This is a genomic window from Rhodococcus sp. OS5, assembly GCF_056837585.1.
On the sequence record NZ_CM166368.1, the window covers coordinates 6,129,518 to 6,244,860 of the forward strand.

Sequence of the window (115,343 nt, forward strand, 5' to 3'; positions counted from 1 at the left end):
GAGGCTGGCCTTGGTCGCGGATTCGCTGATCGTCGATCCATCGCTCACATTGGATCGTTTGGCAAAGAAGACCGGGTATTCGGATGCGTTCAATCTCAGTACCGCGTTCAAGACGCATTACGGGGTGTCACCTTCTCAGTACCCCTCTCGAGCTCGAACCGAATAATCCCTACCTGCACATCACCCGTTTCGAGTGAGTCGCGATGCGCCGGGAGCAGCCAGGCTGTGGGGAGCGTCAACGCGCCCGAATGGTCTCACGATGCCGCCGAACTGACGCCGAAGTTATTCGCTCGAGAGCGACGCCGTCCTCGCGAATTGCGCTTCCGACTTGAAGGCCATCTACGCCTGAGGCTCAGCGTAGCCCGCCGAGTCGGGCGACTATCATGGACGCGTGCAGGAGGTGAGCGACGAGACTCGAAACTACGGCGGTCGACCGGTATCGGCTCGGCGTGCCGAAAGGCGGCTGCAGTTCATTTGGGCTGCGCTGGAAGTCTTCTCGGACAAGGGCTACGCCTCGAGTTCGGTCGCGGACATCTGTACCACTGCGAGCCTTGCACGACGACAGTTCTACGACGAGTTCGACAGCCGCGAAGATCTGTTGATCGCACTGTACGACCAGATCCAAAGCGATGCGCGGGACGCGATGCTGACTGCGATCGCTGACGAAAAGCCCGACACACTAGCCGATCTCGCAGAGACGGCGATGACAGCGTTCGTCGAGTCGATCGGCAGCGATCCTCGGCGAGCTCAGATCTCGTACGTAGACATCGTCGGGGTCAGCCTGCGAGTGGAAGCACATCGAGTAGAGCGGCGCACAGAATGGGCCGTGTTCTTCAAAACGACAGTTCAAAATGCCGTGGGTGAGGATTTCGTTCCCCCCGGAGGATACGAAATGGCGTCGACAGCATTCATAGCTCTCGTGCATCAGTGGAGCACTACGCCCACCCGCACGCCCGTCGACGGTCTTGTCAAAGTCATGTCCACGATTCTGAGCGCTCTGATCGGCACCGACACCTCGTCCAGCTGATTCGACCGCGGCGCGCCACACGCTGCAGCGTCTTCCTCGGAACCCTTCTGCCTTCCGGCCCTTCTCCCGCAGGCCGGAATCTTCCTCAGCGGCGGCGCGCGGTGCAGGGCCCCATACAGACTCCAACTGTGGCGAACACCGATGCGAGACGACCATTGCGAGTCCCGTCACATGTGCGCTACCTTGAGGGAAAGTTAGACAACAATGTCTTACACGGAAGATCTGAGAAGAAATGCACAAAGCTGCGCTGCTCCGTCTCACGACAGTGGGCTTCCTCGCTGTCGGAGCATTTTCCATGAATCTCGCTCTTGCACAAGCGGAATCGCAAGATTTCTATCAACCACCCACGACATTGCCGGCAGGGGAGGGCACGATGATCAAGTCCGAGCCTACCCCTCTGCTCGGTCAGATACCCGGCATCCCTGGCACTTGGCCGGGCAATGGCGAGAAGATCATGTACACCTCCACTCTCGTGGACGGAACTCCCGTGGCCACCACGGGCGCAGCCATCACGCCGGCGTTTCCCTGGCGCGGGCCCGGTGAACGACCTACCGTGGTCGTCGCTCCGGGTACGTTCGGCCAGGGCGATCAATGCGCCGGTTCGAAGAACCTTGCGTGGGCCTTCAATATTCAGATCAGCCCTCAGTTGAGCTTGCCCGTCAACTACAACGTCGCCGACGCCGGCTTGCTGCTCACCGCAGGGTTTCGAGTAGTCATGCCCGACTACATCGGACTTGGCACTCCCGGGATTCACACCTACGTCAACAGGGTCGAGCAGGGCAACGCCGTCGTCGATGCCGCGCGCGCCTCGAATCAACTGTGGAATCTGCCTGACTCCACGCCGATCGCGTTCTGGGGCTACTCCCAGGGCGGCGGGGCGAGCGCATCCGCTGCAGAAATCGTCGGCGAGCGGGCACCAGAGCTGCACATGCTCGGTACCTACGCGGGGGCAGCCGATCCCGATCTGCGCGAAGTTCTCCGCAAGGCAGACGGGTCACTACTCACCGGAGCGATCGGGTACACCCTCAACAGCCTGATGGCGAGATACCCCGAGCTAGGTCCGATCTTCGACAAGCGGCTCAACGAGGAGGGAAAACAATGGCTTACGACCAGTGCGACGCAATGCGTGCCGGATACCGGGCTGACATCGTTGGGTACTCGTAGTACCGATTACACCGTCGACGGAAAATCCTTCTCTCAGATCCTCTCCGAAGAGCCGGAACTCGCGGCAGTAGTCGACGATCAACAGATCGGACGCACGACCCCCTCTGCCCCGGTATACCTGCACACGTCCACCAACGACGACATCGTTCCCGCTGATTCCGTTGCAGCACTGAGAGACAGATGGTGCGCATTGGGAGCGGAAGTCGAATACACACAAGACGACATCACGCCGCCATTACTACCGGGGTCAACTCTCAGCCATGATTTCGGAACGGCGACCGGAATGCCGCTAGCGGCAAAGTTCCTGTGGGACCGAATCAACAAGGCACCGGTCAACTCAGCGTGCAGTGCCTGACGGGCTGACCGAGAACGCCGATGGCCTGGCCACTGCCGAAAACAAGGAACACCAACCGAAGGGAACGGCAGGGCTGACGTAACTGTTGTTTTGGTACACGGTTTTTGGGGCGGCGCGGCCCACTGGGGCAAAGTCATCGTCGATTTGCACGCCAGGGGATATTCGAATCTCCGCGCCGTCGAACTGCCTCTGACATCACTCGCTGACGATGCCGAACGCACGCGCAAGATGGTCGAGCAGATTCAAGGCCCTGTTCTGCTGGTCGGTCACTCCTATGGCGGTGCAGTCATCACCGAAATGGGGGACCTCCCCAACGTCGTCGGGCTGGTGTACATCGCAGCGTTTGCACCCGATGCCGGCGAAAGCCCGGGCGGTATCACCCAACAGAACCCACCCGCCGCTGCCGCAAATCTGACACCGGACTCCGACGGATACCTGTGGATCATTCAGGAAAAGTATCGCGAAAGCTTCTGTCAGGATCTCGACGTCAATGACTCACTGATCATGGCAGTTACCCAAAAAGCACCATTGGCAAGTACTTTCGGTGACGCGGTTACTGCACCGGCGTGGAAGGTCAAGCCGAGCTGGTACCAGGTCTCCAGTGAAGATCGAATGATCCATCCCGACAACGAGCGCATGATGGCTGGGCGAATGAACCCCCGCAAACTCGTCGAGCTGCCGGCTGGGCACGCATCCTTGGCGTCGCAGCCGTCAGCGGTAACCGACTTGATCGTCGACGCGCTCAGCGACATTCAAGTCTGACAACCCGATCACTCATCCCCCGAGCGGCAGGTCCCGGCCCGCTCGGGGGGTATCGGACCGAACCGGTACGCCACACGGAGAGCAGAGAATTGCTGAGCGAGCATGGATACAGCGTTTTCTGCATCAGATTGAACGCTCTTTTCGCAACCCGCCAACCTGGATTGACCAATGCACGAGTCTGCGACGCACTTCGCCAGCAGGGGTATCGCATATCGACGCCCTACCTTTCTCAACTTCGCACCGGGGTTCGCCGCGCCCCGTCAGCGACTGTGATGCATGGCCTCGCACAGTTCTTCGGTGTCACAACCAGCCACTTCTTCGACAGCCGAGGCGATTCAGGAACTGAAGACTCGCGACACTCGGATGCCTTGCTCATTGCCCAGTTGTCGGATGAACCGGTGAAGCATCTTCTCGGACTGACAAACGCTTTGTCGTTTGATTCCCAGGAGATGCTGATTTCGTTAGTTGATCGGTTACGGGGATCCGACAGACTGGCGAGCCGCAAGTCAAGATCGCAGTGAATGTCGACTCTGCAGCGTCCAAGCCCACGCATCGATAGGCCCCCGCCCAGGCAGGCAAGGCAAGGCAAGCGAACGCAAGGACATGTTTCGTGGTCTGACCAACATGTTCAGCAGGTGTGTAGATCGGCAGGCTAGGTGGATGACCTCTCCCATGCCCTTCGGGGCCCTGACGGCCCCGAACAGCGCAACTCGAACGCACAGCAGAATGTCGCATGCTTCCGAGCGAGGTGTAGCCGGCGAGCCGTCGAGGATTCACTCGCGAGTGAATCGGCGCACGCTGTTCGCAGGGGCGGCGGCACTCGCAGCCGCAGTCACACCCGCTGCCCCTGCAACTGCTACCGCAGTCACCGGCGTCTCTTCAGCTTCCCCCGCGCGACCGGACTACCTTCTCGTTCACGGTGGCAGCCATGGAGGTTGGTGTTGGCGCAAACTCGCGCCGATGTTGCAACGCGGCGAAAACCGAGTGATCACTCCGACGATCACCGGCGTAGGTGACCGATCCCATCTCCTCCATGCAGAGTTGAGCTACGACGACGCTGTCAACGACATCATTCGGACGATTGAAGCAGAGGAGCTCACAGACTTCGTACTGGTCGGCCACAGCATCGGTGGTGCTTACATAACCTCGGTGGCTGACCGGATGCCTGAGAAGATCCGTCGATTGGTCTACCTCGACGCTGTCGTCATCGAAAACGGTGAGACAGTGCTGTCCACAATGCCACTCGGCAGTCAGGAGGTACTCCGAACGCTTGTCGCTGCCACCGGCGGGCACGCTGTACCCGCCCCGACAGATCCCACGATGTTCGGTCTCACCGATCGAAATGACATCGATTGGGCGAAAAGGCAACTCACTGCGCACCCATGGTCGACCTGGAGTGACACAGTCACTCTCACCGGTCCGGCTGGAGCTGGACTTCCACGGCACTACATCGACTTCACCGAGCCCGCCTTCCCCGACATCCAAGCGTCGAAGCAGCGGGTGCTGAACAACTCGCGCGAGTGGCAACTCGATCGGATCAACACCGGGCACGACGGGATGATCTCCGCTCCCCGAGCAGTCGCCAAGCAGATATTGTCCTACGACCGCTGACTCGATCAGCGGCGAAACTATCGACGATTCAGATTGGACGCCACTCGAAATGCAGCGCGAAAACATTGCTCCACAACTCATTACGGGTAGGTTCGGATACAACGCCGCGGTCAGAATCAGCGCACCTTCGGAGTTTCTCTTCGTATCGGGGCATGAGGGACGAGGCAGCGTGGACACACGCGGAGGCGTCGGCGACTTCAGAGCCCAAGTTGCAACGACTTTTGTCAACATCGACCGCACCCTCGAAGTTGCGGGCTTCAGTTTCAGAGACGTAGTACAGATCCGCATCTTTGTCAGAGACATAGCTGCTGCAACCTCGAACTACGATGTTGTTCTCGATGCCCTCGAAACCTACCAATGCTCACCAGCCAGCTTGATGGCTGAGACTACCGGGCTGTCCGACCCGGCAATGCTGGTCGAGATCGAAGCTGTGGCAGTCCGCTAGGGCACCTCGAACGAAATTGACGGATATCTCCAATTCCGCAGAGCGGTACTCATATTCGATCTCACGGATGAATTTCTTTTCGGCAAGCGAACGTAATGGAGGAATAGTCGTGGCGCAGCAATACACTTTCGTTCTCGTGCATGGAGCTTGGCATACCGGGGAGCACTGGGCACCAGTGGCGAAACACCTGCTTGCAGTCGGCCATCGCGTGTACACGCCCACGGTCACGGGGTTCGGGGTATCACAGATGAGTGTCCGACACGCGGACGGTGTCGAGTCGATCGTTCGGTACATCACCGAGCGAGACATCACGGATTTCATTCTGGTGGGACACAGCTTCGGCGGCACGGTCATTTCCAAGGTCGCAGAGGTATTTCCTGACCGCATTCGACGACTTGTGTATTGGAACGCCTTTGTTCCAGCGAATGGCAACAGCATCAACGACGAGTCCCCTGCTCACTATCGAGAGATGGTGCGCGAAGGAGCGGTGGATGGAATGTTCTCCTTGCCTTGGAACGTGTGGCGAGAAGCGTTCTTGAACGACGCCGATCACGAGACAGCCATGAGCGCCTACGAGTCTCTATGTCCGACACCGGTCACTATGTTGGAAGACAAACTTGATCTCACGAAGTTCTACGAACTCGTCAACTCCGGGACGATGAGGACTTCCTACCTGAACTGCACGGAAGACACCGCAATGCCCCACGGCGAGTTCGCTTGGCATCCACGATTTTCGAGCAGACTCGGCCTGTGCAGGATCGTTCAGATGGCAGGAAGCCACGAAGCGATTTTCACTACACCAGCGACCCTCGCCGAGAAGCTGGTCGAAGCCGGGCGCGACTGACTCGTTCTGTGGGTGCCGATGTGCCGCTCCGAGACTACGGAGTGGCACCAACGCCGGCGTCCACCAATGACGCAGCGGGATCCGAAGTCTCCGTCATCAAAGCGATGCATATTTCTGTCAGTCGGTCTGCGAGGTCCGCACGGCGCCGAACGCTTCCGATACGGATAGCGTTGCCGATCAACGTCATTGCTGCACTCACGGTGAACTTCGCCTCGGTGGCATCCAAGCCGGGGCGAACTTCACTGAGCGCTCTAACCCACAGCTCCAGGTAGTCCCGCTGAGCTTGGACACATGCCTTTCGGGTGTTGTCGGGAAGCTCGGCGAGTTCCGTCGCCATCAAACCGATGAGGTGTCCGTCTTCCAGGGCAAACGCGATATGAACACCCAAGAGAATGTCGAGCGTCTGGCTCGAATCGCCTACTTGCGACAGGGCCTGCCTCACGGCAAGGTCACGTCGGTCGAAACCACGGGTGATTGCCGTGGACAGAATGTCGAGCTTTGTATCGAAATGGTTGTACACGTTCTGGCCTGTCGTCCCGCAGGCCGCGCCGATGTCCTCGTTGCTCACCGTTCGATACCCGCGTTCGTCGAACAGTTGAATCGCCGCAGTCAGTAGTTGTTCGCGTCGCGAAACGGGTATGGAGATGACCTCTGTGCGCGCAGCGGGAACGTCGGGGTCCGCAGACCCGATGGGGGACAGGGAAACACGCGCCGAAAGGTCGAACAGCAGTGCCTCCATCTGGCGGGGAGGCATCGAGATTCGGTGACTTGACGAACTGCTGAACACTGCAAGGATCGAGTACGCCAGCAGCCGACTGTCGGAGTCGGAAAGGTCAGACCTGTGCGCTTGCACCAGCTCCGAGATGCGAGAGGTACTGAACCGCAACTTCTTACGCAGCATCTCTCGTTGGTCGTCGTCCAGATACCTGGCTTCACGCTGCCACAACAGCGGCAGCCCGCGGCGCTCGACCGACGTTGCCGACAGCGTTGTCAGCAACGTGTACAGATCCGTTGCACCGCCGACAGATTCATTGAGAGACTCGATCCCGGCCAGAACCGCGTGATAGAGCAGGCTGTTCTTGTTTCGATAATGGCGATAGAGCGCGGACGTCGTGATGTCCACACGAGCGGTGACATCCGAAACAGAAATGTTGTGATACCCGTGCTCCCGGAACAGCTCGCTTGCTGCTGTCAATATCTGTTGCTTACGGTCGCGGGGTCGACGGACGGCAGTCATCGGTTCCCTTTCACGTGGCACGCCGCCATCCTATCGTCGATTCGGTCATTGCGTCAGATTCACAAAGCGAGTGTACTCGCATGAAGACGACTCATAACCAGAAAAGTCCAGTTACCTACTATTCTGCACACTCGGGAACCTCAGGTAGCTACTTTCGACTCGTAGCTTTCCAGACGATCTCCTTGTCACGCTCGGGGTTGGCGAAAATCAAGGTTCCGAACGCAAACAGGACCGCAACCAATCCGAAGGCCTGGAACGCAGTGGCATAGCCCGCAGCCGGAGTATCGGCAGCGTCGACGATCCGCCCGGTCACGTAAGGGCCGATCAAACCCCCGATTCCCATCATTGCCATGAAAACTCCGAGCGTTCCGGCTGTCTGCCGGGGCGGACATATTTCGGAGATCGTGGCGATGATCAGCGGATAGCCGGACGCGAGGAACCCGTATCCGACCGAGACGATCGCGACCGCCAGCGCGGGGGCCGACACGTAGGGCAGGAACACCATGATCATTCCGCTGACGAGCACACCCACCGAGGGAACGATTATTCGAATCAGGCGGGACGTGGCGCCGCGAGAAGTCAGACGATCTCCGGAAGAGGAGAGGATCAACATCAAGATCAGGCCCGCAATGCTGGGGAATGCGAACATCGAACCAGCCTGCAGTCGGCTGTATCCCAGGCCCACTTCGAAGTACGACGGAAGCCAGGTCAGCACAACCGCGACGATGGCGTATATCGCCATCACCAGCATTGTGCAGCTGATGAACGTCCGCGTTCGGAAGATGCGTATCCACGGCACCGCCGGCTCGTCGGTCTCGGCTGCACCGGCTCCCGCCTCTTCTCGTCGCTTTCCACTACGGATATAGGGACCCTGCGACCACAGGGGCAGCCAGAGCACGCACCACAACACGCCGAGCACCGCCATGCAAACCACGGCCGCACGCCACCCCCACGTGACCGTCACGAAGGCAAGCGCGGGAGCCACGGCAATCTTCGCCAGCGAGGCCGACCCGGCGAGAAGCGCACCTGGAAGTCCACGTTTCGCCGGCGGATGCCAGGAGAACGCGGCGGTGTGCGTCAGGGGCCCGCTCGGCCCCTCAGCCAAACCCAACAGCATCCGACTGACCACCAGCACAGCAAAACTCGCCGTGATGACCATCGGGAGCATTGCCGCCGACCAGAGCAAGGCCAACACCGCCAGCGCCCATCTCAGTGTCGTTATTCGGGCAATCGCTCCGGAAAAGAAACCGCCGATCGTGAAGGTGAGGAAGAACAAGCTACCCACGAGACCGATCTGGGATGCTGTCAACCCCAACTCCTTGGACAACGGTTGGGCAATGATGCCCAAAACCGCTTTGTCGCCCCAGTTGATGACGGTCAGGAAGACCAGCAGCGAGGTCAAACCCCAAGCACGGCGACGTGATTCGGGCGGTGCGGGCACTGCTGTCCCCGAAGATGCTTGTTGGTGTGTTGCCACTTGACGAGGCGTTGCCTTGGGTGTGGTCCGGGGTGTTGTCACTGTCGGATCCTTCGAGGAGACGGTTTGATCAACGGGCACTGCCAACGCAGTGCAGGGGCAGACTTGTCGCTTGGTTTGGTGACACTTCGAGTTCACATCGATGTTTGGAATCGAGATCCATCACGCTCTTCTTCCGCAGAGAAGACACGTCAGTTGGCCATTCCTTGAGAGAAAACCACCGAATAGCACTGCCAGATAAGCAGAAACAGACAGTTCGATGCCCGCCTCCCTCAGGTCGAAATTTTCCGTTCAGCCATCCGTGCGCGGGCATTTCTCATGCAATGTCGCTTCAGGGAATTACTTGGGATTCACTTTGAGCTATTTTCCCTACTGTGTCAAGGGTCACTTCGAACTACCGACGACACTGGTGACCTTGCCGAAAGGCCAGTTCCCTCGAAACCCAACCGCACGATGCCCCAACACGTGCGGTGACAATCGACAGCTTCCGGCACCCCAGAGTGTCCGTCACTCGCCACCTACGCCCCATCCTGCCAAGGTTGCACGCAACTGTGAACGCATTGGAATAGCGCTTGACCAGCTGTGACAGCGAAGATGCTTGACATACATACTTTTAAGGCCTAAAAGTGAATCATCAGTAATTGCGAATGAAACTCCCGGAGCCACGACGCCTCGGGATATCGCAGCGCCGGAGCAACCACCGGCCTGGACTACCGCCAATTACGTTTCGCTACAACACTCTTCACTCGAAAGGGAACACCGTGGGAAATGGGATCGCGGGAACTGGGACCGTGGGTAACCTGGAGGGAAAGGTCGCTCTCGTATCCGGGTCGGGACGTGGGATCGGTCGAGAAATCGCACTCAAATTCGCCCGCGAGGGTGCAGCGGTGACAATCAACGACTTGGATCCCGAAGCTGCTGCACAGACCGAGCACGACATCAAGGCGGCCGGCGGGCAAGCAGTCAGCGTAGTGGGTTCAGTGTCCGAGGACGGTTTCGCGGAGCGATTCGTCAGCACTGCGGTCGAGACCTTCGGTGGTATGGACATCATCGTCAACAACGCCGGATATACCTGGGACTCGGTGATTCAGAAGATGACCGACGAGCAGTGGGACACCATCGTGGACGTGAATCTCAAAGCGCCGTTCCGCATCCTGCGTGCGGCGCAACCTTTCATCAAAGCCAACCCGACCGAATACCACCGCAAGGTGGTGAACGTGTCGTCGGTGTCGGGGTACTACGGGAACGCCGGCCAATCCAACTACGCCGCCGCCAAAGCCGGACTGATCGGACTGACCAAGACTCTTGCCAAGGAATGGGGTCGGTACAGGGTCAACGTCAACGCAGTGGCCTTCGGACTGATCATCACGAGAATGACCGAGGTGTCCGCGGACGCGAACGCGACGTTGACGATCGACGGCCGCGAGATTCGCGTCGGCGTCAACCCTGATCGCTTGGCCGTCGCGTCGAAGATGATCCCATTCGGCCGAGGCGGCAATCCGGTGGAAGCCGCGGGGGCGGTGTACCTGCTGTGCACTCCCGAATCGGACTACATCAACAGCCAGTGCCTCGTCGTCGACGCCGGACGCGTCTGACCCAAAACACGTCATCTCACCACAAATCTTCAGGAGCGCATCATGAAACGTACCGTCTATGCCCCCGAGCACGAGGCATTCCGCGAGACCATCCGGACCTTCATCGCCAAGCAGGTGACGCCGAACTACCCGGAGTGGGAGAACGCGAATCAGGTACCGCGTGAGTTGTTCAACCAGCTTGCAGAACTCGGCGCGACGAGTTTCGACATCCCCGAGGAGTTCGGTGGCGCCGGGCCCACCAGCTTCAAATTCCAAGCTGTCATCCAAGAGGAAACAGCTCGTGCAGCAGTAAGTTTCGGACACTACGGAGTGAGCATCGGCATCGTGCTGCCGTACCTGCTGCGCCTTGCCGACGACGAGCAGAAGCAGCGGTGGCTTCCAGGCGTGGCGAGCGGCGAGACCATGCTCTGCATCGCCATGACCGAGCCGGGAACCGGATCGGATCTGGCAGGCATCAAGACCACGGCGCGCCTGTCCGAAGACGGCACCCACTACATCCTCAACGGTGCCAAGACCTTCATCACCGGTGCCCGCAACTCGGAACTCTGCGTCGTAGCCGCTCGAACCTCCGCGCCGTCCGAGGAGGACCGACGCTTCGGACTCAGCCTCCTGGTAGTTCCCACCGACAGTGTCGGCTTCAATTTCGGACGCAAGCTCGACAAGATCGGTATGAAGTCTTCCGACACCAACGAACTCTCGTTCACCGATGTTCGAGTTCCGGTCGAGAATCTCCTCGGCGAGCAGGACAAGGGATTCTCCTACCTCGGCCAAAACCTCCCCCGCGAACGACTTTCCATCGGTGTCGGCCAGACCGCATGTGCGGCCGCGGCGATCGAGTTCGCGTCGGAGTACGTCCGCCAGCGTCAAGTCTTCGGTAAACCTGTTGCATCCTTCCAGAACACCAAGTTCGTTCTTGCCGAATGTGCTACCGAAGTCGCTGCCGCGCAGGCACTGGCGGACAAGGGACTCGATCTCGACGACTCCGGAGAACTCACCGCCGCCGATGCTGCACGCATCAAGCTGTTCTGCACCGAGATGGCAGGCCGCGTGATCGACAAGTGCCTACAACTGCACGGCGGCTACGGGTACATCCTCGAATATCCGATCGCTCGCCTGTACGCCGACACGAGAGTCTCGCGCATTTACGGCGGTACCAGCGAAGTCATGAAGACCATCATCGCCAAGGACATCGGTCTCTGATCTCCAACCGACTCGGACACAGGAGCTTTCATGCGTGATGCAGTCATTGTCGATGCGGTACGGACACCGATCGGCAAACGTGGTGGCGGGTTGTCCACCACGCATGCAGTCAATCTGTCAGCGCACGTTCTGCGCACGCTGGCAGAGCGAACCGGGCTGGACCCCGCAATCGTCGACGACGTGATCTGGGGTTGCGTCGGAACCCTCGGCATGCAGGCCGGCTGTATCGCCCGGTCGGCAGTACTCGGTGCAGGATGGCCCGAACATGTCCCTGGCGTGACAGTCGACCGTCAATGCGGCTCTTCGCAGCAGGCCGTACACCAGGCGGCAGCGGGCGTGATCTCGGGCCAGTACGACGTCGCAGTCGCGGGCGGAGTCGAGATGATGAGCGTCATCCCGCTCGGCGCGGCTGCGCGTGCCGGCGACTACGGGCCGATGCACGGTCCACTAGTGCTGGGGCGCTACGACATCGAGCGATTCAACCAAGGACTCGGCGCTCAGATGATCGCCGACGAGTACGGCATCAGTCGCGCCGACATGGATCGACACGGCCTCGACTCGCATGCCCGAGCTGCTGCCGCTGTCGACGCCGGCCGTTTCGCCGGCCAGATCGCTCCGGTCGCGGTCACCGACGCCGAAGGCGCCACCCGGATCATCGAGGCGGACGAAGGTATCCGTCGCGGCGGGACCATGGAACGCCTCGCCGAGCTGCCGGCAGCGTTCGAGGGAACCGAGATCACGGCGGGAAACGCTTCCCAGGTTTCCGACGGGTCCGCCGCGCTCCTCGTGACGACCAGTGACGTTGCGCGTGAACACGGTTGGACACCGATCGCCCGCATTCACACTGCGGTCGTGACCGGTACCGATCCGGTGAGCATCCTCAAGGGCCCGATCCCGGCAACGGCGTTGGCGCTGAAGAAGTCCGGGTTGACGCTCTCCGACATCGGCACGTTCGAGATCAACGAAGCATTCGCCGCCGTGTCGCTGGCCTGGTTGCGCGAGACCGGAGCCGACTATTCGCTGATGAACCCCAACGGCGGCGCCATGGCCATCGGGCATCCCGTGGGAGGCTCCGGCGCGCGGTTGATGACCACGATGGTGCACCACATGCGTGACGAGGGAATCCGTTACGGCTTGCAGTCGATGTGTGAGGGCGGCGGCATGGCCAATGCCACCATCCTCGAGTTGCTCTGAATGCGCCTCACACACAACGAATCAACCACCAATCCACGAAGACCAGTAATCACAAGGGAGCACCGATGAGTCGCAAAGTACTAGTCGCCGGGGTCGGAATGATCCCGTTCACGAAGCCAGGGCGCAGCGAGCACTACTACGAGATGGGCGCGAAGGCCATTGTCAACGCACTCGCGGACGCCGGAATCGGATTCGACAAGATCGGGCAGGCCTACGCCGGCTACGTGTACGGGGATTCGACGAGTGGCCAACGCGCCATCTACGGCGCGGGTATGACCGGAATTCCGGTTGTCAACGTCAACAACAACTGCGCGAGTGGCTCGTCCGCGCTGTGGTTGGCCAGACAAGCCGTCGAGTCGGGCGTCGTCGAATGCGCACTCGCCGTTGGCTTCGAGCAGATGCAGCCTGGCGCTTTGGTCAACCACTGGGGAGACCGCCCGGCTCCGATGGAGCGACACGCGGAAGTCCTCGACCGCACCTACGGCATCGACCCCGCCAACCCGTCCATGGCGATGCAGTACTTCGGTGCCGCTGCGCAGGAGTACTCCAAGCGGTACGGGGTCTCGCCGGATCTGTTCGCGAAGATCTCGGTCAAATCCCGCAAGCACGCTGCCAACAACCCGTACGCGGTTTTCCGTGAGCCGGTCACCGAGCAGGAAGTGCTCGAATCAAAGGCACTGTACGGCGGGCTGACTCGTTTGCAGGCCTGCCCGCCCACCTGCGGAGCCGGCGCCGCCATCGTATGCAGCGAAGATTTCGCGCGTGCCCACGGCCTCACACCGGGCGTGGCGATCGCAGCTCAAGAGTTGGTCACCGACTTTCCCAGCGTCTTCACCGACGACGACGTCTTCAAAGTGGTCGGTGCGGACATCACTCGAGTTGCTTCGCAACGGATTTACGAAAAGGCCGGAGTGGATCCACGCGACATCCAGGTCGTGGAATTGCACGACTGCTTCTCGGTCAACGAGGTGCTCTCCTACGAGGCCCTCGGATTGGTCGACGAAGGGTGCTCCGAGAAGTTCATCCTCGACGGCGACAACACCTACGGCGGCCGGATTGTAGTGAACCCCAGCGGTGGTCTGCTGTCCAAGGGGCATCCGCTCGGCGCCACCGGCTTGGCGCAGTGTGCGGAACTGGTGTGGCAGTTGCGCGGCACCGCCGACGCACGACAGGTCGACGGAGCAAAGCTTGCACTGCAGCACAATCTCGGTCTCGGCGGCGCCGGCGTCATCACGCTCTACGAAAAGGTTGCTTAGCAACCACTTCCGCCAACACGTCAACACCGCCGCGCCGTAGCTCGGCGCGAAGAACGAAAGGAAACATCATGGGACAACTCGACGGACGCGTTGCCATCGTCACCGGGGCCGGCGCAGGCCTCGGTCGCGAACACGCATTACTCATGGCAGCCGAAGGCGCCAGCATCGTGGTCAACGACCTGCGCGGAGCACAGCAGGTGGCAGACGAAATCGTCGCTGCCGGCGGCTCGGCCATCGCGGTAGAGGGCTCGATCGCGGAAATGGCCGTCGGTGAGAAGCTAACCGACGCAGCAGTATCCACCTTCGGAAACTTGCACTCGGTGGTCAACAACGCCGGTATCATCCGTGACGCGATGCTGTGGAACATGACCGAGGAAGAGTTCGACTCGGTCATCGCTGTACACCTCAAGGGAACCTTCTCTGCTACCCGCGCCGCCGTGAGATATTGGCGCGACCAGTCGAAGGCAGGCGTGCAGGAGACACGCAACCTGGTCAACACCAGTTCCGGATCCGGACTGCACGGCAACTACGGGCAGTGGAATTACTCCGCCGCCAAGGCCGGTCTGGCCATCCAGGCAGTCAACGCCGCTCGCGAATTCGAGCGATTCGGCGTCAAGGCCAATGCCATCGCTCCCGTGGCGCGCACCGAACCTGTCAAAGCCACGCCCGGCATCAAGGATTTGGTCGGTGAGCCCGTCGACGAGTCAGTCTTCGATCGCTACAACCCCGCCAACTGCTCGTCACTCGTGGCCTACCTGTCGAGCGCCGAGTGCGCGTTCAACGGACAGGTTTTTGCCGTCTACGGCGGCTATGTGGGTCTCTACGGCGGCTACTCGATCGCCGACGAAATTCGTGAGGACCGGCAGCTCGACATCGGAGAACTGACAAAGCTTCTCGGCGACGACGCCTTCCTCAAGTCGGTCGAGACCCGGCGCGCCGGCATCCCGAAGATCGAAGGAGAAACCAAGTGAGTTACACGTTTCCGCTCGACTACAGCAAGGTCCAGGAATTCGTCCGGGCCGTGAAGGCAAACCCAGAACAGCATGCCGGCGAGGATGCGGTGATCCCGCCGACCATGCTCACCAGCGGCCGAATGATCTGGGAGCCCGCAGACCAATCCGGTTTCGCCAAGCTCGGATTCGACCGTCGTCGCATCCTCCACGGTGAGGAGGAGTACATCTTCCACGGCCCACTTCCACGAGCCGGCCAGAAGCTGACCGCCGAGACAACTGTCGGTGACCGCTTCGAAAAGCCCGGAAAGCGCGGTGGTGTGATGACCTTCGCGAAGATGATCACCGAGTTCCGTGACGAGTCCGGAGAACTGATCGCGACGCAGAACAGCACGATCATCGAGACCGCCACAACGGGCGGCAAGGAGGAGGGGAAATGACGACCACGACCGAAACCGTCGTAGCCGGACAACAGGCCGAGAGCAAGACTTTCCCTCCACTGACTCGCACCGACTTCGTCAAGTATCAGGGTGCCTCGGGTGATTTCCATCCGTTGCACCACGACGACACGTTCGCCCGTGAGACCGGCTTCCCGTCCGTGTTCTCCGTCGGCATGCTTCAGGCAGGCATGCTGGCCAGCTACGTCACCGACTGGCTGGGTGTCGAGAACCTGCGTCGGTTCAAGATTCGATTCGCCGACAAGGTCTGGCCCGGTGACGAACTCACCTGCTCTGCTGTCGTCGTCGACACCTACGAGGCCGAGGACGGTCGACGTGCTCGTGTCGAACTTGTCTGCGCTCGTCAGAACGGCGTCAAGGCCCTCGTCGGAGACGCGGAATTCCTGATCGATTAACTCGAGGTCGGGGTGTCGATTCGTCGGCATCTCGACTATCCGCCGTCAGCACCACCCGACTCGAGGAGCACGCCAGCCCATGCATCTGACCCACCTTCTGCACAGGGCGGTTCAACAACAGCCGCACCGACCCTTGACCGTCTGCGAGCATCGCGAGCGCAACGCCCCACAGATCGCGAAGCGAGTCGCCAGACTCGCCGGAGCCCTGCGAGAGCGTGGCGTGGGTCCGGGCGACCGGGTCAGCATCCTGGCGTTCAACTCCGACCGTTACTTCGAGTCGTTGATGGCGACGTGGTGGATCGGCGCTGTCGTCAATCTCGTAAACCGTCACGGTTCCGTCCGTGAAGTCACCGACGCGGTCACCGGAGTCGGCAGCGCTTTTGTACTCGTCGACGAGGAATGCCGGCTACTGGTGACCGGACTCGACGCCACTGTCACGCTCGTCTACATGGGCGACGAGCCGGCTCCCGCCGGAATGGCTGGTTTCGAAGACCTGATCGTCGAAGGCCCCGAGGTCGAGGACGTGCGTGCCGGCGGCGACACCTTGGCCGCGCTGATCTACACCGGCGGAACCACCGGCACTCCCAAAGCCGTCATGCACTCTCATCGCAGTCTCTCCACCGCCCTGCTCGGCGGTACCGGCTTTGCCCGGTCCTGCGAGATCGGTGGCATAACTCTGGTGATGGCTCGTCTGTTCCACATTGCCGCATTGCTCGGCATGATGGCCCAGACCGTGGTCGGCGGCACAGTCGTGTTCGCCAACCGCTTCGACGCCGGCGACGTGCTCGGCCTGATCGCGGGCCGTCGGGTCACCACGATGACCGCGATCCCGAGCATGTTGCAGATGCTCTACAACCATCCGGCCTTTTCGGACACGGACGTCACCAGCGTCAAATCGATTGTGTACGGAGCCGCCCCGATGCCCGCGGCCATCCTGGAACGCGCGATGTCGCGCTTCCCCAACGCGAACTTCGTCCAGGGGTACGGCATGACGGAGACCGCGGTCATCGTCTCCCTGCTCGGATCGGATCACCGGGCCGGTGGTCCTCGCCTGCGCTCGGCGGGCCGTGCAAGCCTGCACGCCGAAATCATCATCGCCGACCGGGAAGGCAACGAGGTGCCACGGGGCACTGTCGGAGAGATCGTCACCCGCGGCGAGCACATCATGCTCGGATACTGGAATCGTCCGGAGGAGACCGCCGAAGCGCTACGCGGGGGCTGGCTGCACACCGGAGACCTCGCGTACATGGACGACGAGGGGTACATCTTCATCGTCGATCGCGCCAAGGACATGATCATCACCGGCGGCGAGAACGTCTATTCGGCCGAGGTGGAGGACGCCGTCGCCAACCACCCCGCTGTGTTGCGCTGCGCCGTCATCGGCCTGCCCGACGCTCAGTGGGGCGAGCGCGTGCATGCAGTGGTGGTCCTCAACCCACAACTGCATGCCACCGCCGAAGAAATTCGCGAGCACGTCAAAACCCAAATCGCAGGGTACAAAGCACCGCGCACGGTTGCCTTCGTCGAAGCACTGACGACCACGGCCACCGGTAAGACCGACAAACGTTCACTGCGCAGCCTCTACACCTAGCCAACCCCGCGTCGTCCGCGGAACAAGGAGACTTCCCATGAAGCGCACAATCTTCGACGATCAGCACGATGCCTTTCGCGAGGTGTTCCGGGGTTTTCTACACAGGGAGGTCGTCCCTGAATTCGCGAAGTGGGAGGAACAAGGTTACGCGCCACGCGAGTTCTACCGCAAGCTCGGAGAATTGGGAGTCATGGGCTTCGACATCCCGGAGGAATACGGCGGCGCGGGGGCGACGAGCTACCGCTATCTGATGATCATCGGAGAGGAAGCCGCGCTGGCCGGTGTCTCATTGGGTAACTACCACGCGAGCGCCGGAATCGTTCTGCCCTACTTGCTCACTCTCGCAAACGAGGATCAGAAGAAGCGCTGGCTGCCCGCCTGTGCGAGTGGGCAGGCCGTGCTTGCCGTGGCGATGACCGAGCCGGGGACGGGTTCGGATCTGGCCGCCATTCGCACCACCGCGAAGCTCTCCGACGACGGAGAAAGCTACATCCTCAACGGCGCAAAGACCTTTATCACCAACGCCTCTCAGGCGACACACATGGTCGTGGTCGCCCGCACCGGCGACCCAGGTGAGAATCGCAGAGGCGGGCTCTCGCTGTTTGTCGTCGACACCGAATCCACCGGCTTCGAAGTTGGTCGCCGATTGGACAAGATCGGTTTGAAATTCAGCGATACCTGCGAGGTCTCGTTCACCAACGTCCGGGTACCGGTCACCGATGTACTCGGCGAGGAAGGAGCGGCCTTCAGCTACCTCGGACAGAACCTGCCCCGCGAACGCCTCGCCATGGCGGCCGGAGGGTGCGCCACCGCAGCCGCTGCCATCGCCCACGCGGTTTCCTACACCAGCGACCGACGAGTCTTCGGAAAATCGGTCGCAGACTTCCAGAACACCAAATTCGTTCTTGCCGAATGCGCTACGGATCTCGCCGCAGGTCAGACAATGGTCGATCACGCCGTCGCACTCGAAGACGCCGGCGAATTGAGTGCCGTCGACGCTGCGATCTGCAAGCTCTTCTGTACCGAGATGGCAGGCCGCGTGATCGACAAGTGTCTACAACTGCACGGCGGCTACGGGTACATCCTCGAATACCCGATCGCACGGTTGTACGCGGACACGAGGGTGTCGCGAATCTACGGCGGCACCAGCGAAGTCATGAAAACGATCATCGCGAAATCCCTGAGCCGGTAGGAGCCCCGATGGACGAACTGTTGCAGCTCACTCACGCAGGCACTGCATACGGCGGGGCACCCGAATTTCGCGGAACCTGCTGTGCCGGTGGCCCAGATCGCGCCTACGGCGGCCATGTCGTCGCGCAGGCCCTGCTCGCTGCGCACCGCACCGTCGACCCTGTACGGTACGTGAACTCGCTTCACGCGTACTTCCTGTCCATGGGTCGACCGGGCGCCGAGGTGCAGTACCGAGTGCGAATCCTCCGAGACGGTGGCACCTATGCACTACGAGAGGTGACCGCCTTCCAGGGCGGCAATGCGCTGCTCTCACTGACCGCATCCTTCAAGAAGGAGGAACTCGGACCCGATCGCCATATTGCGATGCCCCACGTTCCCACACCGGAATCAATTCCGGCACAGAGCGAATCCGTTGATCGATTCTGGTCGGGCATCACGTCCTCGGCCATTCGCCAGGCAGTGCAGGTGCGCCCGATCAGCGGAGATTCGGCCGACGACGACGCTGCCGACCACGGCGGTGGCAGGGACCGCCGCATGTGGATTCGCATCGCAGGTGAAGTATCGAGCGATCACGGGATGCACGCCGCCGCACTTGCGTTCTGCTCGGACCTCACGCTGGCGCGAACCGCCGCCCTCGGTCATCTCGATCTGATCGGCGGGGGAAGTCCGTCCCAGAAGCTCTTTCTCACTTCACTCGATCACGCCGTGTGGTTCCACCGCCCTTGCCGAACCGACGAATGGTTGCTGTTCGTTCAACGCAGCCCTACGTCGGGGGACGGACGGGGTCTGTCCAGTGGCGAATTCTGGACCCGCACCGGGGTTTTGGTTGCCACGGTCACTCAGGAAGTTCTCATTCGCGAAAAGCACGCTCCCACTTTCGACACGCGGCCGAAGCTCGCCGCGACCATGCAGGCAGGTTAACTACGTCAGGAGTAGATGTGCACGGAATGCCCTTCATGCCAGTATCTCTCGAGTATCCCGACGTTGCGTTCGACGCTGTTCTCGCCGGTTCGGCACGCGCCTACGGAGATCGTATTGCCCTACGGGACGGCGACCAGGCTCTCACTTTCATCGAACTCCACGATCACGCGCTCCGCATAGCGCAAGGACTGTCCGACAGGGGCATTCGACCTGGCGATCGTGTAGTTCTCCTGATGCCCAATTCCCTGTGGTACCCGGTCGCCTACTTCGGAATTCTGTGTGCCGGCGCCGTGGCATGCCCGGTCAACCACACTCAGCCGACGGAAACACTGCGAGAATTGTTGGCAGAGTTCTCGCCTCGTGCCGCGGTGGTTCACCCGTCCAGTGTGGCGGCATTCCGTGCGGCACAGAACTCGGGGCTCGAATTCACCGTCGTCGCTCCCCCGACCGCGGCGGCCCCGGCGAACTGCCCGTCGCAAGACAGCGCAATCAGTGACGTCGATCTCTCTCATCTTCTCGAGTCGCCGGCCCTCACCCGAAAACTGGCGAGTTCACAAGGCGTCGCACATCTTCAGCTCACCGGCGGCACCACAGGCCGCTCGAAGGGCGTTCAGGTTCTGCACCGCAATCTGGTGGCCAGCACGATACAGACCACAGCGTGGCGTAGCTCGTCTCTTCCGGAAAGCGACGAAGCCGGTGGCATTCGGATGGTTCCGGTACCCACTGCTGTACACGAGAATTCGGAGCGAATGGGCGAGGGCGTCATTGCCGTCGTCGCACCGTATTTTCACGGACTGGCTCTCGTCGGACAGTGCAATCACGTACTTGCCGGTACCACCACCCTCGTACTCGGCAGGTTCGATCCTCACGAGTACCTCGCAACCATCGAGCGCCACAAGATCGACAGACTGATCGGCGCACCGGCGTTCTACCACCTACTCCTCGAGGCCTCGACCAAATCGACTCACGATTTGAGTTCGGTGCGTTCGGTGTTCTCAGGTGCTGCACCCATCGACACGACCACGTTGCGTCGCATGGGCGAGACATTCTCGAACGCGAAGGTCATCGAGGGTTACGGACTCAGCGAGGCGACAACCATTCTCACCAATCAACTCAACAACCCAGATGCGCGATCACCGATCGGCAGCGTAGGCCTACCGGTCTTCGACACGCGAATATCATTGCGAGACATGGAAACCGAAGAGGAAGTCACAGCCGGTGAAGTCGGCGAGATCTGGGCGAGTGGACCGCAAGTCACCGCCGGGTACTTCGCCGCACCCGAACTGACCGCGCTCCAATTTCGTGACGGTTGGCTCAAGACCGGCGACTTGGGCAGATTCGACAGCGATGGAAATCTGTATGTCGTCGGCAGGAGCAAAGACATGATCATCTACAAGGGGTACAACGTATATCCGGTTCAGCTCGAGGAGGTGCTGTGCTCCCACCCCGGCGTCGCGCAGAGTGCGGTGATCGGCAGGCCCAATGACGAAGTCGGGCAGATCCCGGTGGCCTTCGTCGTAAGATCGCCGGGCGCGGCCAGGGTTTCGGCATCCGAACTCGTGGAATACGTGAGTGAGAAGGTGGCTCCCTACCAGCGCATCCATGCAGTCGAGTTCATCGAGGCGCTACCTTTGACTCCAACGGGAAAGGTGCAGAAGTCGCGGCTCTAGCTCCACCCGGTTGCGGCCAGGGTAGTCAGGTGAGCGGTTTTCCACCCGTCACGCCGATGACTTCCCCAGTGGTGTAACTGGATTCGCCAGAGGCGAGAAATACATAGGCGGGAGCAAGCTCGGCCGGCTGACCTGCCCGCCCGAGCGGAACGTCGTCCCCGAACGTCTCGAACTTCTCCTTGGGCATCGTCGCCGGAATCAGTGGCGTCCAAATCGGTCCAGGTGCAACGGCATTGACCCTGATTCCCTTCCGTGCGACATCGGCGGCCAGCCCCTTGGTGAAGTCGATGATGCCCGCCTTTGTCGTGGCGTAATCGAGCAACTCGGGCGACGGGGACGCACCTTGGATGGACGAGGTATTCACGATCGTCGATCCGGGCTCCATCTGCGCGATCGCTGCTTTGGAGAGCCAAAATAGTGCGTAGAGGTTGGTTTTCATCACACGGTCGAATTGTTCGGTGGTGATATCGGCGATGCCGCCCATCTGCACCATCTGAAACGCGGCGTTGTTCACCAAGATGTCCAGTCCGCCGAGTTCACGCACCGCGGTTTCGACCAAAGCAGAACAATGTTCCTCGCTTCGGAGATCTCCCGGCACCGAGACGGCTTTGCGACCTGCCTCCTCGACCCAGCGAGCGGTTTCCCGAGCGTCCTGTTCTTCCTCGTCGAGATAACTCAGGACAACGTCCGCGCCTTCTCTGGCAAATGCAATCGCGACCGCACGTCCGATGCCCGAATCCGCTCCGGTGACAATCGCACGCCTTCCTTCGAGTCGACCGCTTCCTCGATAGGTGTTTTCACCGTGGTCGGGAGGAGAAATCATGTCTGCGGTGAGACCGGGGTGTGCGATCTCCGCCTGCCGCTCACGCACAGGAGCGGGGAACCGCGTGGTCGGGTCCTGCATTGCGTACTGGTCCGGCATATCGATACTCCTCGGGTGACGCAGTTTCTCGCGGGCTTCTGGATGGATGCACTGCACATGCCTCCTTCCCGCCGAATAGAAATCGAAACCTCGGGGTGGCCGGGATCTCACTCGTCCTGGCGCCGACGATCTCGGTGCGTCGAGCCCACTTGTTCGTTGTGGTTACTACGCGGTAGGTCGGGGTAGCCCGCGTATCGGCGGTGGCTCCGCGACCCGCGGAGCACTCGTCGAGCAGAAGCTGAACATCACGTAAAGCACGCACCGACGAAGGGACGACCCCGATATGAGCAACTCCGAAACCACGTCCGCCTTGATCACCCAGTTACGCATCCTCCTCGGACTGACGCACACCGAGATCCAGGTCGCCGAAACGCGCGTCGCACAGGCCAGAACCGAAGCGGTTCGACGCGAACTCACGGAAAACGCAGAGAACGGCCGTGAAAGGGCGAGTTCCATCGAGTCCACGATTCGCGATCTGGGTGGCGTTCCGGAATTGGTCGGTCCGTTCCTCGGACGCGCGACAGCCGGAGTGAAAGCGATGGTCGAACAGGCTCAGCCCTTCGACGAAGCTGTACTGGGCGACCTTGCGCTCGAACATCAACTCCTCGACCGCTCCCGCTACCTCAAGGCCCTGGCCACTGCCGGCGGCGATCAGACCGTCGCGGCGTTGGCCGACCGCCTCATCGCTGCACACTCCGCGACCGTGGACTGGCTCACGACTGTCTTGGCCGAAGAGGCACTCGGTGGACCGGCAGCTTTGCGCCGCACACCGATGCAAGCTGCCACCGGCGCGGCGATACGGCTGGTCAACGTTCCGGTCTCCTGGTCCACCCGCAGTCTCGACCGTGCCATCGACGCTGTTCGCACCTCACCGCCGGTACTGGGTGAGCTGATCAGCTGGGGCGCATATGCCGGTGACGTGACTGTGAAAACACTCTCGGCCAGTAGGGATGCGGCCATCGCCACGGCTGAGAAGGTCACTCGCCGAGAAGGTGCTGACGGTGCCGCCGACGTCTTCCGTTCGGTACGGAAGTCGAGTGGGCTACTCGACCCCACTGAACTTCCCATCGAAGACTTCGACGAACTCAACGTCACCCAAGCCGTCTCCGCCGTGAAGGAACTGACCGACGCCGCACAGGTGCGGGACATCGTTGCGTACGAGGAAGCGCACAAGAACCGACACGGCGTCGTATCCGCTGCCCAGGCAAGACTCGCAGCGATCGCCCAGGAAGTCGTCGGAATCAACTAGAGCGTTCAATCGACATATCGAGAGTCCGACTCTCGGAACCGCGAGCACTGGACCTCGTGAAAGCGGGATTCGCGGCCAGGGGCACCCGAGACCGTCAAGAAGATGACAGCGGCTCTCGAAGCCCTCTGATCAGTTCGACGCGCGCGGAATCGAGAATTTCCTCGGAGAGCGGGGAACCCTTGGTAGCTCGCGAAAGAACCAGTGCACCGAGCATGGTGGAGAGCCGGAGGAGACCGACAGCTTCGTCGTCGGCAAGAGCTGCGGCAAAATCCCCCACTCCCTCCGTGTACACCCGACGGGCCTCGCTGTCTGCAGGCTCGCGCGCCATGTCGGCGGCGAGCGCAGCAGCGGGGCATCCGTCTGCCGGGTTGTCGCGATGCGCCACCGAGAGATAGGTATCGATCAAAGCTTTTCGGGCGGAGTCACGTTGCCCTGCATACTCTTCGAGTCCCGCAGAGTGCAGCTGAGCCAGTTCCTTGAAGGCGTGGGTGGTCGCTTCGTCGATGAGAGCGTCCTTGGACGCGAACTGCTTGTAGAAGCCACCGTGGGTCAGCCCCGACGCCTTCATCAGGTCGGCGACGCTGAGGTGAGTGCCCTTCTCTCGGAACAGTCGGGCTGCGGTTTCCACGACGCGCCGACGGTTCTCTTCCGCTTGTTGCTGCGATACGCGGCCCATCACAACGCCTTCCAGTTTGGATTTCACTTGACATCTATCCTAGCCGACACTTAGATTTGATTCATAATCTAAATGTCACGAGCAATCACAATACTGGGAGAATCATGGACCTGAACAAGACGGTTGCGGTCGTCACAGGAGCCAATCGCGGGCTCGGACGCCATCTGGCTGCGGGACTCGTCGAGCGCGGCGCAAAGGTGTACGCGGCTGCGCGCAATCCGGAAACTGTCGATCTACCCGGCGTCATCCCCCTGAGGTTGGACGTGACGGACGCCGAATCGATAACCGCCGCCGCGCAAATCGCATCGGATGTGACCTTGCTGGTCAACAACGCAGGTATCTCTACCTCGGCGCCCTTGATCGGGGGCGACATCGATGACATTCGACGAGAGATGGACGTCAACTTCTACGGCCCGCTCGCCGTGATTCGGGCGTTTGCTCCTGTCATCGAAAACAACGACGGCGGAACAATACTCAATGTTCTGTCGGTGCTGTCCTGGTTCCATCCAGCCGCGCTCGGGTCTTACGCGTCGTCGAAAGCAGCGGCCTGGGCGATGACCGACGCCGTTCGAGAAGAACTTGCGCCGCGCAAAATCTCCGTATCGGCACTGCATGTCGCATACATGGATACCGACATGGCCGCTGGCGTACCCGCCGAACAGAAGATCGATCCTGCCGACGTCGCCGCGCAAGCACTGGACGGTATCGAAAGCGGGCTCGCCGAGATCCTCGCTGACGACACCACCCGGTACGTCAAGGGGAGTCTGTCCTCGTCGAACTCCGAGTAAGCAAGGGACTGCAGACTAGTGACGCTTACCCCACCGTTTTGAGGCTGGCCAATCTGCTCAGGATCGGTGCCCGCCAAGCTGCGAGGTCTTCCGGACCGTTCTCTTCCCACAACTCGTACAACTCCGAAGTGTCACTGTCGGAAACTGCACGCTCGAGTGCGGCGAGGACCCAACTCTTCTGCTCCGGGCTCAAGGTGCTGACGTACCCGGCGGCGTCAATTCCATCCAGCTGCACAGGCTTCGGCGCAACGCCGTGCGCAACCGCAAGAATCTCGGCGACGGCAATTGCTGTTTGAGCATCATCGGCATCGAGATAACCGCCATCGGGGTGGCTAGCGTAATCGTCGATGTCGTAGTCACCCGCCTGTACTGCGCTGAGCAGGTCGCCCGCTACGTCGTTGTCGAAAGGTCCTGAACCCCAAGTCCCCATGCTGTCTCTCCGATCCGTACCCGGCGCACCTGTCGTAAAGATATTAGTGAATCACAGGCTTCGGCCAGGACCCTCGGGCTGGAAGTACTGCGTTCGCCGGAAATCGACATCAGCGCAACGGCACGCGAAGGATGCGGTCATCACCGGGGTTGGGGTCGCCGCGTCCGTCGGTGTTGTTCGTCAGTATCCACAGCGACCCGTCCGGTGCGACTACAACATCACGGAGGCGCCCGTATTCGTCGACGAATTGCTCGTCGGCGGTCGCGGGATCGGTCAAGGGCACCGTGCGGAGTCGCTCACCACGAAGATTGGCGATGTAGATCGTGCCGTCGTGGATGGCGATTCCGCTGGGACTGGCATCGTCAGGTGACCATTGTTGGAGCGGGTCGATGAATCCGTCTTCACCCGCAATCCCTTCGACCTCGGGCCACCCGTAGTTTCCGCCTGCTTCGATCTTGTTGAGCTCGTCCCAGGTGTCCTGCCCGAACTCGCTGGCGTACATCGTGCCGTCCTCGGTCCAGGCAATGCCCTGGGAGTTGCGGTGGCCGTAGCTGTAGACAAACGAGTTCGGAAATGGATTATCTAGCGGCACATCGCCATCCGGAGTCATTCGAAGGATTTTCCCGGACATCGAGTCGAGGTCCTGAGCTCTGTCTCGACTACCGGCATCACCGACAGTGGCGTACAGCATCCCGTCCGGGCCGAACGCGATGCGACCACCGTTGTGGTAGTTGGCCGAAGCGAGCCCGTCGAGAATCGTCTCGGCCGGCCCGAGCGCGAATTCCCCCGGAGCACCGATGATGTCGAAGCGTTCGATCCGGTTCTCCCCGTTCGCGGTGAAGTACGCGTACAGGCGGTTTTCACGTGCTGCGATCCCTAGTAAACCGCCCTCACCCCTGGGGCTGACGCCGGCGACGACACCCACCTCGCGGCTGTTTCCGCCGGCGTCGAGTTCGAGGATTCGCGCGCTGTCGCGCTCACTGACAAGTGGTGTATCGCCGTGGAATTCGATCGACCAGGGCGCGTCCAAGCCGTCGGCGACGGTCTCGGGTTCACCGAAGGCCGCGGCGGGCGCCGATCGTGTTGTCGTGCTTGCCTGCGGACCGGGCCCTTCAGGATCCTCGCTACCGCAGGCCGTCAGGAAGGCCGAAAGGAGCACGGCGGCGCCAAGCCCTCGGATCTGTCGTCGTGTCATGGGCGCGCCTCCCGGGTTCAGGCAGTCTTTGCGCCGACGGTAGCGCGCAATCGGCCACACCGGGAGTCCCTTCGAGTACCCCCAACGACCGGGACTCCCTCGCAGGCGACAGGCGTGATGCCCTGGACGGGTGCGCCACGACATGCGCGTCGTCAACAGAAAGAGAACTGACCACCTCATGATTTCCGCCCCGACCGTCGAAGAAACCGGCCGCCTGCCGCTCGTGATCTACGTGCTGGCCGTCGGAGTTTTCTTGATGGGTACAACCGAATTCGTCGTCGCCGGCATTCTTCCCGAGATCGCGGGTGACCTCGGTACGTCGATCGCGAACGTCGGCCTGATGATCACCGTCTTCGCGATCGGAATGATCGTCGGCACGCCGGCGATGGCGATCTTGACACTCAGGTTTCCTCGACGCGTGACCTTGAGCTCGGCGCTGGTTGTTTTCGCGATCGGACACGTCATCGTCGCGCTCTCGTCCAACTTCGGACTCATTCTCGGCGCCCGCTTCCTCACAGCCGTGGCGACGGGCGCATTCTGGGCAGTCGCCGCAGTGGTCGGAGCAAAAGCGGCCGGCCCGGCGTCTTCCTCGCGCGCGCTCGGCATCGTCTTGGGCGGAGGCATGCTCGCGAACGTCATCGGTGTTCCGCTCGGCGCTCTGGCCGGTCAGAGCATCGGGTGGCGTGGTCCTTTCTGGGCCCTCGCCGCCCTCGCACTCGTTGCCGCGGCCGTCGTCCACCGATTGGTACCCGCCGACACCGACTCCGGTGCGGTGCCGTCCTGGCGAGCGGAGATCGCGAGCCTACGGGACGGACGCATCTGGCTCGTTCTGTCCGGTTGCGCCGTCGTGTGCGGGTCGTCGCTGGCGGCGTACAGCTTCATCTCTCCGCTGTTGACCGAGAACACGGGACTTGCTGCGTCGGCAGTGCCGCTAGTGCTTGTCGGCTACGGACTCGGTGCGTTCGTCGGCTCCAATCTCGGCGGTCGACTCGGTGCGAAGCATCAGTACGGGGTCTTGTTCGTCTCGGCAGCGATGACGTTTCTCGTGCTCGGGGCGCTCTGCCTCTTCTCGCACAACGTGATCGTGACGGTGTTTCTCGTAGTCATGCTGGGACTATTCGGCATGTCGACCAATCCCATCCTGATCGGGATGGCTGTGCGTTATGCCGATCAGGCGCCGACGATGGCTTCTGCTCTCAGCACCTCGTCGTTCAATCTGGGCACCGCGGTCGGCTCCTGGATCGCCGGGTTTGCGTTCGCCTCGAGTCTCGGTGCCACTGGGCCGGTGTTGGTAGGCACCGGCGTTGCCGCTCTCTACTTTCTGCCGCTGATGATCCTGTTGCGCAAGGAACGCACGAAGCGCACCACCGTCGAAGTCGTCAACTGACGACCCGATCAACCGTCGCGCAGTTCGTCAGCCGTCCGTCAGCGACCGCTCCGACACGTGAGGCGAAGAGTCCGCATTCTCACTGGCTGCCAACGAGGCGAGTAACTGCATCCGTTCCGCGGACGGCGATCCCGGCTCTGCGGTGTAGATCGTGAGCGTCAACCCCGGCTCGGCGGCCATCTCCAAACCTTCGAAGGCAAGCGTCAGCTCCCCCACGGCGGAGTGGTGAAAAGTCTTGAATCCGGTGCCGTGATGGCGGACGTCGTGCGCGCCCCACCGACGCCGGAATTCCTCACTCCGAGTGCTGAGTTCACCGATCAGATCGTGCAATTCCTTGTTGTGAGGATCTCGCCCAGCCTCGGTTCGCAGAATCGAGACGGTCACCTCGGCAAACTCGTTCCAGTCCGGATAAAACTCGAAAGCCCTATCGTCGAGGAACGTGAAGCGCGCGATGTTCGGGGGCTGCCCCGGCATGTCGTACAGGTCCTTGTAGAAAGCACGCGCGAGTGGGTTGACAGCAAGAAGATCCATGCGACCGTTCCGCACGAAAGCGGGTCCCGCGGTGACTGCATCGAGCGCCCACTGCAGGCTCTGATGGGGCTTCCAGCCCTTCGCATTTCGCCGACGCGGGGGTCTGGCTACCGGGCTTGCCGCGTGCGCGAGATCAAAAAGGTGGGCGCGCTCGGCGTCGTCGAGTCGTAAGGCCTTCGCGATACTGTCGAGTACACCCGGCGATGCGCCGCTGATCGCTCCGCGCTCGAGCCTCGTGTAGTACTCGACGCTCACGCCGGCGAGGGTTGCCACTTCACTTCGACGTAGACCGTCCACGCGGCGGTTCGATCCGGCCGGAAGTCCAACTTGTTCGGGCGTGACTCGGGCGCGCCGCGAGGTCAGGAATTCGCGTACTTGCGCTCGATCGTCCATGCCATCGAGCGTAAGTCAGTGACCGGTAGCGAGGGAGTCCCTCGCAGTACCACTATCGCGTGGGACTCCCGCACGCCGCCAAATCATGATCAGGTTGAAGTGACACGAGAAAACCGATGGTGAGGAGTCACGTCATGCGCGCTGTCGTCATGCATGCCCCCGGCGACGTCCGGGTCGAAGAGATCGAAGCGCCGGTGATCGTCGAACCGACCGACGCGATCATTCGCGTTACAGCCACCTGCGTCTGCGGTTCCGACCTCTGGCCGTACCGCGGCATCGAAGAGCTGAATGGCCCGACGCCGATGGGACACGAATACGTGGGCGTCGTCGAACAGGTCGGCCCCGACGTCAACGACATCGAAGTTGGGGACTTCGTCGTGGGCTCGTTCGTCGCGTCGGACAACACCTGCGAAATCTGCGAGGCCGGCTTTCAGTCTCGCTGTATCCACCAGGTCATGATGGGCTCGGTCGGCACCCAATCCGAATACGCTCGCATCCCGCTCGCGGACGGCACCCTCGTCCCTGTCCACGGAGAGCCGACCGAGCGGCAGGCCCGCAGCCTCCTTGCAGCCTCCGACGTACTCGGCACCGGTTGGTTCGCCGCCGTAGCTGCGGAAGCCGGACCTGGCAAAACGGTCGCCGTCGTCGGCGACGGCGCAGTCGGGCTTTTGGCGATCCTCGCTGCCAGACAACTCGGCGCCGAGCGGATCATTGCCATGTCACGTCACGCCGACCGGCAGGCACTCGCCACACAATTCGGCGCCACCGACATCGTCGAAGAGCGGGGCGACGCGGGCATCGCGAAGATCAAGGAACTCACCGGCGGCTACGGCGCCCACTCGACCGTCGAAGCCGTAGGTACCCAAGAATCGATGATGCAGGCTATCGGAGCTACCCGCCCCGGCGGACATGTCGGCTACGTCGGGGTATCCCACGGCGTCGAACTCGACGGCATGAACCTGTTCTTCGCGACGGTGAGCCTGCTCGGCGGTCCCGCGCCGGTCAGGCGATTCCTACCCGAACTGATCGAGCTCATCATGACCGACCAGATCGACCCAGGCATCGTCTTCGACCTCACTCTCCCGTTGGAGGACGCCGCCGCCGGCTACCGGGCGATGGACGAGCGGCGCGCCACCAAAGTGCTACTCACCCTCTGACCGATACCAAAGGCTCACGAGACAGAACTGGGCTCTACACGCCGGTCGAGGAACGTCTCGGCTACCAACGAGAGGCGCTCTTGGTCGACCGATCAGCATGTTCACTGATCACACCGAATGCGTATGATGCCGAAGGTGAGGACGGGCACTTCAATTGGTGCGCAGCTGCTTTGATCGTAGAGGACGCTACGCGACTGATATGCGCCCCCACCAGCGGAAACCAATTGTACGAGTGAATGTTTCATTGAGAGCGACTCGGCGCTACTTTGTAGCAACGGCACTCGTCTCTACCTACGGTTGCGTACTGAATTCCTTGTGGGGCAGGCTTTCTTGTGTACTGCTGACGAGCCGTATCTGCTGACGAATCGTATTGCTGACGAACCAAGGTCGGAGAACAATGGGTCACTACAAAAGCAACGTGCGTGATATCGAGTTCAATCTGTTCGAGGTGCTCGGGATCGGCGAACTGTTGGATGCCGGCGCTTACGGGGACCTCGACACCGACACTGTGCGCAACATTCTTGCGGAAGTAGCGAGACTGGCAGAAGGCCCGGTCGCCGCGTCCTTCGCCGACGCGGATCGGAACCCTGTCGAATTCGACGCACCCAATCACGCAGTTGTGGTCCCGGAACCTCTACGCAAGACGGTCGAGGCGGTGAACGAGGCCGGTTGGTCGCGACTCGGCCTACCAGAAGGCATGGGTGGTGTTCCTGCTCCTGCACCGTTGGTCTGGGCGATCGGCGAAATGTTGGTCGCGGCAAACGGATCCGCAAGCTTTTTCAACATGGGTCCACTGATGGCGAGCGTGCTCTACACCATCGGGAACGAACAGCAAAAACATTGGGCCAAAGAGGGATTCGAGCGCGGATGGGCCGGGACGATGGTGCTCACCGAACCAGACGCGGGATCCGATGTAGGCGCAGGCCGAACAAAGGCAATCGCGCAGGACGACGGCACGTGGCACATCGAGGGCGTCAAGCGGTTCATCTCCGGCGGCGACGTCGGAGACACGGCCGAGAACCTCTTCCACTTGGTGCTTGCCCGGCCCGAGGGCGCCGGTCCAGGAACCAAAGGTTTGAGCCTGTTCTACGTTCCGAAGTCCCATTTCAACTCGGACACACTTGAACTGGGAGAGCGCAACGGTGTGTACGTCACCGGCGTCGAGCACAAGATGGGCCTCAAGTCTTCCCCAACTTGCGAGCTCACCTTCGGAGCGACGGACGTTCCTGCCGTCGGCTGGCTCGTGGGTGATGTCCACAACGGTATCGCCCAGATGTTCCAGGTCATCGAGAATGCTCGAATGATGGTGGGCACCAAGGCTACCGGAACACTGTCCACCGGCTATCTCAACGCCCTCGAGTACGCAAAAGAACGAATTCAAGGCGCAGACCTCACCGAGCTGACAAACAAGACCGCGCCCCGCGTGGCCATTACGCACCACCCCGACGTCCGACGCAGCCTGGCGATGCAGAAGGCCTACGCCGAAGGCCTCCGAGCGGTCTACCTCTATACCGCTGCACACCAGAATGCCGATGTCGCCGAGTTGGTTTCGGGGGCGGATGCCGAACTGGCGGCGCGGGTCAACGATCTGCTGCTGCCGATCGTCAAGGGCGTCGGCTCCGAGAAGGCCTACGAACTGCTCACCGAGAGCCTGCAGACCCTGGGCGGCTCCGGTTATCTTCAGGACTACCCCATCGAGCAGTACATCCGCGATGCCAAGATCGACACCCTGTACGAGGGCACCACGGCAATCCAGGCGCAGGACTTCTTCTTTCGGAAGATCGCACGCGACCGCGGCGTTGCACTCGCTCACGTAGCCGGTCGCATACGAGAGTTCATCGACAGTGAGGCCGGGAACGGTCGACTCAAGGCCGAGCGAGTCCTACTCGAGACCGCCTTGACCGACGTGCAGGAGATGGCCGGGACGCTCACCGGGTATCTGATGGCTTCCCAGGACCAACCCTCCGAGTTGTACAAGATAGGCCTCGGCTCGGTGCGCTTTCTGTACGCGGTAGGCGACCTGCTCATCGGATGGCGCCTGTTGGTGCAAGCGGAAGTCGCGTTGGCAGCCTTGGACCGTGACGCGTCGGCAAAGGACCGGTCGTTCTATCGGGGCAAGGTGGTGATCGCGTCGTACTTCGCCAAGAACATCCTGCCTATCCTCGCGTCGACCAAAGAAATCCTGGGTTCCCTCGACAACGAGATCATGGAACTCGAGGAAGACGCATTCTGACAACGTGCCACGCGCGGTATGGGTGGTGCGCAACTCGGAATGCTTGCTGCGTGATTCAAACGTGGTCGTGAACCGGCGACGGAATCTTGTTGGAACGGTAAGAGTCTGCGCTCCGGTTCGGCCGCCAGAGACGCCAGTGTTTCGCGGACAACCGGAACGGGAGATGGTCTTGTAGGTGACGAGCACCGGACGACAACCGTTCGTCTGCTGGCAGGTTGAGCCACAGGGACAGTGAGGATGCCGCGTTCCCAAGGGTTGCGCGTATGCCTGACTCGCCGAGAGTCCGGCCGTATCCGTCGACGGCAAAGCGGCCGAACGCGTCGGGCGTGATGTCGGGATACGGCGCATGGGTGTCCGGGTCGATCAGGCGTACGGGCGCACTGTAGGTCAGTGCCGCCAAAGAACGTCCGTGGGTTGTGACCGCATCGGAACCAACGAGGGTATCGAGCGCTTCGTTGACAGAACCCGGTGGGACGTTCCATTCGGTATGGGTTTGCGCTTTGTAGCTGGGCCCACCGAAGAGCTCGGTAGCGAACGATGACAACTGCGCGGTCGGCTCGGATGGCCCACTCTGGTAGATCTCGAACGTCCACGACGGCAACGACACTGGTTCGATGCAGGCTTCCAGAAATGTCTGCAGGCGTTGAAATGCCACGTCGGGGCGCTTGACTCGAAGCGAGTGTGCACCACTGGGCAGCCCGTCGTATGTCACTACCTCGGGCAATGTGATGTCCGGTGTCCGCGCCGTCACAGGTTAGCCAATCGCGAAAGCACTACCCCGGCTGGTTCCTCCGTCGCGTGGCGATAGCCAGTACCGGCCCACAGGTGCATTCGCTCGGGATCTGCCTGCGCAACAGCGGCTTTGCGCATCGGGTTGGTCAGGTGATGGATGGCCGGGTACCCGATGGGCGCTTGTGCGTCGTAGCGATCGATGAACTCGTTCCGAAGCGCCCGTGCAGGACGTCCCGTGAAAGCTCTTGTGACGACCGTGTTCCCGCGGGACGTGTCGGCCAGAGCTGCCTTGTGCGGAGCCGAGGCACCACTCTCCTCGGTGCGCAGCAGCACAGTACCGACCACTGCCGCGTCCGCTCCGGCACGTAAGGCAGCAGCGACGTCGGCGGAGGTCGCCAGTCCACCGGCCGCCAATAGTGGAACAGAGGTGCGATGACGGATTTGTGCGATCAGTTCGGTGATCGGTGTTTCTGCCGGAACCTGCAGGGGAGTGAGCGTTCCGGAGTGTCCGCCGGCAGCCGACGATTGCACGACAAGCAGATCGGCACCGGCGTCGACGGCAAGGAGCGCCTCTGCCTCCGAAGTCACTGTGAGGACGACAAGTGAACCGGCAGCGCGCAGCGCCTTGATGACGCCCGGTGCGGGAAAGCCGAAGGTGAAGCTGACCACCGGAACCGGGCTGGCCAGGAGCAGATCGATCTTGTCCGCGAAATAGTCGTCGTCTTCGACAGGCTCACCGTCAGCCAGTGTGATGCCGTAGCGATCCGCCTCGACCTGGATCGCCCTGGCATAGGCACGGTAGGCATCGACATCGACAGGCACCGGGTTGGGCGCAAAGACGTTGACACCGAACGACACTCCCTCGGCGCGCACGGCGTCGATCTGTTCGGACAGAGCCTGAGGCGTCTTGTACCCGGCGGCGAGGAAGCCGAGACCGCCTGCGCGAGAGGCAGCAGCAACAAGTGCCGGTGTGGAAGCGCCGCCGGCCATGGGCGCTGCGATGACAGGGACCTTCAGGTCGAGATCGGTTGTGAGTGCGCTCATTCGAACATCTCCAGTCCTACGTCGGATAGTGCTCCGGCGGTTTCGTCATCTGACATCAAAAACTACCTCCTCAGTCGAGGTGGCTGTCCGAGGGTCCGCATCGAGATCGGAAGGGAATCGGAACCGCAAAACCGCGGCGGCCACTGCCGCGCCCAGAACGACGGCCGCACCCAACAGCAGAGCGTCGCGATACCCGTCTCGCAGCAACGGAGTGACAACGAGTGGGCCGAGAATCTGACCGACGCTGTATCCAGCGGTTAGCAACGCCACGGCGCGTGGGAACTGCAGGTGCGCGCCGATTGCCAACACAATTGACCCGATACCAAGGAAGGTGACACCGAACAGGAAAGCTGAAATCAGTGCGGGGCCGACGCCTCCGATCACAGCAGGAAGCGCTATGCCCACCGCCTGAATCAACAGGGCAACGAGAAGCAGAGTCGGCCTCGACCAACGCAGGCTGAGCCAAGCCCACAGGGCGCATGAGGGAAATGCGGCCAGACCGACCACTATCCAAGCGCCGCTGCCGACCCATTCTGGAGCGGCGAGATCGATTGCGGCAACAAGGAACGTGCCCGCGATGATGTAGCCGATGCCTTCCAGGAAGTAACTGATGAACAAGGCAGTGAACCCGCGATGGGAACTGGGAGTTCCCGGCGCGTCCGGTGTGATGGTCGGACGCGGTTCCGGCGTCAATCCCCAGGCTGCGACCGCACACACCACTGCAAGGGCCGCAGATGCCAGCCAGGCTGTACTCCAGGTACCGATGACGCGGACGACGAACACGAGGACCCCGGACAGGGCGATACCCAGCCCAACTCCACCGAATCCCCATCCGGCCAAGAATCGGGACTGCCCCCGAAGGTGCGCGTGCAAAGCGCTGACGGCGATCATGAATACGAGGGCACTGGCAATGCCTGCGACGAGCCGCAGGGCGAACCAGATGGATCCGTCGTGGGTAGTGGGCATGAGCGCCAAAGTCGCGATGAGGACCACCAACGACGTACGCATCACCGCTGCCGAGCGCACCGCGCCGGGAATGAGGATTCCCGCGAGCGCGCCGATCAGGTACCCGACGTAGTTGGCCGTCGCCAGGGTTGCGCCGAGCGAGGCGGACAGACCGGCCTGCGTGTGCATCAACGGCAGAATCGGTGTGTAGACGAATCGACCGATTCCCATGCTCGCCGCCAGCGCAGCGGCAGCTTGGACAGCGTGCGCTCGCGGGGAGACGCCGTTGTGGATTGTGGTCATGGTCTTATCGTGTGCCCCGGCCGCGCCGGACCGCCACGACCGCTTTGCTCCTGACTGATAGGCACAACCTCCCACCGCACGTAGCATGAAGGATCGTGGAGCTGCGTCAGCTGAGATATTTCGAGGTCGTCGCCGAGGAATTGCACTTCGGCCGAGCCGCGGCGCGGCTACTGATAGCCGGGCCGTCATTGTCGCAGCAGATCATGGCACTCGAACGCGACCTCGGCGTCAAGCTGTTCGTCCGCGACCGTCGTTCCGTCGCTCTGACGCCAGCCGGCGCGGCCCTGCTCCCTGATGTCCGTGCGCTACTCGAGAGTGCCGAGAATCTGCGACGCCGCGCGGAGCGTCTGTCCGGAGCGGAGCCCGTCCGGATCGGCTACGTCAATTGGCTCCCCACGGATCTGATCGCGCGCACTTCAGGGGTCGCGCAACTGCACGTCGACGCCTGGGTGGTGCCTTCGCACGCGCAGGCCGCGCGGGTAGCGGACGGCAGCCTCGACCTGGCGATCGCCTGGGTGCGGAAAACCGATGTCGCCCAACATGCTCTGAGCGCAAGACTGCTCGGTGCGGATCGGCTGTACGCGGTCTCCACCGGAGAGGACACCACACCGGTGCGGGCACGCGACGTCGTCGTACTCGTCGACGACGACACCACCTCCTGGTATTCGTGGAACGTCTACGCCGAAGAATTCGCTCGCGATACCGGCGCACAGATTCTGCGCATCAACAACGGTGGTATCACCGGTCCGGCATTCTTCGATCACGTCCGTGCCGTCGGCCGTCCGGTCGTCAACTCGCCCAAAGGGCAGACCATCACGCTGCCAAGCGATCTCACTGCACGTGCGGTGATCGACCCCGCGGCAATCTGGACGTGGTCTCTCCTGTGCCGCGAGAACGAAACGCGCCCTGCAGTTCTCGCGGCCGTCGACGCTCTCACCCGCGGCGTCACTGATCTCGAAATCCACGAAGACGGGATATGGCTACCCATGGACGATCCTTACCGGAGGACTCGATGACACGACGCGCTATTCGAGTTTTCTGGGGACGACGGCCGGAATCGGTGCAGGCCGTGGCCTCCCGGTGGCGTCGGACGTTGGAGCAAGTCGAATTCCTGTTGCCCGAGGTGGTCGGCGGGTCGTGGCAACAGATCCATTCCGCTGGACCTGCTACTGCCGTGACCGTCGACCAGTTGGCGCAGGTCCTCGAGAACGCGCAGGCCGCCGAAGACTGGTCGGATCGTCTGGGAATCGGATTGAGGCTCGCATCCAGTGGAGGGCCCGAATGGGGGCTCGAACTCTCCGGGTTGGCGGGCGGCGAACCTGAAATCGTCCTTCAGTCGATGATTCTTGCCGTCAGCGCGCCGGACACCGCCGAAGTTCCTGAGACAGAACTACTTCGGATGCTCGCCGCGGAGTGGGAACCGGACTTCGGAGACGTCACCGACGACAACATCCTCGACGCTCTCGAAAACGAGTCCGACTATCGCGTCGGTGATCCCGTGATCGGACGAGTCGGCTACCTCTCGTCCGCTCGCGCTGACGCGATCCCGGGTAACCTCGCAGCAGGCGTTGCCGCGTTACCGGGCGGCGTGTTGCTACAGATCGGGGCCGTCGATGGGGTCGTTCGGGCGTACGAGCGCCTGCGCGAGACCGGCGCACTCGATCCGCTTCCGCGTCCACTGGACCGCGCAGTCTTCTGAAGGTGGTTACCGTTTGTCGAGTTTGGGTAGCCCGGGCGTCGGAACGAACTCTCACCGCGGCACTACCGCCGAAAAATGAACCGAAAGGCCCACCGCATGGTTGACGTCACCCGCAAATTCACCGCCGAGGTACCGATCGAAAAGGCTGCGGCGTTTCTCCGCGACTTCGCCAATGCGCCGACGTGGGATCCGGGCACCGAGAGCTGCACGCAGATCTCCGACGGCCCTGTCGGCGTCGGAACCCAGTGGCACAACGTGTCCAAGCTGTTCGGCGTCACCACGGAACTGACGTACACGCTGGTGACCGACGAGCTGAATCACGTTGTTCTCGAAGGAAAGAACAAGACTGCCACCAGTACCGACGACATCACCTTGACTTCGGTGGGTCCGAACTCGACCGAGATCGAATATCACGCGAACGTCGAGTTCAACGGTGCCGCCAAGATTGCGTCGCCTCTCCTGAAGGCGGGATTCGAAGCCAAAGTGGCACCGGAGACGGTGAAGAAGATGACGGAAGCCCTCGAAGCGCTCTGACAGTCCGTCAGGTTCTTGTCACTGTGGGTTGCCGCCGCTCGCGCCGCCATTGCGAGCTTCGATGGCATCGATGGACTTCGTGAACGACTTTCCCAGCACTTGAGTGCCGACGAGTCCGAGTACCGACGCCAGGAGCTTTCCCTTGAGGTTCTTGCCGTCCCGGACCACGACGGCATCGACATCGGTCAGGCCCGTCGGCTGCCGGGTCAGCGTGTAGGTATGGCTCGACGCCCCGCCCCACAGGTTGGAGTCGGTGGTTGTCATCACGACGCGGTGCGGGTCGGTCCAGTCGTAGTGCAGACGCTCCCAGATACCACTGGAGCCCTCGGTGACATCAGCATCGTGGGGTCCTTGTTGGTGCACTTTCAGGTAGCTGTCCGCACTGCGGCCGAAGATTTCCTCACGGCCCGGGCCGAAGTCGGTCAGGCCGGCAAGGACCTGTTCGGGCGTCGCAGTGGTCGTCTTGTGAAGATGGATCGTGGTCATGGCGCCTTCTTTCAACTGTGGATGATCCGGTGCTGAAAAAGCCGGGGAGTGAATCATCCAGCACACCACTCACACGAAATGAATGAAAGAGAATTGCTCGCCCTGTCTCGATCCGCTGTCTCGATCCGCTATTCGACGCCGCGCCGGCTGGCAGTGATTGCGCCGTGCGGCCTGTAGCCGCTCCCCGTCCGGGTATGGGTTTCGATCACGTCGAAACCCGCTGTGACCAGCACCTCGGCAAGTTCGGTCACCGGCCATCGATAACCAGTCGTCGCGGCATGATCAAAAGGCTCTACCGTTGTGCCTTCGAAGAAGCCCACCAGCAACCCACCACCTGGGCGGATCACGCGCGCGAATTCAGCGAGCGGTGCCTCGATATCTAGCGGGTGATGGTGAATGAGCGAGTACCAGGACAGCACGCCGCCCAGTGAATTCGTTTTCGCGTCCAACGCCTCGAAGCCCCCGACCTCGAAGGAAAGATCCGGGTATTGGTTGCGTGCTCGTTCGACGAACTCGGGCACGAGATCGATCCCGCTCACAGCCAGCCCGCTCTGGGCCAGGAAGTCTGTCCACTGCCCCGGCCCGCACCCGGCGTCGAGCACGGGGCCGGTCAAAGTGGCAGCCCAGCTGGTCACCAGGGCCCGATCAGATACGTGCGTCGAATCCATCGAGCCGAAGAGGTCCGTGTACTCCTGGGATCTGGCCGAATACGACTCTCGGACTACGTCGCGGCGCGTTGCACTCGAATTCTCCACGCCGTCAATGATTATCGATGTGCACCATTCCTTCGCCACAACTCGCCGAACCGAAGGTTCATACTCTGTTGAAGGCCTACGGTCACGTCCGGAAACTGAGGTCATATGGTGGAAGAGAAAGAACTGGCGGCGAAGATCCGCGAACTACTCAATGCCCGATCGGCCGAGTCGAGCATCTGCCCCTCCGACGTGGCCCGCGCAGCGGCACCCGACAATTGGCGTCCGCTGATGGAATCCGTCCGAGAGGCTGCCCGCCACATGGTGGCCGACGGCGAAGTGCAGATCACCCAGGGCGGCGAAGTCGTCGACCCGGAATCCGTACGAGGTCCGATCAGGATTCGGTGGGCTCGTTGATCAACCGCGTAACTTCTGGCGGCGCTGCTCTCGCAGCGTGAATCAGCGGAAACGGTCCAGATGCTCACGCAGGAACGCATCCAGGCTTCGTGGCTCACGCCCCAGGACACGTGCCACCGTGTCGGTGGGTGACTCCGGGCGCGAGACGGCAAGTTGCTGGATCTCCAGAATGTGCTCGGCCAGCCACGGAGGCATGTGGGCATGATCGACGAGGTTTTGCCGCAGTTCGTGCGGTGGCAGGTCGATATATTGGACGGGGCGATCGAGCATGCGGGTCAGAGAATCGGCGATGCCGCCGTAGCCGACTGCCTCGCTACCCGTCAGGACGTAGGTACCGCCGGCGAGGTCGGCGCGTGTGAGCACGGCCGCGGCGACGTCACCGATGTCTCGGCAGTCGATCCAGTTGCACGGCGCGTCCCGCATCGCGCCCAGAATCACCCCTTGCGCAGCCACCGCCGGAGCCAGGAGCAACAGATTCTGCATGAACGCATAAGGGCGGAGCAGAGTGTGGCGGATCCCGGATGCACGCAGGTGTTCGCCGACGGCGTGGTGGCCGCGGGAGAGAGCGATGGGGGAGTCGGCCGCGGCGGCGGGGTCGGAGATCTTGACGATGTGTTCGACGCCGCTCTCGGCGGCTATGTCTATCACACGCGTTTCGAGCTCGACCTGTTCGAGGCCGTTGGCCATAGCGAGGAAAAGTTGTTCAGCCCCTTCGAAAGCCGTGCGTAGCGAAGTTGAGTCTGCGGCATCGGCCCGCACTACTTCGACCAAACCGTCGGCCAAATCGCCGAGGTGGGCGCGCAGCCTGTCCGGGTCGCGGGACAACGCTCGGCTCGGCACACCCGAGGATGCGAGACTGCGTAGCAACGCGCCGCCTGTGGTTCCGGACGCTCCCATGATGACGATCATCGTGTTCCTTTCGGTCTTCCCCGGGAAGCCGGGGATCGTTGACATATGTTGTCGGTCAGGAATTCTGACGGCGCCATCGCCAGCTGACGATGACGGCAGCGACAGCGGCAGATATCGGTAGATCGAGTTGCAGGCGAGCAAGCCAAGCAGTGTCGACTACGCTCGTGTGAGCTGGTAGCCAACGGGAGGCGAACCATCCGACGAGACCAGCAATCACAGCGGCTCCGACGGCAAGAGTTGCCGCCACCATGATGCGAGGCAGGGCCGTGGTCCACGGCCGTGACCTCCCGCGACGCTGCAACCAGGAGCCGATCAGCAACGCCACCACCGCCGACGTGCCCGCGATGGACGTAAATGCCGCCGTCGTCAGGCTCGCTTGGCCGGATGCGACTCCGCCCGCACCCGCCATCAGCGCAGGGGCAAGGTAGGCGACCAGCACCTCTCTCCACAGGATGAAAGTTCGTGCGCCGCGACGATCGGCAACCGGGTCGAGTCGATTGGAATCGGTTATCTCCCTTTCGTTTTCGCGACGGATCGGTGGGGTGAGTCCGGACATGAAGGAGACCAACTTTCCGATTATAATTAGGTGACTAACTATTTGGGTATGAAAAGAGAAGTCTCTGTCGAGAATTGACGACGATTCGAATCGCTACGCGAATACTTGGAATCCCAGCCGACTACTCCGCAGTCAGCGCACCGATACCGCGAACGACCCGCGAGAGCAGATCCAGAAAGACCGCTCGCTCGTCGACAGTGAGCTCGTCGACCATTTCCTCGAGACGAGCAAAGTGTTCGGGCGCCATGTCACGTAAACGCTGAGCGCCGCGAGCAGTCAGGACGACCACCGCACCACGCCCGTCCTCCGCGGACGGACGTCGAGCGACCAAACCCTCCTGCTCGAGCCCATCGACCAAGCCGGTGACCGTGGCCCGCGAGACGCCGAGATCAGCCGCCAGACGTGAGGGAGATTTCTCCCCGTCGTGGTCTTCCAGATCCGCAAGCAGTCGGTAACGGCCGGTCGACAGCCCATACCTCGCGAAGTGAACCTCAGTCGCTCGACCGAGCCGCGCGCCCGCCGAGATCAACCGCACCGCAACCAGCACCGCCTGCGGATCGGACCCGAGGCCGTAATGCTCCAACTGCCGCCGCGCCTGATCCAAAGTGGGTGAGTCGTGATCGGTTCCGTCCACTGCCATGCAACTAATATGGCACCTAACTACATTCTGGTCAACCCTCCACCAGAGCTAGCTTCAAACGCCGAACAATACCTGCGGGGCCGCATGGCAGTCCGGGTGATTGCCGGGATACGGCAGGACCTTCTCGAGGGCGATCCCAATCGCAAAGGCCGTCTGGTCGTCGTACGGTCGCGTAACTATCTCTGTGCCCGTGGGGATTCCGTTCCGAGCGAAACCGGTGGGGATTGTCAGCACCGGGCAGCTACTCAGGATGTTGAAGGTGATGGCCGGCACAGCCTCGAGGTAGAACTCCAATTCTGTTCCAGCCACATTGATTCCGTGCCCCACGTAGTCGTCGCCGGCAAGAAAGCCCTCCGTCGCCACTGCCGGAGTGATCAACGCGTCATAGGTGTCGAACAGGGATCCGATCGACGAATACAGTTCGGCTTCGATCGCGAGTCCGTCGTGGAAAGTCGCGTCACCACGGGTGCGGCGTGCCCATCGCGCGAATTCCTTCGCGTACTCCGTGACTTTGTCAGGGGTGCGCGGACGCTTCGGCGGAGATCGATGCACCGAACACGTGATCGTAGTGAATGGCGGCCGCACGCATGATTGCAGCGCGTGACAGGTCGACTTCGATGATCTCCGCGCGTGCGCCCAGCGCAGTGAGGGTGTCCACCAACTTGGCGGTGTTGGCGGCAACGTCCGGATCAACCGGCCAGTCACCCAACGCGGGAATCACGGCAATACGCATTCCTGTCAACGAATGCGTTGCGAGGCCGGGCAGCGGCGATGCCGGCACATGCGAGGCAATGTCAGTGGAGCTCGGTCCCGCGATGACCGACTGCAGTGTGAGGCAATCACTTACGGTGCGAGCCATCGGACCGCAGTGGCAGTAGCGATCGAGATTGAAGGGCGGATCAACGGGGACACGGCCGTGCGGTGGCTTGAACCCGACAATTCCGTTGAGTGACGACGGAGTTCGGATCGAACCTGCAACATCGGAACCGGTAGCCAAGTGCGTCATACCGGTGGCAAGTGCGACTGCCGATCCACCGGAAGACCCGCCGGAGGAGTATTTCGTGTTCCACGGATTGCGAGTGACGCCCCACAACTCGGACTGTGTGAACGCGGCCGAGGAGAATTCGGGTGCCGTCGATCGCGCGTGGACGATGGCACCGGCGTCGACGATCCGCTGCACGAAAGTCGAAGTGTGGGTGGCGATCAAGTCCTCATAGACCTTGGACCCTTGAGTCCACGGTTGGCCTTGTACCGGTTCATCCTCTTTCACCACAACGGGAACACCGGCGAGCGGAAGGCTGACATCCGAACCGCGGGCGTAGTGGCGTTCCACTGACTTCGCTTGCGCCCGTGCCGCATCGAAGAAAGTGTGTCCCACTGCATTCAAGGTCGGGTTGAGCGCCTCGATACGTTCGATGGTGGACTCGAGTACCTCCACCGGAGACAGCGATTTGTCCCGGTAGCGTTCGAGCATCTCGGTCACATCCATGAAGGTTGAAACGGGTGTCTGGCGCATATCTGTTGTCCTGCCTCTATGAAGGTTTTGTGTAGGCGGCTAGGTTGTCAGTTCATGCTTTGCCACGACGGGATTGCGGAATGTGGCGAGCAGCATTGCGAGAGTGGCGATTCCCGCGGCTATCCAGAAGACCGTTTCGGAACCGGAGTGGTCATAAATGCGTCCACCCGCGAACGCGCCGAGGGCGATGCTTGCATTGAAGACTGCAACCCACAGAGCAGAAGCGGCCTCGCGGTGAACGGGAGCTGCTTGTGCGATCCATGTTTGAGTACTCACCGATACACCACCGTAGAAGAGGCCCCAAGCCGCCATGAGCAGAGCAGCTGCGATCAAGGTGGTAGCCGAGATCGGAAACAGGGCGAGTGTGACCGCTACTCCCGCGCTGAGGATGACGACCACAGTCTTCGGAGACTTGGCTGCAGATGGCCCGGCGATGAAGTTGCCGACGACGCCCAGAACCCCGTAAATCAAGAGCATCGTGCCGATCTGTGCAGGGTGCAATCCTGCGAAGAACTCCAGCCCCGGACGCACATAGGTGTACGCCGCGAAATGAGCGGTGACGATGAGCGCGGAAATCGCGATTCCGACCCGGACTCCCGGGTTCCGAAAAGCCACCACGAGACTGCCGAGCGACAAAGCTTGATCAGCTGGCATCACGGGTAGGACAGCGAACATGGCGAGCGCGATCAGCGTCGCCGCGCAGCTGAGAGTCCAGAACGCCACGCTCCATCCGGCGACTGCCCCGATATACGTCCCAGCAGGGACACCAAGAACTGAGGCAACAGCGATTCCGCTGAAGATGATCGTGGTCGCCAACCCGACGGATCTGGAACCCACCAATTTGGGTGCCAGACTAGCGGCGAGTGCCCAGACTCCACCCATGCTCACGCCTAGAAGGACGCGAGCCACAGCGAGGACAACGAAGCTCGGAGCAAGGGCCGTGAGGGCGTTCGCCGCGGCGACTACCAGCATCAGAACGATAAGCGTCGACCGACGATCGAAGCGCCGGGTCACGATGGGCACAAACGGGGCAGTGGCCGCTGCCACCAATCCGGTAATGGCCAGTGAGAGCCCGATGGTCCCTTCACTTTCCACCAGAGCAGCACCGATCGGGGTGAGTAGCCCGACCGGCATCATCTCTGCCGCGACAACGATGAAGGTGGACGCTGCGATCAGCGCGACCGCAGCCCAGTGGTTCTCAATGGTGTGTGCGTGGGTTGAGGACGTGGACGCAGGGCTGTTCTGTGCAGATGCGGAGTGGGGCATGTAACTAGAGAAGCTCCTGCACGCCGATGGATCAACGGCGAATCGCTCATCCAACCATTAGCTCAATTCATCGATGAGCCATGATGGAGTGGTCGAATGAGTCCAGGGTCGGAGTGAAAATGTCGGAGCCCCCGATGCGTGAGATCGAGTGCTTCCTCGTTCTCGCTGAAGAACTGCACTTCGGTCGCACCGGCGAGCGGCTGTTCATCTCCCAGAGCCGAGTGAGTCAGCTGATCAGCGCGTTGGAGCGTCGTATCGGCACCAGCCTGGTGGCGCGCACCAGTCGCCGCGTGCACCTGACTGAATTCGGTGCCGATTTTCTTGCGTCGTTGGCTCCCGCGCATCGTGCGCTTGTCGGAGTAATCGAGGACGCTCAGTCAAGAGCACGCAACACGCCGACGCCGTTTCGGGTGGGTTTCCAAGGAGCAATTTACGATTCGATCGCGGCTGCTGTCTCTCGTTTCGAGATACAACATCCGCAAACATGCGTGACCATCAAAGAATTACCCCTGGGTGATCCGTTCAGTGATGTACTCGCCGGGCGAATCGATGCGGCAGTGGCCCTTCTCCCCGTAGATGAGCCGGAACTGACAACCGGGCTCGTCTTTTCTCGACAGCCCCAGACCCTCGCCGTCTCAGTCCATCACCCGTTCAGCGAACTGGGCGTGATCGACGCCGAGCAGTTGGCGCAGATCTGTCTCGTACCCATCACCGGCCCCGCCCCCGACTATTGGCAGCGTGTGAATTCCCCGAGCACGACGCCGGGCGGAGCCACGATTCCCACGCAGGGTGGGGCGAGCACCGTTCAGGAAGGCCTGTCGCAGGTCGCATTCAGTCAGGTCGGCCTCATCCTCTGCGCTGCAACCGCTGCATACAGCCAGCGCTCGGACATCACATTCGTACCGATCAACGGATTACCCGAATCTGCTTTGGGTCTCGTGTGGCGTACCGATCTCGAAAGCCCACGACTTCGCGCTTTCGCGAAAGCGATCGAGGAAGCGCACACCTGTCCCTCCTGACGTCGATCAGTAAGTCGCGGAAGGAGTCCGGGGCATTGAGATGCATCGTGTGTGAGATGATCGCGCCATGTCTGCGATCACCGACTACTTCACCGCGCGCACGGATGAGCATGCCACCTCTGCCCTCGCGGGACTCGTCGACTTGGAACCAGAGGTGATGGAGGCGAACGCAGCTTCTCGCCCGCGGATCCAGTTGGCTGCGAGTGGGACTCCAGTTCTGCAGGCGAAAGGCGTCGATCCAGTTGTCGCGCTCGGCCGACTGGAGGCAGCCCTCACCGCTCGCCCCTACGACGAGGTAGCAAAAGGTCCACGCTGCGGGAAACTCGTCGCAATGAGCGACGACGGCGACACCCTCGTGCTCACGGTTACCGACGAATTACGCGATGCACTAGCGGAATTGAACGCTGACGGTGTCGCCGCCGCTGCGGCGGCCTGGGCAATCGACGAGACGAGTGAACCGTCGGAGGACTCAGTGCCGTTCCTGACCGCCTTCGCCGAACTAGCGACCAGAGCTGTGGCTCAGGGCGAACGAATGTACGGCTACGTCGTCATCTGAGCTTCGCGACGGCTCAATATCTGAAGGCTGGCTACCTCGACACAGTTGACTTTGGCTTCAAGGATGGCGACCGATGGGTCGTTCGACTGAGGTACGCCGCAGCCACAGATGGCCAGCTTCGAGACGAGACCCCAGGCGGCCTTCCAAACTCGGTAAATGTTGACGCATACGGGTTCTACAGCTACCTGAAGCGCAATGATGCGTTCTCAGCACTTACCCCTGCCGAGCAGACTGCGTTCAAGGAGAACCTGCCGATCAAGCGCACGGGGGCTCCAGAGCCATCGGCGAATGTAGGCACACACGGCAATAACTCGGAGTACTCCCGCAACGGTGCCGGCCTAAGCCGCGACGTCTACTGCGCAATCTGAGCAACTCACACCTCGGTTCCAGCGTCGGCACATCTTGTGGGCGGCGCTGGGGCCCAACCTTGGAGAACGATCTATGACAAGCAACAACGAGCTATTCCATCCTGTCATCACACTCCCCGACGAAACCCGCAAAAATCGCTACGCACGTCTCGTGGGTCTTGACGATGTGAAGGCGCAGCTTCGAAAAGAAGCGGCCGTGCTCGCCGATCCCACAGCTCTGAGCCGTTGGGCCGCCAAACACCACCCGGAGATCACTGCTAACAACCAGGCATTCACGCTTCTCCGTGATCGGGCTCCATTACTGCTGTTCACCGGCGACGTCGGATCCGGGAAATCAGCGCTGGCTGAGAGCTTCGGTTGCGACCTAGCCGAAGTTCTCGACGTCGATGTCACACTGTTCCGGCTCAAGCTGACCGCCCGCGGCACAGGCCATGTCGGCGAGATGACGACTCTTATCGGGGAGGCGTTCGAAAAGGTCACCAAGGAAGCCAAACTCGGCCGCGGAACCGATGGGAAACTGCTTAGCGTCACGATTCTGGTCATCGACGAAGCCGACGCGCTCGTGCAGTCACGGGAGGCAACCCAGATGCACCATGAGGATCGCGCCGGAGTCGATGCGTTTCTTGCTGGAATCGACGACTTCGCCGGCTCCGGCATCCCGCTCTTGGTCGTGATGTGTACGAACCGACTCGCTGCCCTAGACCCCGCTGTCAAACGACGCGCCGCGGCGATCTTCGAGTTCAGGCGCCCCAACGACGACCAGCGCCGACAGGTACTGATCAATGCGTTCGCCGGATTCGACTTAGACGACGAAACCATCGACAAGCTCGTTCTCGCGACGGGTGAACGAGGTGAAGGTCGGCACGGGTTCACCTACTCAGACCTCACCCAGCGCCTTGTACCGACGGCCATTTTGATGGCTTATCCGGACAACGCCATTACCGCGGACCTAGTCCTTGCAGTGGCCGAAGACCTCATGCCAACACCTCCATTCAACGACAAGGCCGCGTCGTGACGATGCCAGCCCGTGGTGCGGTCCTCCGCGGTGACGACTATCAGCACATCATCGGTCTATTCCACGCCAGCCGCGTACTGACTGACCCCGAACTTGAGTCTGTCAGCATCGAGGACGCTGACGGCGGTGCGTTTGACGACATAGTCATTCGAACGACCGAGTCCTCCGACCGTCCGCACGAGTACATCCAGGTGAAGTCCGGCGTCTATCGCGAAACCGTCATCGACCACGACTGGTTAGTGAAGACGCGCACGAAAAAGGGAAAGAGCCCCCTGCAGCATTTCTATCGCACCTGGGTTGAGGTGACCTCCAAGGGCGAGCCGTTTACGCTGCGGCTTATCTCGAACAAGAACTACGACCACAATGACGCCATTCTCAAGCTTATCGACCTTCACACGGAGAAGATTGCGAGCACGAAACTCAACTCACTGACATCGAGAAGCGATGGCGGCAAGCAGCTTTCATCCTGGGCGAATCATCTCAATGTGACGACGAATGAGCTCACGAGCTTCCTGACCACAATCGAATTCGTGCACGGAGAGGCAGACAGCTCATGGGCACGCCGAGCGGCGGCACTCATGCGCAACGCTGGCCTACGCGATGACGACGATGCCGTATCTCGTGGTCGCGAGATGGTTCGCGGCTGGGTTACCTCGGGCGCCGGTACACGCTCCACTGACGACATCCGGGCGGAGACCGCCACCAAGGGCCTTCTTGCCCGCAATGGTGAACTCGTGCTCGCCATCCACGCCATTGACCGCGCCCGATTGCCGTATCGACCTAACGCTGAGGTCGATATCGTCGATCTCTACCCAGACGTCGACCCGTTCGAGCGGCGGGAATTGTCAGACCCTGCTGCATGGGAGAACATCGTTCTACCGAAGCTGAAGGCTGCAAAGAACGATCTCCAGGGATTCAACAGCCGCAAGCTTCATGTCACCGCACAGATGCGACTGCCGATGTACTTCGCTGTGGGTCGAACATTCCCCGACGTCGGAGGCTGGGTGCTGTCGACTGATCAACGGAACGTCACGTGGTCGACGACTACCGAACCAGAGGACGCAGTCGTTGACGTCCGACTCAACGAACGCTTGGGTGACGGAGTCGATCTTGCTGTTGCAATCGCCCTTACATATGACCCCACTGTCGATGTACGTGGTTACATCGACGCCTCGGGTATCCCGGTCGGACGAATTCTCTCGTTGTCGACGCCCGGTGCACCAAGCCGAACATCAGTGCCCGGGCCAGGCTGGGCTGCTGATTGGGTCCGCAGTGCCCGTGAGCACATCCGAGCCGTTGCAAAGGACATGCGAGCGGTGCGGGTGCACCTGTTCATCTCGTCGCCCGCTGGCATTGCGTTCTTCCTCGGACATGACTGGAACATGCTGCCTACCACCACCGTCTACGACCACCTGGGCGAAAGCGGCTACGCGCCCACAATGACTTTCCCCGGTTAGACGACTTTATCCGGCGCTTCCGTTTCTAGAGTGCGTTGATGGATTCCCGGAGCTGGTCGGAGTGGATCAGTGACCGCAAGATGTAGTGCTCAAGATGCGGAAACCCAACGTGATACCCCGTCAATACTCGAGGCGACCGTTGATCGCTTCGACCGGTTCGACGCACCGGTATCGAAGTACGCCAAAATCCCCTTCCGCCGTTTCCAGAGACTACGGCCGAGCTGAGCGAGCTCCGCGAATCAGGACCATCGATCGTCAACCGGACCCAACGAGGATGCTCACAGCCAGACCCGGGACATGCTCCTCGGTCATCGAGATCCTCGTCTCAGCATTTGGCGCGTACGGCAGCAGCTATCCCCGCGCCATATCCACGAACTTGGACAGGTGAAGTTGGTGCGCCACAGTGATTGTCGCGGTCGGACCGTTACGGTGCTTACCCAGAATCAAGTCGGCTTCACCGCCACGGGGATCGTCTCGCTCAGTCGCGTCAGGGCGATACAACAGGATCACCATGTCGGCGTCCTGCTCGAGTGAACCAGACTCGCGAAGGTCGGCCACCTGCGGGCGCTTGTCGGTTCGCTGCTCGGGACCACGGTTGAGCTGACAGATCGCGACAACAGGAACTTCGAGCTCCTTCGCCAAAAGCTTTAGGCTACGGGAGAATTCGGAAACTTCCTGCTGACGAGACTCGACCTTCTTACCCGAGCTCATCAGCTGCAGGTAGTCGATGACGATCAGGCGAATATCGTGTTTCTGCTTGAGCCGTCGAGCTTTTGCGCGAATCTCCATCATCGTGAGGTTGGGGGAGTCGTCGATGAAGAGCGGCGCCTCACTGATCTCACTCATACGACGTGCGAGCTTGGTCCAGTCGTCGTCGGTCATCTTGCCGGAGCGCATGTCACCGAGCTTGATCTTCGCTTCTGCGGACAGCAGACGCATCACGATCTCGGTTTTACTCATTTCCAACGAGAACATGACGCTGGCCATGCCGTGTGTGATGGAGCAGGAACGCAGGAAATCCATTCCGAGCGTGGAGTTGTGCGTCGGGACCATCGAATGACCGGCCAGGTACATGTGGTCGGCGTTGTCGACCTCGACGCAGCGAACCGGAACACTCGCAATTGGCCGAACGTCGACAATGAAGCGCGATCCGTGATCCTCGGCGCGCAGTTCCTTGTGGAACAACATCTTTCGAGAAACGCGGAACACATCTGCGTTTGCAACAATCGACAGAACTGATTCGCCTGCAACTGTTACTCCAAAACCGAGGCCAACAACCAACTCCGCGATATCGCCTGACAGACCTTGATGTGCAATCGCCAAGGCAATCGAACCGTCGTCGCCGACAACACCCGCAACATCGAGGATGCCTGCCAGCAGGTCGCGTCGCTGCCCGATGGGGCCACGGAGGTACTCGGCCGGAATGCGCTTGTCTTCCAAGGACACCTGGGCGCAACCATCGCCCTCGAGGAACATGGCAATCTCGGGGTCAACCGAATCGAGAGCACCGTCGGTGCCCAACCACACACCGAAGGTGTAAGCGGGAGTCACGAGTTCCTGGGCCGCAAAATCCAAGGCAGCAGTGTTGGCAACTCGATGCCCGGAATCCAGATGGGCGTAAATATCGGCGGTAGTGCGGACCGAAACACTGGAGGTCTCCGTCAACCACTGATGCTGCTCGTCGGCCACCAACACAGTTCCGTCGGAGAACTCGACCTCGTAGCAAGGACGGTCAACCATCACGTCGGTAGCGGCAACAACCCGCGTCGGCTTGCCGTGGTTGTCGATCAACAGATCGCCGACAGCAACGTCACCCATCGTGGTCCAGCCACTGGGCGTCGCGAGGGGAGTATCGAGGGCAAGCGCCTTGCCCACACCAGGACGGGCCGCGACGATAATCATCTGACCAGCGTGAAGGCCGTTGGTGATCTCGTCGAGATCCTTGAATCCGGTGGGCACACCGAGGGAAATTCCGCCGCGGCTGGCGATGGAGTCGATCTCGTCCATCGTGGGCTGGAGGAGCTCGGTGAGGGGTACGAAGTCCTCGGTGGTTCGACGCTCGGTGACCTCGAAGATCTCGGCCTGCGCGCGGTCGACAACCTCGGCCACGTCCTGGCCCTCGGTGCCGGCGTAGCCGTACTGGACGATGCGCGTACCGGCGTCGACCAGACGACGCAGCACGGACTTCTCGGCCACGATCTCGGCATAGAAGGCGGCGTTGGCGGCTGTGGGCACTGTCTGGGTCAGCGTCACCAGGTAGGCAGCACCACCGATACGGCGGAGCTCACCTCGACGGTCGAGCTCGGCGGAGACCGTCACCGGGTCGGCGGGCTCGCCACGGCTGTAGAGGTCCAGGATCACGTCGTAGACGGACTGGTGAGCGGGCCGGTAGAAGTCACCCGGACGCAGTACCTCGAGGACGTCAGCGATGGCGTCCTTGCTCAGCAGCATGCCGCCGAGCACCGACTGCTCGGCAGTCATGTCCTGAGGTGGCTGGCGTCCGAACTCCTGGTCGGGCTCGGCCTCGGGAGGGCCCGGGTAGTCCGGCCCCGAGAAGTCGGAAGGTCCTCGATCATCTACAACAGCCACAAGCGAGACCTTCCCGTAAAACACTCGACGACACTGCCAGAAACCGCAGCGCCCTCATCATTTGTACCTGCCCCCACCGACATCCCCTAGCCGCATTCGGCCGGGCTGTAGATAGACGCCGAGATGACGTTAGGGACTAGTAGGTCCGCATACAAACCGGACTGTGGATAAACCTGTGGATGCTTTGTGGAAACTCCCGCCCCACGGTGTGCACCGCCTGTGGAGCATTTGGGGACTACTTTGCCTAGTAGCTACAAAAGACCAGGTAGATGGCTATCCCTAATTTCACAGGCCTGTTGATGAAAATAGTTTTTCCACAGTCGGCGCGTCGGCGTGTCGGGCGTGTTGCCTCGCCCGATTCGTCACTGATCACCAAGTCGAACATCACAGTGTGAGAGTTATCCCCAGGTCCGATTCGGGACGCTGACAGGCGGCACACCGCACCCCGAAACAAACGTCGGGCCCCGCACACCGAAGTGTGCGGGGCCCGGCGAGACGAACAGTCGACTATGCGCCGACGACGTTCAGGTTGAACTTGGCAACCACATCGGGGTGCAGGTTCACGACCACGGCGTGCTTGCCCGTGTTCTTGATGTGAGCCTTCGGCAACACGATGGAGCGCTTGTCGACAACCGGTCCACCGGCAGCCTTGATCGCAGCAGCGACGTCAGCGACGGTAACCGAACCGAAGAGCTTGCCCGAGCCACCGGCGGTCTTGACCGTCAGCGTTACGGACTCGAGGCCCTCGATAGCTGCCTTGAGCTCCTTGGCGTGATCCAGGCCGCGCACAGCGCGCGCTTCCTGTGCACGACGGATGCCCTCGACCTGCTTCTCGGCGCCACGGGTGGCGACGATTGCCAGTCCGCGGGGGAGCAGGTAGTTACGGCCGTAGCCGTCCTTGACCTCCACGGTGTCGCCAGGCGCACCGAGGTTGTCCACGTCAGCGGTGAGGATGAGCTTCATGTTCTTTCCTCCCTTTCCTTAGCGAGCCACGGTGGCGTAAGGCAGCAGTGCTACCTCACGTGAGTTCTTGACGGCAATGGCAACGTCGCGCTGGTGCTGGACGCAATTGCCGGTGACACGGCGAGCACGGATCTTTCCGCGATCGCTGACGTACTTACGAAGCAACGTCGTGTCCTTGTAGTTGATCTGCGTGTTCTTCTCTTTGCAGAAGGTGCAGACCTTCTTCTTCATAACCTTGTCGCGCAAGGGCGGCTTCGGCATGTCTTTGCTCTTTTCTGGATGTTCCTGATCAGGTACGGATCAGAAGGGCGGTTCGTCGCTGCCCGCACCACCGAAGGAGCCCGAAGCCTGAGGCGCACTGCCCCAAGGATCGTCTCCACCCGAAGGTGCAGCGCTCGGACGTCCGCCACCCGATCCGCCGGAGGAACCGCCGAAGTTGCCGCCTCCACCGCCGCCACCACGGTTGGCCTTGTTGACCTTAGCCGTGGCGTACTTCAGTGAAGGACCGATTTCATCGACTTCGAGCTCGACGACAGTTCGCTTTTCGCCCTCGCGAGTTTCGTACGAACGCTGCTTGAGCCGGCCGCTCACGATTACTCGTGAACCACGGGTCAAGCTCTCCGCGACGTTCTCGGCTGCTTCGCGCCAGATGTTGCAACGCATGAACAGCGCATCGCCGTCTTTCCATTCATTGGAATTACGGTCGAAGGTGCGGGGCGTGGAAGCAACCGTGAAGTTTGCAACCGCGGCACCCGCCGGGGTGAAACGAAGTTCAGGATCAGCCGTCAGGTTTCCGATGACGGTGATGATGGTGTCGCCAGCCATGTGGTTCCTCCTGCATTGATGTAAGACCGTTGGGCGCGAGAGTAGAGCTCGCTACCGACAGTAATTACTTGTTGTGGCGCAGAACCTTCGTGCGCAGAACCGACTCGTTCAGACCGAGCTGACGATCGAGCTCAGCGACGGTGGCGGGAGTGGCGTTGATGTCGATCACCGCGTAGATACCTTCAGCATGCTTCAGGATCTCGTAGGCGAGACGACGCTTACCCCAGACATCGACCTTGTCGATCGTGCCGCCGTGCTGGCGCACAACATTGAGGAACGTATCCAGTGAAGGAGCGACAGTGCGCTCGTCCAGGCTGGGGTCAAGGATGACCATCAATTCGTAATGACGCATAAGACCTCATCACCTCCTGTGGACTAAGTGAAAACGGCCACGGACTATCCGTGGCAGGAGGGTCGTTGCGTCAGCAACCCTCGTAGGTTACACGAGGGGCCTTGACCAGGGAAATCGTCCCGGCCCTCCGGGAAGACCACCGGGTCGATGCGCGACGCGTGGTGCAGACGCATCACCCCGCGAGCCACTGCGCCCCCTAGGGTGAGAATCATGCGAACAGACCGCAAGACCCCGGCGTCGATCCTGGCGTTGGTCGTCGGATTGTGCGGGCTGACGATGGCGCTGGGCTATTTCAACAAGGCCAGATGCGGCGGTGCACCGTTCGCGCCCGACGGACGAAGCCTGAACTTCGACGTCAACAAGAACATCGACGTCTGCTACTCCGACATTCAGTTGCTCTGGCTCGGACGAGGTATCGATCAGCATCTGTTCCCCTTCGTCACCGGAGGGATAACGCCCGAAGGATTCCTGACCGGCGGAACCGTCGAATACCCGGTGCTCAGCGGAATTCTGATGTGGCTGGGCGGTATCGGCTCACACACCGACACCGATTTCCTTCTGCACTCGGCCCTGATCCTGGCTCCTTTCGGACTGCTCACGGCGTGGATGCTCGGCAAGATGAGCGGCGCGTACGCGCTCGTGTGGTCGGCGACTCCGCCCCTGGTTCTGTACGCATTCCACAACTGGGAGCTCCCGGTGGTGGCCACCAGCGTCGGCGCGATCTTCCTGATGACGTTCGAGCGGATCCCGCTGCGAACTCGCGCGGTTCTGGCGGCCGTCATCCTGGCGATCGGTTTCTGTTTGAAGCTGTACCCGGGAATGTTCGTGCTGCCGCTCATGGCCTACGTGCTTCTACGCGGCACCGAAGGCAAGCGCTACGACGTTCGTGGAGCGCTGATGACGGCGGGCGCGGCGATCGTCACCGTCGTCCTCGTCAACCTGCCGTTCGCCCTCATTTCCTACGAAGGCTGGCGCGCGTCGTTCAGCTTCCAGGAGAAGCGAAGCGCGGACATCACCACCAACTCGGTGTGGTTCTGGGGTTTGCGCCCGTTCTACGGTTTCGGAGTTCGCGAGCTCAACGCCGACTACGACGCACTGGTGAGCATCCTGTCTCCGGTGATGATCCTGTTGTCATTCGCGCTCGCGATGTATCTGGGTTGGCGCCGCTACGTCCGCGACGGCTACTTTCCGTGGATTGCAGTCAGTGCCGCGATGCTGTGCGGATTCGTGTTGCTGCACAAGGTCAATTCACCGCAGTACACACTGTGGATCCTGCCTTTCCTCGTACTGTTCAAGATCCGGTGGTTCTGGATCGTCGCCTATCTGGTCGCCGACGCTGCGTTGGGTATCGGCATCTTCCGGTACTTCTACCAACTGGACATGAATCTCGATCCGAGCAAGTACGAAGCCGTCGTCCAGGCGAGTGTGTGGGGCCACGTCGTCCTGCTCGCCGTGTTCTTCTTCTTGTTCCTGCGAGTCCCGTTGCGGTATCCGCTTGCCGGTGGGACCGATCAGATTGCGAACTCCGACAACAACCTTCCGACTCACTCACGGGAGCACGCCTGATGACTGCATCATGGTTCGAATCACCGACGCTGACCGGTGATCGTGTCCGACTCGAACCCCTGGGCGTCGCGCACACCGACGCTCTGCTCGCTGCTGCCGACGACCCGGCGATCTTTCGTTGGACCGCATCGCCCATCACCGATCGGGAACAGGCACAGAAGTACATCGCTGCAGCAACCGACGACCCTAATCGGATCGCCTTCGCGCAGGTGAACATCGCGACGAACGCCGTGGTCGGCACCACGTCCATGTACCAGATCGACCCGGTAAACCGCAGTCTTGCAATCGGATACACGTGGTTGTCGCGATCGGTTCAGGGAACCGGGATCAATCCCGAATCGAAGCTGCTCCTGCTTCGTCACGCCTTCGACCAGCTCGAAGCCGTACGCGTCGAGTGGCACACGGACGAGTTCAACGAACAGTCCAGGGCCGCGATCGCAAAGCTCGGCGCCCAGTTCGAGGGCCTGCTGCGCAAGCACCGACGCCGTGTCGACGGCAGTTGGCGTACAACAGCGCTGTTCGCGATGACCGACGACGATTGGCCGACCATCGCACCTCAACTCGAGACACGTACCCGAAACTAGCCATCACCTGCACTCTTCGACGAAGTCCATGCCAAGATTCACCTCATGAGCGATCAGGGTGGGTACGGGTACCAGGGCAATCAGAATTGGCAACCGGCTCCGTACGGGCAGCCCGATCCGTACGGCAGGCGGCCGACGAACACACTCGCGGTACTCGCCCTCGTCTTCGCGTTCCTCATCGCGCCGTTGGGGATCGTCTTCGGGCACATCGCTCGCGGCCAGATCAAACGGACCGGCGAAGAAGGCGACGGACTCGCCCTTGCCGGACTGATCATCGGCTACATCTTCACCGCACTCGGCATCCTGGCCGTGATCGTGTGGATCGCGTTCTTCGGGCTGCTCGCCGCCGCTTTCGGCAACGCCGCCAATGAAGCGAGTTCGCGGAGTCTCACCTATACGACGCCGTACTCGTACTCCACGACCACGACTCGGGCGCCGAGTGCACCCACCACAGCGCCGAAAACGACGACGCCCCCACGCGTCACAACCTCGATCGGACCAGCGCCGACCGTCTCGGGCACCAACCGTCAGGGCTTCATCTCCGGCGGCCCCAGTTGCAACTCCACCAATCCTGCCGTCGCCATCGCCGTCACGACCGGATCACGAATCGTCATCTGCGAAACCGGAGTCGGGCGTTACTACTACAAGGGTCAACGGCTGAGCGACGGCGCCACCATCGAACTCGACGATCCGACGCCCACCGGCAACGGATTCACCGTCACCAACAAGGACGTGACGTACAAGCTCACCTCCGCCGGACTGGTGATCACCGGCAGCGGAGGCGAGCTGGGTCGGGAACCGGCGCTCGAGTTCTGGATGAACTGACCCACGTCAGCCGGCACACGGATCCTGATAGGGAACACCGGGTAGGTACCGCTCCCATTCGGCTTCCGTGATGGGAGATCCTGCGGTGCGGCACAATCGATCAACGACGCCGTCGGGGTCGATTCCCCACAAGCGAACGGTCTTGTCCGACCCGCTACCCGCGATCATGTCACTCTCGCCGGCGAACTGAGCGTCGTTGACGCGACCCGGGTAGGCGGACAGCGTCGCAAATCGTGTTGCCTGCGAGGGAGTCTCGATGTCCCAGAGCCAGACGGTTCCGTCGCCGACACCGGCAGCGAGCCGATCACCGGCGCGGTTGAACGAGATCGAATAGATTGCGCCCTCGGGGCCGACGAGACGAGCGAGTTCCTCGGGTGCCGACGGTGTGCGTACGTCCCACACGGCGACACCGTGATCCGCACTTCCAGCGGCCAACAGCGTTCCGTCGGCGCTGAAAGACACTGCTAATGCGTAGCTTTCGAATCCACCCACCGTCGCCGCCACCCGGGGCGACGCTGCGTTCGACACGTCCCACAGATCCACTTCGTTCTTGGCGTTCGCGATCGCCAAGATGTCGGTACCTGGCTGAAAGGCCATCATCTGCGGGTAGGAGCCGACATCGGTCAACGACAACAGTTTCGGAGCCGACGGGTCGGAAACGTCGACCAACGCAATACTGTTGTCGTCCTGCGAGGACACCGCCAGCAGATCTCCGGCGGGATTCAGTGCGACAACCGCCACGATGCCCTTCACATATACCGCAGGCTCGCCGTAGATACGTGGCGACGCCGGATCACTCAGGTCCCAAAGATATGCACCGCCGCCGCCGGTGCCGCTCACAGCCAGGTTCCCGTCTGCCGACACCGCCGACGCACCGCTGAAAGTGTCGGCCCCTTGCGGTTTCAACTCCGGCATCACCGCGGGGCGATCGAGATCCTCGGTGTTCCAAGCCAACATCGCGCCACCCCTGGCACCGACGCCGGCCACCAGACGCGAGCCGTCCGCGGCAAAGGGACTGGTGAAGATCGTGTCCCGAGCTCCCGCCCAGACCGGACCCGGAAGAGCCCACACGCGAGTCACACCGTTGAGTCCCCCGGTGACCAGATTGCGGCCGTCATCGCTGTAGTCGACTGTGGTCACCGCCCCACTGTCCGGAAGTGTTTCGATCAATGCCCCGGTTCGGGGGTCCCACACGCGCACGGAGTTGTCGGAACTTCCTGCGGCAAGACGTGTTCCGTCTTTGCCGTAGTTCAGTTCGTTGACGTAGCTGGAAAATCCCGTCAGTGCCTGCAGGGGAGTGGGGCGCGCCGGATCGCTCATGTCCCACCGAACCACCTCCCTGCCAGTGGTTCCCGCCGCGAGCTCACGTCCGTCCGGGCTGAAGGCAACGCCGAGGTAGTGGACGGTGGTGCCGTTGGGCTCGGTCGCGAAGATCGGCGCCGGTTCCTCACCCCACTTCGCGACGTCCCACACGCGCAGAGTCGCTTGACGCCCGCCCGCCACGAGGAAACGTCCGTCGGGGCTGAACGTAGCGGTGACAATGCCGTCAGCTGGGTGCGGAAGTGCAGGCAAAGCAATGGCATTCGTGGAGGTGTCGATGTTCCATCGCAGGACGTCGGGCGTCGAGGTACCGGCGACCAGCTTGGTTCCGTCCGGGCTGAACTCCATGTCCTGCACTACGCGTTCACCGTCGACGGGAAGTGTTCCACGGACCGGATTCTTCGGGTCCGACACATCCCAGAGTGCAGCGCCGCCGGCGCCACCGGTCGCAAGGAGCCGTCCGTCCGGGCTGTAGGCGACGGCAAAGAGGGCCGTGCCCTCCGAGACTCCGAGGAACTCCGCCTGCGGAACAGCTGAGGCCACACCGTCCACCATCGGATAAAGCCTGACTTTTCCGTCCGAACCACCCACCGCCACAACAGTTCCAGCTGGGTTGATCCGGGCCTTCATCGCGCCGGGCGGTCCGATGATGCGAGTAGCCGAATGAACGCCCGACGCATCCAGCAATGCCGAGCGGGCTTCGGTCGTTTCGTTGACCGCAAATGCCGCCAGAGCAAGCTGCGACGCCAGCGACGGATCCCGCTCACGCATCCTGATCGACTCGGTGGCCACCTGACGCGACATCGCCTCGTCGCGCGCAGTATCTGCTTGGACACGTTGACGATTGGCGCCGATACCGGCGACGGTGGCAACCACCGCCAACACCAGAGCGATCACCGACGCGGCTGCCAGCGCAGTCACGAGCCGTCGTAGCACGCGTGTACGTCGGCGATCGGCAAATTCCTGCTGATCACGATGCTCGATGCTCGCGGCGAGGTACTCCCGCTCGGCGGCATTGAGGTCGGCGGCGCGGGTCCGACTCGGTTCCAGTGGGAGCCCGAGTTCGCCCGAACGCAGCCATTCTTCCGTCAGATGAAGACGTGCGGGTCCGAGCAGCGCGCCGGGGTCGCGTCCACTGTCTTCCCACACCTGCGCCGCGTAGGTGAACCGGCGATGCACCGCCAGACCGGCGCGGTCCGAGTCGATCCAATCGCGAAGCCGACTCCACGCGGACAGCAAGACCTCGTGCGAAACCTCGACGGTCTCCTCGTCGACGGTGAGAAGGCGGCGTAAGGCGAACCGGTCGATGACGGTATTCACGTCGTCGACGTCGTCACCGAGGAAGAGTTCGGTGCGCGGTGCCCGCCGACGCGTCTGCGTCACTTCGTCGACGTTGACCAATCGCAGAAAGATCCTGCACGCAAACTGCTGCTGCCTATCTGTGAGCTCGCCGTACACTTCCTCCGCGCTTTGCTGGACAGCTCCGGCGATCCCGTCGGTGGCGTAGTAATCCGAGACGGTCAGAGTTTTACGCGTCGACCGTTGCCAGGTCCCCAACAGTGCGTGTGACAGCAAGGGCAAAGCTCCGGGGTCGCTCGCCGTACGCGAGCCGCGTGGTGTCAGCTCGGATACCAGAACCTGAACCAATTCGCTCTGCACGGTCATCCCGGCCTTGACCGCCGGCTCGACGATCACCTCGCGCAATTGTTCGTCGGTCAGTGGCCCGACCACCATCGGCGAATCGTCGAGCAGCGGCACCAAAAGCGGTTCCTCCGCCGCGAGCCCGTAGAAGTCGGCGCGCATTCCGATGACGGCGATGGTGTTCTCACCGAGTTCCGCGAGTGTCTGCAGTATTTCCTCGCGCCGATCACCGTCGCACTGCGTCCACAGTTCCTCGAACTGGTCGAGGATCAAGACGGTTGGTTCGTCGGAAATCGACGACGGAATTCCTCCCGTACCCGGCTGCAGGATTTCCACCCGCCAGCCGTCGAACCGTGAATCGCCCTCGGCAACCTTGGGGGCGAGCCCGGCCCGCAGCAACGACGACTTACCCGATCCTGAAGCACCGATCACCATGAACTGACGGCGACCGACACCTCGTATCGCCGACGCCACCCGCTCGACCAAGTTGGCAGTGAGTTCGTCTCGACCGAAGAACCACTCGGCATCCTCCTGCCGGAACGACTCGAGACCTCGATACGGAACGGTGGCGTCGCCGCGTCGTCTGGCCGTCAGCTGTCTCACTCGTTGCACCGCACTGATCCAGCGCTCCCGCTCATCCTCGGAATCGACGCCGCAGGCCTCGAGGAGCGCGAAAAACATCGGGGTACTCGCCGGCGTCGGCAGGTGTTGGCCGGCAAACCATCCGCTGACGGTTCCGTGCAAACCACCCGAACGCTCGACGGCTTCGCGGACCGTCAGTCCGGCTGCGTTCCGCAGTGCAGTGAGCATCTCAGCAAACTGCCCACGCGACTCGATCCGGGCGGGATCGACCTGATTGTGCGTACCGGCTTCTGCCTTCGAGTTCATAGCGACGCACTCTATCGGAGCAGGTAGGGGACTTGTCCGTTGTATGGACTCTGTATCGAGAGAGTTGCACCCGTTCCACTGAGACACCTCGATCGAAATACTCGTCTCAGTCGCACCCCGAGCCAGCAGCCCTTCTGCAAATACGGCAGTCGACGCCCATCCCCTCCGTCGAAAGGCGCTACTCGCATGTCTTCAATCGGCATTTCTCCGAAGATCGAGGCAAACGTGTCCCGAGTCGGCAACCCCAAGCACGGCAAGCACAAGCCGAAGCTGAGCGTCCGCGAGATCGAAGTACTTCTTGCCTGGCTACGTTCGGATTCCAAGTCCGAGGTCGCCGAGACGCTCGGCCTACGCGTCTGCACCGTCAACACACACATCACTCGGATCCGCACGAAGTACAGCGACGTCGGGCGGCCGGCTCCCACGAAGGCAGCATTGTTTGCCCGCGCGGTCCAGGACGGGTACACCACCCTCGACGAGTGGTGACCTCAGACCGTGACGGGTTCCGGTTCCTTCGCCTTGGACGGCTTCAGCCAACCGGGTAGCCAGGCAGGTTGTTTGTCCGGTGCTTGATCGAGAACACCGCCCGCCGGATCGTCGATGAACCCGTACCGCACGAGATCCTCCGACGGCCGGTAGATCTGCCGGAGCACCAGCGCGCACAGAACGAGTACCGCGATGTCCCGGATCACGACGGTTCCGGTGAACCACTGCTCGGGCAGCCCCTTGTTGGACACACCGAGGTAATACATCATTCGTGGAACCCAGACCAGGGCGTCGATGGTCATCCACGCGAGCAGGAGTCTGCGGTGCGGCAAGGCCAACACGGCCAGCGGCACCAGCCACAGAGAATACTGCGGGCTCCACACCTTGTTGGTGAGCAGGAAGCCCGCCACCAACAGGAAGCACAGCTGCGCAACTCGCGGACGACGCTGCGCCGTCAGGGCGACGTATCCGACACCGATGCAGACGGCCACGAACAAAAGCAGAGAGACGGCGTTGAGATTCGACGGTGACTCACCCTGTGCGAGAGGACCGTCGAGGCCCTTCCACGACGTGAACGACGCGATCACGTTGTAGAGCGAATCCGGATCGGCCCCGCGTTCGGAGTTGAGCCGGAAGAACTCGTACCAACCATGGGGGTACAGCGCGGCAATGGGCAGGTTCACCGCAAGCCATGCCGCGACCGCGCTGAGAGCGGTCACCAGCCAGTCCCTCGTCTTGCCCGCGCGCAGACACAGGACCAAGAGCGGTCCCAGTAGGAGCAGCGGGTAGAGCTTTGCGGCGCCGCCCAGGCCGAGCAGGATTCCCGCGAGCACGGGCCGCTTGCGTGCCCACGCCAACAACCCACCCGCCGCGAACGCCGTCGCCAGAGGATCGAAGTTCGTGAACACGTGCACGATCACCAAAGGGGAGCACGCGATCAGAGCGCCGTCCCACACTCGTCGTCCGGCCAGCAGGGTGCTCGCCCACACGGTGACCAGCCACGCCAACGCCAACCCGAACGCCACGACGTTGAAATAGAGCGCCACCTGAATCGCGCCCGGCAGCCAGGTGATCGAATCCCACGCCTTGGCGACTTTCATTGCGCCGTACTGATAGAGCCCCGAGATGACCGGATACTCCATGTACCGCATCTGGATCGAACCGTCGCCGCGTACTTCTTCCCACGACGTCTTGTACGGGAATGCTCCCTGATCGAGGCGCTCGGCTCCGTACAGCGGAACGGTGTCGGAGTAACACATCGCCACGTACTGACGGCTGCCACTCCAGTCGAGGCCGACCTGCCCGCTCTCGCCGACCGGCGCCTGCTGAATACAGCCAGCCTTCGCGAACCAGCCGAAAGCCAAGAACACCACGGCGAGCAGAAGGATCACTCTCATCGGTGTGAAGAAGCGAGTGCGCCCGATCAGTGCGTGACGACCTACCGGACCGCCGACGGTTCCCGACAGCGCAGACACCATCGCGTCGTTGCGACTGGGAACGTCCCGCCAATCCGCCGAACGAAGATCTTCGGCCAGCGGAGCGGGGGAGGTCGGTTCGGCATCATCAGCATTCGCGGCCACTCCGCGAGGTTACCGTCTTTCGAACCGACCACCCTCCAACTACTGGCCGGGGCTCACACCTGCCGGTTCTTCCTCGGTGGTCTCGCCTGCCCCTGGTACCTGTGGCGTGGTTGTCGTCGGCCGGGAGATGCCCGGAATCGGGATCGTGATGCCCGGCAGAACCTCGACCTGCGTCGTTGTCACCACGGGCGGCGGAGTGGTTTCCGTCGTCGTCGGTGCAGTGGTCGGCGGCGCCGACGTCTTGGGCGGTGCGGGAGCCGTGTACTCCGGAACACCACCGGCTTGACCGTTGATCTTGCCCGGCGTCGGGAACTTCTCGTTGTCGGTGCCCTCGAGGGCGCCGTCCATCGTGTCCTTCCAGATGTCCGAAGGCAGACCCGAGCCGTAGATCATCGCGCCACCGGAATTGGTGATCGCTTCACCGTCGGGAGTTCCGACCCAGACCGCGGTCGAAAGCGACGGCGTGTAGCCGACCATCCACGCGTCCTTGTTGGCTCCGGTGTCACCGAGCTGCGCGGTACCTGTCTTCGACGCCGACAGACGTCCGCCGGCCAGGTTGTGACCGCGCGAGTACGCCGCGATCGGCTGCATCGCAGCCGTCACGTTGTCCGCCACGGCAGCGTCGATGCGGTCTTCACCGGCGGGCGCGCCGCGGTCCAGCAGCACGGTGCCGTCGGCCGCGACGACCTTCTGCACGAAGTGCGGTGCGTGATACGTACCGGACGCGGCGAGTGTCGCGTACGACGACGCCATGTCGAGCACGCGGGCCTGGTACTGGCCGAGCACGATGCCGTTGTTGGGGCCGGAACCGTCGGCCTCGGTGAGCGACGGGCCGACGCCCGGGATGTCCTTCGGGATGCCTGCCTTGTGAGCGATGTCCGCGATTTCCTGCGGGCCGTTGCCGTCGAGGCTGAGCATCTGACGGTAGAAGCTGGTGTTCAGCGAACGCTTGAGCGCCTCTGCGATGGTGCAGGTGCCGCAGCTTTCACCTTCGACGTTGCCGATGGAGATGCCGTTGACGGTCAGCGGTGAGCTGTCGTACATCTGCGAGAGCGGGATTCCCTGATCCAGGGCGGCTGCGAGGCCGAACACCTTGAACGAGGAACCAGTCTGAAGTCCGGCATTCGCGAAGTCGTATCCCGCGCCGTCCTCACCGCCGTAGTACGCCTTGACGGCTCCGGTCTTCGGATCGACCGAGACAACTGCGGTACGCAGATTCTCCGGCTCACCCTCCATGTTGGAACGGGCTGCCTCGACCGCTGCGGCCTGAGCCTGCGGGTCGATGGTCGTGGTGATCTGCAAGCCCTCGGTGTTGAGCAACTGCTCGCTGATTCCAGCGTCGCCGATCTCCTTGAGCACCTGACGCTTGATCAGGCCTTCGGGTCCGGTCGAGCCCTGGCTGCTGTTGTCGACCTGGGCGAGCGGGATGTAGGCGGGGTACTGCATCGGCGTGCGCGCGGCCTGATCCAGCGTGCCGGCGGACACCATGCCGTCGAGCACGTAATCCCAACGGGACTTCGCGCCTGTCGGGTTGGTCTCGGGATCGAGGAGCGACGGAAGCTGGATCGACGACGCCAGGACGGCGCCTTCTTCGATGGACAGCTGGTCGACGGGCTTACCGAAGTAAGCCTTGGATGCTGCGCCGATGCCGTATGCGCCGCGACCGAAGTAAATGGTGTTCAGATACGCGGCGAGGATGTCGTCCTTGGACCACTCGTTGGCCATCTTCGAGGAGATGACGAGTTCCTTCATCTTTCGCGTCAGCGAACGCTCCGAGCCGACAAGCGCCTTCTTGACGTACTGCTGCGTGATGGTCGAGCCACCACCGGCGCTGTCGCGACCGAGGACGTTGTCTCGGGCCGCGCGTGCGAAACCGGAGATCGAGAAGCCCGGGTTCGAGTAGAAATCGCGGTCCTCTGCGGCCAGAACAGCGTTGCGAACGTGCGGCGGTACCTGATCGAGCGAGACCTCGACGCGGTTGCCATCTGGCGGGACGACAGTGCTGATCACCGTGGTGCCGTCGGCGGCAAAGACCGTCGCCACCTGATTGGTCTTGAGGTCACCGGGCTTGGGGACGTCCTGCACGATGTACGCCGCCATGAAGGCAAGGACGGGCAGAACAAGACCGAGCGCCACCAAGACGTAGGCCGAGCGGCGAACTGTGCGCCACTGGGACTTCTTCTTCACGGTGCTCTTTCTTCCCTTCGGGGGTTGTCCGTCGTTGCCACCGCCACCGGAGCCACCTGTCGGCGGCTTCGTCGGCGGAGGTCCGACCGGCGGGCGGGTGCCCGCGTTGCTACGGGTGGTCGCTGCTGCTGCCGCGACGCGCTGGGTCGGTTCGTTCGCCTGAGTGCTGGAGGCGCGATCTCCTTGAGCGCCTACGGCGCGATCTCGAGGCGGCGGGCCGGCAGGTCGGCCTTGCGGCGGACGACCCTGAGGAGGGGGACCGGCGGGGCGGCCCTGAGGAGGCGGGCCCGAAGGTCGGGCTTGCGGCGGACGACCCTGGGGCGGGGGTCCCATCGGACGACCTTGCGGCGGACGACCCTGAGGGGGCGGACCCATCGGAGGGCGTCCCTGCGGTGGTGGGCCCATGGGACGTCCCTGCGGCGGACGACCCTGAGGAGGTCCGGCGGGACGGTTGGGACCGACGGGACGGCCACCCGGGTTGTTGCCGCCCGGGTTGTTGTTGCTGGGGGAACTCACGAATCAAATCTCCAGTGGTCACGGACCGATCACGTGCAGACTTCGATCGGGCCCTTCTTCGGGTGTGGCGTTACTCGCTGGCGGTGCGCCGGCTTGGTGGGCGTGCTCGCCGCGGTCGCGGCGGCGCAGGTACTGCGCCGAGCACATAGGACTGCACCAAGTGGTTCCAACTGCAGGTACGGCACACCTCTACAACGTGCACCGTGAACTCCTCTGCTGTTTCCGCAAGCCGAGCGAGCTCGTCCGAGGTTCGGGCCGATCCCGAAACCTGACCGAGCTTGTCGCCGAACACCCAGGACACGAGCGTCAACTGTTCCTTGCGGCAAATGGGGCAGACGACGTCGCTGCCCCGGCCGTGGAACTTCGCGGCTCTGAGTAGGTACGGATCGGCGTCACACACCTGCTTGACGTCGGTCCGACCCGCAGACACTTCGGCCAGCACAGACCGACGCGCGAGCGCGTAGTCCACAACTTGCCGCTGTATCCGCACCTGACCAGCGTACGTGCGTCCGTGCCGCGACGGACGGTTCGGGAGGGTCACGATGAACACATTTCGGGGGCTGGGGGCATGGCGACCAGCCATTACGATCACTTCCTGTGAAGTCTTCTCGTTCTCCGATGACGCGTGCTCGTGATCTTGATCGCGTCGAAACGTGCAATGTGTTGGACGCCGCGTACGCCGAAGGGCAGTTGAGCGCGGAGGACTACTTCGACCGGACCGAGAAGGCGAAGTCCGCGAAGACCCTGCTCGCACTCGCACGCCTGGTCAACGATCTGCAGGTGCCGAAGATCGAGACCAAAACGGTGCCTCGGACGTCGACGGCACGAAAGGCCGTGTTCGTCGGTGCTGCTGCTCTGATCGTCGTCGGCGCGATCGCAGCAGTGGCGTGGAGTCGGTCACCGTTGACGCCCTCGGAAGACATCACAGCCAGTTATGCCAGCACTACTTCCCTCGCTCCGCCGTTGCCGACCACCACCCCGGTGCCGGAGCCGACCGTCGAACCGATCCTGATCGCACACATCGACACGTTGACGCCGGAAGGAATCGGCGCATTCATCGAGAGGTATCGAGAAGAGTTCGGTGACATGTTCGTAGACGACGCCAGCTTCCACGGCGACTACTCCTCAGTGAGCCGGGCGGTCCCCGATGCTCCCGCTCTCACCGAGTCCATCAGTTTTCGCGACGGCTTCGAGAGGGAAGTGACGTCCATTCCGCGGCGAACGGGCCAGCCGACCTTCGACCTCGGTTCCATCCAGATCGACAAGCTCGCGCCGTACATGGTGAACATAGGCGACTATGTCAACGTTTCGGACGCCGCGATCACCCACTTGATCGTGGACGCGAACTACGGCGTCCCGGAGATCGCGATCTATGCAGAGAACGGACTCGGCCACCAAGGACGCATCGAGGTCACGCCGTGGGGCGAGATCTCTCGTTCCTACCCGTACGGGAGCTAGGGTGAGCCGGTGAGTGGGTCCCCGACTACTACCTCTACGCGCACCCGCGCGCGCGACGTCGACCGTTCCGACACCTGCGCCGTTCTCGACTCCGCCCTGTCCGACGGACAGATCACGGTCGACGAGCATGCGAACCGAACGGCATCGGCCATGACCGCGACCACGCTCGGACAGCTCGATCTGCTGGTCCGCGATCTGCAGAAAGCAACGCTGCGCAACGCCGTCGCCAAAGTTCGCCGTATCGACAAGATCTGGTACCTCGCAGCCGCATCGACTATCTTCGCCGGCCTGATCGGGTACCTCACCTTGTCCGCCGACCCTTCACCCCCACCGCCTCCACCGGCGGCAGCCGAAAACGTCGAACCGCTTGCCCCCATTGTGAGTTCGACGTTGAACACGGTCACCGCAAGCGGGATCGGGGAATTCATCACCAGATACAGCGCCAAGTACGGCACGACGATAATCGATTCCGCCAACTTCTACGACGGCTATGCAAGCGTCACTCGCGCCGCCGCTGTCTCGCCGAACCTGGAGGAAGACATCGACTTTCGAGGCGGTTTCACACCACGCGACAGCACGTCGACTCGAGCAGCCAGCACCGTCACCTTCGACCTCGCTGCCGTCGACATCGACAAACTCGCCGGATATCTGGCAGGAGTGTCCGCAAATCTCAACGTCCCCGACGCCGAGATCACACACATCAGCATGAGTTCGTCGAGCGACGATCCACGCGTCTCCATCTACGCCAGCAACAACCTCGGCGCGAGCGGCTCAATGGATTTGACCCCGGATGGCCGCCCGATCCGCTTGTCTCCCTTCACTCCTCGATAGGCCCCGGACATGCCGAACGATCTGACCAGGACCACCCGCGCTCGCAATGCCGATCGCGAGGCTACCTGCGCAGTGCTGGACTCCGCCTTCGCCGACGGACAACTCACGGCGACCGAGCACGACGAATTGACCGAACTCGCCGCGGTGGCAGTCACTCTCGGCGATCTCGAAGATTTGACGTCCGATCTGCAGACCGAGGCGTCCCTACCCATTCTTCGGAAAGAACCTTCGCTGGACACGCGTTGGATCGCCGTTGTGATCATCGCGCTGTCACTGGTCTCGGCTGTCGGTTTCGGAATCAAATACGCCGCGTCCGACGTCACGATCTTCTCGAGCCCCGAGCCACAGTTACACACCGTCGACGGCCTGGGGGCGATGTTCCATGCCATCGAAACGGAGTACGGCAGCGGACTGGTCGACGAGATGACCATCTATCCCACTTATGCACGCGTAACGCGCGCCGATCCCGCCGCGCCGCGCAAGAGCCTGGACAGCTACTACCGAGGCGACCTCGAGGACACGACTTCAGGAGGATCACGCGAACCCGACGTGACACAGATCGACGTCAGACAGCTCGATCCTCGCATCGTGATCGCCCTTCTCGACGGCGCCGGAACAACGACGTCGGTGCAAAATCCGACCACTCGGTACGTCTCTGTCGACAGCACCGAAAATGTTCCGACCATCCAGATTCACGTCGGCAACGACCTCGACGAGAGCGGGTACCTGACCGCTGCCCTCGATGGCGAAATCATGTCGATCTACCCGTTCACCCCCTGATCTAGCCGTGACACCTTGGTGCACGTATCGGGCCGCAGTGTGGTTTTATATATCGGCGCGATATAGTTGGTTATCGCATCAAGCGGTTAGGTTCAACGACTCGGGAGGTTTGTCAGTTGCTCGAACTCGCAATCCTCGGGCTGCTCCTCGAGTCACCGATGCACGGATACGAGCTGCGTAAGCGGCTCACTGGTCTGCTCGGCGCATTCCGCGCGTTCTCGTACGGATCGCTGTACCCGGCACTGCGGCGCATGCAAGCCGACGGATTGATCTCAGAAGACGTCGACACTGCCACCGGCACGCTCAAGCGTCGGGCGCGTCGCGTCTACCAGCTCACTCCGGAAGGTCGGCAACGGTTCACCGAACTGGTCGCCGACACCGGGCCGCAGAACTACACCGACGACGGTTTCGGCGTTCACCTCGCCTTCTTCAGCCGCACCCCCGCAGAAGCGCGGATGCGGATCCTCGAAGGCAGGCGACGCCAGGTCGAGGAGCGCCGTGAGGGGCTCCGCGAGGCCGTCGGTCGGGCCAGCGGATCGCTGGACCGCTATACCCGTCAGCTCCATCAGCTCGGACTCGAATCGAGTGAACGCGAAGTGCGTTGGCTCAACGAATTGATCGCAGCCGAGCAATCGACAACAGGAACATCCCGGAAAGAAGGAGAACCCGACCATGGGTGAGAACAGCACCGCGGTGCGCGTAGCCATTGTGGGCGTGGGTAACTGCGCCTCGTCCCTGGTTCAGGGCGTCCACTACTACAAGGATGCCGACGAGACCCAGACGGTCCCCGGCCTCATGCACGTCAAGTTCGGTAAGTACCACGTCCGCGACGTGCAGTTCGTCGCTGCGTTCGACGTCGACGCCAAGAAGGTCGGCTTCGACCTCTCCGAGGCGATCCTCGCGAGCGAGAACAACACCATCAAGATCGCCGACGTCCCGCCCCTGGACGTTCCCGTTCAGCGTGGCCCGACCCTCGACGGCATCGGCAAGTACTACGCCGAGACCATCGAGCTGTCCGACGCCGAGCCCGTCGACGTCGTCAAGGCACTCAAGGACGCTCAGGTCGACGTCCTCGTCTCCTACCTGCCCGTCGGTTCCGACGACGCTGACAAGTTCTACGCACAGTGCGCGATCGACGCAGGCGTTGCATTCGTCAACGCTCTGCCCGTCTTCATCGCTTCCGACCCGGAGTGGGCTGCCAAGTTCAAGGACGCCGGCGTCCCGATCGTCGGTGACGACATCAAGAGCCAGGTCGGCGCCACCATCACCCACCGCGTGATGGCGAAGCTGTTCGAAGACCGCGGCGTCGTGCTGGACCGCACCTACCAGCTCAACGTCGGTGGAAACATGGACTTCAAGAACATGCTCGAGCGTGATCGCCTGGAGTCGAAGAAGGTTTCCAAGACCCAGGCTGTGACGTCCAACCTGACCGGCGCACTTGCCGGCAAGGTTCACGACCGCAACGTCCACATCGGTCCCTCGGACTACGTGGAGTGGCTCGACGACCGCAAGTGGGCATACGTCCGCCTCGAAGGCCGCGCCTTCGGTGACGCTCCCCTGAACCTGGAGTACAAGCTCGAGGTCTGGGATTCGCCCAACTCTGCCGGCATCATCATCGACGCCGTCCGCGCAGCCAAGATCGCCAAGGACCGCGGCATCGGTGGACCGGTTTACCCGGCTTCCGCTTACCTGATGAAGTCCCCGCCGGTCCAGATGGCCGACGACAAGGCTCGCATCGAGCTCGAAGCCTTCATCATCGGAGCCGACGAGGCCTGATTTAGGTTCACGCTGATTCGGGGTCTTGCGCCAACGGCGCAAGGCCCCGATTCTGTTATCCGCAGGGTGTTTCCGCATCCGCGCGGGTAATCACGCCTGCGGCTGCCGAATTGCCGTGCGGGTCCGGGTGCCGCTCAGCGTGGAATGATGGACATCAGAACCATCACACGGATCGAGGACCCCATGTCGATTACGTCGCTGCCAGTGCTCGATCTGTCGCTTGCGCAGAACCCCGACACCGCCGAGCAGTTCCGCACTCAGCTGCGCGAGGCCACCCACGAGGTCGGATTCTTCTACCTGGTCGGCCACGGAATTCCCGACGAACTGCAGCGACGCCTCCTCGACGTCGCCCGCGAGTTCTTCGCGCTACCGACTGCCGAGAAGCTCGCGATCGAGAACGTCCGCAGCCCGCACTTCCGTGGGTACACCAGGCTCGGCGGCGAACTGACCGAAGGCAAGCAGGACTGGCGCGAGCAGATCGACATCGGGGCCGAACAGCCCGCGGCCGAGCGCACCGACACCTCACCGGCCTGGGAGATCCTGCAGGGCCCCAACCAGTGGCCCGACGCCCTTCCCGAACTTCGCGACGTCATCACCGAGTGGAACGACACGCTCACCTCGATCGCATTGAGCCTCTTACGCGAATGGGCGGTAGCCCTGGGCCAGGATGCGAACATCTTCGACGACGCGTTCGCTCACGATCCGTCGATCCTCATCAAGGTGGTGCGTTACCCGGGCCGCCCGAAAGGTGCCGGCTCCCAGGGCGTCGGCGGACACAAGGACGCGGGTGTGCTGACTCTGCTCTATGTCGAACCGGGCAAGGGCGGTCTGCAGGTCGAGCACGACGGCGACTGGATCGACGCGCCGCCGATCGACGGGGCGCTGGTGGTCAACATCGGCGAACTGCTCGAGGTCGCTACCGGCGGATACTTGAAAGCGACTGTGCACCGGGTAGTTTCACCCGAGGGCGACGGCGAACGTATCTCGGTGCCGTTCTTCTTCAACCCGAACTACGCAGCGCAGATCCCGGAGTTCGACCTACCGCCCGAGCTGGCGGCGCGCGCCACCGGCGTCACCGTGGACGCGAACAACCCGATACACGATTCCTACGGGGCGAATGCCCTCAAGAGTCGACTACGTGCGCACCCCGATGTCGCGGCCCGCTGGTGGCCGGACATCGTTGCGGCACAAAGCGCTACCTGATGCTGAACTACAGATCCATCGCGACTTTCCACGCCGTGTGCATCGCGCCCTCGATGTAGTCGACGTTCACCGCGTCACCGACCACATGTACGTCGGACACGACACCGATCAGAGAATCGGCCAGTGGCGCCTGCGCCGACACTCCCGACGCGACGACAACCATGTCGGCTGGAGCGGTCCGTGTCTTGTCACCGGAACGGAATTCGACGTGCTCCTTGGTGATTCGCTGCACCGTTGAATTGCGGTGAATGTCCACACCGACATGCTTGGCGTGGCGCACCGCCGTCCAGCGGCGCGGCATCGCCATCGGAATACCCAACTGCTGGCCTTCTTCGATCAGCGTCACATTGCGACCTCGCTCGGCCAGGAACTCCGCAAGCTCGAGTCCGACAAGCGAACCACCGATCACGACAACGTCTTTACCCATGGGCAGGAACTTGCGGGTCACAGCTCGGATCGCCGCGGGGCTCTTGGTGATACCGGACAGCTTGCCCAACTTGGCCATCGTCCGCAGGAACGGCGGTACCTGTGAGACGTCTCCAGCTCCGGTCATCAACGCGCGCAACGAATCACCGGTGTGCACGTGCGGCAAGTCGCCGCCCGGAACACTAGGCCGCTCACGGACTGCACCGGTGGCCACGACTACGGCGTCGGGGTTCAGTGCCCGGATCGAAGCAACCGAGGCTTCGGTCTTCAGTCGAACATCGACACCGAGACGCTCGATTTCCACTTTCAACCAGCTGAGCAGACGCCCGTTGTCCGGGGTAGTGAGGCTCGAGAACCACAGGGTGCCACCGAGGCGATCGGACTTGTCCAACACCGTGACTCGGTGCCCACGTTCAGCGGCCACGCGGGCCGTCTCGAGACCACCGGGGCCCGCTCCGACCACAACAACGTGTTTCGGAGTGCTGGTCCGAACGAAGGGGAGAAGCGCTTCGTTGCCGAGCGCGGGATTGACAGCGCACAGCGGCGTCTCGTCCCAGAAGTTCTCCTGCACGCAGACGTAGCAATTGATGCAAGGCCGAACCCGCTCGGGTGCACCGTCTTTGAGTTTGTTCACCAACTGTGGATCGGCCAGGAGCTGACGGCCCATTGCGGCGAAGTCCGTGCGACCTTCCGCGATCATCTTCTCGCCAACCTCGGGGAGCATACGTCCGACCGTGATCACGGGGATCGATATCGCCTGCTTGATTCGCGTTGCATTGTCCGTGTAATAGCCGACCTTGTCGGGCAGGGGGCCGTCGGTGAAGTTGGCAAAAGCATTCAGCGCGGTACCGGTGACGTGAATGGCGTCAGCGCCGGCCTCTTCGAACATCTTGGCAGCCGCAGCAGCCTCGTCGACGGTCAGCCCGTCGGTTTCGCCGTACTCTTGACCGGCCAGACGCACGATGACGGCGAGCGCACCGCCGACCTCCTCCTTGACCGCTCGAATGACCTCACAAGCCAGGCGAGCACGGTTCTCCATGGAACCTCCGTACTCATCGCTGCGCTGATTCGTGTATCGACTCAGGAACGCTCCGAGGACGTAGTTGTGGGCACAGTGAATCTCGACGGCGTCGCCGCCCGCCGCCTTCACCCGTCCGGCAGCCTCGGCGAACATGCGAACCAGCCAATCAAGATCTTCCTTGGTTGCCTCGTGGTACGTAGCCCTCTTGCCCTCGTTGATGGCAGCCATCTTGCCCAGTTCTTCTGGCGTGCAATCGGCCATCGCGCTCATGTCACCCGGCGGCTTCGGCGTGGACGGGACCAACTGCGGTCGGCCGTCGAGGGTATCGATGCGCGCCACCTTGCCGTGGTGTGTCATCTGCACACAGAGCTTGCTGCCTGCGTCGTGGACTGCGTCGGCCAACGCCTTGAGACCGGGGATGAACCGGTCTTCCGAAAGCCCCGGTTCCTTGCGGCTGGTGCAGCCCAGCGGATACGCAACAGCGCAGCAACCGGTGATGATCAGACCCGTTCCACCAGCTGCACGCGCCACGAAGTGGTCGATGTCACCCTTTTCGATTTCCCCGTCTTCACACAGGTTCATGTCCATCGCAGGGAGAACCACGCGATTGGGCACGGTCATCGGGCCGATGGTGCCTGGTGCGAGCAGGTGCGGAAAGGTCTGGCTTCGGATCGTCACGAGCAGACGCTAGAACTGGACCACGCCCATCCGTTGCCGCACTCCCGATCAACGAGACTTCACGCGCTGTGACGTGCGAGGCACTCGGCTATCACCTCGAGCGCATATTCGAGGTCCGCGGATTCCACTCGCCCGTAGCCGATGACCAATCCGCCGGGGTCTCCGTGCGTTCGGGTGGACTCGACCAGGGTGGGCACTTCGACGCCGTATTCAAGTGCCTCGCGAGCGACGGTGGCTGCCAGATCCGCGTCGAGCATGAGCGTCGTGTGCATGCCGGCGCCGAGACCCCGCAGTTCACCGAACGATGACAGCGCTTCCTCGACCGCCCGATCACGCTCCCGGTACCTGCGCCGGGCGGTACGCACCGCTCGATCCCATTCGCCGTCACGGAGCAGGGACAGGAGTGCTTGCTGCAGCGGAACCGACGGGAAGTCGCCGATTCGCTGGCGGTGTACTGCTATGCGGTCGACCAGGTCGAGGGGAGCTACCAACCAGCCCAATCGAATTCCGGCGCCGAGCGTCTTTGCAACTGTTCCGAGATACACCACCCGATCAGGAGCCAACTGGGCAAGCGCAGGCAAAGGCGCTACGTCGTAACGGAATTCGGAGTCGTAGTCGTCCTCGAACAGGACGACGTCGCGGACGCGGGCGAACTCGATCAACTGGTTGCGCCGACCTACCGGAAGCAGCCCACCCGTCGGATACTGATGGGACGGTGTCACATACACGCCACGGACGCTCTCCGACGCAGTTTCGAGTTGGTCGACACAGAGACCATGAGCGTCGACGGGCACGTCGAGCAGCGACCATCCACAGGCTGTAGCGGCCGAGGACGCATACCGGTATCCGGGATCTTCCATCGCCAGAACAGCACCACGGGTACGCAGAGCCGACAGGGCGAGGCCGAGACCATGCGTGGCACCTGAGGTGATCAGGATTCTCTCGGGTTCAACCGACATTCCGCGGGCTCTTGCCAGTAATTCCGATAGTGCCGAACGCAATTCGTAGTCACCCGCAGGATCGGGATCCTCGAAAGGTGGCGGTTTGGACCCGACGTCACGCCACGCCCGCCGCCACGCTGCCGATGCACGCGGTGGCGTCCACGGCACGCCCGGCCGGAGCTGCACCCTGGGTGACATCTTGTCGGCGGCCTTCTTCGGTGTAGTCGTGGGAGTGACCATGGGGGAGGGCGCCTCGGCAACGAAGGTGCCTGAGCCGTGCACAGCGACAAGCCAACCCTCGGCGATCAACTGCTCATACGCCCGTTCCACGACGCCCCGCGCCACCTCGAGCTCCGCCGCCAGCTTCCGGGAACTGGGTAACCTCAGACCCACTGCCGCCTTACCACTGCGGATATCAGCTCTGAGGTGGTCGGCAATCTGGACCGGGAGCGCCCGCCGATCTGTCCGATCGAGGACCACGGCTACCGCCGAAGGCAGAAACATTCAGAACCCTCCCGGAAGTGGCAAATCGAAGTGGCCTATCGAAGTCTCCACTGATTGGACCATGACTTGAAGCCACTTTGCCACCAGCATTGTCTGCATGACAGATTCCGTTGTCTTTGCTGCCCCTGCTCCTGCCCCCACTGCACCTGTTCCGCTGTCCCCAACAGCACGTACGGCGCACAAGCGCGCCCGCCACCACGGCGTCGCAGAACGCGCGGCACTCGTCGACGTCTTGCAGTCCGCGAAGCTGTGCCACATGGGTGTGACCGTCGGCGGAGTTCCCATGGTGTTTCCCACCGCCTACGGGTTCGACCTCGACGGCCCCGACCGCGGCGGATCTATTTATGTTCACGGTTCAGTCGCTTCACGGAGCTTGGCTCCCGACAGCGAAATCTGCATCACCATCACGATCCTCGACGGGCTCGTGTTGGCTCGGTCGGGCTTCCACCACTCGATGAACTACCGCAGCGGCGTCATCATCGGATCACCTCGAGTCGTGACCGACGGCGACGAACGCGTGAAGGCTTTGAATCTGATCGTCGACCAGGTGGTTCCCGGACGTTCCCAACACTTGCGGGATCACACGCGCAAGGAAATGGTGGCAACCATCGTTCTTGCGCTGCCGTTGTACGAGGCTTCCGTCAAGGCTCGCACCGGCGGCCCCGGTGACGATGCCGCCGACATCGGTATCGAAACCGTTTGGGCTGGAGTAGTTCCCGCAGCTACGCACTTCGGTGAACCGATCCCGTCCGAGGATCTCGACTCCGGTGTCGCGCTGCCGGACCATATCTCGACGATGCTCTGACCGCACACGCCGTACACACCGGGGCATGGCTAAGCCCCGGTGTGTACGTATTCAGTTGCGCCCGTTCAGGCTGCTGTGGGTGGGCTGTTCCCGCCGATCGGCTGTTGATACGGATCAACCGACATCGGTGGATAGAACACGGTTTCTCCGTCGGGTCCGATCTCCACCCTCCATTCGGTGTGATGCAGCGTCCGATGATGATGACCACACAACAAGACCAGATTATCGAGATCCGTTGGGCCACCATCACCCCAGTGAACAATATGACGAGCATCGCACCACCCCGACGGAGTCCCGCACCCCGGAAACGCACACCCACCATCACGAACCGCAAGAGCCCGCCGCTGCGGAACCGTCGCCGTTCGCGCTTCCTTACCGCAGTCGAGCGGAACACCATTCTCATCCAACAAAATTCGCGTCACGGTGCAGTCGCACGCCAACATCCGGGCGGTATCGATACTGATCGGGCCCACCCAATCCGTCCACGCGAACCCCAACTCCTCAGTGGACGGCAGGAGGTCTTTCAGAACTTTAAGGTCCGTCATATCTTTTGCCGACGCGGTCACCGTGATGTGCGGTTTCACCCCGCCCTCGATCGGACCCAACCCCGCCCGCTCGTACCGCCGCAACAACTCGCAGAACCCGTCCGCCCGCCGCAGCGCCGGCGTACGCGTGTCCTTGACACCGTCCTTCTCCGGCGTCGGCGCCGACAGACTCGACAACAACGTGATCAGACGCGCCCCGTTCACAGCATCCAAGTCACCCTTCACCGACACCCGCCCGTACAAACCTTTCGAGGCGTAGAACTCGTTACGCTCCGAATCCTCGCCGACCGGAACACCGTCCTCACGCTTGCCGTACTGCTTCTCGATCCGCCGGATCGCCGCCCGCACCGCATCACAATCGGCAATGTTCTTCGACGCCAACCCGAGCAAGATCCCGCGAGCCTTGTCCACGTCCGCCGGCGTCATGTTCTTCGGCGGATGCTGACAAAACGACGCAACCTGCCGCGCCTTCAACGCATCCACATCACCACGGTGAAACGCATCCGCGACAACAGGTTCGAGCATCAACAACCGCGCCAACCCGACCAGCAGACTGCACTCGCCGATCCCCAGATTCGTCGAACCATGCAACCACTGCGCGATCGCCCGAAAACCCTTCCCGCCGAGAACCTCACGGGAAAACATCTCCACGATCAGCAACACCATCCGCGACTGCAATTCGTGCCGGGCGCGCACCAGATCCAGGACCTCACTCTTGAGGTCCTCGCTATCCAGTTGCCATGCATTCCGACTGTCCATGCCGAAAGTTTAATCGAACATAGTTTCGAATACAAGAGTTGGAGAGACGAAACTAGATGCTAATCAACAACTTTCGCATTCCAGGCGAAACGGGCAGGTTCTTGGGTCGCGGGAGTTGCCGCAACTCCGCCACCGATAAAGGGCCGGACAAGATCCAGCGGCAAGGGGAAGACAACGGTGGAGTTGTTCTCGCTACCGATCTCGTGAAGTGTCTGCAGATATCGCAACTGCAGGGTGGTCGGATTGCGGCTGATCACCTCGGCCGCCTCGGCGAGCTTGGCCGATGCCTGAAACTCCGCGTCGGCGTTGATGATCTTGGCTCGCCGCTCGCGTTCGGCCTCTGCTTGCCTGGCGATGGCGCGCTGCATGTTGGCCGGAATCTCGACGTCCTTGATCTCGACGGTCGTGACCTTGACTCCCCACGGCTCGGTCTGCTGATCGATTACCTTCTGCAAGTCCTCGTTGAGGCGTTCACGTTCGGAGAGCAGCGAGTCCAACTCAGCTTTACCGAGAATGGAGCGCAGTGTGGTCTGGGCGATCTGTGAGGTGGCGGCCAGAAAATCCTCGACTTCGACTATCGAACGGTCAGCGTCGACGACCCGAAAGTACGTGACGGCGGTGACCTTCACAGGAACATTGTCGCGGGTAATCACTTCTTGGACCGGTATTTTCAGCGTGACGGTTCGCAGACTGACCCGCTCCATACGATCGATCGCCGGCACCAGAATCACCAGACCAGGACCCTTCAAGGTGATCAGTCGACCGAGGCGGAACACCACCGCGCGCTCGTACTCGCGCAGAACTCTCACCGACATGCCCACAAGGACTGCAATCAGCACGACAAACACGGACAACACGACAAGCACGGTGGTCATAGCGGCAGCTCCCACGGTTCACGACGGCGCACTTTCAGAGTCAGGCCTCGAACCTGCTCTACGACGACGGATTCGCCCACGGCAGGCACAGAATCGTCGTACCCGAATTCCATTCGAGCACGCCATAATCCGCCGTCGAGCTCGACCTGACCCTGCGCACCGGTCCAACTGCGAACGGTCGCGTCCGAGCCGACAAGAGATTCCGTCCCCGTACGCACGGGAGCGCGGCGCGCGGTAAGCGCTTTTCGACTCGCTACCGCCACCACGCCCAGGCCGACTACCGCGACCCCCGCCGTCACCGGAATCGCGATCAATTGCCCGATACCGTCGGACGTGAAGAGCATCCACACGCCGGCACCGATCATGAGTGCTCCAAGCGCACCGAGCACCCCCGCGGTTGGGGCATGCGCCTCGACCACGATCAACAGGACGCCCAGCAACAGGGCAACGACACCGATCGTCGTCATCACTCGTCTCCACGCTCGCGAGGACGCGGTCACGTCGCGTAGCCATTGTGCGATCGCGCCCTCGACTTCAACGGTAATCACGTTCGGCCGGATCTGCCACAAGCGCTTTCACATCACGTCAGAGAAGGACCTCACCGATCTGTCGTGCAGTCACCTTGGCAAGGTCGGCGAGAAACGGAATCCGTTCGTCGATCATCAGCTCGACCGGACCACGAAGCCCGAGAGCGTAACGCACAGTGCCGGATCCATCGATGATCGGAATTCCGATCGTTCGGAAATCCGGGGTCAACTCTTCGTCGTTGAATCCGTATCCTCGCTCACGAGTCAGTTCCAGTTCCCGGCGGATACCGGCGACATCGGTGATCGCACGCTGAGTGGTCGCTTCACGTGGCAGCGCAGCCAGCTCGGAATCGTCGACATCGGACCAAGCCAGAAAGGCTTTCCCCAGTGCGCTCGCATGCAAGGGAAGGCGGACACCCTGCAGCACGTGCCCGTCGGCCTCGCGCCACCGACTGAATCCGAGCAACACCACCTCACTTCCGCTTCGCACTGCCAGGGAAGCGGATGCTCCTGTCGTCGCGGCCAATTGCTCCAAAAAGGGCTCGGACAGATAGATCCGATGCTGCCGGTAGGAGACCTGTCCGTAAGCCGCCAGCGCCGCGCCGATGCGATACCGACTGGTTGCGTCGTCCTTCTCGAGAAATCCCGCGTCGACGAGCGACTGCAGCAATCGATGCGTGGTGCTGACCGCAAGCTCTTGTCGCCGCGCAACTTCCGAGACTCCCAGTTCTTCGCCACTGCGAAAACATGTGAGCATGGTCAGGGCACGGGTTACCGTCTGAACTCCCGCGCCGCGTGCGTCCGTCACGAACGATCCTTTCGCTGTGGCCTGATCGACCTGAGAATCGGACGCTAACACGGACCCAGCAGTCCGGCCATCCTTTCCATCAGATGGAAAGGAACCGAACGTGGACCTGCAAAAGCCCAGATGAACAGACTTCCGATGTTGTCAAGATTTCCAATCTCCAGAAAACAAACGGGGGTAAAACGGACAGGCACCCAATAGCGTCATCGTCGTCAGTTCTGACGATTCAACGCCTGAAGGAGCCACATACATGTCCCGCTTCCGCCGACTGCCACGAGCTGCCGCTGCGCTCGCCATGATCCCGCTGGCCGGGTTGGCGGTGGCGTGTGGGTCTTCCGATTCCGACAGCGCCGCAGGCAATTCCAGCGCAGACTTCACGCTCAAGGTCTTCGATCCCGGAAACTCCGGTGCCATCGCCGTCGGCAAGCGTGACGGAACCTACGACGAGGCTCTGGCACCGCTGGGCGCAAAGATCGAATGGGTCAAGACCACACCGGGATTCAGCTCCAACCTCAAACTCTTCAACAGCGGTGAACTCGACATCCAAACCGGCGCATACAGTCCCGTCGTCGGCGCACTGTCCAAGGACGTGGGTGTCCGCATCTTCGCCACGTCCGACCCGTACAACAAGGACCAGGCCGGCATCATCGCCACTCCGGAGTCCGGCATCAAGACCGTCGCAGATCTGGCCGGCAAGCGCATTGCCGTCAACCCTGCAGGCAAGGGCGAGTACATCACGCTCAAGGCCCTGACGCAGGCCGGAGTGCCGATCGATTCCGTCGAACGTGTTCCGCTGCAACAGGCTGACGCGGCGTCGGCGTTCTCCACCGGGCAGGTCGACGCGTGGGCATCGTTCCTGATTCCGTATCAGGAGGCCAAGGCCAAGGGCGCGGTCGAGATCGCAACCGAGGCGAGCATCGACTCCGTGGACAGCACCATCATCGCCGGCCGCACCGTAGTACTCGAAGAGCATCCCGAAGTGGTCCAGAAGTTCCTCGAGGTCACCCAGGAACTCACCGCGAAGCAGCAGGCCGACCCGGCAGCATTCGAGAACGTCTTCGAACAGACCGGTCCGCGCGCACTCTCCGGACAGCGACTCGACGACGCGATCACCCTGGGCGGCCAGATCACCAACTTCCGCTACCCGACTGCAGCCGACGCTACCGACCTCGAATCGATCTCCACGTTGTTCGCCGACAACAAGGTGATCCAGCAGCCGATCAAGGGCAGTGACGTGATCTTCGACCTCCAGGGTGCTGTGGCAGGTTCGGCAGCGGCAGCGCCCACCACCGAGGGGAAGTGACCCGATGGTGACGCTGACCCGGCCCGCACGAACTGCGTCGCCGTCAGTGGAGCATCCGCAACTCGAAACGCCCCGCTACCGCCGCAATCGCAGCAGGCCCAAGTGGGTCTCGATCCCACTCCGCTTCCTCGTGCCCGCGCTGCTGGTTGCCGGATGGTGGATCGGATCCGCTACCGGACTGATCCGCGAAGAGATCCTGGCCGGACCTCCGGCGGTGTGGACGGCATTCGCCGAGCTCTACCAGTCGGGTCAGTTGGTCGACTTCGGTCTCGCGTCGCTTCAACGTGCTGCACTCGGTGTTTCGGTCGGTGTGATCGTCGGATTGGTGCTCGGGGTTCTGTCCGGTCTCTCCTCGCTCGGCGAAGAACTGATCGACTCGACCATGCAGATCAACCGCGCGGTTCCGTTCCTCGCGCTCGTTCCGTTGTTCATCGCCTGGTTCGGTATCGACGAAACCTTCAAGGTAGTCCTGATCGCTGTCGCGACCGTCGCCCCCATGTACGCGTACACCTACCTGGGAGTGCGCGGAGTCGATCGCAAGATGGTGGAAGCGGCACAAGGTTTCGGCTTGACGGGTTGGCGACTGGTGTTCGGAGCGATTCTTCCGACCGCCCTCCCCGGTGTTCTGATGGGGCTTCGAATCTGCCTGTCGCTCAGCATCACCGGATTGATCGCCGCCGAGCAGGTCGGCACACGTGAGGGCATCGGATATCTGGTCACCCTGGCGCAGGAATACAACCGCACCGACTACATGGTTCTGTGCATCGTCATGTACGCGGCACTGGGACTCATCTTCGACGCAATCGTCAGACTGATCGAGCGGTACTCCATGCCGTGGCGGAGATTGTCGGTGGCGCGATGACAAATACAACCATCGGCTCGCTGCCATCCACCGAAGCACCTCTGCCGCCGTTGGCAGCCCGTGAGCGGACCGGCACCACCGCGGCCGAGCGACGTGCCGGATCACCGGTAGCGGTCTCGCTCACCGGAGTGCGTAAGTCGTTCGGTGACAAGACTGTTCTGGGCGGTATCGACCTCGAGATCACGCGCGGCGAGTTCGTCGTTCTCCTCGGCCCCAGCGGCACCGGCAAGACAACCCTGCTGCGAGTGCTTTCCGGTTTGGAAGCACCGGACAGCGGTGATGTGCTGGTCCCACGCGACCGCACGGTCGTCTACCAGGAACCGCGATTGATTCCGTCGAAGCGAGTTCTGGCCAATGTCACAGTCGGACAGAAACGGTCACGTCAGGTGACCGACAATGCACGCAACGCACTCGCCGAGGTCAACCTCGCGGACAAGCACCGCGCCTGGCCGGCCACCCTCTCCGGCGGCGAGGCCCAACGCGTCGCATTGGCGCGCGCTCTCGTCCGTGAACCTGAACTGCTGCTACTCGACGAACCGTTCGCAGCCCTCGACGCTCTGACACGGCTCCAAATGCAAGACCTGGTAGGCGATCTGGTCGCCCGCCACCGTCCGGCAGTACTGCTCGTCACGCACGACGTCGACGAAGCCGTACGACTTGCCGACCGTGTGCTCATCCTCGACAAGGGCGGGTTTGCCGTGGACGTCGACATCGACCTGCCACGCCCCCGCGATCGGAACGATCCCGAATCTCTGCGCTACCGAGCGAGTTTCCTGAAGGAACTCGGCGTCGGTCGCACCTTCCCCGACGGACAGGACAGTCATGACATTGATCGCTGATTCCGCAATCGACACACTCTGGTACACCCGCTGCCCCGTTCCCACCGCCAGCGGCCTCGCCAACAGTCTCGGTTGGCTCGACCGGACGGCAAACGAATCCGGAGTGCGTTTCGGCGTACTGCAAGATGCCGGACCGGAATTGGCAGTGCGCCATTTCGATCACCACCTCTCCGGACTCATTCGCGAAGGCGGCAACGTCCCCGCACTGGCTGCGCGTGCCAGTGGTTCTCCGACGAGGCTCATCGGGCTCACCTGGATCGACGAGGCCCAGGCAATCCTGGTGCGCGGAGACTCCGACATCCGAGAAGCCGGTCTTCTGGCAGGCGCTCGGATCGGCATCCCGGCCTGGGCGGCAGATCAGGCCAGGAGCTTCCCCCGTGCCATGGCCCTGCACGGCTTCGCCTCCGCACTTCGACTCGGCGAGTTGAGTTTTGCCGACGTCACTCTCGTCGAGGTTGCGACGACGGCAGCCCCCGAGGTCCGCACCGCCTCGTCCACCCGCAACACGACGTGGGGCGTCGAATCCCTGCTACGCGGCGACGTCGACGCCATCTACGTCAAGGGTGCCCGCGCCCAGGAAGTTGCCCGCGAACATGGCCTCGCCGTTGCCGTCGATCTCGATTCCACTGCATCGCTACGTGATCGCGTCAACAACGGCACCCCACGACCGATCACAGTTCACGCCGACCTACTCGAACAACGCCCGGACATCGTCGTGGGTTTCCTCGCCGAGAGCCTGAGAGCGGCGGACTGGGCCGCAGCCAACATCGACGAGGTCCGAGCCGTTCTGCAGACCGAAACACAGTCGGGGCCCGAAGGTGTGGTGGCAGCGTACGGCGAGAACTTCCACACCGGACTGCATTTGAGCCTGTCTGACGAGCGTGTGGACCTGCTCGGGGTGCAGAAACAATTCCTGTATGCGCACGGCTTCCTTGCCGCCGACTTCGACCTGCAGTCCTGGGTGGCGCACGAACCACTGGAACAGGCACGCAACCTCGTTGCGCAGAAGGGCACAGCAGAATGACGGACGTCTACTGGGAGCTACCGTCTCGCGGTGACGGACGCCGGGCGGTGGCCGCACTGAACAGTCGCGGCGGCTTCGGGCCGCAGCGACCGACTACCGTCGCGACCGATGTTCGTCCCGGAAACTTCGGGCCCTTCGACGAATTGGCACAGATCGTTCTCGCAGCCGAACTATCGGGCGTCGACGGCGTTGTCGCACCGTACGATCCGAATGGCGAAGAATCCTGGATCGTTGCTGCCGCCGCCCTACGTCAGACGCGTCATTCGCGAGTGGTCGTGGAGTTTCACCCCACTTTCGGCACCCCCGTCTACGCCGCCAAAATGTCGGCGACACTTCAGCGCCTGTCGGCAGGTCGTCTCGAATGGCGAGTGAAGGTAGAGACGGACCCCGAAGACGCCGCTGCTCGCGGCGACGTGGTTCGAGGAGCCGACCGCTACGCGCGCGCCGCGGAGTTCCTGACCGTCGCCCGTGGCGTATGGAACGAGGAGCAGATTCTCCCTGGCGGATTCGGCGGCACGGGTTACGACTTCGACGGCGAGTACTACGACGTACTCGGCGGCGGATTCCGAGGCATCTTGTCGGGACTCCGCTTTCCCCGAGTGCATCTGACCGGGGACTCACCGGAAGCTCTGGAACTCTCGGCCCACCATGCCGATGTCCATCAGTTCACCCTTGCCGGCGGCGAGTTGTCGACACGGATCACCACCCTCGACGACCGAGCATCCGAACTCGGCAGGACCGTCGAGAAGGTCCTGCGCATCCCGATCATCGCGAGGGAAACAGCGGACGAAGCCTGGGCTCGTGTCGAACGGCAACTGAGAGAAGCCGATTCCGCTGCACTCGAGATCGATCGGGGCGGCATCCTGTGGTCCGGATTCGACCGCATCGGCTACGAGCACAGTATCGGCCTCGTCGGAAGCTACGAGGAGGTGGCGCAGCGATTGTCGTCGTATCGCGATATCGGTGTGGACGGTTTCGTCTTGTCCGGTCGGCCACACATCGAAGAGCTGTACCGGGCGGGCGAGCATCTCCTGCACCTGGTCGATCCCGAGGGTCGGATTCGCAAGGAAGAGAAGGCCACCACAGAAGAGAAGGCCACCGCATGAGCATCGATTTCTATTGGCGGATCGGGATGGAAGGCGACCACGCGTCGCTGCGTACTCCGCGTCGCTACAACCGCGGCGATGCCGGTGGATACGGGCCGGGCAACATCGCTCCCGCGATCCGGGGCGGCGAGTTGGACGGATACAGCTACATCGACCACATGGCCGCGGTGGCAAAGGCTTCCGAGTCCGCAGGGTTCCTCGGTGGACTGCTGCCGTCTTTCCCGATGACCGAGGATCCGTGGGCGACCGCAGCAGCGTTGGCCGCCGAGACCACCACCTACCGTTTCATGGTTGCGTTCCAACCGGGGTTCCTTCACCCGGTACAGGCAGCGCGGATGTCGGCCAGTCTGCAGCGAGCAACCGGCGGACGTCTGGTTTACAACATCATCAGTGGTGGAGGCGGAGCGCCTCAGCTGTGGTGGGGCGACAAAGTCGACCACGACGATCGCTACACCAGGACGTCCGAGTTCCTCGATGTCCTCAAGGGTGTGTGGGACGGCGAACCTTTCGACTTCGACGGTCGCTTCTTCCAAACCCACGGCGCCGCACTGCCAACCGGACTGGCCGGCCAACCGTTTCCCGAGGTGTACTTCTCCGGATCTTCGGCCGCAGCCGTCGCCGCCGCCGGACTGCACTCCGATTACTACCTTTCCTGGCTGGAGCCGTACGCCGATCTCAGAGCCAAGATCGACGGAGTGCGGGAGAACTCGGCCAAACTGGGACGCACGCCGAAATTCGCCGTACGCATCGACGTCGTAGCCCGGCACACCGAAGAAGCCGCGTGGGCCGAGATCGAGAAAGGCTGGGCCTTCGTCGACAAGGGGGCCGCCGACCGTGCAGCCCAGGGTGACTCGGTGGGCGCCGCCCGCATCAAAGGCTGGGTACCCGAACACATCACCGGCTACCGAGATCTGGAAGTGCAACCCAACGTGTGGTGCGGCTTCAGCCTCATCCGCGGCGGACCGGCGTTCGGACTGGTCGGCAGTTACGAGCAGGTCGCCGAAAGACTCGACGAGCTGCGCGAACTGGGCGTCGACGCCTTCATCCTCGCCGGTAACCCGCACCTCGAAGAGGCATACCGCGTCGGCGAAGAAGTTCTTCCCCTCCTGCAGCGCACCCCGATCACACCTTCTGGACTGGAGACTCGATGACCACCACCGAAACTCGACTCGACACCGATACCGCAGCATTCGTCGAAGAAGCTCGCAAAGCAGCAGACAGAGCATTCGACGTCTTCCGCAAGACCGGAACCGTTGCAGCCAACGGGACCGTCAACTTCGTCGAACGAGTACCCGGCACCGAAATCGCGGTCGCCCTGAACGATCCGGGACCGTGGGCGAACGATCCGTCGGTGTCACCGGTTGTCGCCACCTTCGATGGAGAGGTGCTGTCCGGCAACGGATCGGCCGGATTTGTCACCGGCTACGCATCGGTCTTCCGTCAGCATCCGGAAATCACCAGCGTTGTCCACATCCACACACCGTGGCTCGGCGGTTGGGCACAGACACATCGGACGCTACCCATCCGCTATGCGGCTTCGCAGAGGCTGACGCTCTCCCGAGAGATTCCGCCGCACATCGATCGGTCCCGTTCTGCAGGCGATTTCATTCTCGAGCGTCTCGAACACGATCCCGATCTGGTGGCGATCTTCGAAGCCAACGGCGGGGTCAACGTCATCGGCCGCAGCGGGTTGCTCGACCTCGCGAAGTTCGTCGTCCTCCTCGAGGAGGGCGCACAGTTCCAGGCGATCGCCGAATCCCTCGGCGGTTCGGTTGAATTCGATCCATCCAACCTCGTCGTGCAGTGGGGCCGTAGCGGACTCGCCGACGAGGCGCGTCGACGCGGCCTCATCTAGCCACCCCCATCACTGATTCAGAACAGGAAACCGTAGATCTCATGACCGTTCGCGTCGGATACTTCCCACACAACAATTCGCTGTTCGTACTGCGCCACACCGGAATCCTCGAACGCCGTCTCCCCGATGTCGAGTGGGTGGACCTGCGTGAGCTTCCCGCCAAGCCTGCAGTGAACCCGGAAAACGCCTTGCCGACCCTGCACTCGGACTGGCTGTTCGAGGAGGGCGGATACGACGTGATCGGAACCGGATTCACGCCGCCCGTCACCGGATTGGCTCAGGGCCGCGATCTCGTCTACATCGGAATCTCCGGCCCACGTGTGGAGAACGGGCGCCTGGTAGTCAAGGCGGAGTCCGAGATCAACACGGTTGAGGACCTGCGCGGCAAGCGCGTCGGCATCGCGCACGGATCGTGGCAGACCACACTTTTGTTGTTCGCCTTGGATCAGGCGGGGCTGACCTGGTCCGACATCGTCCCCGTCGACACCGACGTACGCGGTGGTGGAGCGGACCTCGTCGACGGCACCATCGATGCCTGGGTTGGCGCGTACCCGGGGCTGACGGACATCGAAGCGAACCACGAACTGCGCACGCTGATCGCCACCGACGGACTCTTCAGCCACCCCTCACTGTGGTTCACCCGGCGCGATTTCGCGGATACCAACCCGGAGGCCCTCCAGGCGATCATCGAGGCCCTGCAGGAATCCGACGCCTGGATCGAAGCCAACCCCCGCGAAGCCGCCCAGGTCTTCGTCGACGACGTCGAGAAGCGTGGCGGGTCCGCGAGCCTCGATGCCTGGGAAGCTGCACTGCGCGGACGTCCTTTCGGTGTCAACCCTGTCACCGACGAGTTCCTGGACGAGCAGCAGCGCGCGGCCGATCTCCTGCTGAGCAACGGACTATTGCCGAAGGCGGTCACCGTCCGCGAAGCAGTCGTGCCGTGGATCAGCGAGTTCGTCGGTTCGGATCGTTCGTCGATCTGAGGACCCACTCCTGACAGATCCGCTTCACACGTGACAGATACCGAACGGTCTGCCATTGTGAAGGAATGCGGCGGCGCGTGGGTGAGAGTTGGTCCACGCGACCAGTCTCAGGGGTAACCCCTGGGTCGGCCAGAAGAATTGGATACTGCGTCCACCGGCGTTCGGCACGCTCCGCGTGCTTGCCGCCGCACCGGACAAAGGATTTGGTCACCCCGCCCCGTCGCATCCCGGAGTCGAATCATGCGTGACTTCGAGCTCGATCCCGAGTTGGCGCGTCGTCTGGCCGTTGCGGCCGCTGACGCTCCGTGGACCCTCAGCGGCCTCGAGGAGGCATTCGGAACCGTCTTCGGCGTTTCCCCGACGCTCCTGGCCGTGCGCGTTCTCGACCTCATGCCCGCTCCACCGTTCGAACCGCAGACTCTGTATCGATTGCTTCGCGAACTACCTCGCCTGCGGCCTTTTCCTCTCTCACTGGACACCAATGAAACCTCGGTGTGGCGGTTCGACGTTCCCCGCTACAACACCAGTGTGGACCTGGCTCGTTCACTGGATCTGACGATCTCCGAACTCGAGTGGTTCGCCGACCGAGGGGAATGGCTCCGCACGAAACCCCGACCGCTACGCCACTACCGGCCGATGCAGATCAGCAAGAAGGCCGGCGCTCGCCTCCTCGAGGTACCGAAACCCCGATTGCGCGAAATTCAGCGGAAGATCCTGCGCCGCATCCTCGACCTGGTGCCCCCGCACGACGCGGCACACGGATTTGTCCGTGGTCGAAGCCCTCTGACTTTTGCAGCGCCGCACGCACAGTCGGAAATCGTGATCGGCGTCGACCTCGCGCAGTTCTTCCCCTCGATCAGCGGCAGCCGCGTTCATGCCGTCTTCGCCGCCCTCGGCTATCCACCCGCAGTGGCAGGCGTTCTCACCGGATTGTGCACTGTTGCAACACCTGCCGATACCCTGCGCGGCCTACCGTATGCACAGGCATCACAGCTACGCACCGCGCATCTTCCGCAAGGCGCACCCACTTCTCCTGCACTGGCGAATCTCGTCGCACGCAAACTCGACATCCGCTTGAGTGGACTCGCACAAGCGAACTGGCTCACCTACACCCGATACGCCGACGACCTCGCGTTCTCCGGAATCGAAGTAGCCGACGTCGGCACCCTCCTCTGGACGGTCGAGCAGATCGCCGGGGACGAAGGGTTTGCCATCCATCCACGAAAGACCAAGGTGATGCGCCCTCATCGACGCCAACACCTCACCGGGTTGGTGATCAACGACCAACCCTCGTATCCGCGCGACGACTACGATCGCTTGCGTGCCCTGCTGCACAACGCCGCCAGTACTTCTGCGCAGGAACAGAATCGGGATGGCGTGGAGAACTTCCGCGCCCACATCTACGGCCGGATCGCGCACATCGGCGAAACCAGCACTACACGCCGACGCACATTGCTGCGCCTGGCTGAACGTGTGGATTGGGACGGTTAGTGCCCGCGAGCAGTCAGACCCGCGGGGTGTAGGCCATGCATTCGACTTCCATGTGCGCACCCAGCGCCAGTCCGTCTGTTCCGAACGCACTGCGGGCCGGCAGTCTCGACGCCGGGAAGTACTCGAGGTAGACCTTGTTGAACTCCTGCCAACGTGACATGTCGTCAAGCATGACAGTGCATTTGAAGATCGCTTCGACACCGGAACCGTAGGCGATCAGCGAAGCCACGATATTCTCCATCGTCTGGCGAGCCTGCGCTTCGAAGCCGTCTGCCAAGGTCCCGTCGGGAAGCATGCCGATCTGACCCGACAGATACAGAACGTCTCCGACGCGCACTCCGGTGGAGAACGGCGTATCGAAAGCGGGTGGGATGAACTCGACGGTCTGAGATGAATCCATTAGATCTCCTCGGAGTTGGAATATGCGTGACGAGTTGGCGTTTCAGCGCACTGGGCGCGCACGAACATCGGCCAGGAAGTGCGCCACCAACTCGTTCCACGCGTGTGGGTCCTCGAAGTAGGGGGAGTGGCCGCGGTCGGCAAGCTCGACCACTTCGGCGTGAGGCAGGAACTCGGCGGCGCCGCGAATCCGCTCGGGTGTCATCAAATCGTCCAGCTCACCTGCGATCAGGAGAACCGGCGCAGCCACCGCCGCGAGTTCGGCCACCGAATAGTTGTGGGCCTTGAGAATTCGGAAGAACTCGGTGTCAGGTGGGCGATGGCCGAAGGTGCCGAGAGCTTGGTACAGGTATGCCCTCGCCATGTCCAAGCTCGGCAACCGTCCGCCCACAGCGGGATGCTCCCCCAGGGGCCGCGCGGTGACGGGTGCTGCGGTGAGGGGAGGTGCGCTGTCCGGACCGAATCCGACGGGAATGCCGCCGGTCGTGCAGGCCAGGACTACCGACTCCACCCGGTCCGGAACAGCGATCGCGGTCCCCAATGCGGCCCAACCGCCCATCGACTGGCCGACCACGTGCGCTCGATCAACCGCCAACAGGTCCATGATTTCGATCAGATCAGAGACTGCCGCTACCGGGCCGTGGTTGCCGTTCTCGTTGGTAGAGCGGCCGAATCCTCGCTGATCCCAGCTGATCACCCGATAGTGCTGAGCGAAGTAGGGCACCTGCTGGTACCAGACGGCCGCATTTCCGCCGAGACCGTGCGTGAGAATCAGATCCGGGCCCTCGCCGGCAGTCTCGTACCAGACCCGTTCGCCGTCTGCGACGGTGATGAAGCCCTCGGTCCGTGAAATCATCCTTATTCTCCTGTGTCGGACGGGCGCTTGCCCGAAGTGTGGTCAGTGAGGAGTTGCTGCACTTCATCGGTGGCCCGCAGCAGGTGTTCTTCGACCATTCGCGTCGTCTTCGCATCGAAGTCGGTATCGAAACCGATCACCGTCAACGCACAGAGCGGAGACCCCTTGCGGGAAGACACTGCACGCGAGACCGAACCGATGATGTCCTGAGATCGTTTGTGGACAACGGCGAATCCGGTTTTCTGCGTATCGGCGATGTCGGCGAGAAAGCCGGTGGGTCCTTCCAGCGGATAGCCGCTCTTCTCCACCATCGCCAGGTAGGGCGCCCGGGTGTTGTCCTCGAGTGCCGCCACCAACGCGAGCGGACCCGCGAACCGGTGCGGCGGAAGCAGATCCCCGAGCATCCGAGTGATCATCTTGAGTCTCTCGGGACGCAGCGCCGCGATGATCCGCGTCCCGCCGCTCTCGAGAACCTGCAGATTCACCATCATGTCCGTGCTCTCGGACAGCACCCGCATGGTCGGATCGCACAAGGCCGCCAACGAATGCGCTGCCGCTTCGTGGGAAACCTGCAGTGCAGCCGGGCCGGGGAGATAGCGACCGTCGTAGCGGAAGACCCAACCACGGTTCGCGAGTTCTCCGAGCACTCGGTGCGCAGTCGGGCGGAGCATCCCGACTTCTTCTGCCAGTTCGCTGAGCTTCATCGGCGTGGTCGAGCGCGCGATGGCCTCGAGTAGATCCAACGCTTTGTCGACGGCGGACGCAGAACCCTTCGTCATCCGATCCCCTCCCGGTGCCGTGGATGTACCCGGCGATCCGAAATCTCGTGTTCTTGGAAAACCCTTGGCATTCGTCTTGGAAATTACTATAGTCACAACAATCGTTCCGGCGTACGGAATTCTTTGAGCTTCTTCACCTTCCCACCGGATTACCGGCAAGGAAGTCATATCTTTCCCAGCGAGAGGTTTTCGGACATGACGGTTGGACTTACCCTTCGGTCGACACCACGGTTCAGAGTTGTTGCCCTAGCCGCGGTCGCGACCGCGGCATTGGCACTGACAGGCTGTTCGAGCGACGCCACGGCCTCCGACGACGGGGGCACCCAGACCACCACGATTCGAATCGCACCTCAGCCGATCGCGGACTTCGCACCGATTTGGCTCGGCATGGAGCAGGGGTACTTCACCGATGAGGGACTCGACATCCAACTCGTGGAGGGCGGCGCTAGTTCCTCGGCTCAAATTCCGTTGTTGCTCAGCGGAAATGCAGATATGGCAGCCACGACTGCCGCTGCCGCAATTCAGGCACGGAGCCAGAACATGCCCGTCACCATTGTCGGCGGGCTCACGAATTTTGCCGCAAATGACAGCGTCGACCAGTCCGGTCTCGTGGTCGCCAAGGACAGTTCCATCAGCGGCTTCCGTGACCTCGAAGGCAAGACCGTCGCGATCAGCGGTTTGAAGTCCGTCAGCGAAGCAGTCATCTCTGCCGCGGTGGAGAAATCCGGCGGAGCAGCGAACAAGGTCTCGTTCATTCAGGCACCCATGCCCAACCTCGGCGACCTGGTTTCCACCGGCGGGGCCGACGCGGCGTTCCTCATCGATCCGTTCCTGAGTAAAGCAACCGACTCGGGGCTGAAGATCCTCGGCCACCCCTTCCCCTTGGCCGCGCCCGGTGTGCCAGGGACCTCGCTGGTCGCTTCGGAATCGTTTGTCAATGCGAACCCTGACTCACTCGCGAAATTCCGTACCGCGCTTGCCAAATCAGTTGACTACGCCAATCAGAATCCGGGCGCGGTCAAGGCTGCACTCTCGACACAAGCCAAGATTCCGCTCGAAATGCTGGCCAACAGCAAGAATCCTCAGTTCGTCGCAGTAGTGGAACCGGGTGCTCTCGGCACGGAGATCGAACTGCTGGTCAAGTACGGGGTACTGACGGATTCGGTCGAGGCCGAATCCCTGCTGACCCCGGCCAACTGAGTTGTCCGCCTTGACAACCCTGCAGACTCGCCGCAGGCAGGTTCTGCTCGGTCGGCTGCTGACGCTCTTCGCGTTGGCAGCCGCCTGGCAGATCTTCGGAATGCTCGGCGACGAGGACGTCAAAGGTATTCCGAAGTTCAGCGACGTGGCAGTGGCCTTTGTGAACGAACTCGCCACGTCCTCGTTGTGGACATCACTGGGACAAACGGTGACCACCACGGCGATCGGATTGGCGCTGTGCCTGGTGATCGGAATCCCGGCAGGGCTGCTGCTCGCCGCGCACCCGTTCCTGACGGTCTCCTCCCGCTTCGTCATCGACTTCTGCCGAACCGTTCCGCCGCTCGCAATCATTCCGCTCTTTCTGCTGATCATGGGCCCGACGCAACGGATGGCGGTGGCACTGATCGTGGCAGTAAGTGTGTGGCCGATTCTGCTCCAGACGATTCACGGTGTGCGCAACGTCGACCCGGAACTGCTGGCCACCGCACGATCCTTCCGACTTCCACTGTGGCGCAGGCTCGCTCTCGTCGTCGCACCGGCATCGATGCCCTACATCTTCACCGGGATTCGCATCTCGGCAACACTGAGCTTGCTGCTGACCATCGGTGCAGAATTGATCGCCGGCGTGCCGGGACTCGGTAAGGAGATCCTGCTGAGCCAATCCGTCCCCGATCGAATGTTCGCACTGATCATCGTCGCCGGACTACTCGGAATGCTGCTCGCCTTCGCCGTGATGGCGATCGAGAATCGTTTACTTGCCTGGCATTACATCCCGAGGAGGATGACGACGTGAAGATGATGTCAGGACTTCGACTCCTCGCGTGGGAGTTGTGGCTGCCGATCTTGATCGTCGTCGTATGGTACTTCGGTTCGGAGTCGAGCAAGTCGCCTTACTTCCCGCCGCTGTCGCGTATCTGGAAAGCGTTTGTGGACAACTGGTTCGGTCCGGGATTCGCCCACGATGTCGTACCGAGCTTGACCAACCTTGCCTTCGGTCTCGCCGTGGCACTGGTGGTCGGCGTCGGCGCCGGTCTCCTGCTGGCACTGTTCCCGCTGGCTGCCGACATTGCCGATCCGTTTCTCCAGTTCTTCCGCGCTATTCCGGCGCTGGCCGTATTACCCGCTCTTTTCATCGTTTTCGGAACCGGTTCGACGGGTAACGTTGCCGCCATCGCCTTCGGCGCGGTCTGGCCGATACTCCTCAACACCCTCGACGGCATTCGCTCCATCGACCCGAGTATCCGATTGGTGGCGCGCAGCTACCGGATCCGTACACCCCTCCTGGTGACGCAGGTACTCCTCCCCGGAGCGATGCCGCAGATAACAGTCGGTATCCGCACCAGTCTCGCGATCGGTGTCGTCATCATGGTCGGAAGCGAAATGTACGTCTCCACTGCAGGAATCGGTCACTTCGTGATCGTCGCGCAACAGACCTTCGCGATCGCCGACATGTGGTCCGGAATTCTCCTGCTGGGAATCATCGGATACGTGCTCAACCTCGGATACGGCGTGATCGAACGATGGTTGCTCAGATGGCAGCCGCGGACCCACGACGCTCTCGCAGTGAAAGGAAACTGATGTCATCCACAGAATCTGCGGCATCGATACCCGCAGTCGAACTGAGCGGCCTCGGGGTGACCTACGGCGGTCCCACCGGCCGCGAAGTGCTCCGCGGCATCGATCTGTCCGTTGCACCCGGAGAAATCGTCTGCATCGTCGGCCATTCCGGCATCGGCAAGAGCACGCTGATTCGTTGCATCGCCGGTCTGCAGAAGCCGACCACTGGTGAGGTCCGCATCGCCGGGATCGCGATCGATGCACCGCCGGCCACGCTGGCTCTCGTGTCACAGGACTACGGACGCACACTGATGCCGTGGCTTCGAGTGGGCGAGAACGTTCGCCTGCCGCTACGGGGCAACGGTCTGGCGCGGAAGGTTCAGAACGAGAGGGTTAGCGATGCACTTGCCGTTGTCGGTCTAGGCGGTGCTGCGCGTTCCTACCCCTGGCAGTTGTCCGGCGGAATGCAGCAGAGAGTGGCGATAGCTCGCGCTCTCGCCTATCGGCCGCAGGTACTCCTCATGGACGAACCCTTCGCGTCGGTCGATGCGCAGACCCGCGCGGAACTCGAAGACCTGCTGCTGACGCTTCAGCGTGATCTTGGCATCACCGTCCTCCTCGTCACCCACGACGTCGACGAATCGGTGTACCTGTCCGATCGAGTGGTCGTCCTCGGCGGAACTCCGGCATTGATGCAGGACATCGTCGACGTCCCGTTGACCGGAGCTCGAGATCAACTGACCACCAAGGCAGACCCACTGTTCATCGAGTGCCGTACCAGGGTCCTGTCCGCGATCCAGCAGTCGAAGGTGGTGGCGCCCGTGTCGTAAGCGCCTCGCCTAGGCTGGCTCCGTGATCCTTCTCCTCATCGGCCTCGCACTGCTCGGATTCTGCGGCTACCGGTTCAGGCAGGATCGACGGAGGCTGAGCAACGGCGTCTACCTACTTCTCGGACTGATCTTCACCGGTCTGTGGATGTTGCAGTCGGGTGCGCCGGGAACCGAGGTCCCGTCGTTCGTCATCGCGACGATCGCTCTGCTCTCGCCGTTGCTGGTGCTCATGCTTGCAGGATTCCTGATCGTCAACGGAGTCACGATGCTGCGGCGCGAGGGATTCAGCGTCGCGAATCTGCTCTCACTCGTCGCCGGACTCGGCCTGCTCGTTCCCTACGTGTTGCTCGCATCAGCGCTGCTGACGCAGAGATATTGGCTCGCAGTCGTTCTCGGTTCGTTCAGCCTGGTCGCGTCGTACCTGGGGTTTCTGTTCACGAGCTTTCTGCTCTACTCCTACGTCTACGGACGCCAGAAGTACCAGCCCGGAATGGACGCGATAGTGGTTCACGGCGCCGGGCTTTCGGGCGCCGACGTGACGCCCCTGCTTGCCAGCCGTCTGGACAAGGCGGCCGACGTCTTTCGCGCCGAGGTCCGCGAAGGACGTTCACCACTGTTGGTCGTGAGCGGCGGGAAGGGTTCGGACGAGGTGGTCAGCGAGGCGGAGGCAATGTGCGTCTACCTCGTCGATCACGGGATACCGCGCGAGAGCGTGATTCTCGAGGACCGCTCGACCACCACGCTCGAGAACCTCGAGTACACCAGGGACCTTCTCCGTGCCAACACCACGAAGCCTCGAATGGTGCTGGTCACCAGCAACTTCCACATCCTCCGAACTGCGACGTTTGCCCGAAGCCTCGATCTGGATGCGGAAGTCATCGGTTCCCACACCGCCCGGTACTACCTGCCGAGCGCCATTCTGCGCGAGTTCGCCGCCGTCACGGTGGAGCACAAGTGGCTCAACGGAACGGTCTGCCTGATCCTGGCCGCCCTGCCCCCACTGGTGGTCTGGGCGGCAGGAGGCATTTCGTAGCCGGATTCAGCGAATCAGGCTCTCGACGGCCATCGGTCGGCGACCCAGAAGCAGTTCGACGGCCGCGCTGCCGGCAAGAAAATCGTGGTGGTTGTAGAACTCGAACATCGCCGCCAGACGCGAGCTGGCGTTGACGTCAAGGCTGCTGCCGATCTGTTCGCGCCATTGATCCACGCTGATCTGATCTATCGCGACGGTCCGTGACGTCTGCTTTTCCACCATCTGTGCCACCTCCATGACGCTCAGAGCTTGCGGGCCGCCCACCTCGTACGTCGCTCCGTGATGTTCACCCGAGCCCTCCCTCAGTACGGCCGCGGCAACAGCCGCCACGTCCGCCAGACTCACGAACGAGAACTTCGTTTCCGCGCTGTACGGCAGGACGATGGTGTCAGATCGGCCCGTGAGTACCGCCTCGAAATTCTGCGCGTACGCACACGGTTGCAGCACAGTCCATTTCAAGGGTGAACGATGCAGTTCGTCCTCACACCTGGCTTTGTCCAGGTGATGCGGCATGGACGGGCTGAACGGCCACGCGACGGAGTGATAGACAAAGTGCTCCACTCCCGCCGAAGCCGCTGCCGTCAGCGCATTGCGAAGCAGTGCGGGCTCGTCGGGATGGACGTTCGGGGCAATGAAGTACACGCCTCGGCACCCGGCGAGCGCCTTGCGCAGTCCGCTTCCGGTTTCCAGTTCTACCTCGAAGTCCCCGTCGACACGCGCCTTTCGCACCAGTCGCCGAACTGTCACGCTCGGCGGCAGTGCGGCGACGACGGCCTCACCGGTCTTACCCGCGGCGCCGATCACCGCGATGTCGGCGCCGCGAGCAATTCCGTTCTCCATGAGAGTTTTCCGTCCTAGACGTAGTCGTAGACCGCTGAGGTGGCGCCACCCGAAAGCTGCGCGTAGCCCGGACCCCGATCGAAGAAGGGCTCGTTCTCACCGCGTTCCGAGCGCAACTGATCCCGCAACTCCGTGGTAGCAGCCTCGTCGACGGACGGCTCGTCACCCTCGATCATGACGACAACGCCGTAGTCGTCGCGTGCACCCTCTACGGAAACCTTGCGCCACTGAATGTCTCGCAAGACCTCTTCGGTCGGGCGCTCCAGGGGATCTCCCCAACCACCACCACCGGTGGTGCGAATCCGTACGACCTCGCCGGCCTTGATCGGCTCGGCATCGGTCAGCGCGTCGAACTCACGCTCGTTCGGTCCACCCGGATCCAGGACGACGGAGAACGGCCGACCGGCCTTGCCACCCTTGACTCCCCAGCAGGCGAGAATCGAACGGTCCGCGATGGACATGAAGTGAGCATCCTTGAGCATGCGGATGTGCTTCTCGTATCCCAAGCCGCCGCGGTAACGTCCGGCTCCGCCCGAATCCATGGCCAGACCGAGCTTTTCGACGATGAAGGGGAAACGGCTCTCGGTGAACTCGGTCGGCAGGTTCCGTGAATCGGGAACGACGTGAATCGTGTCCTCGCCGTCGGCGTAGTAGCGTCCGCCGGAACCTCCGCCGAGCACCTCACGCATGAGATACGAGTGACCCTCGAAGTCCTCACCGTACACACCGGTGTACCTGATGGTCTCCTGATCGGCGGGCATGTTGCCGTCCACAGCCTTGGCCACGACGCCGGCCAGCACTCCGAGCAGACGGAGGATGACAAACGTGCGAGCGTTGGTGGGGGCAGGGAAGATCGGGGTGATCAATGTTCCCTTCTCGGGGAACTTCATCTCGATCAGCGGTACGACGCCCTCGTTGACATCCAGTTCGGCCATGCGCTCCGGGGTGTCCGCGAGGTTACGCAGAATCGGGGCCAACCACTTGATGAGGAAGTTTCCGTCCGCGTAGTCACCACAGTGGTTGATCGGGCCCTTTGCCTGCGGTCCAGTTCCGTTGAAGTCCAGGATGAGTCGCTCGCCGCCCTCGTCCTCCGGCCGCGTCTTCGTGAGCGTGATCCGCTGGATGTGGAGCATCGGCTCGTCGACGCCGTCGTGCTCGGCGTAGTCCTCCCACGTGTACTCACCGACCGGGATCTTGCTGAGGATCTCGCGACGGTACGTCTCGGTGGTCGCGTCCATCATCGCGTCGAAGCACGACTCGACGGTGTCGACGCCGTAGCGCTCGAACAATTCGGTGAGTCGACGCGCACCCATCAGGCACGCCGAGCACTCGGCGTCGAGGTCAGCTGCCAACGCATCCGGCATACGGGAGTTACGCGTCATGATGCGCAGTGCCGCCTCGTTGGGAACTCCCTGGTCCCACAGTTTGATCGGCGGAACCATCAGTCCCTCTTCGTACACCGTGGTGGCGCCGGACGGCATGGAGCCGGGGCAGCAACCGCCGATGTCGTCGTGGTGACCGAACGCCTGAACGAACGCAACAACCTTCGGCTCGGCATCGGGAGTGACGCGGGCGAAGACAGGCACCGTGACGCACAGGTCGGGGAGATGACCGATGCCACCTTCGGACAGGTAGACGTCGTTGTGGAAGTACACGTCTCCCGGCTTCATCGTCTCGAGTGGGAAGTCCCGGGCGATCGGATGAACCAGGGCGGAATACGAACGGCCCGTGAGCTTGCGGAGGTTCCGGTCGTGAATACCGGCGCGGAAGTCGTGAGCGTCACGGATCATCGGTGAGCGCGAGGTGCGCGAAATGGAGGTCTCCACCTCCATTTCCACGCTGGCGAGGTAACCGGCGACGATCTCGACCAGAATCGGGTCAGGTGACGCGCCGTCGGTAGCGGTGAGTCGGTACGGCTTGGCCGCGGTGGCAGCAGCAGCATCGAGAATGGCGGTCATCACTTCACTCCGTTCGAGTCGGAAGACTTCGAGATACGAATGTTCCCGAAGGTGTCGATACGTGCCGAGAATCCGGGGTGGATCGGGACAGTCGAGCTGAACTCCTCGATCACGGCCGGTCCTTCGATGGCGTCACCCGCACCGAGCAGTGTGCGATCGTAGGTGGCCGTTTCGACCCAGCTGTCGAAATACGATTGACGCGAACCGGTTCGAGCGGTGTCGGCGCCGGTGCCGGCCGGGATCTCCTTGAGCGTCGGACGCTTGATCGGGCCGATGCCGCTCACGCGCAGGTTGACCCATTCCACGTGCTGCGACGGGTCTCCCCGGAAGTCGTAGCCGTACAGTTCGCGGTGCGCCTGGTGGAACGCCTCGGCCGCGTCGTCCATGATCTGCGTCGTGACGGTACCTTCCGCCACCGGGACGCGTACCTCGAAGGCCTGACCGAGGTAACGCAGATCCGCAGTGCGAGAGTACTTGCGCTGCGTCTCGTCGAAACCCTCTTCGGCAAGCGCGATCTCGGCTTCGCCGGCCAGCGCGTCGAACTGGCTCTGCAGGTCTTCTGCCTTCAACCGGTCGTGACGACTGACGTGCGTCTGGACGTAGTCGTTGCGGACATCGACCGTCAGCAGACCGAACGCGGAGACGTTGCCCGGATTGAGCGGGACGAGAACGTCTTTCAGACCCAGGATGTCGACGAGACGGCAGGCGAGCAGGGAGCCGGAACCGCCGAACGTCACGAGGGTGAAGTCGCGAACGTCGAGGCCACGCTTGACGGTGATCTGACGCAGGGCGTTGGCCTGGTTCCACGCCGAGACCTCGAGGACGCCGACCGCGCACTCCTCGAAGCCCAGACTGAGCTGTGTTGCAAGCTCTTCGAGGCCCTTGCGAGCCAATTCCGTGTCGAGAGGAATCTCGCCACCGAGCAGGTGGGGTGGGATGCGACCGAGCAGGACATGCGCGTCGGTGATGGTCGGTTCGCTGCCGCCCTTGCCGTAGCACAACGGTCCGGGATCGGCGCCGGCCGACTGAGGGCCGACTCGGAGGGTGTGTTCCGGCGTCATCCACGCGATCGACCCACCACCGGCGCCGACGGTCACGACGTCGATCATCGGGATCTTCGACGGGTAGTTGCCCACTCGCCCTTCGGTGGTCAGCGCGGGCTCGCCGCGAACCACGACGGTGACATCCGTCGACGTTCCGCCGCCGTCACAGGTCAACACCTGCTCGACGCCGGCGGCGTCGGCGATCAGCGCAGCACCGAGGGCTCCGGCGGCCGGTCCCGACAGGACTGTCGTAATAGGCTGGTGAACAACCTCTTTGGCCGACAGGACACCGCCGTTGGACTTCATGACGTAGAACGGGATGTCGCGGGGTTCACCGTCGGTGGTCGAGAACTCACGCAGACGATTCGCGATGTTGTTCACGTAGTTGCGGATGTTCGGCTTGACCGCGGCGTCCACGAGTGTGGTGATGGACCGCTCGTATTCGCGGTACTCACGCAGCACCTGGCTCGAGATGCTCACCGTCGCATCGGGGAAAACTTCGAAGAGGATGTCGCGTACGCGCTCCTCGTGCGTCGGATCGGCGTACGAGTGCATGAGGCAGACGCCGATGGTCCGGATCCCGCGGTCCTTGAAGAACTGCGCTGCGCTGCGAACGCTCTCTTCGTCGAGCGGACGAATCTCGCTGCCGTCGAAGGAAAGGCGTCCACCGACGGTGCGTACACGATCGGCGGGGACGATGCGTTCGGGCTTGACCCAGAAGTACGAGTTGCCGTAACCGTCCGGCACCGACTGACGAGCGATCTCGAGAACGTGCTCGTAGCCCTCGGTGGTGATGAAGCCGAGGTTCTCGACCTTGCCTTCGAGCAGCTTGTTCGTCGCTACGGTCGTGCCGTGGCTGACCGCACCGATGGAGTCGCCACTCTCACCGAGCTTGGCGAGTACCTTCTCGATACCGGCGAGAAAGCCCTCGGCGGGGTCCGCCGGGGTGGACGGGGTCTTGGTGGTGACGATGGCGCCGGTTTCGTCGTCCACTGCCACGATGTCGGTGAACGTTCCGCCGGTATCGATACCGACCCGAATCTTCCTGGGTTCCACGCTTCCTCCTGAGATCTTTGGCTCGTCTCGTCTGGTACCGATCGACGGTTGCGGCCTAGCCGGTAAGTGGCTCGTACCTGACGTGTAGAGCTATTCCACAGGTTCGGAAGAGCGGATTCTTTGTCACAATTCGCCGAATCGGGGGACCAAGGTTCGTTGCACGATCACGAGCGGATCTTCGCCGGCGCCTCCATGGGTTACGCGGACGTGAAAAACGCCCCGAACCTGGTCGGTTCGGGGCGTTTCCCTCATCGCAAATCAGCTGTTGACACCTGAGTGAACTACTCGCGACAACCAGAACGCGCCAGGAATCCGCCTATAGCAACACCTGACAAAGCAATGGCTGCGCCGACGACGGCGCTGACCATCACCGTGCGAGCATCTGTGCCGCCCGCTGTCGGTGCAGCGGCCGGAAGAACCGCCGGTGCCGCGACAGCTCCGGAAACTACCGGCGCGCCTTCGACCGCCACTGCCGGTATTGCCGCCGCCACGGCGGCAGTGACCTTCTCGGGGATGCCGTTGGCAATGACGCCGTCGATGCTCTTGAAGAACACCCCGGCCATCTTCTTGGCTACACCGGTGATCATGCGCTGCCCGACGCCGCCGACCATCCCGCCGACCACGGCGTCGGCGTCATACGAAAGCAGCGTGCCACCCTCGTTCTCCGTCAAGGTGACCGTGACGTCCGCCTTCACCGTGCCGGGAGCACCCGCCCCCGAAGCCGTCATGACAAACGAATTTGGCCGATTCTGTTGCGACAGAACAACCTCGCCGTCGTAGACGCCCTTGATCGACGCGACCCCCGCCATGATGGAGAGCTTGTAGTGATTGTCCGTGAGCTGCTCGAGCGACTGCACACCGGGAATGGTCGCGGCCAGTACACGACCGTCCTGGAGCTTGTCGTAGACCTCTTCGCGAGGTGCCGTCAGCTGCGCGGTGCCGGCGATTCTCATGCATTCTCCTCTGATGACGAACCCGCGTGTGCGAGTCGAAGTTCGAACAGTTCGGACGGTGAAATGGGCATGGACGTGATCGAGATTCCTTCGGCGTCCTCGATGGCAGCCGCGATGACGGCGCTGGTGGGGATCACACCCGCCTCACCGGCACCCTTCATTCCGAGTGGGTTGAGTCCCGACGGCGTGACGGTGTGATCCATCTCGAGCGAATCCGGCATCTCGGTGACGAACGGCATCAAGAAGTCCATGTACGACGCGTTGAGCATCTGCCCGTGCTCGTCGTAGACGATCCGCTCGTAGAGTGCGCCGCCGATACCTTGCGCGACGGCGCCCATGACCTGACCTTCGACGATGCGGGGGTTGATCACGTTTCCGCAGTCGTGGATGACAACGTAACGACGGACCGTGATCTCGGCTGTCACGGGATCGGTTTCGACGATCGCCGCGTGCACTCCCGAAGCGAAGGTGGAACTGGGCGGCGAGTAGTAGCCGGTTGCTTCCAGACCGGGCTGCTCACCCTCGGGAATCGGCGGCTTCGACATGTCCGTGTCGGTCTTGGCGAAACCGGTGGCCAGCTTCGACTCACGGTCGAACGCATATCGTAGCGGGTTCGACAGCACGGCAACAACACTCAGCGGTACGGACGTACCTTCCACGCCGGCTTCGGTGCCGATCTTGCACACGTGGCCTTCCCGGAGTTCCAGTTCGGTTTCCGGCAGATCCAGGATTCCGGACGCGATCTTCTTCGCCTTCTCCGCGACCATCTGCGCCGCGACATGGAAGGCCGAACCCGACATGACCGCCCCACGCGAGGCGAAAGTGCCGACGGCATAACCGAACCGGCGGGTGTCACCCGTGACGATCTCGACGTCGGAGACCTTGACTCCGAGGTCGTCCGCAACGATCTGGGCGAACGCGGTCTGATGGCCTTGGCCTTGCGTCGTCAAGCCTGTTGCGGCCTTGACCTTTCCGGACGTCTCGACCACGACGTGCGCACCCTCGTAGGGTCCGGGTCCGGTTCCCTCGACGTACGCGCCGATACCGATGCCGACCGACCGACCTTCGGCACGAGCCTTCCTCTGGTACTCGGGAAATCCGTCCCAGTCGATGAGCTTCTTGAGCTTGTCGATGCCCGCCTGGTAGTCGCCCGTGTCGTAGATCAACGGGCGTCCGTCCTGGAACATCAGGCCGAAGTCGTACGGCATGTCCTCGGGGCGAATGAAGTTCGCCTCCCGCACCGCGATCTTGTCCTTGTTCAGGTACTTGGCGATGGCGTCCATGGATCGCTCCATCGCGAACACGGCCTGCGGACGTCCGGCGCCGCGGTACGGGGTCACGATCACGGTGTTGGTGTACAGCGAATAGGCGTTGACCCGGAAAGACTTCGGCTTGTACGGCCCGAGAACCTGCGTCGCGGTGTTGATCATGACGATGATCCCGTACGGCAAGTAGGCACCGTTGTCGTGCCAGAACGTGAAGTCGAACGCCAACAGACGACCCTCGTCGTCGAATCCGATGTCGACCTTCTGGATCTGCCCGCGCTCGTGTGCGCTCGAGATGAAGTGCTCACGGCGATCCTCGACCCACTTCACCTCACAGGAGATACCGGCCTGGCCGAGGCGTCGAGCGGCCCACGTGATCATGACTTCTTCGGGCCACGGGTGAACGATCTTGACGCCGAATCCGCCGCCGACGTCAGGAGCGATGCAGTGAACCTTGTTCAGCGCCATCCCCAATCGCGCGGCGATTGCGGCGCGGGCGGACGTGGACGTCTGGGTGGAGGTCCAGAACGTGAGGGTGTTCTCGTCACCGTCCCAACGTGCGTAGACACCCTTGCCCTCCATCGGCATGGAAGCCGAACGCTCGATTTCGAGATCCAGCGTCAGTCGGTGCGGCGCGGCGGCCAGTTCGGCATCCAGATCTCCGAACCCGTGCTGCAGGTGAGCGGCGACGTTGTCCGGAACGTCGGCGTGGACGGCGTTGGCGGCGGTGCGAGCGACGTCGATCCCCACTACAGGCTTCAGCGCCTCGTAGGTGACGTCGATCTTCGCGCAAGCGTCCTCGGCGATGTACCGGTTGTCCGCAACCACCATGGCGATGGCTTCGCCGACATGCTTCACCTCGTCCTTCGCGAGGGGATACCCGTTGCGCGGAGCGATGATTCCCGGATGAGGAATGAGCAGTGGCAGGTTCTCCGCCATTTCCGGCGTGTCCGCGAGGAGATCTTCGTAGGTGTAGATGGCATGCACACCAGGCACTTCCAGCGCCTGGTCGATGTCGATGTCGATGATTCGCGCATGAGCGTGCGGCGACCTGACGAATGCCGCGATCAGCGCGTTGTGGCCCAGATCGTCGAGGTATCGCCCCTGACCGCTGAGCAGACGCGTATCTTCCTCGCGCGGAATCGGTTTACCGAAGAACTTGCCGTCGTCGGCAACCGAATGATCGGCCGTCGAATGATCGGAAGCGGGATGCTTCGCCCCGTTGCGCTTTGCTGGTTTGACCGGAGTACTCATGCCTTACCCGCCCGTCCTCCGACGGGATTCGTTGTTCCCCGCACTTTACGATCCAACGCCTCCCGAGTGGACGCGTCGTCGATTCCGAGCGGGAACTGCCCGGCCCGTTCACGCTTGATCTCGGCTGCGCGCAGAACCGACGCCCTGATGTTCTGGTACCCCGTACAACGGCAGAGGTTTCCCGCTATCGCGTCGGTAGCTTCCTCCCGCGTGGGGTTGGGGTTCTCCTCGAGAAATGCCGCGATGGTCGTCACGAATCCCGGAGTGCAGAATCCGCACTGCAGACCGTGACAATCCTTGAACGCCTGCTGAACCGGATGCAAAGTGCCGTCCGGCTCGACGAGGCCTTCGACGGTGGTGATCGATCGACCTTCGAGGCTGGCCGCGAGGACGAGGCAGGATCGAACAGGCTTTCCGTCGAGCAGCACGGTGCACGCACCACACACGCCGTGTTCACAACCCACGTGCGTGCCCGTCTTACGGAGGTGGTGACGAATGGCATCCGAAGCCAGAGTGCGGGAGGGAAGAACGACGGTGTTCGTCACCTCGTTGAGCGTGAACGTGACAGCTACATGGTGCTCACCGGTATCTGCTGCCAGCTCGGCAAGTTGATCATCGATGGAGCGATCGTTTTTGGACATTGTCACCACTTTCCTGCCAGTACTGCGTTCTCACTGAGAGCATCCGTTGCCGCCGCGAAGCCGACCCGCGCCGTGAGCGCGGACACCAACTGCGAGCGGTACGCCGCCGTCCCGTGAATGTCTGCCTCGGTATCTATCTGCGCGCGGGCGCATTCCCCGAGGGTGCGCCACCGCGGGTCTCGCTGATCCGTCGCGGACGCCCCCGCCAGCACGTTCGTGTAGTCCACGACCTGCCCCAGCTCTCCGGCGGACACGTACGTCATGTGCGCTTCGGTCACCAGACCGTCGACCACGCGAATCCGGGCGACGACGCCGACCAGTGCATAGTCACCGTGACGACGCGCGATCTCGTCGATGGCGGTTCCCACGCCGGGTTCGGCGGCGGGCACCGACACCGACACCGCGATCTCGTCTGATTCCAGGCTCGACTCGAGAGGGCCGGCGAAGAGATCCGTCGACGCGATCTCGCGGGTGCCACGCACCGACTGGACGGTCACGCTGCCCCCGAGCAGCGTCAGGACTGCCGGCATCTCCGCCGACGGATCGGCATGGACGATGGAGCCGACGCTCGTCCCGCGGTTACGGATCGTGGGGTGCGCTACCAACTGCAGAGCACGGTTCAGCAGAGGCTGGACTCGACGAGCACCTTCGTCGGCCGCCAGCACCGAGTGCGTGGCCAGGGCCTGGAACCGCACTCCTTCGTCTTCGGACGAGGTCACCGAAGCGAGGTTCGGGATCGATCCGATGTCGACGATGTGGGCGGGCGCGGCGAGGCGCATGGACAGCAGCGGCACAAGCGATTGCCCACCGGCGAGCACCTTCCCCTCGTGAGAGACCTCGGAGAGGATTCGGCACGCGTCCTCGACCGAGGACGGTCGGTGATAAGTCAGCGGCGACGGTTTCATTACTCAATCCTGCCTCTATGAGTCACTTCACGTTTTGTGCAGATGTGACAACGGTCACGGGTCATACCTGGCATACATTCAACTTGGCATCACGTGAGCTGCGCCACGGGCTCTTCAAGTTCGTCATCTGACGCATTCGCCCCCGGCGTTGCGCCCGGCCGCCTCCCGGACTTCGGCCTGTTCAGTTCAGGGTTCCAGGACCCCACGAGCCGGCAGAGGTGGTACATCGCGATCAAGACGATGGTGCCGAGCGCGATACCTCCGAGCGAGAACGTGTCACTGAACTTCAGCGCCGTGTCGCCGATACCGATGATCAGACCGGCGGCAATCGGCATCAGATTCAGCGGGTTCCCGAAGTCGACGCCGTTCTCTTTCCAGATCTTGGCGCCGAGCAGACCGATCATGCCGAACAGAACCACAAGAATTCCGCCCAGGACGCCGCCGGGCGTCGCCGCCATGACTGCTCCGAACTTGGGCGAGAAGCCGAGCAGGATCGCGATGAAACCCGCAATCACGTACGCGGCGGTCGAGTACACCCGCGTGGCAGCCATGACACCGATGTTCTCGGCATGAGTCGTCGTAGGGGAGCCGCCTACTGCGCTGGCGATGGCGGTGGCAAAACCGTCACCGGCAATGGCGCGTCCGATGTACGGGTCGAGATCGTCGCCCGTGATTTCGGCGACCGCCTTGACGTGTCCGGCGTTTTCCGCGACCAGTGCGATGACACCGGGAAGCACCAGAACGATGAACGTGAGGCTGAACGAGGGAGCGTGGATACCGACGATCCCGTTGGCTTCGTCCGAGAACGGCGGCAACCCGAACCAAGACGCCGAGTGCACCGAATCCCAGTTGACACGAAAGTGCTCGGTGGGTGCGCCGCTACCACTGGCGGACGTGATCGGACCGGAGAGCCGGTCGAGGACCCACGAGAAGATGTAGCCGAAAACCAGCGCGACGAGAATGGCGATACGTCCCAGGAAGCCGCGTAGCGCAACGCTCATCACGATCAGTGCAACCATCACGATCAGTGCCACCCACTGATCCTGCGGCCAGTACAACCCCGCGACCACAGGCGCCAGGTTGAAGCCGATCAACATCACCACAGCGCCGGTGACCACCGGCGGTAGCGCTTTACTGATGACGCCACCGCCGAGAAAGTGGATGGCGATGCCGACGAATCCCAGAACCAACCCCGACACCAGAATCGCACCGGTCACTTCGGCCGTCGTTCCACCTTGGGCACGAATGGCGGCAACGCCACCGACAAAAGCTGCGGATGTTCCGAGGTAGCTGGGAACGTGCCCCTTGACCACCAGCAGGAAGAAGAGCGTACAAAAGCCTGACATCATCACGGCAAGTTGAGGATTGAGGCCCATGATGATCGGGAAGACGAACGTCGCGCCGAACATCGACACGACATGCTGGCCGCCCAACCCGATGGTTCTCGCCCAACTGAGTCGCTCGCCGGGAGCGACCACTTCACCGGCTCCGATGTTCTTTCCGTCTCCGTGCAACGTCCAGATCGGCATGACGAGACCTTTCGCAAAGGAGGAAGGTGTTCGAAATGCTTTGTGCCCCAGCTCACAAACACCGTGTCTGGAGTGAAACGCTAATGCAGGAACGAGATTTGGACGTGATGACAATCTGCCAGAACCCACTCACCGAGATTGGCAACAATGGTGGCAGATGATGCGGGCAGGGGTCATCGTCAGTGTTGGAGGCAGTTTCGACCGAAATGAGGACCACGCCACGAAGGGCCCAAACATTTTCTTCGGCTTAATGATTCCGTAACACGATGTCTGTCAACGGAAAACGACAGTCCTAGCCGAGGGCTGCGAGGATTCCCGCTGCCATCTCCGCGACCTGATCATCGGTCATGACGAACGTCGGCGAAATCTGCATCGCACCCTGACCCGCGGCGCGACCCGAAATACCATGCTCGCGAAGCGTCTTTACAAATGGCAACGCCTCCGCCGGATCAGCCAACTGCACCGCAGCGACCGCACCGAGCCCACTACGAACCTCCGCCACCCGCGGATGCTCCGCCAGCGGCTGCAGATGCGTATGCAACGACGCCTCCAGACGCTTCGACTCCGCGAGCAGATTCTCACGCTCGAGAATGTCGAGGTTCGCCATCGCCGCCGCAGCAGCACCGGCATGCCCGCCGTACGTGTACCCATGACGCCACCACGAACCCGCATAGAACGGCTCCGCCACCCGCGGCGCGATGAACACCGCACCCATCGGCACGTAACCCGACGTCAAACCCTTTGCCGTGGTCATCATGTCAGGCTGCAAATCGAAACGAGTGGACGCGAACCACTCACCACCGATCCGGCCGAAACCGGTCACGACCTCGTCGACGACAAAGAGGATGTCGTGCTCGCGGCAGATGTCACGCACCTCCGCCAGATACCCCTCCTGCGGCAGATACACCCCACCCGCACCGATGATCGGCTCCGCGAAGAACGCAGCGATCTTGTTCGCACCGACCCGCTCGATCAACTCGAGCAGACTCTTCGCATCGTCCCAGCCGACCGTCGCCGCATCCGCCATCAGCTCGCCGTACCCCTCACGGTTCACCGGAATACCAGCCAAAGCCGTTCCCGCAACGTGCATTCCGTGATACGCCTTCTGACGACCGACGATGATCGCCTTCTCCGGCTGCCCCACCTCGTGCCAGTACCGACGAGCAAGCTTCGCCGCAGTGTCCACCGAATCCGAACCACCCGAAGTGAAGAAGATCTTGCTCCCGGCAACCGGCGCGATCGTCGCCAACCGCTCCGCCAACACCTGCGTGGTCTCGGGAACGAAATCACCGAAATTCGAGAAATGAGCGATCTTCGACAACTGAGCCGCCACCGCATCCGCGATCTCCGTGCGCCCGTGCCCGACATTGGTGAACCACAGGCCCGCCGTCGCATCCAGATACCGAGTGCCCTCGCGGTCCCAGATGTACGCGCCCTCACCGCGAGAGACGACAAACGCGCCGTTCTTCTCCACAGCGCCCATGTCCGCGAACCCGTGCCACAATGCCGAAGCCATCGTCTTTCTCTCCCAACTGGATACGTTCGAAATAGATCGGTCAGTTCACGCGGAGTGCGGGCGGAAGAACCCGCTCGACCCACTGGGTTGCCTGCTCGAATGCGTAGGCGAGTTGGAGTACGTCCAAGTCGGCTCCGTGCCGACCGATGATCTGGATACCCATGGGAAGCGAACGATCGTCGAAGCCGACCGGCATCCCCGCAACCGGAACCCCGGCCATCGTCCAGGGAACAACCGTCTCCATCCACCGGTGATACGTGTCCATCGATCGGCCGTCGACGGTCTCGGGCCAGTGAGTGTTCTTGTCGAAAGGAAACACCTGGGCACTGGGCGCAAGAATGTAGTCGTAGGTTTCGAACATCTTGGTAATGGCCGACAGCCAGCCGTTGCGGGCCTCCGCGGCCTTGGTCACGTCGAGAGCCGACAGTGTGACCGCGTGCTCGAGTTCCCACAACAGTTCGGGCTTCATCAACTCGCGCAAGCTCGGATCGTTGTACTGATCGATCAAGCCGAGCTGTGCCCACCAACGCCACCGCAAGAACAGTTGCCAGATGTCCTCCGGTTTGAAGTCGGGAAGCGCCGCCTCGACGCGGCACCCCAACTGTTCGAAGACCTCGAACGAGGATTCGCACAACTCGAGAACTCCAGGTTCGGTTGCCAGGTAACCGTTCCAGTCACCGACCCATGCGATCCGAGAGCCCTTCAGATCACGTGCGAGGCTTTCGGTGAATACCGCGGGATCCTCACGAATCCCCAACGGTGCATAAGCATCCGGCCCCGCCATCGTGGAAAGCAGGTGAGCCACGTCGGTGACGGTTCGGCCCATCGGGCCCACAACGGCGCCCTGAGCGATGAATCCCGTCTCCGGTATCCGACCCCAGGATGGTCGAAACCCAACAACGTTGTTGAATGCCGACGGGTTTCGGAGCGAACCCATGTAATCGCTTCCATCAGCCACCGGCAACATGCGGAGCGCCAACGACGCTGCGGCGCCACCGCTGCTACCGCCGGCAGTGCGCGAATGGTCGTACGGCGACACCGTCGTACCCCACACCGGGTTGTACGTCTGGGATCCGAGCCCGAACTCCGGTGTGTTCGTCTTGCCGATCACGATGGCACCGGCAGACCTGATCCGCTTGACGAACAGTTCGTCATCTTCGGCGATTCGGTCCGCGAACATCGGCGACCCGGACGTGAACGGCAGACCCTTGGCTGCCGAAAGATCCTTCACCGCATGCGGAAACCCGTGCATCCAACCGAGATACTCCCCACTCGCCAACTGCGAATCACGCTCGCGCGCCTCCGCCGTCAACGCTTCCCGATCCCGCAATGCGACGATCGCGTTCACCGCCGGGTTATGTAATTCGATGTGATCGAGGAAGCTGTCCATCACCTCGACACACGACACTTCACGCCTGCGTATCAGACCACTGAGCGTGACCGCATCGACCATGACGAGTTCGCGATTCTCGGGCGCACCGGAAACGCTCTCGTCGACAGGGTCAGCAGCATGAACCATCGTGAATCCTTTCAAGCAGTGAAGTGGGGTACGCCGCGGCGGACTCGCCGCCACCGGCAACTGATTCGAGGACGAATTGCCGGTGGCGGCGCGACTGTCGAGGTTTCCAGCGAGGTTCTTGCCTACTACTGACCGAGATCGACGATGGCAGCGACTGGGCCGCCGCCCTCGGGACCCTGGTGCGCTGCCGATACCGAGACGAACACTGCCGGATCGCCGGTGACAGCTGCCGTGACTCCGCCGACACACGACTTGATCTGGCGGTGCCAGTGCACGTCGGAGTCGTCGAGCATCGCATTACGACGGCCACGGACCGTTCCGTCCTGACTGGCCTCGCACTTCAAGAACACGTTGACGAGTTGACCGTCCAGGTCGCTCGAGTGCGGCCGCTCCGGAAGTTCGAGTCCGGCGTCACGGATCGCCGCCCAGATGCCGTCCTGGTCGAGCGGATCCTTCATCACGCTGTGGCCGATCCGGTAGCGTCCGCCGACGCCACGTGCGTTACCGACGACGACGATCTGCGCGCGGTCCAACTCGACGCCGGACGAGCAGGATGCGACGGAGGAGAAGAGTTCGCGGCTGTGCATGACATCCTCGTCGGTCGGCATGTCGATTTCGCCGAGCGCAACCGCGATCCCCAGAGCCGTTCCGCCGTTGGACAGGTCCATCGACTCATGAGTCTGTTCGGTCCACACAGTCTTGCCGCGGCTCTTGGCGTCACGGATGGTGTGAATTGTCAGCAACGGAGTCTTGGTCTGTACGTAGTGCACGTCGGCGGGATCGGTGATGCCGGCATTGGCCATCGCGTCTTTCACTGCCGCAGCAACTTTGGTGATCATAGCCGTACGGCCGATGTCCTCGGGCAGCAGTTGCTCACTCATGGCGACACCCACGGTCAGTCGCGGCTCGTCGGTCTTGGTGACCTTGTCTGCCGGCACGGTCGCGAAGATCGTCGCGTGCGGGCTGATCACGCCGTCCGTGCCGCCGGACCAGACGATCGGCACCTCCGCCACTTCTTCGGGGCTGCGATTACCCTTGGCGGAGAGAACCTCTCGGAACGCTCGGTCCGCGATGATGCGCGTGTAGTCGTTGACGCCGCCGTTACCCTCGGTTTTGCCGATGACTGCAATGACGCGGTCGGCCTCGAGGACACCGTCGTCGATCAGCTTGGCGAGCTCACTGGCGTCGGAGACGCTGTGTAGCGGAACCTTACGGACCTCGATTGCTTCGGGCATTGGCATCTCCTTGTATAGGGAATCGTGGAGGCAAAATTGGGCCTTGACAGCTCCGGGCGCCCAGTCCAGCCGAGCGGTTCGGAACTGCCGTGTCGACCACGCTATGACGACTCGAACCCATCGGCATCGTCAATACTTGCCCAAACGAAAACCGCGATTGGTTATTTCGACTCCGAATCACCGGTTGTGCGCCGCCCCATCGGTTCTCACTTACGATTCGACCATGGACACCACTGTTGTCGACCATCCGCTGGCGGCATCGCTGCTCACGACCATGCGCGACGCTCGCAGCGACAACGCAACGTTCCGGTCCGCCTTGCGCAGACTGACCCATATGTTGGTCTACGAGGCCATGCGCGGCGCAGAACCGGAACAGTTCGACATCGAGACGCCAGTTGCTCCGACGCTGGGGGTGCGGCTGGCGAATCCACCGCTCCTGGTCCCGGTCTTGCGAGCGGGCCTCGGCATGGTCGAACAGGCGAGTGCCCTTATTCCGCAGGCAGGCGTCGGTTTCGTGGGAATGGCACGAGACGAGAAGACACACCAGCCGGTTCCGTATCTCGAGTCCCTGCCAGCTGATCTGTCGAGCACCCCCGTCTACGTCCTCGATCCGATGTTGGCGACCGGTGGATCCATCGTCCGCACAATCGATCTGCTCATTGCACGCGGAGCCACCGATGTGACTGCAATATGTGTCGTCGTGGCTCCGGAGGGGATCGAAGCACTGAAGAACTCCGGACATCCGGTCCGGCTCCTCACAGCGAGCATCGACGACGGCCTGAACGAAAATGCTTTCCTGGTACCTGGACTCGGAGACGCGGGCGATCGCCAATTCGGGCCGCGGTAGTTGGCAGACATACGGAGAACCGCTCATTTCGAGAGGCTATTTTCGTCAACTGTTGACAATGTTCGTCGCGTGATCGAGCGTAGTCTCGCGACATGGATAGATCTGCCAAATATTCGAGCGAAGAGCTTCAACATTTGCCAGAGGGTGGCGACTACAGACTCACAGTTCGGGATGTCCTCGAGCTGCCCAGTCTGCGTGGAGCCGAAGTCCTTGCCGGGCACGGGGGCTTACGCCACCTCGTTCAATCGGTGAACGTGATGGAAGTACCGGACATCCTCGCTTGGGTGAAGCCGAACGAGTTGTTGGTGACAACCGGGTTCCCGCTGCGCTACGGGCGAACCGGCGAGCTTCTCGACGACACAGATCTCAGTGACCTCGTCGACGGTCTTGCACGTCGAGGAGTCGCGGCACTTGCCGTGAAAACGGGCCGTTATCTCGACGAGTTGCCCGAGGCGATGCTGCACATGGCAGAGCAGCGAGGGCTTCCGCTGTTGGTTCTTCCCGTCACCGCGGGATTCGACGAGGTGATCTCGGAGGTCTTCACCAAGTTGGTGGCGAAGCAGTCCGCGGCACTCGACATTGCCGATCGACTTCACCGCTCGTTGACGTCGATCGTCTTGGAAGGTGGCGATCTACCTCAGATTGCCGCAGAATTCGCCGCGCTCTTCGACGTCAGCGTTCTGATCTGCTCGCCGGACGGAAGGGTATTGACCGAGGCCGGGGATTCAGCCGCGCTGAACGCGCTTCCGTTGTTCGAAAGCACCGGTCGGTTCCTGACCGAGCGGGTCGCCGTCGGTTTACAGAACGCGCCCAAGGGATTTCCCGGCCAGTTGGCGCTCACCCGAGTGGTGGCCGGCGGCACCGACCACGGCCGGATGGTGGCGTACGCCGGCACCCACGAACTCGGCGCAGTTGTCGTTCAAGCGCTGGAGCGAGCGGCCACCGTTGCCGCGCTGGCCGTCACCAAACAGCTGGCAGTTGCGGCAGTGGAATCCAAGTTCCGCGGCGACTTCCTCCGTGACGCACTGATAGGCGAAGCCGGCTCGCCTGCGGAAGTGAGCGCGCACTTCACCCAGTTGGGGTGGGATGTCACTCGTCCACTTGCCGTTGTGGTTGCAGAACTCGACGTCGATCACCCGGAATCCCAGCACGCGAATTCCACTCGCACGGACCAAGATCGACTCAGCGACGGCTGGCAACAAGTGGTCCGAACACACGAGCGGACGGCGCCGTCCGTCGGGTTTCGACACGAGGTGGTCACGCTTTTCCCGACCAGCACCGACCGTGCGGTTCGGGACATCGAAGGGTTGGTGCGCAAGGTTGCCGGCGATCGCACCAGCGGCCGCCGATCCTTCAGCACGGGAGTGAGCCGGGTGATCTACTCCCTGGCCGATCTACCCGCGGCCTACGACCAAGCCTGTACAGCCGTGGTCGTCGGCCGACGTATCAACGGGCCGGGGCAGATCGCACACTTCGACGAACTCGGTGTACACCGACTCCTCTCGCTCCAGACGGACAAGAGCGAACTGCGTTCGTTCACCGATGACGTTCTGAAGTCCTTGTCGGCGGACAACGCCGAAGCCGCTGACCTGCGTCTGACACTCCAGACCCTGCTCGACTGCAATTGCAATGTCGCCGAGGCCTCCCGGGCGCTGCACATGCACTACAACACTTTGCGTTACAGAATCGGAAAGCTGGAGAGCGTCGTCGGATCGTTCACCGACGACCCCGTCCTTCGATTGAACGTCTCACTCGCCCTGCAGGTCATGAAGATGCACGAAATGTCATGACTTCGCACGATATGAGCTGACAGAACGTCCCGATAACGGTTCGATACAACCGCAATCGCGCCGCCCGGTGAGCGTTCGTCACTTCTTACCCACCACTGACACCCGTCGTCGGCAAGGTTACCCATGTGCCGTTCACCGGTGCCCGCTTACGGTTCGAAAGACGGGCCGCACATACCTCCTTCAGTGGCCCTGGCCGGTTTCTCGGTCCAGCGGACCGGAGTCGACCGAACTACGGAGGCCTCAACCACCAACTGGCTCAGCCAATTACACCAGAACACGGCGGTGCGACATGAACTCGACTTCGAAGCCTCACAACACAAGTGCTCGTAGTGGTCCGTTACACGACGTGATAGTCGTCGACCTCACGCGCGCACTCGCGGGTCCTCACGCGGCAATGATGCTCGGCGATCTGGGTGCCGACGTGATCAAGGTCGAATCACCTCACGGCGGCGACGACACCCGTGGGTGGGGGCCGCCTTTTGTGGAGCCCACGTTGGAACCACCGAACACACAACGGGAATCGACGTATTTTCTGTCCACGAACCGGAACAAGAAGTCGATCACGCTCGATCTGAAATCCGACAGTGGGCGCGCGACCCTCGAAGATCTCGTCTGCCGCGCCGATGTTCTCATGGAGAACTTCCGCACCGGAGTTCTCGATCGACTCGGATTCTCGACCGAGCGGCTGGCCGAACTCAATCCTCGACTGATCGTTCTGTCCATCAGCGGTTTCGGCCACGACGGCCCGGAAGGCGGTCGCGCCGGCTACGACCAGATCGCCCAGGGGGAAGCCGGACTCATGTCGCTGACCGGCTCGAGTCCGGACGACGTTCAACGAGTCGGAGTTCCGATCGCCGATCTTCTCGCCGGAATGTACGGGGCGTTCGGTGTCGTCGCGGCTTTGAAGGAACGCGAACAGACGGGGAAAGGCCGCGTTGTCCGAACGTCGCTCTTGGCCAGCGTGGTCGGTGTTCACGCGTTTCAAGGAACGAAGTGGACCGTCGCCGGTGAGGTAGGCACAGCGCAGGGCAACCACCATCCCTCCATCGCACCGTACGGGCTCTTTCGTACCGGCGATGGCGCAGTGCAGATCTCGGTCGGCAGCGAAAGCCTGTGGAGAAGATTCTGCGAAGGATTCGACCTCGACCCTGACGCCCCGGGTATGGCAACAAACGCCGAACGCGTCGAAAATCAATTCCAGGTCGTCGAATTGATCGAACGTACCTTCAAGCCGTACTCGCGTGACGAGCTTCTGACCGAACTCGACCGCATCGGAGTACCGGCAGGACGGGTTCGGACGATCTCCGAAGTGTACGAATGGGAGCAGACCCGATCACAGGGATTGCTCGTCGACGTCGACCACAGCACGCTCGGAAACATCACACTGCCCGGTCCACCGCTACGATTTTTCGATCCGGACGGAACCGAAGTGACGGAGACCCGCCACACTGCACCTCCGGTTCTCGGTGAAGACACTGACGAAATCATGTCATGGCTACAAGGATTCACCCGATGAACCGCCTGACGGCTCGCGACTTGCTCGACCTGGTAATCGATGCCGGCACCTGGGAGTCGTGGGATACCCCTCCGATCCCCGTCGCGACCGACTCCGATTACGCCGAAGCACTTCTGCGGGCCCAGGAGAAGACCGGGCTCGACGAGTCCGTCCTGACCGGAAGCGCCTCCGTCCGAGGCCGCCGTGTGGCAATCATCGTCTGCGAGTTCGGTTTTCTCGGTGGTTCGATCGGCGTGGCGGCGGGAGAACGCCTCGTCGTCGCCATCCGTCGAGCCACCCAAGAGCAGCTGCCCCTTCTTGCGCTTCCCACGTCCGGGGGAACGCGTATGCAGGAGGGGACGACGGCGTTTTTGCAGATGGTCAAGATCACCGCGGCGCTCATCAAGCACAAAGAAGCGCACCTGCCCTACATCGTCTATCTCCGAAACCCCACCACCGGAGGCGTATTCGCGTCCTGGGGATCACTCGGTCACGTGACGATCGCGGAACCGGGGGCCCTCGTCGGATTCCTCGGCCCTCGAGTGTTCGAGGCCTTGTACAACTCACCTTTCCCCGCCGGTGTCCAGACAGCGGAGAACCTTCACGAGCACGGACTCATCGATGCAGTGAGGCCGCCAGACCAGCTCGCCGAAATCGTCGAACGCG

Annotated in this window: 109 protein-coding genes and 1 pseudogene (2 of these 110 running past the window's edge); 62 read left to right on the top strand and 48 right to left on the bottom strand. The window is 62.2% G+C overall.

Translation table 11 applies throughout. The features are described 5' to 3' along the window. The 7 genes from ACVZUB_RS28725 to ACVZUB_RS28755 form a co-directional block, all read left to right on the top strand. Positions 1–166 carry the end of a helix-turn-helix transcriptional regulator gene (locus ACVZUB_RS28725; RefSeq protein WP_003943126.1) on the top strand. Its footprint begins 743 nt before the window's first position, so the window shows 166 of its 909 coding nt (coding positions 744–909); its start codon lies off the left edge, out of view; it ends in the stop codon at positions 164–166. A 225-nt stretch (positions 167–391) separates the two neighbouring features. Continuing rightward, positions 392–1,027 (top strand): TetR/AcrR family transcriptional regulator, encoded by a 636-nt coding sequence (locus tag ACVZUB_RS28730; protein ID WP_482628001.1) that lies wholly within the window; start codon positions 392–394, stop codon positions 1,025–1,027. Positions 1,028–1,259: 232 nt separating this feature from the next. Then, entirely contained in the window at positions 1,260–2,546 is a 1,287-nt protein-coding gene (locus ACVZUB_RS28735; RefSeq protein ID WP_209448097.1) for an alpha/beta hydrolase, read from the top strand. A 90-nt stretch (positions 2,547–2,636) separates the two neighbouring features. Next, positions 2,637–3,308, top strand: coding sequence for an alpha/beta hydrolase (locus tag ACVZUB_RS28740; RefSeq protein WP_482628002.1), 672 nt, complete (start codon positions 2,637–2,639; stop codon positions 3,306–3,308). 660 nt (positions 3,309–3,968) lie between these two features. Further along, positions 3,969–4,919: an alpha/beta hydrolase gene (locus ACVZUB_RS28745; RefSeq protein WP_333821857.1), complete on the top strand. Its 951-nt coding sequence runs from the start codon at positions 3,969–3,971 to the stop codon at positions 4,917–4,919. 49 nt (positions 4,920–4,968) lie between these two features. Further along, positions 4,969–5,364 (top strand): RidA family protein, encoded by a 396-nt coding sequence (locus tag ACVZUB_RS28750; protein WP_003943219.1) that lies wholly within the window; start codon positions 4,969–4,971, stop codon positions 5,362–5,364. A gap of 67 nt (positions 5,365–5,431) precedes the next feature. Continuing rightward, positions 5,432–6,208 (top strand): alpha/beta fold hydrolase, encoded by a 777-nt coding sequence (locus tag ACVZUB_RS28755; RefSeq protein WP_482628003.1) that lies wholly within the window; start codon positions 5,432–5,434, stop codon positions 6,206–6,208. Positions 6,209–6,242: 34 nt separating this feature from the next. Here the strand turns inward: ACVZUB_RS28755 and ACVZUB_RS28760 are convergent, their stop codons facing one another. Beyond that, complete coding sequence (locus tag ACVZUB_RS28760; RefSeq protein WP_238565268.1) at positions 6,243–7,466, bottom strand: TetR/AcrR family transcriptional regulator; 1,224 nt, start codon at positions 7,464–7,466, stop codon at positions 6,243–6,245. A 127-nt stretch (positions 7,467–7,593) separates the two neighbouring features. Then, entirely contained in the window at positions 7,594–8,964 is a 1,371-nt protein-coding gene (locus ACVZUB_RS28765) for an MFS transporter (RefSeq protein ID WP_372510007.1), read from the bottom strand. Positions 8,965–9,713: 749 nt separating this feature from the next. Here ACVZUB_RS28765 and ACVZUB_RS28770 point away from each other — a divergent pair. The 11 genes from ACVZUB_RS28770 (at position 9,714) to ACVZUB_RS28820 (ending at position 21,343) form a co-directional block, all read left to right on the top strand. Next, positions 9,714–10,517, top strand: coding sequence for an SDR family NAD(P)-dependent oxidoreductase (locus ACVZUB_RS28770; protein ID WP_209448100.1), 804 nt, complete (start codon positions 9,714–9,716; stop codon positions 10,515–10,517). Between the two features lie 42 nt (positions 10,518–10,559). Further along, positions 10,560–11,717, top strand: a complete 1,158-nt coding sequence (locus ACVZUB_RS28775) for an acyl-CoA dehydrogenase family protein (RefSeq protein WP_003943151.1) — start codon at positions 10,560–10,562, stop codon at positions 11,715–11,717. A gap of 30 nt (positions 11,718–11,747) precedes the next feature. Beyond that, positions 11,748–12,911 carry a thiolase family protein gene (locus ACVZUB_RS28780; RefSeq protein ID WP_256082918.1) on the top strand — a complete coding sequence of 388 codons (1,164 nt, stop codon included), beginning with the start codon at positions 11,748–11,750 and terminating at the stop codon, positions 12,909–12,911. 65 nt (positions 12,912–12,976) lie between these two features. After that, positions 12,977–14,167 (top strand): lipid-transfer protein, encoded by a 1,191-nt coding sequence (locus ACVZUB_RS28785; RefSeq protein ID WP_003943007.1) that lies wholly within the window; start codon positions 12,977–12,979, stop codon positions 14,165–14,167. 68 nt (positions 14,168–14,235) lie between these two features. After that, positions 14,236–15,138 carry an SDR family NAD(P)-dependent oxidoreductase gene (locus ACVZUB_RS28790; protein ID WP_003943051.1) on the top strand — a complete coding sequence of 301 codons (903 nt, stop codon included), beginning with the start codon at positions 14,236–14,238 and terminating at the stop codon, positions 15,136–15,138. Next, complete coding sequence (locus tag ACVZUB_RS28795; protein WP_007735631.1) at positions 15,135–15,557, top strand: FAS1-like dehydratase domain-containing protein; 423 nt, start codon at positions 15,135–15,137, stop codon at positions 15,555–15,557. The genes ACVZUB_RS28790 and ACVZUB_RS28795 overlap by 4 nt, the downstream gene beginning before the upstream one ends. Continuing rightward, complete coding sequence (locus ACVZUB_RS28800; protein WP_003943245.1) at positions 15,554–15,970, top strand: MaoC/PaaZ C-terminal domain-containing protein; 417 nt, start codon at positions 15,554–15,556, stop codon at positions 15,968–15,970. Before ACVZUB_RS28795 ends, ACVZUB_RS28800 begins: the two co-directional genes overlap by 4 nt. 79 nt (positions 15,971–16,049) lie before the next feature. Next, positions 16,050–17,561 (top strand): AMP-binding protein, encoded by a 1,512-nt coding sequence (locus ACVZUB_RS28805; RefSeq protein WP_482628004.1) that lies wholly within the window; start codon positions 16,050–16,052, stop codon positions 17,559–17,561. 37 nt (positions 17,562–17,598) lie between these two features. Beyond that, entirely contained in the window at positions 17,599–18,753 is a 1,155-nt protein-coding gene (locus ACVZUB_RS28810; protein WP_285181576.1) for an acyl-CoA dehydrogenase family protein, read from the top strand. A gap of 8 nt (positions 18,754–18,761) precedes the next feature. Then, positions 18,762–19,673 carry an acyl-CoA thioesterase gene (locus ACVZUB_RS28815; RefSeq protein WP_003942886.1) on the top strand — a complete coding sequence of 304 codons (912 nt, stop codon included), beginning with the start codon at positions 18,762–18,764 and terminating at the stop codon, positions 19,671–19,673. A gap of 35 nt (positions 19,674–19,708) precedes the next feature. Next, positions 19,709–21,343, top strand: a complete 1,635-nt coding sequence (locus tag ACVZUB_RS28820) for a class I adenylate-forming enzyme family protein (protein WP_285181575.1) — start codon at positions 19,709–19,711, stop codon at positions 21,341–21,343. 25 nt (positions 21,344–21,368) lie between these two features. Here ACVZUB_RS28820 and ACVZUB_RS28825 read toward each other — a convergent pair whose 3' ends face one another. Further along, positions 21,369–22,265 carry an SDR family oxidoreductase gene (locus ACVZUB_RS28825; RefSeq protein WP_007735622.1) on the bottom strand — a complete coding sequence of 299 codons (897 nt, stop codon included), beginning with the start codon at positions 22,263–22,265 and terminating at the stop codon, positions 21,369–21,371. Positions 22,266–22,548: 283 nt separating this feature from the next. Here ACVZUB_RS28825 and ACVZUB_RS28830 point away from each other — a divergent pair, with 283 nt between their 5' ends. Next, positions 22,549–23,514: a DUF8129 domain-containing protein gene (locus ACVZUB_RS28830; RefSeq protein ID WP_042448142.1), complete on the top strand. Its 966-nt coding sequence runs from the start codon at positions 22,549–22,551 to the stop codon at positions 23,512–23,514. A 94-nt stretch (positions 23,515–23,608) separates the two neighbouring features. On the opposite strand, the gene ACVZUB_RS28835 is transcribed toward ACVZUB_RS28830, so the two are convergent. Further along, positions 23,609–24,217: a TetR/AcrR family transcriptional regulator gene (locus ACVZUB_RS28835; protein WP_214660268.1), complete on the bottom strand. Its 609-nt coding sequence runs from the start codon at positions 24,215–24,217 to the stop codon at positions 23,609–23,611. Positions 24,218–24,294: 77 nt separating this feature from the next. Here ACVZUB_RS28835 and ACVZUB_RS28840 point away from each other — a divergent pair, with 77 nt between their 5' ends. Then, entirely contained in the window at positions 24,295–24,978 is a 684-nt protein-coding gene (locus ACVZUB_RS28840) for an SDR family oxidoreductase (protein ID WP_482628005.1), read from the top strand. 25 nt (positions 24,979–25,003) lie between these two features. Here ACVZUB_RS28840 and ACVZUB_RS28845 read toward each other — a convergent pair whose 3' ends face one another. Together ACVZUB_RS28845 and ACVZUB_RS28850 are read right to left on the bottom strand one after the other, a co-directional pair. Further along, positions 25,004–25,408: a DUF4259 domain-containing protein gene (locus tag ACVZUB_RS28845; RefSeq protein ID WP_042448139.1), complete on the bottom strand. Its 405-nt coding sequence runs from the start codon at positions 25,406–25,408 to the stop codon at positions 25,004–25,006. A gap of 109 nt (positions 25,409–25,517) precedes the next feature. Further along, positions 25,518–26,603: a PQQ-dependent sugar dehydrogenase gene (locus tag ACVZUB_RS28850; RefSeq protein WP_058038456.1), complete on the bottom strand. Its 1,086-nt coding sequence runs from the start codon at positions 26,601–26,603 to the stop codon at positions 25,518–25,520. A 178-nt stretch (positions 26,604–26,781) separates the two neighbouring features. Here ACVZUB_RS28850 and ACVZUB_RS28855 point away from each other — a divergent pair, with 178 nt between their 5' ends. Beyond that, positions 26,782–27,990, top strand: a complete 1,209-nt coding sequence (locus tag ACVZUB_RS28855; RefSeq protein ID WP_064689126.1) for an MFS transporter — start codon at positions 26,782–26,784, stop codon at positions 27,988–27,990. A gap of 27 nt (positions 27,991–28,017) precedes the next feature. On the opposite strand, the gene ACVZUB_RS28860 is transcribed toward ACVZUB_RS28855, so the two are convergent. Then, the gene (locus ACVZUB_RS28860; RefSeq protein ID WP_064689072.1) at positions 28,018–28,914 is read right to left on the bottom strand and encodes a helix-turn-helix transcriptional regulator; all 897 of its coding nucleotides are present in this window, start codon (positions 28,912–28,914) and stop codon (positions 28,018–28,020) included. A gap of 134 nt (positions 28,915–29,048) precedes the next feature. On the opposite strand from ACVZUB_RS28860, the gene ACVZUB_RS28865 reads away from it, so the two are divergent. Further along, positions 29,049–30,071: a zinc-dependent alcohol dehydrogenase family protein gene (locus ACVZUB_RS28865; protein WP_030537173.1), complete on the top strand. Its 1,023-nt coding sequence runs from the start codon at positions 29,049–29,051 to the stop codon at positions 30,069–30,071. A gap of 397 nt (positions 30,072–30,468) precedes the next feature. Beyond that, positions 30,469–32,304, top strand: coding sequence for an acyl-CoA dehydrogenase (locus tag ACVZUB_RS28870; RefSeq protein WP_021333262.1), 1,836 nt, complete (start codon positions 30,469–30,471; stop codon positions 32,302–32,304). Positions 32,305–32,359: 55 nt separating this feature from the next. Here ACVZUB_RS28870 and ACVZUB_RS28875 read toward each other — a convergent pair whose 3' ends face one another. The 3 genes from ACVZUB_RS28875 to ACVZUB_RS28885 are packed head-to-tail and all read right to left on the bottom strand — an operon-like array spanning position 32,360 to position 35,328. After that, entirely contained in the window at positions 32,360–33,055 is a 696-nt protein-coding gene (locus ACVZUB_RS28875; protein WP_075834858.1) for a hypothetical protein, read from the bottom strand. Further along, complete coding sequence (locus ACVZUB_RS28880) at positions 33,052–34,080, bottom strand: nitronate monooxygenase (protein ID WP_162114449.1); 1,029 nt, start codon at positions 34,078–34,080, stop codon at positions 33,052–33,054. The genes ACVZUB_RS28875 and ACVZUB_RS28880 overlap by 4 nt, the downstream gene beginning before the upstream one ends. 45 nt (positions 34,081–34,125) lie before the next feature. Then, a complete protein-coding gene (locus tag ACVZUB_RS28885) occupies positions 34,126–35,328 on the bottom strand; it encodes a YbfB/YjiJ family MFS transporter (protein WP_391590504.1) in 1,203 nt (400 codons plus the stop codon). A gap of 95 nt (positions 35,329–35,423) precedes the next feature. Here ACVZUB_RS28885 and ACVZUB_RS28890 point away from each other — a divergent pair, with 95 nt between their 5' ends. From ACVZUB_RS28890 to ACVZUB_RS28900, 3 genes are all read left to right on the top strand, one after another. Continuing rightward, positions 35,424–36,344 (top strand): LysR family transcriptional regulator, encoded by a 921-nt coding sequence (locus ACVZUB_RS28890; RefSeq protein WP_482628006.1) that lies wholly within the window; start codon positions 35,424–35,426, stop codon positions 36,342–36,344. Then, positions 36,341–37,027 carry a hypothetical protein gene (locus tag ACVZUB_RS28895; RefSeq protein WP_482628007.1) on the top strand — a complete coding sequence of 229 codons (687 nt, stop codon included), beginning with the start codon at positions 36,341–36,343 and terminating at the stop codon, positions 37,025–37,027. The genes ACVZUB_RS28890 and ACVZUB_RS28895 overlap by 4 nt, the downstream gene beginning before the upstream one ends. 96 nt (positions 37,028–37,123) lie before the next feature. Further along, positions 37,124–37,561 carry an SRPBCC family protein gene (locus tag ACVZUB_RS28900; RefSeq protein WP_007735601.1) on the top strand — a complete coding sequence of 146 codons (438 nt, stop codon included), beginning with the start codon at positions 37,124–37,126 and terminating at the stop codon, positions 37,559–37,561. 18 nt (positions 37,562–37,579) lie between these two features. Here ACVZUB_RS28900 and ACVZUB_RS28905 read toward each other — a convergent pair whose 3' ends face one another. After that, a complete protein-coding gene (locus ACVZUB_RS28905; protein WP_031331426.1) occupies positions 37,580–38,047 on the bottom strand; it encodes a hypothetical protein in 468 nt (155 codons plus the stop codon). A 128-nt stretch (positions 38,048–38,175) separates the two neighbouring features. After that, the gene (locus ACVZUB_RS28910) at positions 38,176–38,802 is read right to left on the bottom strand and encodes a class I SAM-dependent methyltransferase (protein ID WP_482628008.1); all 627 of its coding nucleotides are present in this window, start codon (positions 38,800–38,802) and stop codon (positions 38,176–38,178) included. A 105-nt stretch (positions 38,803–38,907) separates the two neighbouring features. Between ACVZUB_RS28910 and ACVZUB_RS28915 the strand changes: the two genes are divergently transcribed. After that, a complete protein-coding gene (locus ACVZUB_RS28915; protein ID WP_058227800.1) occupies positions 38,908–39,156 on the top strand; it encodes a DUF3253 domain-containing protein in 249 nt (82 codons plus the stop codon). 42 nt (positions 39,157–39,198) lie between these two features. Here ACVZUB_RS28915 and ACVZUB_RS28920 read toward each other — a convergent pair whose 3' ends face one another. The 6 genes from ACVZUB_RS28920 to ACVZUB_RS28945 all read right to left on the bottom strand — a co-directional run bounded on the left by ACVZUB_RS28920 (position 39,199) and on the right by ACVZUB_RS28945 (position 44,043). Beyond that, complete coding sequence (locus ACVZUB_RS28920; RefSeq protein ID WP_060939825.1) at positions 39,199–40,065, bottom strand: NmrA family NAD(P)-binding protein; 867 nt, start codon at positions 40,063–40,065, stop codon at positions 39,199–39,201. A gap of 55 nt (positions 40,066–40,120) precedes the next feature. Further along, positions 40,121–40,621 (bottom strand): hypothetical protein, encoded by a 501-nt coding sequence (locus tag ACVZUB_RS28925; protein ID WP_234552229.1) that lies wholly within the window; start codon positions 40,619–40,621, stop codon positions 40,121–40,123. A 121-nt stretch (positions 40,622–40,742) separates the two neighbouring features. Next, entirely contained in the window at positions 40,743–41,261 is a 519-nt protein-coding gene (locus tag ACVZUB_RS28930) for a MarR family winged helix-turn-helix transcriptional regulator (RefSeq protein WP_003943230.1), read from the bottom strand. A 54-nt stretch (positions 41,262–41,315) separates the two neighbouring features. After that, positions 41,316–41,813 (bottom strand): amidase family protein, encoded by a 498-nt coding sequence (locus ACVZUB_RS28935; RefSeq protein WP_482628009.1) that lies wholly within the window; start codon positions 41,811–41,813, stop codon positions 41,316–41,318. Beyond that, positions 41,776–42,777, bottom strand: coding sequence for an amidase (locus tag ACVZUB_RS28940; protein WP_482628010.1), 1,002 nt, complete (start codon positions 42,775–42,777; stop codon positions 41,776–41,778). Before ACVZUB_RS28940 ends, ACVZUB_RS28935 begins: the two co-directional genes overlap by 38 nt. 39 nt (positions 42,778–42,816) lie before the next feature. Continuing rightward, positions 42,817–44,043: an MFS transporter gene (locus tag ACVZUB_RS28945; RefSeq protein WP_482628011.1), complete on the bottom strand. Its 1,227-nt coding sequence runs from the start codon at positions 44,041–44,043 to the stop codon at positions 42,817–42,819. A 119-nt stretch (positions 44,044–44,162) separates the two neighbouring features. On the opposite strand from ACVZUB_RS28945, the gene ACVZUB_RS28950 reads away from it, so the two are divergent. The 5 genes from ACVZUB_RS28950 (at position 44,163) to ACVZUB_RS28970 (ending at position 48,458) form a co-directional block, all read left to right on the top strand. After that, positions 44,163–45,062, top strand: a complete 900-nt coding sequence (locus ACVZUB_RS28950; protein WP_042448101.1) for a LysR family transcriptional regulator — start codon at positions 44,163–44,165, stop codon at positions 45,060–45,062. 67 nt (positions 45,063–45,129) lie between these two features. Beyond that, entirely contained in the window at positions 45,130–45,618 is a 489-nt protein-coding gene (locus tag ACVZUB_RS28955) for a hypothetical protein (RefSeq protein WP_209448111.1), read from the top strand. Between the two features lie 20 nt (positions 45,619–45,638). Then, positions 45,639–45,986, top strand: a complete 348-nt coding sequence (locus ACVZUB_RS28960; protein WP_482628555.1) for an HORMA-1 domain-containing protein — start codon at positions 45,639–45,641, stop codon at positions 45,984–45,986. A 73-nt stretch (positions 45,987–46,059) separates the two neighbouring features. After that, on the top strand, positions 46,060–47,001 hold the full coding sequence (locus ACVZUB_RS28965; protein ID WP_003941252.1) for an AAA family ATPase: 942 nt from the start codon (positions 46,060–46,062) through the stop codon (positions 46,999–47,001). Between the two features lie 2 nt (positions 47,002–47,003). Further along, positions 47,004–48,458, top strand: coding sequence for an SAVED domain-containing protein (locus ACVZUB_RS28970; RefSeq protein ID WP_037129449.1), 1,455 nt, complete (start codon positions 47,004–47,006; stop codon positions 48,456–48,458). A gap of 25 nt (positions 48,459–48,483) precedes the next feature. Here the strand turns inward: ACVZUB_RS28970 and ACVZUB_RS28975 are convergent. The 6 genes and pseudogenes from ACVZUB_RS28975 to rpsF all read right to left on the bottom strand — a co-directional run. Beyond that, positions 48,484–48,691, bottom strand: a pseudogene (locus tag ACVZUB_RS28975) (transposase); the annotation flags it as partial. Between the two features lie 118 nt (positions 48,692–48,809). Then, positions 48,810–51,047: a replicative DNA helicase gene (gene dnaB, locus ACVZUB_RS28980; protein ID WP_003941250.1), complete on the bottom strand. Its 2,238-nt coding sequence runs from the start codon at positions 51,045–51,047 to the stop codon at positions 48,810–48,812. Between the two features lie 507 nt (positions 51,048–51,554). Further along, entirely contained in the window at positions 51,555–52,010 is a 456-nt protein-coding gene (gene rplI / locus ACVZUB_RS28985; protein ID WP_007735531.1) for a 50S ribosomal protein L9, read from the bottom strand. Between the two features lie 18 nt (positions 52,011–52,028). Next, the gene (rpsR, locus tag ACVZUB_RS28990; RefSeq protein WP_003941245.1) at positions 52,029–52,271 is read right to left on the bottom strand and encodes a 30S ribosomal protein S18; all 243 of its coding nucleotides are present in this window, start codon (positions 52,269–52,271) and stop codon (positions 52,029–52,031) included. 39 nt (positions 52,272–52,310) lie between these two features. Continuing rightward, on the bottom strand, positions 52,311–52,835 hold the full coding sequence (locus ACVZUB_RS28995) for a single-stranded DNA-binding protein (protein ID WP_003941248.1): 525 nt from the start codon (positions 52,833–52,835) through the stop codon (positions 52,311–52,313). Between the two features lie 64 nt (positions 52,836–52,899). After that, positions 52,900–53,187, bottom strand: coding sequence for a 30S ribosomal protein S6 (gene rpsF / locus ACVZUB_RS29000; RefSeq protein ID WP_003941237.1), 288 nt, complete (start codon positions 53,185–53,187; stop codon positions 52,900–52,902). Between the two features lie 210 nt (positions 53,188–53,397). On the opposite strand from rpsF, the gene ACVZUB_RS29005 reads away from it, so the two are divergent. From ACVZUB_RS29005 to ACVZUB_RS29015, 3 genes are read left to right on the top strand one after another with little or no spacing between them, the layout of a single operon-like run. After that, the gene (locus ACVZUB_RS29005; RefSeq protein ID WP_003941247.1) at positions 53,398–54,753 is read left to right on the top strand and encodes a glycosyltransferase family 87 protein; all 1,356 of its coding nucleotides are present in this window, start codon (positions 53,398–53,400) and stop codon (positions 54,751–54,753) included. Further along, the gene (locus ACVZUB_RS29010; RefSeq protein WP_042922028.1) at positions 54,753–55,337 is read left to right on the top strand and encodes a GNAT family N-acetyltransferase; all 585 of its coding nucleotides are present in this window, start codon (positions 54,753–54,755) and stop codon (positions 55,335–55,337) included. The genes ACVZUB_RS29005 and ACVZUB_RS29010 overlap by 1 nt, the downstream gene beginning before the upstream one ends. Positions 55,338–55,382: 45 nt before the next feature. Further along, positions 55,383–56,162, top strand: a complete 780-nt coding sequence (locus tag ACVZUB_RS29015; protein ID WP_030537127.1) for a DUF4190 domain-containing protein — start codon at positions 55,383–55,385, stop codon at positions 56,160–56,162. A 6-nt stretch (positions 56,163–56,168) separates the two neighbouring features. Here the strand turns inward: ACVZUB_RS29015 and ACVZUB_RS29020 are convergent, their stop codons facing one another. Further along, positions 56,169–60,011: an nSTAND1 domain-containing NTPase gene (locus tag ACVZUB_RS29020; protein WP_482628012.1), complete on the bottom strand. Its 3,843-nt coding sequence runs from the start codon at positions 60,009–60,011 to the stop codon at positions 56,169–56,171. A 186-nt stretch (positions 60,012–60,197) separates the two neighbouring features. Between ACVZUB_RS29020 and ACVZUB_RS29025 the strand changes: the two genes are divergently transcribed. Further along, a complete protein-coding gene (locus tag ACVZUB_RS29025; protein ID WP_003941253.1) occupies positions 60,198–60,497 on the top strand; it encodes a helix-turn-helix transcriptional regulator in 300 nt (99 codons plus the stop codon). A 2-nt stretch (positions 60,498–60,499) separates the two neighbouring features. On the opposite strand, the gene ACVZUB_RS29030 is transcribed toward ACVZUB_RS29025, so the two are convergent. From ACVZUB_RS29030 to ACVZUB_RS29040, 3 genes are all read right to left on the bottom strand, one after another. Beyond that, positions 60,500–62,077, bottom strand: a complete 1,578-nt coding sequence (locus ACVZUB_RS29030) for a glycosyltransferase family 87 protein (protein ID WP_030537124.1) — start codon at positions 62,075–62,077, stop codon at positions 60,500–60,502. Between the two features lie 39 nt (positions 62,078–62,116). Continuing rightward, positions 62,117–64,264 carry a transglycosylase domain-containing protein gene (locus tag ACVZUB_RS29035; RefSeq protein ID WP_482628556.1) on the bottom strand — a complete coding sequence of 716 codons (2,148 nt, stop codon included), beginning with the start codon at positions 64,262–64,264 and terminating at the stop codon, positions 62,117–62,119. 586 nt (positions 64,265–64,850) lie between these two features. Then, on the bottom strand, positions 64,851–65,270 hold the full coding sequence (locus ACVZUB_RS29040) for a DUF5318 family protein (RefSeq protein WP_042448217.1): 420 nt from the start codon (positions 65,268–65,270) through the stop codon (positions 64,851–64,853). A gap of 128 nt (positions 65,271–65,398) precedes the next feature. On the opposite strand from ACVZUB_RS29040, the gene ACVZUB_RS29045 reads away from it, so the two are divergent. From ACVZUB_RS29045 to ACVZUB_RS29070, 6 genes are all read left to right on the top strand, one after another. Continuing rightward, entirely contained in the window at positions 65,399–66,238 is an 840-nt protein-coding gene (locus ACVZUB_RS29045) for a DUF1707 SHOCT-like domain-containing protein (RefSeq protein WP_007735521.1), read from the top strand. Between the two features lie 9 nt (positions 66,239–66,247). Next, positions 66,248–67,069 carry a DUF1707 SHOCT-like domain-containing protein gene (locus tag ACVZUB_RS29050; RefSeq protein WP_063315405.1) on the top strand — a complete coding sequence of 274 codons (822 nt, stop codon included), beginning with the start codon at positions 66,248–66,250 and terminating at the stop codon, positions 67,067–67,069. A 9-nt stretch (positions 67,070–67,078) separates the two neighbouring features. Continuing rightward, positions 67,079–67,849, top strand: coding sequence for a DUF1707 SHOCT-like domain-containing protein (locus tag ACVZUB_RS29055; RefSeq protein WP_054827438.1), 771 nt, complete (start codon positions 67,079–67,081; stop codon positions 67,847–67,849). A 116-nt stretch (positions 67,850–67,965) separates the two neighbouring features. Next, on the top strand, positions 67,966–68,529 hold the full coding sequence (locus ACVZUB_RS29060; RefSeq protein WP_003946014.1) for a PadR family transcriptional regulator: 564 nt from the start codon (positions 67,966–67,968) through the stop codon (positions 68,527–68,529). Continuing rightward, a complete protein-coding gene (locus tag ACVZUB_RS29065) occupies positions 68,522–69,625 on the top strand; it encodes an inositol-3-phosphate synthase (protein WP_003945979.1) in 1,104 nt (367 codons plus the stop codon). Before ACVZUB_RS29060 ends, ACVZUB_RS29065 begins: the two co-directional genes overlap by 8 nt. Before the next feature lie 144 nt (positions 69,626–69,769). Continuing rightward, positions 69,770–70,828 carry an isopenicillin N synthase family dioxygenase gene (locus ACVZUB_RS29070; RefSeq protein WP_223304565.1) on the top strand — a complete coding sequence of 353 codons (1,059 nt, stop codon included), beginning with the start codon at positions 69,770–69,772 and terminating at the stop codon, positions 70,826–70,828. Positions 70,829–70,835: 7 nt separating this feature from the next. Here ACVZUB_RS29070 and ACVZUB_RS29075 read toward each other — a convergent pair whose 3' ends face one another. Then, a complete protein-coding gene (locus ACVZUB_RS29075) occupies positions 70,836–72,953 on the bottom strand; it encodes an oxidoreductase (protein WP_063315404.1) in 2,118 nt (705 codons plus the stop codon). A gap of 59 nt (positions 72,954–73,012) precedes the next feature. Continuing rightward, entirely contained in the window at positions 73,013–74,398 is a 1,386-nt protein-coding gene (gene pdxR / locus ACVZUB_RS29080) for a MocR-like pyridoxine biosynthesis transcription factor PdxR (protein WP_063315403.1), read from the bottom strand. 97 nt (positions 74,399–74,495) lie between these two features. Here pdxR and ACVZUB_RS29085 point away from each other — a divergent pair, with 97 nt between their 5' ends. Next, positions 74,496–75,203, top strand: coding sequence for a pyridoxamine 5'-phosphate oxidase family protein (locus ACVZUB_RS29085; protein ID WP_482628013.1), 708 nt, complete (start codon positions 74,496–74,498; stop codon positions 75,201–75,203). A gap of 65 nt (positions 75,204–75,268) precedes the next feature. Here the strand turns inward: ACVZUB_RS29085 and ACVZUB_RS29090 are convergent, their stop codons facing one another. From ACVZUB_RS29090 to ACVZUB_RS29105, 4 genes are all read right to left on the bottom strand, one after another. After that, complete coding sequence (locus ACVZUB_RS29090) at positions 75,269–76,507, bottom strand: HNH endonuclease signature motif containing protein (RefSeq protein ID WP_482628014.1); 1,239 nt, start codon at positions 76,505–76,507, stop codon at positions 75,269–75,271. Between the two features lie 59 nt (positions 76,508–76,566). Continuing rightward, entirely contained in the window at positions 76,567–77,382 is an 816-nt protein-coding gene (locus tag ACVZUB_RS29095) for a slipin family protein (protein WP_003946040.1), read from the bottom strand. Then, positions 77,379–77,849 carry an NfeD family protein gene (locus ACVZUB_RS29100; protein ID WP_007735511.1) on the bottom strand — a complete coding sequence of 157 codons (471 nt, stop codon included), beginning with the start codon at positions 77,847–77,849 and terminating at the stop codon, positions 77,379–77,381. Before ACVZUB_RS29100 ends, ACVZUB_RS29095 begins: the two co-directional genes overlap by 4 nt. 118 nt (positions 77,850–77,967) lie before the next feature. After that, a complete protein-coding gene (locus ACVZUB_RS29105) occupies positions 77,968–78,717 on the bottom strand; it encodes an IclR family transcriptional regulator (protein ID WP_042448211.1) in 750 nt (249 codons plus the stop codon). 247 nt (positions 78,718–78,964) lie between these two features. Here ACVZUB_RS29105 and ACVZUB_RS29110 point away from each other — a divergent pair, with 247 nt between their 5' ends. The 9 genes from ACVZUB_RS29110 (at position 78,965) to ACVZUB_RS29150 (ending at position 88,177) form a co-directional block, all read left to right on the top strand. Continuing rightward, complete coding sequence (locus tag ACVZUB_RS29110) at positions 78,965–80,017, top strand: NrtA/SsuA/CpmA family ABC transporter substrate-binding protein (RefSeq protein ID WP_050656908.1); 1,053 nt, start codon at positions 78,965–78,967, stop codon at positions 80,015–80,017. Positions 80,018–80,021: 4 nt separating this feature from the next. Beyond that, positions 80,022–80,879, top strand: coding sequence for an ABC transporter permease (locus tag ACVZUB_RS29115; RefSeq protein WP_003946011.1), 858 nt, complete (start codon positions 80,022–80,024; stop codon positions 80,877–80,879). Then, positions 80,876–81,718 carry an ABC transporter ATP-binding protein gene (locus ACVZUB_RS29120; RefSeq protein ID WP_030537943.1) on the top strand — a complete coding sequence of 281 codons (843 nt, stop codon included), beginning with the start codon at positions 80,876–80,878 and terminating at the stop codon, positions 81,716–81,718. Before ACVZUB_RS29115 ends, ACVZUB_RS29120 begins: the two co-directional genes overlap by 4 nt. Further along, complete coding sequence (locus tag ACVZUB_RS29125) at positions 81,702–82,742, top strand: ABC transporter substrate-binding protein (protein ID WP_007735503.1); 1,041 nt, start codon at positions 81,702–81,704, stop codon at positions 82,740–82,742. Before ACVZUB_RS29120 ends, ACVZUB_RS29125 begins: the two co-directional genes overlap by 17 nt. After that, positions 82,739–83,848, top strand: coding sequence for an LLM class flavin-dependent oxidoreductase (locus ACVZUB_RS29130; protein WP_482628015.1), 1,110 nt, complete (start codon positions 82,739–82,741; stop codon positions 83,846–83,848). Before ACVZUB_RS29125 ends, ACVZUB_RS29130 begins: the two co-directional genes overlap by 4 nt. Further along, positions 83,845–84,999 (top strand): LLM class flavin-dependent oxidoreductase, encoded by a 1,155-nt coding sequence (locus ACVZUB_RS29135; RefSeq protein ID WP_007735501.1) that lies wholly within the window; start codon positions 83,845–83,847, stop codon positions 84,997–84,999. Before ACVZUB_RS29130 ends, ACVZUB_RS29135 begins: the two co-directional genes overlap by 4 nt. Further along, complete coding sequence (locus tag ACVZUB_RS29140; RefSeq protein ID WP_482628016.1) at positions 84,996–85,703, top strand: class II aldolase/adducin family protein; 708 nt, start codon at positions 84,996–84,998, stop codon at positions 85,701–85,703. The genes ACVZUB_RS29135 and ACVZUB_RS29140 overlap by 4 nt, the downstream gene beginning before the upstream one ends. Before the next feature lie 41 nt (positions 85,704–85,744). Beyond that, positions 85,745–86,686 carry an ABC transporter substrate-binding protein gene (locus ACVZUB_RS29145; RefSeq protein WP_003946000.1) on the top strand — a complete coding sequence of 314 codons (942 nt, stop codon included), beginning with the start codon at positions 85,745–85,747 and terminating at the stop codon, positions 86,684–86,686. A 240-nt stretch (positions 86,687–86,926) separates the two neighbouring features. Then, complete coding sequence (locus ACVZUB_RS29150) at positions 86,927–88,177, top strand: reverse transcriptase family protein (protein ID WP_482628017.1); 1,251 nt, start codon at positions 86,927–86,929, stop codon at positions 88,175–88,177. Positions 88,178–88,190: 13 nt separating this feature from the next. Here the strand turns inward: ACVZUB_RS29150 and ACVZUB_RS29155 are convergent, their stop codons facing one another. From ACVZUB_RS29155 to ACVZUB_RS29165, 3 genes are read right to left on the bottom strand one after another with little or no spacing between them, the layout of a single operon-like run. Further along, positions 88,191–88,577, bottom strand: a complete 387-nt coding sequence (locus ACVZUB_RS29155; RefSeq protein ID WP_003946047.1) for a RidA family protein — start codon at positions 88,575–88,577, stop codon at positions 88,191–88,193. A gap of 42 nt (positions 88,578–88,619) precedes the next feature. Beyond that, positions 88,620–89,432, bottom strand: a complete 813-nt coding sequence (locus ACVZUB_RS29160) for an alpha/beta fold hydrolase (RefSeq protein WP_064113581.1) — start codon at positions 89,430–89,432, stop codon at positions 88,620–88,622. A gap of 2 nt (positions 89,433–89,434) precedes the next feature. Then, positions 89,435–90,211 carry an IclR family transcriptional regulator gene (locus ACVZUB_RS29165; protein WP_482628018.1) on the bottom strand — a complete coding sequence of 259 codons (777 nt, stop codon included), beginning with the start codon at positions 90,209–90,211 and terminating at the stop codon, positions 89,435–89,437. Between the two features lie 195 nt (positions 90,212–90,406). Between ACVZUB_RS29165 and ACVZUB_RS29170 the strand changes: the two genes are divergently transcribed. Genes ACVZUB_RS29170 through ACVZUB_RS29190 form a run of 5 tightly spaced genes read left to right on the top strand, consistent with a single transcriptional unit; the run spans position 90,407 to position 94,831 of the window. Beyond that, on the top strand, positions 90,407–91,411 hold the full coding sequence (locus ACVZUB_RS29170; protein ID WP_054781165.1) for an ABC transporter substrate-binding protein: 1,005 nt from the start codon (positions 90,407–90,409) through the stop codon (positions 91,409–91,411). 10 nt (positions 91,412–91,421) lie between these two features. Next, positions 91,422–92,204, top strand: coding sequence for an ABC transporter permease (locus ACVZUB_RS29175; protein ID WP_234552201.1), 783 nt, complete (start codon positions 91,422–91,424; stop codon positions 92,202–92,204). A 2-nt stretch (positions 92,205–92,206) separates the two neighbouring features. Continuing rightward, positions 92,207–92,989: an ABC transporter permease gene (locus ACVZUB_RS29180; RefSeq protein WP_218959922.1), complete on the top strand. Its 783-nt coding sequence runs from the start codon at positions 92,207–92,209 to the stop codon at positions 92,987–92,989. Beyond that, positions 92,989–93,798, top strand: coding sequence for an ABC transporter ATP-binding protein (locus ACVZUB_RS29185; RefSeq protein ID WP_054187230.1), 810 nt, complete (start codon positions 92,989–92,991; stop codon positions 93,796–93,798). The genes ACVZUB_RS29180 and ACVZUB_RS29185 overlap by 1 nt, the downstream gene beginning before the upstream one ends. 22 nt (positions 93,799–93,820) lie before the next feature. Next, positions 93,821–94,831, top strand: a complete 1,011-nt coding sequence (locus ACVZUB_RS29190) for a YdcF family protein (protein ID WP_050656900.1) — start codon at positions 93,821–93,823, stop codon at positions 94,829–94,831. A gap of 6 nt (positions 94,832–94,837) precedes the next feature. On the opposite strand, the gene ACVZUB_RS29195 is transcribed toward ACVZUB_RS29190, so the two are convergent. The 10 genes from ACVZUB_RS29195 to ACVZUB_RS29240 form a co-directional block, all read right to left on the bottom strand. Continuing rightward, a complete protein-coding gene (locus ACVZUB_RS29195; RefSeq protein ID WP_482628019.1) occupies positions 94,838–95,671 on the bottom strand; it encodes an NmrA family NAD(P)-binding protein in 834 nt (277 codons plus the stop codon). Positions 95,672–95,685: 14 nt separating this feature from the next. Then, complete coding sequence (locus tag ACVZUB_RS29200; protein WP_482628020.1) at positions 95,686–97,629, bottom strand: hydantoinase B/oxoprolinase family protein; 1,944 nt, start codon at positions 97,627–97,629, stop codon at positions 95,686–95,688. Then, the gene (locus ACVZUB_RS29205; RefSeq protein WP_482628021.1) at positions 97,629–99,728 is read right to left on the bottom strand and encodes a hydantoinase/oxoprolinase family protein; all 2,100 of its coding nucleotides are present in this window, start codon (positions 99,726–99,728) and stop codon (positions 97,629–97,631) included. The genes ACVZUB_RS29200 and ACVZUB_RS29205 overlap by 1 nt, the downstream gene beginning before the upstream one ends. Positions 99,729–100,009: 281 nt before the next feature. Continuing rightward, positions 100,010–100,681: an SRPBCC family protein gene (locus tag ACVZUB_RS29210; RefSeq protein WP_003946004.1), complete on the bottom strand. Its 672-nt coding sequence runs from the start codon at positions 100,679–100,681 to the stop codon at positions 100,010–100,012. Next, positions 100,678–103,200: an aerobic carbon-monoxide dehydrogenase large subunit gene (gene cutA / locus ACVZUB_RS29215; RefSeq protein ID WP_019746089.1), complete on the bottom strand. Its 2,523-nt coding sequence runs from the start codon at positions 103,198–103,200 to the stop codon at positions 100,678–100,680. Before cutA ends, ACVZUB_RS29210 begins: the two co-directional genes overlap by 4 nt. Continuing rightward, the gene (locus ACVZUB_RS29220; protein ID WP_003946048.1) at positions 103,197–103,841 is read right to left on the bottom strand and encodes a (2Fe-2S)-binding protein; all 645 of its coding nucleotides are present in this window, start codon (positions 103,839–103,841) and stop codon (positions 103,197–103,199) included. The genes cutA and ACVZUB_RS29220 overlap by 4 nt, the downstream gene beginning before the upstream one ends. A 2-nt stretch (positions 103,842–103,843) precedes the next feature. Further along, positions 103,844–104,746 (bottom strand): FAD binding domain-containing protein, encoded by a 903-nt coding sequence (locus ACVZUB_RS29225; RefSeq protein ID WP_007735487.1) that lies wholly within the window; start codon positions 104,744–104,746, stop codon positions 103,844–103,846. An 89-nt stretch (positions 104,747–104,835) separates the two neighbouring features. Beyond that, complete coding sequence (locus ACVZUB_RS29230) at positions 104,836–106,275, bottom strand: uracil-xanthine permease family protein (protein WP_047271857.1); 1,440 nt, start codon at positions 106,273–106,275, stop codon at positions 104,836–104,838. Positions 106,276–106,567: 292 nt separating this feature from the next. Further along, entirely contained in the window at positions 106,568–107,791 is a 1,224-nt protein-coding gene (locus ACVZUB_RS29235; protein ID WP_482628022.1) for an aminotransferase family protein, read from the bottom strand. A gap of 40 nt (positions 107,792–107,831) precedes the next feature. After that, positions 107,832–109,310 carry an amidase gene (locus tag ACVZUB_RS29240; protein WP_482628023.1) on the bottom strand — a complete coding sequence of 493 codons (1,479 nt, stop codon included), beginning with the start codon at positions 109,308–109,310 and terminating at the stop codon, positions 107,832–107,834. Between ACVZUB_RS29240 and ACVZUB_RS29245 the strand changes: the two genes are divergently transcribed. After that, complete coding sequence (locus ACVZUB_RS29245; RefSeq protein ID WP_155277953.1) at positions 109,302–109,442, top strand: hypothetical protein; 141 nt, start codon at positions 109,302–109,304, stop codon at positions 109,440–109,442. The genes ACVZUB_RS29240 and ACVZUB_RS29245 overlap by 9 nt on opposite strands. Here ACVZUB_RS29245 and bar read toward each other — a convergent pair. Further along, entirely contained in the window at positions 109,436–110,545 is a 1,110-nt protein-coding gene (bar, locus tag ACVZUB_RS29250) for a barbiturase (RefSeq protein ID WP_007735206.1), read from the bottom strand. The genes ACVZUB_RS29245 and bar overlap by 7 nt on opposite strands. Positions 110,546–110,768: 223 nt before the next feature. Here bar and upp point away from each other — a divergent pair, with 223 nt between their 5' ends. The 4 genes from upp to ACVZUB_RS29270 all read left to right on the top strand — a co-directional run. Beyond that, positions 110,769–111,392 carry a uracil phosphoribosyltransferase gene (gene upp, locus ACVZUB_RS29255; protein WP_482628024.1) on the top strand — a complete coding sequence of 208 codons (624 nt, stop codon included), beginning with the start codon at positions 110,769–110,771 and terminating at the stop codon, positions 111,390–111,392. Between the two features lie 92 nt (positions 111,393–111,484). Then, complete coding sequence (locus ACVZUB_RS29260) at positions 111,485–113,182, top strand: PucR family transcriptional regulator (RefSeq protein ID WP_003946020.1); 1,698 nt, start codon at positions 111,485–111,487, stop codon at positions 113,180–113,182. A 289-nt stretch (positions 113,183–113,471) separates the two neighbouring features. Further along, positions 113,472–114,698, top strand: a complete 1,227-nt coding sequence (locus tag ACVZUB_RS29265) for a CaiB/BaiF CoA transferase family protein (protein ID WP_482628025.1) — start codon at positions 113,472–113,474, stop codon at positions 114,696–114,698. Further along, positions 114,695–115,343, top strand: the 5' portion of a protein-coding gene (locus tag ACVZUB_RS29270) for a carboxyl transferase domain-containing protein (RefSeq protein ID WP_482628026.1). The gene runs 863 nt beyond the window's last position; the window shows 649 of its 1,512 coding nt (coding positions 1–649); its start codon is at positions 114,695–114,697; its stop codon lies off the right edge, out of view. The genes ACVZUB_RS29265 and ACVZUB_RS29270 overlap by 4 nt, the downstream gene beginning before the upstream one ends.

What these genes read in the sequence shown, in the direction of transcription:
- ACVZUB_RS29130 (WP_482628015.1), top strand. Translation starts at nt 82,739, where the DNA reads ATGACGGACGTCTACTGGGAGCTACCGTCTCGCGGTGACGGACGCCGG.
- ACVZUB_RS29055 (WP_054827438.1), top strand. Translation starts at nt 67,079, where the DNA reads ATGCCGAACGATCTGACCAGGACCACCCGCGCTCGCAATGCCGATCGC.
- ACVZUB_RS28865 (WP_030537173.1), top strand. Translation starts at nt 29,049, where the DNA reads ATGCGCGCTGTCGTCATGCATGCCCCCGGCGACGTCCGGGTCGAAGAG.
- ACVZUB_RS28965 (WP_003941252.1), top strand. Translation starts at nt 46,060, where the DNA reads ATGACAAGCAACAACGAGCTATTCCATCCTGTCATCACACTCCCCGAC.
- ACVZUB_RS29165 (WP_482628018.1), bottom strand. Translation starts at nt 90,211, where the DNA reads ATGACGAAGGGTTCTGCGTCCGCCGTCGACAAAGCGTTGGATCTACTC.
- ACVZUB_RS29095 (WP_003946040.1), bottom strand. Translation starts at nt 77,382, where the DNA reads ATGACCACCGTGCTTGTCGTGTTGTCCGTGTTTGTCGTGCTGATTGCA.
- ACVZUB_RS28880 (WP_162114449.1), bottom strand. Translation starts at nt 34,080, where the DNA reads ATGAGCGCACTCACAACCGATCTCGACCTGAAGGTCCCTGTCATCGCA.
- ACVZUB_RS28925 (WP_234552229.1), bottom strand. Translation starts at nt 40,621, where the DNA reads ATGTCCGGACTCACCCCACCGATCCGTCGCGAAAACGAAAGGGAGATA.
- ACVZUB_RS28805 (WP_482628004.1), top strand. Translation starts at nt 16,050, where the DNA reads ATGCATCTGACCCACCTTCTGCACAGGGCGGTTCAACAACAGCCGCAC.
- ACVZUB_RS29145 (WP_003946000.1), top strand. Translation starts at nt 85,745, where the DNA reads ATGACCGTTCGCGTCGGATACTTCCCACACAACAATTCGCTGTTCGTA.
- bar (WP_007735206.1), bottom strand. Translation starts at nt 110,545, where the DNA reads ATGCCCGAAGCAATCGAGGTCCGTAAGGTTCCGCTACACAGCGTCTCC.
- ACVZUB_RS28870 (WP_021333262.1), top strand. Translation starts at nt 30,469, where the DNA reads ATGGGTCACTACAAAAGCAACGTGCGTGATATCGAGTTCAATCTGTTC.
- ACVZUB_RS29200 (WP_482628020.1), bottom strand. Translation starts at nt 97,629, where the DNA reads ATGACCGCCATTCTCGATGCTGCTGCTGCCACCGCGGCCAAGCCGTAC.
- ACVZUB_RS29265 (WP_482628025.1), top strand. Translation starts at nt 113,472, where the DNA reads ATGAACTCGACTTCGAAGCCTCACAACACAAGTGCTCGTAGTGGTCCG.
- ACVZUB_RS28895 (WP_482628007.1), top strand. Translation starts at nt 36,341, where the DNA reads ATGACACGACGCGCTATTCGAGTTTTCTGGGGACGACGGCCGGAATCG.
- ACVZUB_RS28915 (WP_058227800.1), top strand. Translation starts at nt 38,908, where the DNA reads ATGGTGGAAGAGAAAGAACTGGCGGCGAAGATCCGCGAACTACTCAAT.
- ACVZUB_RS28750 (WP_003943219.1), top strand. Translation starts at nt 4,969, where the DNA reads ATGCAGCGCGAAAACATTGCTCCACAACTCATTACGGGTAGGTTCGGA.
- ACVZUB_RS29125 (WP_007735503.1), top strand. Translation starts at nt 81,702, where the DNA reads ATGACATTGATCGCTGATTCCGCAATCGACACACTCTGGTACACCCGC.
- ACVZUB_RS29185 (WP_054187230.1), top strand. Translation starts at nt 92,989, where the DNA reads ATGTCATCCACAGAATCTGCGGCATCGATACCCGCAGTCGAACTGAGC.
- ACVZUB_RS29065 (WP_003945979.1), top strand. Translation starts at nt 68,522, where the DNA reads ATGGGTGAGAACAGCACCGCGGTGCGCGTAGCCATTGTGGGCGTGGGT.
- ACVZUB_RS29220 (WP_003946048.1), bottom strand. Translation starts at nt 103,841, where the DNA reads ATGTCCAAAAACGATCGCTCCATCGATGATCAACTTGCCGAGCTGGCA.
- ACVZUB_RS28755 (WP_482628003.1), top strand. Translation starts at nt 5,432, where the DNA reads ATGAATTTCTTTTCGGCAAGCGAACGTAATGGAGGAATAGTCGTGGCG.
- ACVZUB_RS29140 (WP_482628016.1), top strand. Translation starts at nt 84,996, where the DNA reads ATGACCACCACCGAAACTCGACTCGACACCGATACCGCAGCATTCGTC.
- ACVZUB_RS28785 (WP_003943007.1), top strand. Translation starts at nt 12,977, where the DNA reads ATGAGTCGCAAAGTACTAGTCGCCGGGGTCGGAATGATCCCGTTCACG.
- rpsF (WP_003941237.1), bottom strand. Translation starts at nt 53,187, where the DNA reads ATGCGTCATTACGAATTGATGGTCATCCTTGACCCCAGCCTGGACGAG.
- ACVZUB_RS29235 (WP_482628022.1), bottom strand. Translation starts at nt 107,791, where the DNA reads ATGGCTTCGGCATTGTGGCACGGGTTCGCGGACATGGGCGCTGTGGAG.
- ACVZUB_RS28810 (WP_285181576.1), top strand. Translation starts at nt 17,599, where the DNA reads ATGAAGCGCACAATCTTCGACGATCAGCACGATGCCTTTCGCGAGGTG.
- ACVZUB_RS28825 (WP_007735622.1), bottom strand. Translation starts at nt 22,265, where the DNA reads ATGCCGGACCAGTACGCAATGCAGGACCCGACCACGCGGTTCCCCGCT.
- ACVZUB_RS28815 (WP_003942886.1), top strand. Translation starts at nt 18,762, where the DNA reads ATGGACGAACTGTTGCAGCTCACTCACGCAGGCACTGCATACGGCGGG.
- ACVZUB_RS29155 (WP_003946047.1), bottom strand. Translation starts at nt 88,577, where the DNA reads ATGGATTCATCTCAGACCGTCGAGTTCATCCCACCCGCTTTCGATACG.
- ACVZUB_RS29115 (WP_003946011.1), top strand. Translation starts at nt 80,022, where the DNA reads ATGGTGACGCTGACCCGGCCCGCACGAACTGCGTCGCCGTCAGTGGAG.
- ACVZUB_RS28905 (WP_031331426.1), bottom strand. Translation starts at nt 38,047, where the DNA reads ATGACCACGATCCATCTTCACAAGACGACCACTGCGACGCCCGAACAG.
- ACVZUB_RS29180 (WP_218959922.1), top strand. Translation starts at nt 92,207, where the DNA reads ATGATGTCAGGACTTCGACTCCTCGCGTGGGAGTTGTGGCTGCCGATC.
- ACVZUB_RS29025 (WP_003941253.1), top strand. Translation starts at nt 60,198, where the DNA reads ATGTCTTCAATCGGCATTTCTCCGAAGATCGAGGCAAACGTGTCCCGA.
- ACVZUB_RS28860 (WP_064689072.1), bottom strand. Translation starts at nt 28,914, where the DNA reads ATGGACGATCGAGCGCAAGTACGCGAATTCCTGACCTCGCGGCGCGCC.
- ACVZUB_RS29210 (WP_003946004.1), bottom strand. Translation starts at nt 100,681, where the DNA reads ATGAGAATCGCCGGCACCGCGCAGCTGACGGCACCTCGCGAAGAGGTC.
- ACVZUB_RS29005 (WP_003941247.1), top strand. Translation starts at nt 53,398, where the DNA reads ATGCGAACAGACCGCAAGACCCCGGCGTCGATCCTGGCGTTGGTCGTC.
- upp (WP_482628024.1), top strand. Translation starts at nt 110,769, where the DNA reads ATGGACACCACTGTTGTCGACCATCCGCTGGCGGCATCGCTGCTCACG.
- ACVZUB_RS29110 (WP_050656908.1), top strand. Translation starts at nt 78,965, where the DNA reads ATGTCCCGCTTCCGCCGACTGCCACGAGCTGCCGCTGCGCTCGCCATG.
- ACVZUB_RS28950 (WP_042448101.1), top strand. Translation starts at nt 44,163, where the DNA reads ATGTCGGAGCCCCCGATGCGTGAGATCGAGTGCTTCCTCGTTCTCGCT.
- ACVZUB_RS28790 (WP_003943051.1), top strand. Translation starts at nt 14,236, where the DNA reads ATGGGACAACTCGACGGACGCGTTGCCATCGTCACCGGGGCCGGCGCA.
- ACVZUB_RS29245 (WP_155277953.1), top strand. Translation starts at nt 109,302, where the DNA reads ATGAACCATCGTGAATCCTTTCAAGCAGTGAAGTGGGGTACGCCGCGG.
- ACVZUB_RS28830 (WP_042448142.1), top strand. Translation starts at nt 22,549, where the DNA reads ATGAGCAACTCCGAAACCACGTCCGCCTTGATCACCCAGTTACGCATC.
- ACVZUB_RS28900 (WP_007735601.1), top strand. Translation starts at nt 37,124, where the DNA reads ATGGTTGACGTCACCCGCAAATTCACCGCCGAGGTACCGATCGAAAAG.
- ACVZUB_RS28745 (WP_333821857.1), top strand. Translation starts at nt 3,969, where the DNA reads ATGACCTCTCCCATGCCCTTCGGGGCCCTGACGGCCCCGAACAGCGCA.
- ACVZUB_RS29150 (WP_482628017.1), top strand. Translation starts at nt 86,927, where the DNA reads ATGCGTGACTTCGAGCTCGATCCCGAGTTGGCGCGTCGTCTGGCCGTT.
- ACVZUB_RS29260 (WP_003946020.1), top strand. Translation starts at nt 111,485, where the DNA reads ATGGATAGATCTGCCAAATATTCGAGCGAAGAGCTTCAACATTTGCCA.
- ACVZUB_RS29010 (WP_042922028.1), top strand. Translation starts at nt 54,753, where the DNA reads ATGACTGCATCATGGTTCGAATCACCGACGCTGACCGGTGATCGTGTC.
- ACVZUB_RS29020 (WP_482628012.1), bottom strand. Translation starts at nt 60,011, where the DNA reads ATGAACTCGAAGGCAGAAGCCGGTACGCACAATCAGGTCGATCCCGCC.
- ACVZUB_RS28775 (WP_003943151.1), top strand. Translation starts at nt 10,560, where the DNA reads ATGAAACGTACCGTCTATGCCCCCGAGCACGAGGCATTCCGCGAGACC.
- ACVZUB_RS28970 (WP_037129449.1), top strand. Translation starts at nt 47,004, where the DNA reads ATGCCAGCCCGTGGTGCGGTCCTCCGCGGTGACGACTATCAGCACATC.
- ACVZUB_RS29195 (WP_482628019.1), bottom strand. Translation starts at nt 95,671, where the DNA reads ATGGAGAACGGAATTGCTCGCGGCGCCGACATCGCGGTGATCGGCGCC.
- ACVZUB_RS28850 (WP_058038456.1), bottom strand. Translation starts at nt 26,603, where the DNA reads ATGACACGACGACAGATCCGAGGGCTTGGCGCCGCCGTGCTCCTTTCG.
- ACVZUB_RS29135 (WP_007735501.1), top strand. Translation starts at nt 83,845, where the DNA reads ATGAGCATCGATTTCTATTGGCGGATCGGGATGGAAGGCGACCACGCG.
- ACVZUB_RS28845 (WP_042448139.1), bottom strand. Translation starts at nt 25,408, where the DNA reads ATGGGGACTTGGGGTTCAGGACCTTTCGACAACGACGTAGCGGGCGAC.
- cutA (WP_019746089.1), bottom strand. Translation starts at nt 103,200, where the DNA reads ATGAGTACTCCGGTCAAACCAGCAAAGCGCAACGGGGCGAAGCATCCC.
- ACVZUB_RS29100 (WP_007735511.1), bottom strand. Translation starts at nt 77,849, where the DNA reads ATGACGACGATCGGTGTCGTTGCCCTGTTGCTGGGCGTCCTGTTGATC.
- ACVZUB_RS29085 (WP_482628013.1), top strand. Translation starts at nt 74,496, where the DNA reads ATGACAGATTCCGTTGTCTTTGCTGCCCCTGCTCCTGCCCCCACTGCA.
- ACVZUB_RS28930 (WP_003943230.1), bottom strand. Translation starts at nt 41,261, where the DNA reads ATGGCAGTGGACGGAACCGATCACGACTCACCCACTTTGGATCAGGCG.
- ACVZUB_RS29120 (WP_030537943.1), top strand. Translation starts at nt 80,876, where the DNA reads ATGACAAATACAACCATCGGCTCGCTGCCATCCACCGAAGCACCTCTG.
- ACVZUB_RS28800 (WP_003943245.1), top strand. Translation starts at nt 15,554, where the DNA reads ATGACGACCACGACCGAAACCGTCGTAGCCGGACAACAGGCCGAGAGC.
- ACVZUB_RS28955 (WP_209448111.1), top strand. Translation starts at nt 45,130, where the DNA reads ATGTCTGCGATCACCGACTACTTCACCGCGCGCACGGATGAGCATGCC.
- ACVZUB_RS29015 (WP_030537127.1), top strand. Translation starts at nt 55,383, where the DNA reads ATGAGCGATCAGGGTGGGTACGGGTACCAGGGCAATCAGAATTGGCAA.
- ACVZUB_RS29160 (WP_064113581.1), bottom strand. Translation starts at nt 89,432, where the DNA reads ATGATTTCACGGACCGAGGGCTTCATCACCGTCGCAGACGGCGAACGG.
- rplI (WP_007735531.1), bottom strand. Translation starts at nt 52,010, where the DNA reads ATGAAGCTCATCCTCACCGCTGACGTGGACAACCTCGGTGCGCCTGGC.
- ACVZUB_RS28855 (WP_064689126.1), top strand. Translation starts at nt 26,782, where the DNA reads ATGATTTCCGCCCCGACCGTCGAAGAAACCGGCCGCCTGCCGCTCGTG.
- ACVZUB_RS29045 (WP_007735521.1), top strand. Translation starts at nt 65,399, where the DNA reads ATGACGCGTGCTCGTGATCTTGATCGCGTCGAAACGTGCAATGTGTTG.
- ACVZUB_RS28735 (WP_209448097.1), top strand. Translation starts at nt 1,260, where the DNA reads ATGCACAAAGCTGCGCTGCTCCGTCTCACGACAGTGGGCTTCCTCGCT.
- ACVZUB_RS29090 (WP_482628014.1), bottom strand. Translation starts at nt 76,507, where the DNA reads ATGGACAGTCGGAATGCATGGCAACTGGATAGCGAGGACCTCAAGAGT.
- ACVZUB_RS29240 (WP_482628023.1), bottom strand. Translation starts at nt 109,310, where the DNA reads ATGGTTCATGCTGCTGACCCTGTCGACGAGAGCGTTTCCGGTGCGCCC.
- ACVZUB_RS28840 (WP_482628005.1), top strand. Translation starts at nt 24,295, where the DNA reads ATGGACCTGAACAAGACGGTTGCGGTCGTCACAGGAGCCAATCGCGGG.
- ACVZUB_RS29230 (WP_047271857.1), bottom strand. Translation starts at nt 106,275, where the DNA reads ATGCCGATCTGGACGTTGCACGGAGACGGAAAGAACATCGGAGCCGGT.
- ACVZUB_RS28995 (WP_003941248.1), bottom strand. Translation starts at nt 52,835, where the DNA reads ATGGCTGGCGACACCATCATCACCGTCATCGGAAACCTGACGGCTGAT.
- ACVZUB_RS28940 (WP_482628010.1), bottom strand. Translation starts at nt 42,777, where the DNA reads ATGCGCCAGACACCCGTTTCAACCTTCATGGATGTGACCGAGATGCTC.
- ACVZUB_RS28780 (WP_256082918.1), top strand. Translation starts at nt 11,748, where the DNA reads ATGCGTGATGCAGTCATTGTCGATGCGGTACGGACACCGATCGGCAAA.
- ACVZUB_RS28885 (WP_391590504.1), bottom strand. Translation starts at nt 35,328, where the DNA reads ATGACCACAATCCACAACGGCGTCTCCCCGCGAGCGCACGCTGTCCAA.
- ACVZUB_RS28920 (WP_060939825.1), bottom strand. Translation starts at nt 40,065, where the DNA reads ATGATCGTCATCATGGGAGCGTCCGGAACCACAGGCGGCGCGTTGCTA.
- pdxR (WP_063315403.1), bottom strand. Translation starts at nt 74,398, where the DNA reads ATGTTTCTGCCTTCGGCGGTAGCCGTGGTCCTCGATCGGACAGATCGG.
- ACVZUB_RS29225 (WP_007735487.1), bottom strand. Translation starts at nt 104,746, where the DNA reads ATGAAACCGTCGCCGCTGACTTATCACCGACCGTCCTCGGTCGAGGAC.
- ACVZUB_RS29170 (WP_054781165.1), top strand. Translation starts at nt 90,407, where the DNA reads ATGACGGTTGGACTTACCCTTCGGTCGACACCACGGTTCAGAGTTGTT.
- rpsR (WP_003941245.1), bottom strand. Translation starts at nt 52,271, where the DNA reads ATGCCGAAGCCGCCCTTGCGCGACAAGGTTATGAAGAAGAAGGTCTGC.
- ACVZUB_RS28820 (WP_285181575.1), top strand. Translation starts at nt 19,709, where the DNA reads ATGCCAGTATCTCTCGAGTATCCCGACGTTGCGTTCGACGCTGTTCTC.
- ACVZUB_RS29070 (WP_223304565.1), top strand. Translation starts at nt 69,770, where the DNA reads ATGATGGACATCAGAACCATCACACGGATCGAGGACCCCATGTCGATT.
- ACVZUB_RS28945 (WP_482628011.1), bottom strand. Translation starts at nt 44,043, where the DNA reads ATGCCCCACTCCGCATCTGCACAGAACAGCCCTGCGTCCACGTCCTCA.